105 protein-coding genes, 1 tRNA gene and 1 pseudogene (1 of these 107 only partly in view) are annotated in these 115,050 nt (G+C 56.8%); 69 read left to right on the top strand and 38 right to left on the bottom strand.

Going from position 1 to position 115,050, the window contains the following annotated elements; all coding sequences use genetic code 11:
- From dcd to gcvH, 4 genes are all read left to right on the top strand, one after another.
- Positions 1-128 carry the 3' end of a dCTP deaminase gene (dcd, locus tag CA948_RS12355; protein ID WP_094195570.1) on the top strand. The gene continues 436 nt to the left of window position 1, outside the view, so 128 of the gene's 564 nt are visible here — the last part of the coding sequence; its start codon lies off the left edge, out of view; it ends in the stop codon at positions 126-128.
- 9 nt (positions 129-137) lie between these two features.
- Positions 138-2,411 carry an arginine/lysine/ornithine decarboxylase gene (locus CA948_RS12350; protein ID WP_108728144.1) on the top strand — a complete coding sequence of 758 codons (2,274 nt, stop codon included), beginning with the start codon at positions 138-140 and terminating at the stop codon, positions 2,409-2,411.
- Between the two features lie 54 nt (positions 2,412-2,465).
- The gene (locus CA948_RS12345) at positions 2,466-3,647 is read left to right on the top strand and encodes a BaiN/RdsA family NAD(P)/FAD-dependent oxidoreductase (protein WP_238988683.1); all 1,182 of its coding nucleotides are present in this window, start codon (positions 2,466-2,468) and stop codon (positions 3,645-3,647) included.
- Between the two features lie 86 nt (positions 3,648-3,733).
- Entirely contained in the window at positions 3,734-4,108 is a 375-nt protein-coding gene (gcvH, locus tag CA948_RS12340) for a glycine cleavage system protein GcvH (protein WP_086060363.1), read from the top strand.
- Between the two features lie 266 nt (positions 4,109-4,374).
- Here the strand turns inward: gcvH and CA948_RS12335 are convergent, their stop codons facing one another.
- From CA948_RS12335 to CA948_RS12325, 3 genes are read right to left on the bottom strand one after another with little or no spacing between them, the layout of a single operon-like run.
- The gene (locus CA948_RS12335) at positions 4,375-4,869 is read right to left on the bottom strand and encodes a dihydrofolate reductase (protein ID WP_108728142.1); all 495 of its coding nucleotides are present in this window, start codon (positions 4,867-4,869) and stop codon (positions 4,375-4,377) included.
- The gene (locus tag CA948_RS12330) at positions 4,866-5,666 is read right to left on the bottom strand and encodes a thymidylate synthase (RefSeq protein WP_094195574.1); all 801 of its coding nucleotides are present in this window, start codon (positions 5,664-5,666) and stop codon (positions 4,866-4,868) included. The genes CA948_RS12335 and CA948_RS12330 overlap by 4 nt, the downstream gene beginning before the upstream one ends.
- Before the next feature lie 10 nt (positions 5,667-5,676).
- Entirely contained in the window at positions 5,677-6,099 is a 423-nt protein-coding gene (locus CA948_RS12325; RefSeq protein WP_162496913.1) for an OsmC family protein, read from the bottom strand.
- A gap of 546 nt (positions 6,100-6,645) precedes the next feature.
- Here CA948_RS12325 and CA948_RS12320 point away from each other — a divergent pair.
- Genes CA948_RS12320 through coq7 form a run of 6 tightly spaced genes read left to right on the top strand, consistent with a single transcriptional unit; the run spans position 6,646 to position 11,534 of the window.
- On the top strand, positions 6,646-8,301 hold the full coding sequence (locus CA948_RS12320) for a cbb3-type cytochrome c oxidase subunit I (RefSeq protein ID WP_094198253.1): 1,656 nt from the start codon (positions 6,646-6,648) through the stop codon (positions 8,299-8,301).
- A gap of 7 nt (positions 8,302-8,308) precedes the next feature.
- Positions 8,309-8,899 (top strand): cbb3-type cytochrome c oxidase subunit II, encoded by a 591-nt coding sequence (locus CA948_RS12315; protein WP_094195575.1) that lies wholly within the window; start codon positions 8,309-8,311, stop codon positions 8,897-8,899.
- A gap of 55 nt (positions 8,900-8,954) precedes the next feature.
- Positions 8,955-9,542, top strand: a complete 588-nt coding sequence (locus CA948_RS12310) for a c-type cytochrome (protein ID WP_108728141.1) — start codon at positions 8,955-8,957, stop codon at positions 9,540-9,542.
- Between the two features lie 21 nt (positions 9,543-9,563).
- Complete coding sequence (locus CA948_RS12305) at positions 9,564-10,199, top strand: SCO family protein (RefSeq protein WP_094195577.1); 636 nt, start codon at positions 9,564-9,566, stop codon at positions 10,197-10,199.
- Positions 10,199-10,834, top strand: a complete 636-nt coding sequence (locus CA948_RS12300; protein ID WP_108728140.1) for a hypothetical protein — start codon at positions 10,199-10,201, stop codon at positions 10,832-10,834. The genes CA948_RS12305 and CA948_RS12300 overlap by 1 nt, the downstream gene beginning before the upstream one ends.
- Positions 10,835-10,865: 31 nt before the next feature.
- Positions 10,866-11,534: a 2-polyprenyl-3-methyl-6-methoxy-1,4-benzoquinone monooxygenase gene (gene coq7 / locus CA948_RS12295; RefSeq protein WP_094195579.1), complete on the top strand. Its 669-nt coding sequence runs from the start codon at positions 10,866-10,868 to the stop codon at positions 11,532-11,534.
- Between the two features lie 611 nt (positions 11,535-12,145).
- On the opposite strand, the gene pyk is transcribed toward coq7, so the two are convergent.
- The 6 genes from pyk to gcl form a co-directional block, all read right to left on the bottom strand.
- A complete protein-coding gene (gene pyk, locus CA948_RS12290; RefSeq protein WP_094195580.1) occupies positions 12,146-13,567 on the bottom strand; it encodes a pyruvate kinase in 1,422 nt (473 codons plus the stop codon).
- Between the two features lie 29 nt (positions 13,568-13,596).
- Complete coding sequence (locus CA948_RS12285) at positions 13,597-13,995, bottom strand: GlcG/HbpS family heme-binding protein (RefSeq protein ID WP_009461115.1); 399 nt, start codon at positions 13,993-13,995, stop codon at positions 13,597-13,599.
- A gap of 22 nt (positions 13,996-14,017) precedes the next feature.
- Complete coding sequence (locus CA948_RS12280; RefSeq protein ID WP_108728139.1) at positions 14,018-15,295, bottom strand: glycerate kinase type-2 family protein; 1,278 nt, start codon at positions 15,293-15,295, stop codon at positions 14,018-14,020.
- Between the two features lie 204 nt (positions 15,296-15,499).
- Entirely contained in the window at positions 15,500-16,384 is an 885-nt protein-coding gene (locus tag CA948_RS12275) for a 2-hydroxy-3-oxopropionate reductase (protein ID WP_108728138.1), read from the bottom strand.
- A gap of 39 nt (positions 16,385-16,423) precedes the next feature.
- The gene (gene hyi / locus CA948_RS12270; RefSeq protein ID WP_108728137.1) at positions 16,424-17,212 is read right to left on the bottom strand and encodes a hydroxypyruvate isomerase; all 789 of its coding nucleotides are present in this window, start codon (positions 17,210-17,212) and stop codon (positions 16,424-16,426) included.
- 28 nt (positions 17,213-17,240) lie between these two features.
- Positions 17,241-19,016 (bottom strand): glyoxylate carboligase, encoded by a 1,776-nt coding sequence (gcl, locus tag CA948_RS12265; protein WP_108728136.1) that lies wholly within the window; start codon positions 19,014-19,016, stop codon positions 17,241-17,243.
- Positions 19,017-19,126: 110 nt separating this feature from the next.
- Here gcl and CA948_RS12260 point away from each other — a divergent pair, with 110 nt between their 5' ends.
- Entirely contained in the window at positions 19,127-20,044 is a 918-nt protein-coding gene (locus CA948_RS12260; RefSeq protein WP_108728135.1) for a LysR family transcriptional regulator, read from the top strand.
- Between the two features lie 63 nt (positions 20,045-20,107).
- Here CA948_RS12260 and CA948_RS12255 read toward each other — a convergent pair whose 3' ends face one another.
- The 6 genes from CA948_RS12255 to uraD all read right to left on the bottom strand — a co-directional run bounded on the left by CA948_RS12255 (position 20,108) and on the right by uraD (position 25,228).
- Positions 20,108-20,983 carry a hypothetical protein gene (locus CA948_RS12255; protein WP_108728134.1) on the bottom strand — a complete coding sequence of 292 codons (876 nt, stop codon included), beginning with the start codon at positions 20,981-20,983 and terminating at the stop codon, positions 20,108-20,110.
- Between the two features lie 198 nt (positions 20,984-21,181).
- Positions 21,182-22,666, bottom strand: coding sequence for a nucleobase:cation symporter-2 family protein (locus CA948_RS12250; RefSeq protein WP_094195587.1), 1,485 nt, complete (start codon positions 22,664-22,666; stop codon positions 21,182-21,184).
- Positions 22,667-23,038: 372 nt separating this feature from the next.
- Positions 23,039-23,224: a 4-oxalocrotonate tautomerase gene (locus tag CA948_RS12245; protein ID WP_094195588.1), complete on the bottom strand. Its 186-nt coding sequence runs from the start codon at positions 23,222-23,224 to the stop codon at positions 23,039-23,041.
- A gap of 24 nt (positions 23,225-23,248) precedes the next feature.
- Positions 23,249-24,040 (bottom strand): class II aldolase/adducin family protein, encoded by a 792-nt coding sequence (locus CA948_RS12240; protein ID WP_108728133.1) that lies wholly within the window; start codon positions 24,038-24,040, stop codon positions 23,249-23,251.
- A complete protein-coding gene (locus tag CA948_RS12235; RefSeq protein ID WP_094195590.1) occupies positions 24,037-24,549 on the bottom strand; it encodes an ureidoglycolate lyase in 513 nt (170 codons plus the stop codon). The genes CA948_RS12240 and CA948_RS12235 overlap by 4 nt, the downstream gene beginning before the upstream one ends.
- Before the next feature lie 148 nt (positions 24,550-24,697).
- On the bottom strand, positions 24,698-25,228 hold the full coding sequence (gene uraD, locus CA948_RS12230; RefSeq protein ID WP_108728132.1) for a 2-oxo-4-hydroxy-4-carboxy-5-ureidoimidazoline decarboxylase: 531 nt from the start codon (positions 25,226-25,228) through the stop codon (positions 24,698-24,700).
- Between the two features lie 289 nt (positions 25,229-25,517).
- On the opposite strand from uraD, the gene CA948_RS12225 reads away from it, so the two are divergent.
- The 9 genes and pseudogenes from CA948_RS12225 to CA948_RS17880 all read left to right on the top strand — a co-directional run bounded on the left by CA948_RS12225 (position 25,518) and on the right by CA948_RS17880 (position 36,260).
- On the top strand, positions 25,518-26,474 hold the full coding sequence (locus tag CA948_RS12225) for a LysR family transcriptional regulator (protein ID WP_094195592.1): 957 nt from the start codon (positions 25,518-25,520) through the stop codon (positions 26,472-26,474).
- Positions 26,475-26,674: 200 nt separating this feature from the next.
- Complete coding sequence (locus CA948_RS12220; RefSeq protein WP_108728131.1) at positions 26,675-27,799, top strand: MraY family glycosyltransferase; 1,125 nt, start codon at positions 26,675-26,677, stop codon at positions 27,797-27,799.
- A 49-nt stretch (positions 27,800-27,848) separates the two neighbouring features.
- Positions 27,849-29,129 carry a Vi polysaccharide biosynthesis UDP-N-acetylglucosamine C-6 dehydrogenase TviB gene (gene tviB / locus CA948_RS12215; RefSeq protein ID WP_108728130.1) on the top strand — a complete coding sequence of 427 codons (1,281 nt, stop codon included), beginning with the start codon at positions 27,849-27,851 and terminating at the stop codon, positions 29,127-29,129.
- A 14-nt stretch (positions 29,130-29,143) separates the two neighbouring features.
- A complete protein-coding gene (locus tag CA948_RS12210) occupies positions 29,144-30,169 on the top strand; it encodes an SDR family oxidoreductase (protein WP_108728129.1) in 1,026 nt (341 codons plus the stop codon).
- A complete protein-coding gene (gene murJ, locus CA948_RS12205; RefSeq protein WP_094195596.1) occupies positions 30,166-31,527 on the top strand; it encodes a murein biosynthesis integral membrane protein MurJ in 1,362 nt (453 codons plus the stop codon). Before CA948_RS12210 ends, murJ begins: the two co-directional genes overlap by 4 nt.
- A 42-nt stretch (positions 31,528-31,569) precedes the next feature.
- Positions 31,570-32,679 carry a glycosyltransferase family 4 protein gene (locus CA948_RS12200; RefSeq protein WP_108728761.1) on the top strand — a complete coding sequence of 370 codons (1,110 nt, stop codon included), beginning with the start codon at positions 31,570-31,572 and terminating at the stop codon, positions 32,677-32,679.
- A gap of 63 nt (positions 32,680-32,742) precedes the next feature.
- On the top strand, positions 32,743-33,870 hold the full coding sequence (locus tag CA948_RS12195; protein WP_094195598.1) for a glycosyltransferase family 4 protein: 1,128 nt from the start codon (positions 32,743-32,745) through the stop codon (positions 33,868-33,870).
- Positions 33,867-34,889 (top strand): annotated as a pseudogene (locus tag CA948_RS17885) (glycosyltransferase); the annotation flags it as partial. The gene CA948_RS12195 and the pseudogene CA948_RS17885, both read left to right, overlap by 4 nt.
- A 255-nt stretch (positions 34,890-35,144) precedes the next feature.
- The gene (locus CA948_RS17880; RefSeq protein WP_338021654.1) at positions 35,145-36,260 is read left to right on the top strand and encodes a glycosyltransferase family 4 protein; all 1,116 of its coding nucleotides are present in this window, start codon (positions 35,145-35,147) and stop codon (positions 36,258-36,260) included.
- A gap of 171 nt (positions 36,261-36,431) precedes the next feature.
- On the opposite strand, the gene CA948_RS12185 is transcribed toward CA948_RS17880, so the two are convergent.
- The gene (locus tag CA948_RS12185; RefSeq protein ID WP_108728127.1) at positions 36,432-37,820 is read right to left on the bottom strand and encodes a phosphomannomutase/phosphoglucomutase; all 1,389 of its coding nucleotides are present in this window, start codon (positions 37,818-37,820) and stop codon (positions 36,432-36,434) included.
- Positions 37,821-37,949: 129 nt separating this feature from the next.
- On the opposite strand from CA948_RS12185, the gene CA948_RS12180 reads away from it, so the two are divergent.
- Both CA948_RS12180 and CA948_RS12175 read left to right on the top strand, forming a co-directional pair.
- Positions 37,950-39,365 (top strand): FAD-binding oxidoreductase, encoded by a 1,416-nt coding sequence (locus CA948_RS12180; RefSeq protein ID WP_108728126.1) that lies wholly within the window; start codon positions 37,950-37,952, stop codon positions 39,363-39,365.
- A 21-nt stretch (positions 39,366-39,386) separates the two neighbouring features.
- A complete protein-coding gene (locus CA948_RS12175) occupies positions 39,387-40,073 on the top strand; it encodes a phosphatase PAP2 family protein (protein ID WP_108728125.1) in 687 nt (228 codons plus the stop codon).
- A gap of 172 nt (positions 40,074-40,245) precedes the next feature.
- On the opposite strand, the gene fahA is transcribed toward CA948_RS12175, so the two are convergent.
- The 6 genes from fahA to mutM form a co-directional block, all read right to left on the bottom strand.
- The gene (gene fahA, locus CA948_RS12170; RefSeq protein ID WP_094195603.1) at positions 40,246-41,571 is read right to left on the bottom strand and encodes a fumarylacetoacetase; all 1,326 of its coding nucleotides are present in this window, start codon (positions 41,569-41,571) and stop codon (positions 40,246-40,248) included.
- A complete protein-coding gene (hmgA, locus tag CA948_RS12165; protein WP_094195604.1) occupies positions 41,568-42,872 on the bottom strand; it encodes a homogentisate 1,2-dioxygenase in 1,305 nt (434 codons plus the stop codon). The genes fahA and hmgA overlap by 4 nt, the downstream gene beginning before the upstream one ends.
- A 15-nt stretch (positions 42,873-42,887) precedes the next feature.
- A complete protein-coding gene (locus tag CA948_RS12160) occupies positions 42,888-43,097 on the bottom strand; it encodes a DUF2783 domain-containing protein (protein ID WP_009461092.1) in 210 nt (69 codons plus the stop codon).
- Positions 43,085-44,758 carry an FAD-dependent oxidoreductase gene (locus CA948_RS12155; RefSeq protein WP_094195605.1) on the bottom strand — a complete coding sequence of 558 codons (1,674 nt, stop codon included), beginning with the start codon at positions 44,756-44,758 and terminating at the stop codon, positions 43,085-43,087. Before CA948_RS12155 ends, CA948_RS12160 begins: the two co-directional genes overlap by 13 nt.
- A 24-nt stretch (positions 44,759-44,782) precedes the next feature.
- On the bottom strand, positions 44,783-45,739 hold the full coding sequence (locus CA948_RS12150) for an MBL fold metallo-hydrolase (RefSeq protein ID WP_108728124.1): 957 nt from the start codon (positions 45,737-45,739) through the stop codon (positions 44,783-44,785).
- 164 nt (positions 45,740-45,903) lie between these two features.
- Positions 45,904-46,731 (bottom strand): bifunctional DNA-formamidopyrimidine glycosylase/DNA-(apurinic or apyrimidinic site) lyase, encoded by an 828-nt coding sequence (gene mutM, locus CA948_RS12145; RefSeq protein ID WP_094195607.1) that lies wholly within the window; start codon positions 46,729-46,731, stop codon positions 45,904-45,906.
- 122 nt (positions 46,732-46,853) lie between these two features.
- Between mutM and CA948_RS12140 the strand changes: the two genes are divergently transcribed.
- From CA948_RS12140 to CA948_RS12060, 17 genes are all read left to right on the top strand, one after another.
- Positions 46,854-48,599, top strand: coding sequence for a tetratricopeptide repeat protein (locus CA948_RS12140; protein ID WP_238988589.1), 1,746 nt, complete (start codon positions 46,854-46,856; stop codon positions 48,597-48,599).
- Complete coding sequence (locus CA948_RS12135; protein ID WP_108728122.1) at positions 48,596-49,192, top strand: outer membrane lipoprotein LolB; 597 nt, start codon at positions 48,596-48,598, stop codon at positions 49,190-49,192. The genes CA948_RS12140 and CA948_RS12135 overlap by 4 nt, the downstream gene beginning before the upstream one ends.
- A gap of 20 nt (positions 49,193-49,212) precedes the next feature.
- Positions 49,213-50,151: a 4-(cytidine 5'-diphospho)-2-C-methyl-D-erythritol kinase gene (ispE, locus tag CA948_RS12130; protein ID WP_094195610.1), complete on the top strand. Its 939-nt coding sequence runs from the start codon at positions 49,213-49,215 to the stop codon at positions 50,149-50,151.
- 5 nt (positions 50,152-50,156) lie between these two features.
- A tRNA-Gln gene (locus tag CA948_RS12125) sits at positions 50,157-50,233 on the top strand.
- Between the two features lie 104 nt (positions 50,234-50,337).
- The gene (locus CA948_RS12120; RefSeq protein WP_162496912.1) at positions 50,338-51,288 is read left to right on the top strand and encodes a ribose-phosphate pyrophosphokinase; all 951 of its coding nucleotides are present in this window, start codon (positions 50,338-50,340) and stop codon (positions 51,286-51,288) included.
- Positions 51,289-51,384: 96 nt separating this feature from the next.
- Positions 51,385-51,984 (top strand): 50S ribosomal protein L25/general stress protein Ctc, encoded by a 600-nt coding sequence (locus tag CA948_RS12115; RefSeq protein ID WP_094195612.1) that lies wholly within the window; start codon positions 51,385-51,387, stop codon positions 51,982-51,984.
- A gap of 128 nt (positions 51,985-52,112) precedes the next feature.
- Positions 52,113-52,709 (top strand): aminoacyl-tRNA hydrolase, encoded by a 597-nt coding sequence (gene pth, locus CA948_RS12110; RefSeq protein WP_094195613.1) that lies wholly within the window; start codon positions 52,113-52,115, stop codon positions 52,707-52,709.
- A 3-nt stretch (positions 52,710-52,712) separates the two neighbouring features.
- Positions 52,713-53,534 (top strand): CPBP family glutamic-type intramembrane protease, encoded by an 822-nt coding sequence (locus CA948_RS12105; RefSeq protein WP_094195614.1) that lies wholly within the window; start codon positions 52,713-52,715, stop codon positions 53,532-53,534.
- A gap of 131 nt (positions 53,535-53,665) precedes the next feature.
- Complete coding sequence (ychF, locus tag CA948_RS12100; protein WP_094195615.1) at positions 53,666-54,757, top strand: redox-regulated ATPase YchF; 1,092 nt, start codon at positions 53,666-53,668, stop codon at positions 54,755-54,757.
- Between the two features lie 196 nt (positions 54,758-54,953).
- Positions 54,954-56,165 carry a tyrosine-type recombinase/integrase gene (locus CA948_RS12095; RefSeq protein WP_108728121.1) on the top strand — a complete coding sequence of 404 codons (1,212 nt, stop codon included), beginning with the start codon at positions 54,954-54,956 and terminating at the stop codon, positions 56,163-56,165.
- Between the two features lie 351 nt (positions 56,166-56,516).
- Positions 56,517-57,617, top strand: coding sequence for a Fic family protein (locus tag CA948_RS12090; protein WP_108728120.1), 1,101 nt, complete (start codon positions 56,517-56,519; stop codon positions 57,615-57,617).
- Positions 57,618-57,626: 9 nt separating this feature from the next.
- Positions 57,627-62,900 carry a DEAD/DEAH box helicase gene (locus tag CA948_RS12085; protein ID WP_108728119.1) on the top strand — a complete coding sequence of 1,758 codons (5,274 nt, stop codon included), beginning with the start codon at positions 57,627-57,629 and terminating at the stop codon, positions 62,898-62,900.
- Positions 62,901-62,906: 6 nt separating this feature from the next.
- Complete coding sequence (locus tag CA948_RS12080; protein ID WP_108728118.1) at positions 62,907-65,690, top strand: helicase-related protein; 2,784 nt, start codon at positions 62,907-62,909, stop codon at positions 65,688-65,690.
- 24 nt (positions 65,691-65,714) lie between these two features.
- Positions 65,715-69,839, top strand: a complete 4,125-nt coding sequence (locus CA948_RS17700; RefSeq protein ID WP_108728117.1) for an Eco57I restriction-modification methylase domain-containing protein — start codon at positions 65,715-65,717, stop codon at positions 69,837-69,839.
- A 3-nt stretch (positions 69,840-69,842) separates the two neighbouring features.
- Positions 69,843-71,786 (top strand): chromosome partitioning protein ParA, encoded by a 1,944-nt coding sequence (locus tag CA948_RS12070; RefSeq protein WP_108728116.1) that lies wholly within the window; start codon positions 69,843-69,845, stop codon positions 71,784-71,786.
- Positions 71,783-72,550, top strand: coding sequence for an HNH endonuclease (locus CA948_RS12065; protein ID WP_108728115.1), 768 nt, complete (start codon positions 71,783-71,785; stop codon positions 72,548-72,550). Before CA948_RS12070 ends, CA948_RS12065 begins: the two co-directional genes overlap by 4 nt.
- A gap of 13 nt (positions 72,551-72,563) precedes the next feature.
- Positions 72,564-74,279 (top strand): DUF262 domain-containing protein, encoded by a 1,716-nt coding sequence (locus CA948_RS12060; protein WP_108728114.1) that lies wholly within the window; start codon positions 72,564-72,566, stop codon positions 74,277-74,279.
- A gap of 49 nt (positions 74,280-74,328) precedes the next feature.
- On the opposite strand, the gene CA948_RS12055 is transcribed toward CA948_RS12060, so the two are convergent.
- The gene (locus tag CA948_RS12055) at positions 74,329-75,192 is read right to left on the bottom strand and encodes an integrase domain-containing protein (RefSeq protein WP_108728113.1); all 864 of its coding nucleotides are present in this window, start codon (positions 75,190-75,192) and stop codon (positions 74,329-74,331) included.
- A 353-nt stretch (positions 75,193-75,545) separates the two neighbouring features.
- On the opposite strand from CA948_RS12055, the gene CA948_RS17625 reads away from it, so the two are divergent.
- On the top strand, positions 75,546-75,692 hold the full coding sequence (locus CA948_RS17625) for a hypothetical protein (protein WP_159086135.1): 147 nt from the start codon (positions 75,546-75,548) through the stop codon (positions 75,690-75,692).
- A gap of 100 nt (positions 75,693-75,792) precedes the next feature.
- On the opposite strand, the gene CA948_RS12050 is transcribed toward CA948_RS17625, so the two are convergent.
- Complete coding sequence (locus CA948_RS12050; RefSeq protein ID WP_162496911.1) at positions 75,793-76,950, bottom strand: STY4528 family pathogenicity island replication protein; 1,158 nt, start codon at positions 76,948-76,950, stop codon at positions 75,793-75,795.
- A 599-nt stretch (positions 76,951-77,549) separates the two neighbouring features.
- Here CA948_RS12050 and CA948_RS12045 point away from each other — a divergent pair.
- The 3 genes from CA948_RS12045 to CA948_RS12035 are packed head-to-tail and all read left to right on the top strand — an operon-like array spanning position 77,550 to position 79,327.
- Entirely contained in the window at positions 77,550-78,233 is a 684-nt protein-coding gene (locus tag CA948_RS12045) for a CsgG/HfaB family protein (RefSeq protein WP_094195616.1), read from the top strand.
- Positions 78,234-78,242: 9 nt separating this feature from the next.
- A complete protein-coding gene (locus CA948_RS12040; RefSeq protein ID WP_230019009.1) occupies positions 78,243-78,665 on the top strand; it encodes a DUF4810 domain-containing protein in 423 nt (140 codons plus the stop codon).
- A gap of 11 nt (positions 78,666-78,676) precedes the next feature.
- Entirely contained in the window at positions 78,677-79,327 is a 651-nt protein-coding gene (locus CA948_RS12035; protein ID WP_094195618.1) for a DUF799 domain-containing protein, read from the top strand.
- A 132-nt stretch (positions 79,328-79,459) separates the two neighbouring features.
- Here the strand turns inward: CA948_RS12035 and CA948_RS12030 are convergent, their stop codons facing one another.
- Positions 79,460-80,257 carry an AraC family transcriptional regulator gene (locus CA948_RS12030; protein WP_108728111.1) on the bottom strand — a complete coding sequence of 266 codons (798 nt, stop codon included), beginning with the start codon at positions 80,255-80,257 and terminating at the stop codon, positions 79,460-79,462.
- Between the two features lie 122 nt (positions 80,258-80,379).
- Between CA948_RS12030 and CA948_RS12025 the strand changes: the two genes are divergently transcribed.
- Entirely contained in the window at positions 80,380-81,264 is an 885-nt protein-coding gene (locus CA948_RS12025; RefSeq protein ID WP_108728110.1) for an EamA family transporter, read from the top strand.
- Between the two features lie 584 nt (positions 81,265-81,848).
- On the opposite strand, the gene CA948_RS12020 is transcribed toward CA948_RS12025, so the two are convergent.
- Positions 81,849-83,345: a sensor histidine kinase gene (locus CA948_RS12020; protein ID WP_230019012.1), complete on the bottom strand. Its 1,497-nt coding sequence runs from the start codon at positions 83,343-83,345 to the stop codon at positions 81,849-81,851.
- Positions 83,346-83,716: 371 nt separating this feature from the next.
- Positions 83,717-84,400 carry a LuxR C-terminal-related transcriptional regulator gene (locus CA948_RS12015; RefSeq protein WP_108728108.1) on the bottom strand — a complete coding sequence of 228 codons (684 nt, stop codon included), beginning with the start codon at positions 84,398-84,400 and terminating at the stop codon, positions 83,717-83,719.
- 268 nt (positions 84,401-84,668) lie between these two features.
- Here CA948_RS12015 and CA948_RS12010 point away from each other — a divergent pair, with 268 nt between their 5' ends.
- Positions 84,669-85,001: a hypothetical protein gene (locus tag CA948_RS12010; protein WP_108728107.1), complete on the top strand. Its 333-nt coding sequence runs from the start codon at positions 84,669-84,671 to the stop codon at positions 84,999-85,001.
- Between the two features lie 366 nt (positions 85,002-85,367).
- Here CA948_RS12010 and CA948_RS12005 read toward each other — a convergent pair whose 3' ends face one another.
- Positions 85,368-86,981, bottom strand: coding sequence for an ABC-F family ATP-binding cassette domain-containing protein (locus tag CA948_RS12005; RefSeq protein ID WP_108728106.1), 1,614 nt, complete (start codon positions 86,979-86,981; stop codon positions 85,368-85,370).
- Positions 86,982-87,469: 488 nt separating this feature from the next.
- On the opposite strand from CA948_RS12005, the gene CA948_RS12000 reads away from it, so the two are divergent.
- A complete protein-coding gene (locus tag CA948_RS12000) occupies positions 87,470-88,111 on the top strand; it encodes a DsbA family protein (RefSeq protein WP_108728105.1) in 642 nt (213 codons plus the stop codon).
- Between the two features lie 104 nt (positions 88,112-88,215).
- Here the strand turns inward: CA948_RS12000 and CA948_RS11995 are convergent, their stop codons facing one another.
- A complete protein-coding gene (locus CA948_RS11995) occupies positions 88,216-88,866 on the bottom strand; it encodes a carbonic anhydrase (RefSeq protein WP_094195623.1) in 651 nt (216 codons plus the stop codon).
- 108 nt (positions 88,867-88,974) lie between these two features.
- Between CA948_RS11995 and cynR the strand changes: the two genes are divergently transcribed.
- A complete protein-coding gene (cynR, locus tag CA948_RS11990) occupies positions 88,975-89,862 on the top strand; it encodes a transcriptional regulator CynR (RefSeq protein WP_094195624.1) in 888 nt (295 codons plus the stop codon).
- A gap of 45 nt (positions 89,863-89,907) precedes the next feature.
- On the opposite strand, the gene CA948_RS11985 is transcribed toward cynR, so the two are convergent.
- Positions 89,908-90,444, bottom strand: a complete 537-nt coding sequence (locus CA948_RS11985) for an ureidoglycolate lyase (protein WP_108728104.1) — start codon at positions 90,442-90,444, stop codon at positions 89,908-89,910.
- A 222-nt stretch (positions 90,445-90,666) separates the two neighbouring features.
- Between CA948_RS11985 and ccmA the strand changes: the two genes are divergently transcribed.
- From ccmA to CA948_RS11935, 10 genes are read left to right on the top strand one after another with little or no spacing between them, the layout of a single operon-like run.
- A complete protein-coding gene (ccmA, locus tag CA948_RS11980) occupies positions 90,667-91,287 on the top strand; it encodes a cytochrome c biogenesis heme-transporting ATPase CcmA (protein ID WP_108728103.1) in 621 nt (206 codons plus the stop codon).
- Complete coding sequence (gene ccmB / locus CA948_RS11975) at positions 91,281-91,949, top strand: heme exporter protein CcmB (RefSeq protein WP_094195627.1); 669 nt, start codon at positions 91,281-91,283, stop codon at positions 91,947-91,949. The genes ccmA and ccmB overlap by 7 nt, the downstream gene beginning before the upstream one ends.
- 5 nt (positions 91,950-91,954) lie before the next feature.
- Positions 91,955-92,686, top strand: coding sequence for a heme ABC transporter permease CcmC (ccmC, locus tag CA948_RS11970; RefSeq protein ID WP_094195628.1), 732 nt, complete (start codon positions 91,955-91,957; stop codon positions 92,684-92,686).
- Positions 92,686-92,871 (top strand): heme exporter protein CcmD, encoded by a 186-nt coding sequence (ccmD, locus tag CA948_RS11965; RefSeq protein WP_230019015.1) that lies wholly within the window; start codon positions 92,686-92,688, stop codon positions 92,869-92,871. Before ccmC ends, ccmD begins: the two co-directional genes overlap by 1 nt.
- Positions 92,864-93,313, top strand: a complete 450-nt coding sequence (ccmE, locus tag CA948_RS11960) for a cytochrome c maturation protein CcmE (RefSeq protein ID WP_094195629.1) — start codon at positions 92,864-92,866, stop codon at positions 93,311-93,313. The genes ccmD and ccmE overlap by 8 nt, the downstream gene beginning before the upstream one ends.
- Entirely contained in the window at positions 93,310-95,283 is a 1,974-nt protein-coding gene (locus CA948_RS11955; RefSeq protein WP_108728102.1) for a heme lyase CcmF/NrfE family subunit, read from the top strand. Before ccmE ends, CA948_RS11955 begins: the two co-directional genes overlap by 4 nt.
- Positions 95,280-95,810 carry a DsbE family thiol:disulfide interchange protein gene (locus CA948_RS11950; protein ID WP_094195631.1) on the top strand — a complete coding sequence of 177 codons (531 nt, stop codon included), beginning with the start codon at positions 95,280-95,282 and terminating at the stop codon, positions 95,808-95,810. The genes CA948_RS11955 and CA948_RS11950 overlap by 4 nt, the downstream gene beginning before the upstream one ends.
- Complete coding sequence (locus CA948_RS11945) at positions 95,807-96,280, top strand: cytochrome c-type biogenesis protein (RefSeq protein ID WP_094195632.1); 474 nt, start codon at positions 95,807-95,809, stop codon at positions 96,278-96,280. The genes CA948_RS11950 and CA948_RS11945 overlap by 4 nt, the downstream gene beginning before the upstream one ends.
- A complete protein-coding gene (gene ccmI, locus CA948_RS11940) occupies positions 96,277-97,152 on the top strand; it encodes a c-type cytochrome biogenesis protein CcmI (protein WP_094195633.1) in 876 nt (291 codons plus the stop codon). The genes CA948_RS11945 and ccmI overlap by 4 nt, the downstream gene beginning before the upstream one ends.
- A gap of 1 nt (position 97,153) precedes the next feature.
- A complete protein-coding gene (locus CA948_RS11935) occupies positions 97,154-97,891 on the top strand; it encodes a cytochrome c biogenesis CcdA family protein (RefSeq protein ID WP_094195634.1) in 738 nt (245 codons plus the stop codon).
- A gap of 59 nt (positions 97,892-97,950) precedes the next feature.
- Here the strand turns inward: CA948_RS11935 and CA948_RS11930 are convergent, their stop codons facing one another.
- From CA948_RS11930 to CA948_RS11915, 4 genes are all read right to left on the bottom strand, one after another.
- Complete coding sequence (locus CA948_RS11930) at positions 97,951-98,700, bottom strand: SDR family oxidoreductase (RefSeq protein WP_108728101.1); 750 nt, start codon at positions 98,698-98,700, stop codon at positions 97,951-97,953.
- 117 nt (positions 98,701-98,817) lie between these two features.
- Positions 98,818-99,882, bottom strand: coding sequence for a bifunctional DNA-binding transcriptional regulator/O6-methylguanine-DNA methyltransferase Ada (gene ada / locus CA948_RS11925; RefSeq protein ID WP_108728100.1), 1,065 nt, complete (start codon positions 99,880-99,882; stop codon positions 98,818-98,820).
- A 227-nt stretch (positions 99,883-100,109) separates the two neighbouring features.
- Positions 100,110-100,304, bottom strand: coding sequence for a heavy-metal-associated domain-containing protein (locus tag CA948_RS11920; protein WP_022983238.1), 195 nt, complete (start codon positions 100,302-100,304; stop codon positions 100,110-100,112).
- Positions 100,305-100,378: 74 nt separating this feature from the next.
- Positions 100,379-100,816, bottom strand: coding sequence for an Ivy family c-type lysozyme inhibitor (locus CA948_RS11915; RefSeq protein WP_108728099.1), 438 nt, complete (start codon positions 100,814-100,816; stop codon positions 100,379-100,381).
- A gap of 325 nt (positions 100,817-101,141) precedes the next feature.
- Here CA948_RS11915 and CA948_RS11910 point away from each other — a divergent pair, with 325 nt between their 5' ends.
- From CA948_RS11910 to serA, 7 genes are all read left to right on the top strand, one after another.
- Positions 101,142-102,311, top strand: a complete 1,170-nt coding sequence (locus CA948_RS11910; RefSeq protein WP_108728098.1) for an ABC transporter substrate-binding protein — start codon at positions 101,142-101,144, stop codon at positions 102,309-102,311.
- A 20-nt stretch (positions 102,312-102,331) separates the two neighbouring features.
- Positions 102,332-103,252, top strand: coding sequence for a branched-chain amino acid ABC transporter permease (locus CA948_RS11905; RefSeq protein WP_094195639.1), 921 nt, complete (start codon positions 102,332-102,334; stop codon positions 103,250-103,252).
- A gap of 3 nt (positions 103,253-103,255) precedes the next feature.
- Entirely contained in the window at positions 103,256-104,218 is a 963-nt protein-coding gene (locus tag CA948_RS11900; RefSeq protein ID WP_108728097.1) for a branched-chain amino acid ABC transporter permease, read from the top strand.
- Positions 104,215-105,036: an ABC transporter ATP-binding protein gene (locus CA948_RS11895; RefSeq protein WP_094195641.1), complete on the top strand. Its 822-nt coding sequence runs from the start codon at positions 104,215-104,217 to the stop codon at positions 105,034-105,036. Before CA948_RS11900 ends, CA948_RS11895 begins: the two co-directional genes overlap by 4 nt.
- The gene (locus tag CA948_RS11890; protein ID WP_094195642.1) at positions 105,029-105,733 is read left to right on the top strand and encodes an ABC transporter ATP-binding protein; all 705 of its coding nucleotides are present in this window, start codon (positions 105,029-105,031) and stop codon (positions 105,731-105,733) included. The genes CA948_RS11895 and CA948_RS11890 overlap by 8 nt, the downstream gene beginning before the upstream one ends.
- 272 nt (positions 105,734-106,005) lie before the next feature.
- The gene (locus CA948_RS11885; RefSeq protein ID WP_108728096.1) at positions 106,006-107,007 is read left to right on the top strand and encodes a cytochrome-c peroxidase; all 1,002 of its coding nucleotides are present in this window, start codon (positions 106,006-106,008) and stop codon (positions 107,005-107,007) included.
- A gap of 224 nt (positions 107,008-107,231) precedes the next feature.
- Positions 107,232-108,440 (top strand): phosphoglycerate dehydrogenase, encoded by a 1,209-nt coding sequence (gene serA, locus CA948_RS11880; protein ID WP_094195644.1) that lies wholly within the window; start codon positions 107,232-107,234, stop codon positions 108,438-108,440.
- 166 nt (positions 108,441-108,606) lie between these two features.
- Here the strand turns inward: serA and CA948_RS11875 are convergent, their stop codons facing one another.
- The gene (locus CA948_RS11875) at positions 108,607-109,059 is read right to left on the bottom strand and encodes an RrF2 family transcriptional regulator (RefSeq protein WP_094195645.1); all 453 of its coding nucleotides are present in this window, start codon (positions 109,057-109,059) and stop codon (positions 108,607-108,609) included.
- A gap of 2 nt (positions 109,060-109,061) precedes the next feature.
- Positions 109,062-109,466, bottom strand: a complete 405-nt coding sequence (locus CA948_RS11870) for a group III truncated hemoglobin (RefSeq protein ID WP_094195646.1) — start codon at positions 109,464-109,466, stop codon at positions 109,062-109,064.
- Between the two features lie 410 nt (positions 109,467-109,876).
- On the opposite strand from CA948_RS11870, the gene CA948_RS11865 reads away from it, so the two are divergent.
- Together CA948_RS11865 and CA948_RS11860 are read left to right on the top strand one after the other, a co-directional pair.
- Entirely contained in the window at positions 109,877-110,830 is a 954-nt protein-coding gene (locus tag CA948_RS11865; RefSeq protein ID WP_420866714.1) for a glycosyltransferase family 2 protein, read from the top strand.
- Between the two features lie 117 nt (positions 110,831-110,947).
- Positions 110,948-112,618 carry an ArnT family glycosyltransferase gene (locus tag CA948_RS11860; protein WP_238988588.1) on the top strand — a complete coding sequence of 557 codons (1,671 nt, stop codon included), beginning with the start codon at positions 110,948-110,950 and terminating at the stop codon, positions 112,616-112,618.
- Here CA948_RS11860 and CA948_RS11855 read toward each other — a convergent pair.
- Positions 112,557-112,934, bottom strand: a complete 378-nt coding sequence (locus CA948_RS11855; RefSeq protein ID WP_108728095.1) for a GtrA family protein — start codon at positions 112,932-112,934, stop codon at positions 112,557-112,559. The two genes, CA948_RS11860 and CA948_RS11855, sit on opposite strands and share 62 nt — an antisense overlap.
- A 60-nt stretch (positions 112,935-112,994) precedes the next feature.
- On the opposite strand from CA948_RS11855, the gene CA948_RS11850 reads away from it, so the two are divergent.
- Entirely contained in the window at positions 112,995-113,753 is a 759-nt protein-coding gene (locus tag CA948_RS11850; protein WP_108728094.1) for a ChbG/HpnK family deacetylase, read from the top strand.
- On the opposite strand, the gene CA948_RS17620 is transcribed toward CA948_RS11850, so the two are convergent.
- The gene (locus CA948_RS17620; protein ID WP_125277071.1) at positions 113,729-113,992 is read right to left on the bottom strand and encodes a GNAT family N-acetyltransferase; all 264 of its coding nucleotides are present in this window, start codon (positions 113,990-113,992) and stop codon (positions 113,729-113,731) included. The genes CA948_RS11850 and CA948_RS17620 overlap by 25 nt on opposite strands.
- Positions 113,993-114,042: 50 nt before the next feature.
- Here CA948_RS17620 and CA948_RS11845 point away from each other — a divergent pair, with 50 nt between their 5' ends.
- Positions 114,043-114,384 carry a protein tyrosine phosphatase family protein gene (locus tag CA948_RS11845; protein WP_108728093.1) on the top strand — a complete coding sequence of 114 codons (342 nt, stop codon included), beginning with the start codon at positions 114,043-114,045 and terminating at the stop codon, positions 114,382-114,384.
- Positions 114,385-114,471: 87 nt separating this feature from the next.
- On the top strand, positions 114,472-114,933 hold the full coding sequence (locus tag CA948_RS11840; protein ID WP_094195651.1) for a universal stress protein: 462 nt from the start codon (positions 114,472-114,474) through the stop codon (positions 114,931-114,933).
- Positions 114,934-115,050 lie beyond the last annotated feature (117 nt).

Genomic DNA, 115,050 nt, shown 5'->3' with positions numbered 1-115,050 from the left:
AGATTTACGCCGGTGAAGGGTGCGCACAGATGCTGTTCTTTGAAAGCGATGAAGTGTGCGAAGTGTCGTACCGCGACCGCGGCGGCAAATATCAGGGTCAACAGGGCGTTACCTTGCCCCGTACCTAGGAGTTCTGGATGAAGTTTCGTTTTCCCATCGTCATCATCGACGAAGACTACCGTTCCGAAAATACGTCGGGCCTGGGCATTCGAGCCCTGGCCTCGGCGATAGAGGCCGAAGGCGTAGAGGTTCTCGGGGTCACCAGTTATGGTGACCTTAGTTCTTTTGCGCAACAGCAAAGCCGCGCGAGCGCCTTCATTTTGTCGATTGATGATGAGGAATTCGATGTGGATTCCCCGGAGGATGTTGCCAACGCGATCAAGAACCTGCGCTCCTTTATTGGCGAGCTGCGGTTTCGCAACGAGGACATCCCTATTTATTTGTATGGCGAGACACGCACCTCGCAGCATATCCCCAACGATATTCTGCGCGAGCTGCACGGCTTCATTCACATGTTCGAGGACACGCCCGAGTTCGTGGCGCGCCACATCATCCGTGAGGCCCGCTCCTATCTGGAAAGCCTGGCACCGCCGTTTTTCCGCGAACTGGTCAAGTACGCGTCCGACGGGTCTTACTCTTGGCACTGCCCTGGGCACTCGGGGGGGGTCGCTTTTCTGAAAAGCCCGGTAGGTCAGATGTTCCACCAGTTCTTTGGTGAAAACATGCTGCGTGCCGATGTCTGTAATGCGGTCGACGAGCTGGGGCAACTGCTGGACCACACTGGCCCGGTAGCCGATGCCGAGCGCAACGCGGCCCGTATCTTTCATGCCGATCATTGTTTTTTCGTGACCAACGGCACGTCCACCTCGAATAAGATCGTCTGGCACGCCAATGTGGCCAATAACGATGTGGTGGTTGTGGATCGCAACTGCCATAAGTCGATTCTGCACGCCATCACCATGACGGGTGCTATCCCGGTTTTTCTGCGCCCCACGCGCAACCACTTGGGCATTATTGGTCCTATCCCGCAAGAAGAGTTCTTGCCAGAAAACATTGCGCGCAAGATCGAGGCCAACCCCTTTGCCAGCAAGGCCAGGAACAAGAAGCCTCGTATTCTGACGCTAACGCAAAGTACCTACGATGGCGTGATCTACAACGTGGAAATGATCAAGGAAACCCTGGATTCCAAGATCCCCACGCTGCACTTTGATGAAGCCTGGTTGCCGCATGCGGCTTTCCACGACTTTTATCACGACATGCATGCTATTGGTGCCGATCGTCCGCGCACCAAAGACACCATGATTTACGCTACGCATTCCACGCACAAAATGCTGGCTGGTTTGTCGCAGGCGTCCCAAATCACGGTGCAGGATGCGGAAAACCGCCCTTTGGACCGCAACGTGTTCAACGAAGCCTACCTGATGCATACCAGCACCAGCCCGCAGTACGCGATTATTGCGTCCTGTGATGTGGCTGCGGCCATGATGGAGCCGCCCGGTGGCACCGCGCTGGTCGAGGAAAGTATTTGCGAGGCCATGGACTTCCGTCGCGCCATGCGCAAGGTGTCCAAGGAATACGGCGAGAACGACTGGTGGTTCAAGGTCTGGGGGCCGGACAATCTGCCCGAAGAGGGCATAGGCGAGCGCGATGACTGGATTTTGCGCTCTGATGCGGAGTGGCATGGCTTTGGCAAGTTGTCGACCAACTTCAACATGCTGGATCCGGTCAAAGCCACGGTCGTGACTCCCGGCCTGGATATTTCCGGCACCTTTGCCGAGCAGGGTATTCCTGCCGCTCTGGTTTCCAAATATCTGGCCGAGCACGGCGTGGTGGTCGAGAAAACCGGCCTGTACTCCTTCTTTATTCTGTTCACCATTGGCATTACCAAGGGGCGCTGGAATACCTTGCTGACTGCCTTGCAACAGTTCAAGGACGATTATGACCGCAACCAGCCTATGTGGCGTATTTTGCCGGACTTCTGCAAAACCCAGCCTACCTACGAGCGCATGGGCTTGCGTGACCTGTGTCAGCAGATTCACCAGGCTTACCGCAAGTACGATCTGGCCCGCCTGACCACCGAGGTCTACCTGAGCGACATGATTCCCGCACTGAAACCCTCGGATGCCTATGCCAAGATGGCGCACGGCGACATTGAGCGTGTTGGTATTGACGAGCTGGAAGGTCGTGTGACGGGTGTTTTATTGACGCCTTACCCACCCGGCATTCCTTTGCTGATTCCTGGCGAACGCTTTAACTCGCGCATTGTGGAGTATCTGCAATTCGCGCGCGAGTTCAATGCCCGCTTCCCCGGCTTTGAAACCTATGTGCATGGACTGGCGCAGGATATTGGCCCCGATGGACTGCCGCGCTACTACGTAGATTGCGTGCTTGAGTCTGAAACCAACGAGTAAACCCGCGTGATTCCTTTTTTTGATGTTGCCGTCATCGGCGCAGGTGCGGCCGGTATGATGGCTGCCAGTATCGCAGGCCAGCGTGGTCTGCGAGTGGTATTGATTGATCACGCTGAGAAGCTGGCCGAGAAAATCCGTATTTCAGGTGGAGGGCGTTGCAACTTCACTAATACGGGGACTTCGCCAGAGAATTTTCTGTCCAAGAATCCGCATTTTTGCCGTTCGGCCTTGGCAGGCTATACCCCCCAGGATTTTCTGCAACTGGTGCGAGAGTACCGCATCGGTTTTCATGAAAAGCATAAAGGCCAGTTGTTCTGTGATGACTCCAGCGAGTCCATCATTCAGATGCTGCGTCAGGAGTGTTTGAAAGGGCAGGTATCCTGGCGCATGCCCTGTTCGGTGCAGTCCATTGGCCGCACGCAAGAAGGTTTTGTGCTGCGCACCAGCCAGGGCGAGTTGAATGCCTTGCAGGTGGTGATTGCCACAGGCGGCATGGCGATTCCGCAGCTCGGTTCCACGGACTACGCTTTGCGTATGGCACGTCACTTTGGTTTGAAAGTGATTGAACCGCATCCGGCCTTGGTCCCCTTGACCTTTGACGGCCGGGATTGGAAACCCTTTTCGGCCTTGAGCGGTATGGCTTTGGAAGTGGAAGTCAGCACAGGGCAGGGCAAGCAACGCCAAGCCTTTTTGGAAGATTTGCTGTTCACGCACCGCGGCCTGTCCGGGCCGGGTATCTTGCAGATTTCCAGCTACTGGCAGTCGGGTGAAAGTATTAGTGTGGATCTGGCCCCCGGTCAGGATATCGCGCAGCAGCTATTGGATTTGAAGGCGGGCAACCGCCAGCAACTGGTCACTGTCTTGTCCACCTTGTGGCCACGCCGTCTGGTCGAGCAATGGTTGGATACCTCGGACTTGTTGCCTAAAGGCGTGGGGCAACAACGTCTGGCGGATTTGCCCGATCGCGTATTGCGTGCGGTGGGGCAGGTTATTAACGTTTGGCAGTTGAAACCCAGTGGCACCGCAGGCTATAAAAAGGCGGAAGTGATGAGCGGTGGCGTGGATACACGCGAGCTCAATCAGAAAAGCATGGAAGCACGTAAAGTACCTGGTCTGTTCTTTATTGGTGAAGCGGTGGATGTCACCGGTTGGCTGGGCGGGTATAACTTCCAATGGGCCTGGGCGTCTGCAGCAGCGTGCGCACGCGCACTGAAGGCGCAGGCAGGTCAGAGCTAGGGAAGCGAGTGGAAGCGGCAAGACGCAGTCTTTGCGGTCGCTTCTGACATTAACAGGATTGTGGGCTGGTGAGTCTGGGAGGCGATATGCAGTTGCCAGGAGATAGAAAGTACGTAGTAAGCCATGAGTGGGCCAAGGATGAGGACGGTATTGTGCTGGTTGGCATTACCGATTTTGCTCAGGATCAGTTGGGCGATTTGGTATTTGTGGGTGACTTCACTCCAGGTACGCGTTTGGCTGCGGGTGCAACGGCGGGTGTGGTGGAGTCGGTGAAAGCGGCCTCGGATATTTATGCGCCTGTGGCGGGCGAGCTGGTGGAGTTCAACCAGGCCTTATCCGATGCCCCGCATCTGATCAACGAAGCTCCGTTTGATACCTGGATTTTCAAGCTCAAGGCCGACAATCCAGCCGATCTGCAAGGCTTGCTGGATGGCCCTGCTTATGCAGCGGTGGCCGAGTAAGTTCAGATATTGAGCTGACAGGAATGCGTGTTGGCCCTGCTTGTTCCAGTCGGGCTGATCGTACAAAAAGGCCTGAATCCGATTTCACGGATTCAGGCCTTTTATGTAGTTTCGAGCCTGCGAGTCTGAGCTTGGGACGGGGCAGATGGCTGCTTGAAACACGTGCCTGGCTTCTGTCAGAGAACCTGAAACTTAGCCACGGGTGGGCTTGAGTTCCCGTGTCCATTGATCTCCAGATTGGTGGGGTTCCGGCGTCGCTCTTGCTCCTAACGACGGCGGCGATAGGTCACATAGTCGTAAGTGAAGCCATTTTCCTCGGGCTGGGGCAGACGTTCTACTTCCTGCCATTGGCCAACGGGTAGCTCTGGAAAGAAGGTGTCGCCGTCCACATCAGCCTTGATCTCGGTTGCGATCAGCTCTTGCGCCATAGGCAGGGCCAGACGGAAGAGCTGCTCGCCACCAATCACGCAAGCGGCGTCGAAGCCAGGGCAGGCGGCCAGCGCGTCGTCCAGATTGCTGAATACCTGTGCGCCTTCTGCCTGGTAATCCGCATTGCGGCTGATCACCAGGTTCGGGCGGCCGGGCAGGGGACGGCCCAGCGACTCCCAGGTCTTGCGACCCATGATAATGGGCAAACCCATAGTCACGCGCTTGAAGTGCTGCAAGTCTGAAGGCAGACGCCAGGGCAGGTCGTTATCCTTGCCTATGCAGCGATTAGCGGCATAGGCAACGACCAGACGAATAATAGGGCTGGAACTCATACGGCAACAGGCGCTTTGATATGGGGATGTGGGTCGTAGTCGGTGATTTCGAAGTCTTCGTACTCGTAATCAAACAGACTGGCAGGTTTGCGTTTGATCGTCAGCTTGGGGTAGGGACGCGGTTCACGTGACAACTGCAGTTCGGCCTGCTCGAAGTGGTTGGAGTACAGGTGGCAGTCGCCGCCTGTCCAGATGAAGTCGCCTACCTCCAGATCGCATTGCTGGGCCATCATGTGGGTCAGCAAGGCGTAGCTGGCAATATTGAAGGGCACTCCCAGGAAAATATCCGCACTGCGCTGGTAGAGCTGGCAGGAGAGTTTGCCGTCGGCGACATAGAACTGGAACAGGGCGTGGCAAGGAGGCAGGGCCATCTGGCCGACATCGGCCACGTTCCAGGCCGAGACGATCAGCCGACGCGAATCGGGATTTTTGCGGATCTGTTCCACCAACTGGCTGATCTGGTCGATGTGACGACCATCGGGCGTAGGCCAGGAGCGCCATTGCACCCCATAGACCGGGCCCAGATTGCCGTTTTCGTCGGCCCATTCGTCCCAGATGGATACGCCGCGTTCCTGGAGCCAGCGTACATTGGACTCACCGCGTAAAAACCACAGTAATTCAATAAAGATACTGCGGGTATGCAGCTTCTTGGTGGTGATCAGCGGAAAACCCTGCGACAGATCGAAGCGCATTTGGTGACCAAATACCGAGTTTGTGCCGGTGCCGGTGCGATCCCCTTTGGGGGTACCTTGAGTGTAGACCAGGCGCAGCAGGTCTTCGTAGGGATAAAGGGACATGTGTGTGGCCTCAGGCTTGCTGAATGTCGACGGAGTAGGTGATTTCGGCAGTTTTGCCCAGCATGGCCGAAGCCGAGCAGTATTTGTCGTGCGACAGTTGTACGGCACGTTCCACGGCCGCCTGGGGCAAGTCTTTGCCAGTGACCACAAAGGTGAAATGAATCTTGGTAAAGACTTTGGGATCGGTGTCGGCGCGTTCGGCGGTCAGCTTGACTTGGCAGCCGGTAATGGCGTGACGGCCGCGTTTGAGAATCAGCACCACGTCGTAGGCCGCGCAGCCACCCGCGCCGGTCAGCAACATTTCCATGGGTCGGGGAGCCAGGTTATTGCCGCCGCCTTCGGGTGCACCGTCCATGGCCGTCACATGACCGCTGCCGGTACGGGCAAGGAACAACATGCCGTCTTTGCCGCCCCAGTCGATTGTGCATTCCATAAGAATTCCTTTGTTTGCAGTGCGAGCCAAGACTCGTCAGTAGATAGATAGCGCTGATTGTACTTTTTGACGCGCTTGCGTGCAGCGTCTGTAGATAGTCTGTGGGGCGATGCCTACGGGCTGACTCTGTTACAGCTGCTTGCGATTTTGTGGCGTGTGTTCCGTGCCCGTATAAGAAATTCCATATAGACAAATCAGAACAGAACGGTGCTCTTTGTAAGATTTGGACTGGTTTTGTTATTTGTCCTAGGATAAACTGCTGTTCGGTACACGGCATTTTGAAACAGATATGTCACAGGGGTTTACCCTCGCCTATAATGACTGTCGCCCGTATACCAAAAAATGTCGTGCTCGTATTTGTTCTGCCTCAATAAACCCTGCTTTCAATGGGGGCTTTATTCAGACGTAACAGACGGGTGTTTTAACATGACGGCTCTCGCGACCTAGGCAGTCGCAGATTTTTTGCGTCCATGCTCTTTCGATCTGCGACGCGTCAAGTGCCGCCGAGCTGCTTGGCAGCTTCACATTAACCAGGCCTGGATCATTGTGAATACCGTTTCAATACTGCTACTAGCTTTCATATTGTCCGTTACAGGACTCTTTGTTTTCATCTGGTCGTTACGACGTAACTTCTTTGACCACAGTCCCGCTGCCTCGCGTGAGATCTTCTCCAAAGGCGAGATCGGGCAGGTAGATGACCCTTCCGCCACCCCTGAACAACGTCAGGCACTTCAAGAAGAAATGGGTCGCAAGACGATTTCTGCTGAAGACCGTCAGGCGCTCAGTCTTGAGTTGGCAGAACGCGTTGAAGCTGACCGCTCCACCGCTTCGGTCACGTTCATTTTGCTGGCCTGTTCGGTCTTTTGGCTGCTGTTTGCCTCGACGGCAGGTTTGATCAGCTCGATCAAGTTGCACGATCCCGAATTTCTGACGCAGCACGCCTGGATGACTTTCGGGCGCATGCGTACGCTGCACCTGAACGGTGTGGCGTATGGCTGGGCGCCAATGGCCGCTTTCGGCGTTGCCATGTGGATGCTGCCGCGTTTGCTCAAGACTCCTTTGATCGGTGCGCGTTATGCCATCACGGGCGGGATCTTGTGGAATATCGGCTTGGCTATCGGTCTGACATGTATCGCAATGGGTATCACCGACGGTATGGAATGGCTGGAGATGCCCTGGCAGGTTGATATCCTGATGGTTATCGGTGGTGCTCTGGCTGCCTTGCCTTTGGTTTTCACCTTGCAAAACCGTCGTGCTCACCACCTGTATGTGTCGGTGTGGTACATGGGCGCAGCCCTGTTCTGGTTCCCCATCCTGTTCCTGGTCGGTAACCTGCCTGCCGTGCACGTGGGTGTTGAGCAAGCAACCATGAACTGGTGGTTTGGTCACAACGTGCTGGGTCTGTTCTACACGCCGATGGCCCTGGCTACGGTGTATTACTTCCTGCCCAAGATCATTGGCCAGCCTATCAGCTCTTACAACCTGTCTCTGGTGGGCTTCTGGGGCCTGGCATTTTTCTACGGTCAGGTCGGTGGTCACCACCTGGTCGGTGGTCCTGTGCCGCAGTGGATGATTACACTGTCCATCGTGCAAAGCATGATGATGATCATCCCTGTGCTGGCGTTCTCGATTAACCAGCACTACACCATGAAAGGGCACTTCCGTACCCTGATTCACTCGCCTACTCTGCGCTTTATCGTGCTGGGTGGCATGATGTACACCGTCAGCTCCATTCAAGGCTCCTTTGAAGCGCTGCGCAGCATCAACACGATTACCCACTTCACGCACTTCACGGTTGCCCACGCCCATATCGGCTTGTATGGCTTCTTTACCATCGTGATGTTCGGCGCCATCTACTATGTGATGCCACGTGTGATGTCCTGGGAATGGCCTTACCCCAAACTGATCTCCCTGCACTTCTGGCTGGTCGTGATTGGTTTCTCCATTTACGCCATCGGTTTGAGCATTGGCGGCTGGTTGCAAGGTGTGGCCATGCTTGATCCGGCTAAGTCCTTCATGGAGTCGGTGTTTGTCACGATGCCTTACCTGAAGTCGCGCTCGATTGGTGGCGGTTTGATGACTTTGGGTCACCTTGTGTTTGCCTTCCACTTTGTGGCAATGGCTTTGCGCTATGGCAGCCGTCGTATTGGTCCAGCCCTGTTTCACCAGCGCTCGGCAACTCGCAATGTAGTGGAGGCATGATTTAGTCATGGAAAGCGAATACAAACTATTGGGCGGCGCCATGGTGACGCTGGCCCTGGCCACATCGGCTCTGGTCGTTGTCCCTTATCTGCAGGTGAAAAGGGTGGAGCCCTCTCCAGGGCTCAAGCCTTACACCGAGGTAGAACTGCGCGGCCGTCAGGAATATATCGATATGGGCTGTGTCTACTGTCACTCGCAGCAGCCACGCAGCCAAAACCAGGCTCCCGACTTCCAGCGTGGCTGGGGTCGTGCCTCGGTGGCAGGCGACTACTACTACGACACCCCTCACTTGCTCGGCACCATGCGTACCGGTCCTGACCTGCTCAATATTGGTGCTCGTCAGCCTAGCGTGGACTGGCACCTGGGTCACTTGTATCAGCCTCGCGCCTACACCCCTGGCAGCAATATGCCTTCTTACCCCTTCATGTTCGAGCTCAAGGACAAGGCAGAGGAAGGCGATAAAGTTGTCAATCTACCCGGTGAATTTGCGCCTGAGGGTAAGGTGGTTGTGGCCAAGCAAGAGGCCCTGGACCTGGTTCAATACCTGTTGGCGCTGGATCGTACGTATCCCGTATCGCCAGCCAGCGTTATCAAATAAACAGGCATTGCTGAGCTAGCGCGCCCCGCACGGCGGGGCGCCTCGGAGAATTAGAATGAGCGACAAACGTAAATATGACGCGCAGCTGCGTGAGAATGCTGATCCGGAAGAAAATGCAGCGCCGATTCCTTGGGTAGTTCTGCTGATCATTGCAGGTCTGTTCCTGTGGGGCATCTACTATATCTTCAGCAGCGACTTGAGCCATGACTCAACCGTAGGTGACAACCGTATCGTTGCCGACTTCGAATTGCCTGAAGGCGCGGTTGATGGTCAGCAGTTGTTCGTAGCCCAATGTGCCGCCTGTCACCAGGCAACGGGCGCAGGTGTTCCAGGTGTGTTCCCTCCACTAGTTGGTTCCGAGTGGGTGCTGCGCAAGCCAGAAGTTTTGGTCCAGATCATGCTGCATGGTATTACCGGTGAGCTTACCGTCAAGGGTAATAAGTACAATGGTGCAATGCCTGAGTTCCGCGAGAAGTTCAACGACGAGGAAATGACGGCTGTTGTTAATTACCTGCGTACAGAGTTGGGTGGCAATAGCGCCGATCCTGTAGACGTGGCCTTTGTCAAAGCCGAACGTGAAAAAACAGCTGATAAAACCGATCCTTGGAATGGGGACGCCGACTTGGCTCCCATGGAACAGTAGGACTGAAATGATGGGCCAGCGATGAGACTATTTATAAGTATTCTCCTGGTTTTTGCCCTGGGTATTGGGGCTCTGGCTCATCTGACACAAGGGTTCACTGCCCTGACCGCCGAGACGGCCCGTCGCAATGATGTCGCCGCTTCGCCGCGTCTGATATCCGATGTCGAAGTACTGCTCCCAGCCGGGGGCAGTACCCAGCTAAGTTCTCTGCTGCAAAATGATGGCCGCATCACCATCGTCAATTTCATCTATACCCGCTGCGTCACGCTATGTCTGGCGATGGGCTCGGAGTATCAGCAACTGCAAAAAGCCATTGTGGACGAAGGTTTGCAGGATCGCATACGTCTGCTGAGCATCAGCTTCGATCCTACCGACTCGCCCGATCACTTGCGCCGTTACAGCAAAACCATGAAGGCCAATCCCGACGTCTGGCAGTTTGTCACCATGATGCCGGGGGACCAGCGCCAGCGTGTACTGGATGATTTTGGCATCATCGTGATTCCTGCCCCCTTTGACGAGTACGAGCATAACGCGGCCTACCACGTCGTCAGCCCCGAGCCGCGCCTGGGGCGTATCGTGGATTATGGCGAGCCTATGCTGGCCCTGGCCTACGCCAAACGGGCCTTAGAGAACCTGAACAAGACGGAGGGGCTGTAATGTCGCTGAAGCGTGTTGTTGCGCCCTCCACGGTACGTCCCTATTTAGGTAGCGCGCTGGCCTTGCTGGCTGCCGTGCTGTTTGCATGTGCTGCTTTTTGGGATCGTCCCCTGACGGTATCCATGAGTCTGCACATGCTGGTGCATATTCCGTTGCTGGTGCTCTCGGGCGTTGCCTTGCAACTGGCATTGCGCTATCAGGGGGTAGGCCGTTCGCCTGCCATGCAGGCCTTGCTGCGCCCTTATTACGCCATGAATGAATATGGTTTGCCCGGCCTGATCCTGGTCAGTTTTGCTGCGGCTTACTGGATGGTTCCCAAGGCGCTGGATGATGTTCTGGTATCGCCTTCGATGGCCACTGCCAAATATATTGGTCTAGTGCTGATGGGCATGTTGTTTATGGAGTCCTGGCGACGTGCCCACTTGGTGTTTCGCCTGTTTTTCTTTGGCAACTTCAGTTGGATGATGGCCATTGTGGGTTTGCTGTATTACGACAATCCGGTTCGGCTCTGTAATTTCTACCTACAGTCCGACCAAGAGATTGCCGGCATAGGGCTGGTTATCATGGCTTGTGTGCTGCCATTGCTTTGGCTCTTGTCCGAGAGCAAGGCCGTGATCGCCTTTTTGCGGCAATAATACCCATCCATTTTGTTTTGCAGGTGTCCTCATGAGCCATACCGTTTCCAATAGCGATAATCGCCTGTACCGGCGCAACAGCTTTTTTGACCAGATTCTGAGCGAGACGAATCGGGCTTTGGAAGTATTGGGACGTTCCGCACGTGCTTCGCGCCCGAATCCCGCGGGTAAGGAAGTGTCCGAGATCACGGCGGACGAAGCCCGTCATGCGGCAGGTTTGATGCGTGTGAACCATGTGGGCGAGATTTGTGCCCAAGCCTTGTACCGTAGCCAGGCCATGCTGTGTAAAGATCCGCAGGCGACGGAAGTGCTGTTGCAAGCCGCGCAGGAAGAGGTTGATCATCTGGCCTGGTGCGATGACCGGCTGCGTGAACTGGACAGCCGTCCCAGCGTATTCAACCCTTTGTGGTATGCCGGATCCTTTGCGCTGGGCTTGCTCGCCAGCCGGGCAGGGGTGCCGTATAACCTGGGTTTTATGGCCGAGACTGAACGTCAGGTTGAAGAGCATCTGGAAAGTCATCTGCAGTCCTTGCCTGCCACCGATAATCGCTCGCGCCGCATTGTAGAAAAAATGCGCGATGACGAAATTGAACATCGTCGTACCGCCGAGAATCATGGTGCAGCCGGTTTGCCGCCTCCGGTAAAAACCTTGATGCGCATGATGTCCAAGGTGATGACGACCACGGCTTATCGCCTGTAAAAGAAGTTTCCTGGCTAAGTCGCTCATCGTTGAGTACTGGGTTTTCAGAGCGGTAGCGGGTAAAACGGGCCAATAGTTGGCCCGTTTTGATTTATAGCCTCAAGGCTTGATAGACGGCCTAGGGTTAACGACTAGATACCTGACAGGGGATTTGCGCTAGCAAATTGATGTATTAAAGCGACAAGATGGCGATCTAAGGGTTTTCCTCAGCATTTATCTTGCATTGCAGCATTTTTGTAGGTAGACTGCAGTTATTGGATGTTGAAAAGAAAGCGGGAATAAGCAAAAGCACAAGCGTAATAACCCTTAGCTTTCTGGCTCGATATTTTATCTAGTAGCCCAACTTGCCACGATTGTCTCCTCCACCCTCCTCCTTTGGTGGATTTGCCCGAGATCTTTAGATCTCGGGTTTTTTTTTGCCTGTGTTTGTCGGAGCGCTTGGTATAGCGTGAAAGCCTGTGCCAGGGCCTCCTTAGGCGGGTGTCGCAGTAAGTGTGGATGTGCAAGCTTGATCTGGGGGCTGAGCCCGGTTATGAAGCGGGAGCCTGAATGTAGAAAACCTTGTCCAACATGTTGATGGACAAGGTTTTTTTTACCTGCTTTGGGTGAGCTTACTTTTGTGGAACGGTAGCCACATGTAGCAAGTTTGTGCGACCACTGGTGCCAAAGGGAACACCGGCAATCATTACGATGGTGTCGCCAGCCTGAGCGAACTCATGCTGCGCTGCCATATCGGTCGCGTGATCAATCATTTCGCCCAGATCGCTGACGTCTTCGCAAGGCACGGCATGTACACCCCAGGCCAAGGTCAGACGGCGTGCGGTTTCCACACGGGGTGTCAGTGCCAGGATAGGGGCGATGGGCCGTTCACGGCTGGCGCGCAAGGCGCTAAAGCCGGTCGTGGTGTAGGCCACGTTTGTTGCTGGTTCCAGAATGCTGGCCACACGACGCAGGGCGCAGCAGATCGCGTCTGCGGTGCTGGCTTCGGCGGTGCTGTGGTTGGCTTCCAGAATGGTGCGCCAGCTAGGATCGTTTTCGATCTCTTTGATGATGCTGTCCATGATGGACACAGCCTCCAGTGGAAACTGGCCTGCGGCCGACTCGGCAGACAGCATGACGGCGTCGGCGCCCGAGTAAATGGCGGTGGCCACGTCGGAGGCTTCAGCACGCGTAGGGACAGGCGAGGAGATCATGGATTCCAGCATCTGTGTGGCAACGACCACCGGTCGCCCTGCCGCACGGGCAGTACGCACGATTTGACGCTGCAACACAGGCACGCGCTGGGGGGGGACTTCCACGCCCAGGTCGCCACGTGCCACCATCACGCCGTCGCACAGCTGGACGATTTCTTCCAGGTGCTCCAACGCTTGTGGTTTTTCCAGCTTGGCCATGATCCAGGCCTTGTCACCGATCAGCTCGCGGGCTTCACGAATGTCGCCAGGACGCTGCACAAAGGACAGCGCAACCCAATCCACGCCTAATTCCAGTCCAAACTTCAGATCGACCAGGTCTTTCTCGGTCAAGGGCGAGATAGGCAGTACCACGCCGGGTACATTCACGCCTTTGCGATCGGACAGGGGACCGCCAACCATGACGGTGGTTTCTGCAAAATCCGGACCAAAGCTGTCCACACGCAGACGCAGCTTGCCGTCATCGAGCAGCAGGTCTGTCCCGTCTTCCAGAGCGGCGAAGATTTCGGGGTGGGGCAGGTAGGCACGCTGGCTGGTTCCCTGGGCAGGGTCCAGATCCAGACGAAATTTCTGGCCGGTTTCCAATGTCACGCGGCCATCTTTCATTGTGCCAACGCGCAGCTTGGGGCCTTGCAGGTCCAATAGAATACCGATACTGCGACCGGTTTCCTTTTCAATCTGACGAATGGTGTGATAGCGCGCGGCATGGTCCTCGTGGCTGCCGTGGCTAAAGTTCAGGCGGAATACATCAGCTCCGGCCTCGAACAATTCACGAATGCGCTCTGGCGTGGAGCTGGCAGGACCCAGCGTAGCCAGAATGCGGGAATGACGTTGACGTTTCATGGGTTGTTGTCCTTAGGGGGATCGATAGCTCAAAGAGCAGCGATACCGGCGCGGGCGATCTGAGCGTCTTCAGGTGCTTTCACGCCGGACACGCCGACGGCACCAATGACTTGACCGTCCACCACAATCGGCTCGCCGCCTTCCAGTGGCGTAATGGGCATGGACAGAGCAGCAAAGCGACCATTGTTGACCATGTCTTCAAATACCTTGCTGGGCTTGCCACCACCAAGTACGCAGGTGTGTGCTTTTGCGGGGGCAACCTGGGCGCTCATCAAGGGAGCGCCGTCCATACGCTGCATCCAGAGCGCGTGACCGCCTGCATCGCAAATGGCGATGCTGACAGCCCAGTTGTTCTTGAGCGCTTCTTGCTCGGCAGCGGCAGCTATTTTTTTAACATCGGCCAGGGTCAGTACTTTTGTGTCTCTCATGTCCAGTCCTTTATGAAAAGCGTTAATCGCTAGGGGATAAAACCAAAATGGCACGGAAATCGTTGACGTTGGTCAGGGTCGGGCCCGTGACCAAGGCGTCATCCAAGGCTTCAAAGAAGCCATGACCATCATTATTGTCCAGACTGGCCCTGGGGCGTATACCTTGTTGCCAGGCACGCTCCAACGTGTCTGGACCGCAGAAGGCTCCGGCAATTTCTTCCTGGCCATCCACACCGTCGGTATCGCCTGCCAAGCCGTAGATACCGGGGGCCCCGTTCAAGGCGATGGCGGTGGACAGCAGAAACTCCACATTGCGACCGCCTCGACCCTGGCCGCGTAAGGTTACGGTGGTTTCTCCGCCCGAGAGCAGCACGCAGGGAGCCTGGGCAGGCTGCTCATGTTGGGCAACGCTCAAGGCGATACCGGCCATGACTTTGCCGACATCGCGGGCTTCGCCTTCAATGCTGTCGCCCAGCAAGACGGGACGCACGCCCCGGGCCTCAGCGACACGAGCGGCAGCCAGCAGGGCCAGTTGTGGTGTGGCGACCAAATGGGTGGTGACATGAGTCAGGCGTGGATCGTCGGGTTTGATGGTTTCGCCATCACCGCTCTCTAGCAGGGCACGGGCTGCGGCGGGAATGTCGATGCCGTAGCGGGTGATGATTTCCAGCGCTTGCTCGCACGTGGTGGGATCGGCCACCGTGGGGCCAGAAGCGATGTCCATGGGCTTGTCGCCGGGAACATCGGAAATCAGCAGGTTCAGAACACGGGCAGGAGCACAAGCCGCAGCCAGACGCCCTCCTTTGATGGCAGACAGGTGACGACGGACGGTGTTCATCTCGCCAATCGAGGCGCCCGATTTCAGCAGCGCCTTATTGATGGCTTGTTTGTCGGCCAGGGTGATGCCTTCTGCGGCCAGAGGCAGCAGAGACGAGCCACCTCCGGAAATCAGGCAAATCACCAGATCGTCCTCGTTCAGATTGCTGACCGTGCGCAAAATTTCGCGGGCTGCGTCTTCGCCGGCCTGGTCGGGCACAGGGTGGGACGCTTCCAGAATCTTGATGTGATCACACGGCACGCTGTAGCCGTACCGGGTCACGACCACGCCGCTGATAGGGCCTTTGTCCCAGTGACGCTCCAGGGCCTGGGCCATTGCTGCTGATGCCTTACCCGCGCCGATCACAATGGTGCGCCCTTTAGGAGCATCGGGCAGGTAGGGCGGGATGCAGTGTTCGGGTTGAGCCGCGTTGACGGCAGCCTGAAACATTTTGCTGAGTAAGTCTTGTGGCTCGATCTTCATGGGGCAATCCTAAAGCAGAGCGATGGCAACAGGCCATCTTACTGCGCGACAACACGCCTTCACATCCCCGCTTCGACTTGCTGCTCCGAAGATGGGGGGACCTGGCGGTAAAAAGCGGGCAGCAGCCCGCTTGCCGGACGTCCCAGCCGTGCTGGTTAAATGGAGAGAAAAACCAGCCCGGACGGGAGCATCCTTGAACCGGTCTTATTGACCAATCTCGTAATTGGCCATGATTTCCAGAGCACGGACCATGGCGGAGTGGTCTTGTGCAGCGCCACCGTGGGCGGCGCAGGTGTTGAACAGTTCCTGGGCTGTTGCGGTGTTGGGCAAAGCCACGCCCAACTGACGCGCGGTGGTCAGGGCCAGGTTCAAGTCTTTCTGGTGCAGTTCAATGCGAAAGCCCGGATCAAACGTGCGCTTGACCATGCGCTCGCCGTGCACTTCCAGAATACGGGAGTTGGCAAAACCGCCCATCAGCGCTTCACGGACCTTGCCTGCATCGGCACCGGCCTTGGAGGCCAGCAACAGGGCTTCGCCCACGGCCTCAATGGTCAAGGCCACTATGATCTGGTTGGCCACTTTGGTGATCTGACCGTCGCCGTAGCCGCCGACCAGGGTGATGTTCTTGCCCATCAGTTCAAACAGCGGCTTGACCTTGTCGAAGGCTTCTTGCTTGCCGCCCACCATGATGGTCAACGAGCCGGCTTTGGCGCCGACCTCGCCACCGGATACCGGAGCGTCCAGGTATTCGCAGCCCAGCTTGACGATGCGCTCGGCAAAGCCTTTGGTGGCCACGGGGGAGATGGAGCTCATGTCCACCACGATCTTGCCAGCGGTCAGACCGGCGGCAACGCCGTCTTCGCCAAACAGTGCGTCTTCCACGTGCGGGGTGTCGGGCACCATCGTGATGATGATGTCAGACTGGCGGGTGACTTCGGTGCCGTTGGCGCAAACGGTTGCACCGGCTTCTTTCACGCTTTTGGGGAAGTCGCCACGGGTGTAGGCAAACAGCTCATGACCACCCTTGATCAGGTTGACGGCCATGGGTGCGCCCATGATGCCCAAACCAATAAAACCGATTTTAGCCATTGTGTAATCTCCTAATAATTATTTGCAGGTATCTGACGATCAGGCGGTGACTTCAGTCAGTTCAGTCATCCAGCCCAGGCCATCCTCGGTCACGCCAGCGGGCTTGTACTCGCCGCCGATCCAGCCCTGGTAGCCAATGCTGTCGATGTACTTGAACAGCCAGGCGTAGTTGATCTCGCCTGTGCCCGGTTCGTTGCGACCTGGGTTATCCGCGATCTGGATGTGTGCGATCTTGTCCAGGTGCTTTTTCAGTGTGTTGGCCAGCTCGCCTTCCATGCGCTGGGCGTGGTAGACGTCGTATTGGATGAACAGATTGTCCGAACCCACGTCCTGCAACAGAGCCGCAGCCTGTTCGGTGCGATTCAGGTAGAAACCGGGGATGTCGAAGGTGTTGATGGGTTCAACCAGCAGACGCAGACCAGCGTCTTTCAGCTTGGCGGCTGCAAACTGCAGATTGCTGACCAAAGTCTTGTGAGCCAGTTCACGGTCTGCGCCCTCGGCCAGCTTGCCCGCCAGGCAGTTGACTTGCTTGCAGCCCAGCGTTGTGGCGTATTCGATGGCACGGCCAACGCCGTCCTGGAATTCGCCCACACGCTCGGGCAGGATTGCAATGCCGCGCTCGCCGCCGTCCCAGTCGCCCGCAGGCAGGTTGTGCAACACTTGGGTCAAACCGTGTTGTTGCAGTTTGTCAGCCAGTTGCTGTTTGTCGTAGGCGTAGGGGAACAGGTACTCCACTCCCTTGAAACCGGCTTGGGCCGCTGCCTGGAAGCGATCCAGGAAGTCGTGCTCGTTAAACAGCATGGTCAGGTTGGCGGCAAATTTTGGCATAGTGCTACTCCGTTTTTTAAATCAGCAATCAGTCCATCAGCGAGATGGCGGTGGGGGCGTCAATACCCGCTTCGGCCAGGGACTCGAATTCCGTCACATTGTGCAGTTCGGTGCCCATGGCAATGTTGGTGACGCGCTCCAGAATCAGTTCGACCACAACCGGCACGCTGAACTCTTTCATCCATGCACGAGCCTGTTCAATGGCAGGCTGGATGTCTTCGGGTTTGTGTACACGGATGGCTTTGCAACCCAGACCTTCCACCACAGTGATGTGATCCACACCATAACCTTCGGTTTCAGGGGCGTTGATGTTGTCAAAGGCCAGTTGTACACAATAGTCCATCTCGAAGCCACGCTGTGCCTGACGAATCAGACCCAGGTAGGCGTTGTTGACCAGAATATGGATGTAAGGCAGCTTGAATTGCGCACCCACGGCCAACTCTTCAATCATGAACTGGAAGTCGTAGTCGCCCGAAATGGCCACTACTTCACGGCCGGGGTCAGCCGCAACCACACCCAGAGCGGCGGGAATAGTCCAGCCCAATGGGCCTGCCTGACCGCAGTTGATCCAGTGACGTGGCTTGTACACGTGCAGAAACTGGGCGGCCGCAATCTGCGACAGACCAATAGTGCTGACGTAGGTGGTCGAAGGGCCAAAGGCGCGGTTCATTTCTTCGTATACGCGCTGAGGCTTCAAGGGCACGTTGTCGAAGTTGGTTTTGCGCTGCAAGGTGGCTTTGCGCTTCTGGCAATCGGCAACCCAGGCGGCACGGTCGCGCAGCTTGCCGGCAGCCTTGTATTCTTTGGCCACTTCAATGAACAGCTTCAGTGCCGCGCCAGCGTCCGAGGCAATGCCCAGATCAGGGCCGAATACGCGACCGATCTGTGTGGGTTCGATATCTACGTGCACGAATTTTCGGCCTTCGGTGTACACATCCACGGAGCCGGTGTGGCGGTTGGCCCAGCGGTTACCGATACCGAATACGAAGTCCGAAGCCAGCAAAGTCTGGTTGCCGTAGCGGTGCGAGGTCTGCAGACCCACCATGCCGGCCATCAGCGGGTGATCGTCGGCAACCGTGCCCCAGCCCATCAGGGTCGGGATGACCGGCACATTGACCAGCTCGGCAAACTCTTGCAGCAGCTCGGAGGCGTTGGCGTTGATCACGCCACCACCGGAGACGATCAGCGGACGCTCGGAAGCGTTCAGCAGTTCGATGGCTTTTTCAGCCTGGGCGCGGGTGGCGGTTGGCTTGTAGGCTTCCAGTGGTGAGTAGGTGTCCAGATCGAATTCGATCTCGGCCATCTGCACGTCGATAGGCATATCAATCAGCACAGGACCGGGGCGGCCCGAGCGCATGATGTGAAAGGCTTGCTGGAACACACGCGGGATCAGATCGGGTTCGCGAACTGTTACAGCCCATTTGGTCACAGGCTTGGCAATGGATTCAATGTCCACCGCCTGGAAGTCTTCTTTGTACAGGCGGGCACGAGGGGCCTGACCGGTAATGCACAGAATTGGGATCGAGTCAGCCGATGCGGAGTACAGGCCGGTGATCATGTCGGTGCCAGCGGGGCCGGAAGTACCGATACATACGCCGATATTGCCGGGATTGGCACGGGTAAAACCTTCGGCCATGTGGGAAGCGCCTTCCACGTGACGGGCGAGAATGTGATCAAAGCCACCTTCTTTGCGCAGGGCGGAGTAGAAGGGGTTGATGGCGGCGCCGGGCACGCCAAATACGGTGCTCACGCCTTCTTTACGTAAAATTGCGGCGGCGGCGTCCACTGCTCTCATTCGAGCCATTGATATCTCCTAGATCATCGTTTGACGAAATTCACAACTCGATAATAAGGAGTGATGGACCTGCCTAGAAATGGTGGTACGATTGTTTCTATCGATACTTGGAGTATTGAATGAGCCGTTACACCGAAATTAGAAGTTTTGCATTGGTCGCTGAAAAAGGCAGTTTTGCGGCCGCTTCCGTGGTCGAAGGAGTCACCCCCGTGGTCATGGGTCGCCGCCTGGATGCGTTGGAGCAGCGTCTGGGGGTGCGCTTGATGCACCGATCCACTCGCGGGCTGACATTGACCGATCTGGGCGAGCAGTTTCTGGAGCAGTGCAAACAAATTCTGAAGGACTTTGAAGAGGCCGAAGCCAGTATCAGCGCCCAGCGTAAAGTGGTGCGCGGACACCTGGTGGTATCGGCTCCGGCGGCCTTTGGGCGCCGTCATGTAGCGCCCCATGCCTTGTCCTTCAAAAAGCGTTATCCCGAGCTGAAGCTGTCTTTTAACTTCACCGACAGCGTGGTGGATCTGGTGCGTGAGGGCTATGACATGGCCTTGCGGATTGGTGAAGTGACTGACCCCAACTATGTGGCCGTTCGCCTGTATCCGAACCGGCGTGTGGTATGCGGCACGCCTGAATACTTTGAGCGCTATGGTGTACCGCGCGTGCCTGAAGATCTGGCGCGTCACAACTGCTTGGCCTTTAACTTGCAAGGCGGTCAGCAACGCGGCTGGACCTTCCTGCGTGATGGCCGGCCTTTGGCGGTACGAGTCGATGGGGACCTGGATTGCAATGACGGTGAACTGCTTTTTAATTGGGTCAAGCAAGGTTGGGGCATAGGCTGGCGATCTACCTGGGAAATTCAGCCAGAACTCAAGCGGGGCGAGCTGGTAACGGTGCTGAATGAGTTCGAGATTCCCAGCTACGATATCCAGGCGGTGTATCAGCAGCAGCGCTATTTACCGGCCAAGGTGCGGCGTTTTATTGACTATTTGCGCGCCATCTATAACACGCCGGGCTACTGGGATGGCGAGGTGAGGTTCTAGCGTTTTTGCGTATTTCAACTGTAAAAAACCGCTTCGAAAAGCGGTTTTTTTGCTGCGTACGACTTAGAAATGCCATTCCAACTGTACGGTCGGGGCGCTGGTTTTGATACCGGGTTTCAGGCTGCCGTCTGCCTTGTAGCGGTTGCCGAACTTGTTGTACCAGTACTCGTAGCCAATTCCCACCCACAAGGTGTTCTTCTTGTCGAAAGCCACTTTACCCACGTCAGCCATCAAAGACGTGCGAACCAGCACTTCAGACTTGGTACTGATACCGGCGTAGTCGTCACCTTTGGGGCCGGCATAGTTGGCAAAGCCCTGGAACTTCAAAGGCACTGAACCCACATCAAAGGGCAGATTCCAGTTCAGGCTGGCCAGAAACTGGGTGTCGAAAGAGCGGCGGCTGTCCGGGCAGGCGGGAGCGCCCAGACCGCAGTGGTTCCACTCTTTCCCAACCATCAGACTCAGATCTACAAAGCCTCGGGGCACATCGAATTTAAAGGTAGGGCCCAGCACCAGTAGGCGTTTGCGCGGTGCAAAGGCGGTGTTTTTGGTATTCAGGTCAAAACCCGCTGTGACGGCTACATCTTTCACGGGGCCAAAGCTCAGATTCTTGTCGAATACCTTGCTCATGGAGAGCTGGTGGCGATAGGTGGCGTAGAACTCGGTGGCGCCATTGCTGCCGTTGCCATTGGAGGGGTCGTAGCGGTCCGATTGCAGGATGTCGAGGTTAAAGAAGTTCTGCCCCAAGCTGTAGCCATTGACGTGGGTCAGGCTCAGGATGTGCTTCTGGATAGTCCGGTCGTTCATCGGCTCGGTGTACTGCGTGCTGAAGCGGTAGCCTAAAAAGGTGTCGCTCCAGTCGGCTGCGAAAGCGGGGCTGGACAGCAGGGGGGCGGCTAGCAGGGCGTATGCCCAGCGAGCAGGGTGTCGGTGTTTCATGGTGTCTCCTCTTTGAATGGGCGCAAACAGGTCCCTGGGATCTGGTGTCCCTTGTGGCCTGCTGCTGTAGTTTTTTTTGCGTGGGTGCTACTGACCTTGCTTAGATTAATTATGGACAGTCGATACTTTTATGAAGGTATTGCAGAAATTTGAATAGCCGCCCGGTTTCACGCGTGGGCGGCTATTCAAAAGGGGGACTTAGCCGTTTTGTGAGGCTAGTTGATTGCTGGTTTCTTCAGCCGCTTTTTGGGCGTTGGCCTGTTTGCGAGCCTGGGTGGCTGCGGTGGACTCAACAGCGTGGCCTTGGTCGGCGTACTTTTCCATGCCGTTGAAAAACAGGTTCAGCAAGATGGCAGAGACGGCAGCCAGCAAGATTCCGCTATGCAGCAAGGGAGCCAGCGCGGGTGGCATCTTGTCCAGCAGGTGCTCGGCAACCAGGGGGATCATGCCAAAGCCTAGGCTGATGGCCACGATGTAGGGGTTGTAAGGGTTGCGGTTCAGGTTGGCCGACATCAGGATCTTGATGCCAGTCGCAGCCACCATCCCAAACATCACGATGCCAGCGCCACCCAGAACATAGTTGGGAATGGAGGCCACGATGAACGCCATTTTGGGAAACAGGCCCAGCATGATCAGGAAGGCACCGCCCATGACACATACCCAGCGGCTGCGCACACCGGTCACGCTGACCAACCCTACGTTCTGCGAGAAAGAGCTGTGCGGGAAAGTGTTCATGATGCCGCCCACCAGGGTGCCCAGGCCGTCGGTGCGCAGACCACGCACCAGCGCTTCACGGTCGGTAGGACGGCCGCAGATGGAACCCAGTGCCAGGAACATGCCCAGCGATTCAACCATGATCACCACCATGATCAGCGACAGGACCGCCGCTGCGCCCAGCAGGGCCCAGCTGAAAGTCGGTACGCCAAAGTGAAATGGAGTCACCACAGCAAACCAACTGGTCTGATCCAGACCTTCAAAGGTGATGCGACCCATGGCCAAGGAAACGAAGAAACCGACCAGCAGGCCAATCAGCACCGCCACGTTTGCCAGGAAACCGCGCGCAAACTTGGTGATCAGCAAGATGACGGTCAGCACCATCAGGGCAATGCCCAGGTTTTCCAACGAACCGTAGTCGGGATTGGGGATGGACATGCCGGTGGCCGGATCTGTAATGGTGGGAGCGCCGCCACCAATCCAGTTCAGACCCACGCGCATCAGCGTTACACCAATGACGGTAATGATGATGCCGGTCACAACAGGGGGGAACAGGCCCATCAGACGGCTAAATACCGGAGCGATCAGAATACTGAAGATACCGGCCAGGATCGTGGCGCCAAAAATACCGGGCAGGCCCAGTTGTGGGTCCAGGCCGATGGCGATCATGGGGCTGACCGCTGCAAACGACACACCCATCATGACGGGCAGCTTGATGCCGAACATGCCCAGACCGCGAGCCTGAATGATGGTAATCAGGCCACAACACAACAGGTCGGCATTAATCAGGAATGCGATCTGTTCTTTAGACAGGCCCAAAGCCGCGCCAATGATCAGGGGGACAGCAACTGCGCCCGCGTACATCACCATGACGTGTTGCAAACCAAGGGTTGCCAGGCGCCCCGTTGGTAGGCGTTCATCTACACCGTCACAAGCAACAGGTGTGGACACTTCTGGGTTGGCGGACATCCGGGTCTCCTTTATTAATACGTTATGCGCAGCCGATGCCTGGGCGCGTAAGCATAAAGTTATCGGATGGGCTGTATCACTGGAAGGCAGTACGGCTTGATAAGTAGAATACGTAAAAGCGTATGGCAGGCTGATTGGTGTAATGGTGAAAGGAGATAAGCCCGGTAGACGGGGCGCTGTGTTCAAGCCAGGGACGAGCCAATTCCTGCTTTTTTCATGTGTTTTACGCCGCTAGGGGTATTGCCCACCTAGTCCAGTCTCAAAAACTGTGTTAGAAGCCGCCAAACTACGGGTTGGTGCATGGTTTTAGCGGGGGCGGCGAAACTGATAGGGATAAAAAAAGCGGCTTGTCAACCGCTTTGGGAAATCTGCTTATTTGTCTGACCACAGAACACCGGCCGTGGCCCAGTTCTCGCGTTTGACGTCGGTAAAGACAATATCAACTGCCTCTGGTGTACAGCCAAGCACGCGACAGGCTTCTTTGGTCAGGGCCTGGGCAAGTTCACGTTTGATTTCCACAGGACGGCCGTCGAATAGTTGTACGTTAATAGAAGGCATAGAGACTCCGTAAGGGGGATGGGATTAGCGGCAAAAATCCGGCTCGCTCTGGTAGAGCTTGCGCAGCAAGGCTGGCCATTCTAACAAGCCCTCTGGCTCGTTCCCCGGCAAAAGTTGGCGGTGTGTCAAAGCCAGTACATCCTGGGTAGGAAGGTGCAATTGGGGGCTTGCTGCCATGGCAGACAGTTGAATGCGGCAGGCGCGCTCTAGCGCGTCCATCAGGACATAGGCTTCGGCCACCGTACGCCCGCAGGTCAGCGCCCCGTGATTGCGTAAAAGCAGGGCGGGGTATTTGCCTAAGTGCTGGAGCAGAGCTTGTTGCTCGTCGGGCGCAAAGGCCAGGCCGGCGTAAGGGTGGTAGCCAATATCCTGCCAGAAACGCATGGCGTGTTGGGACAGGGGCAGCAATCCACAGGACAGGGCCGAGACCGCAATTGAGGCATCTGTATGTAAATGAATGACACAGTGTGCATCGGCACGAGCGCGGTGGACGGCACCATGAATGGCAAAACCGCTGGGGTTGGCACGGCGGCCTGTGCCGTCCACAACTTGGCCCTGGGTATCAATCAAGAGCAGATTGGAGGCGCAGATTTCATCAAAGCGCAGACCAAAGGGATTGATCAGGAAAATGTCGTCGTGGCCGGGCAGGCGCAGGGAAAGGTGGGTGTAGATGATATCGTCCCAGCCCTGGCGGGCCGCCAGCCGGTAAGCGGCGGCCAGATTGACGCGGGCGCGCCAGTGCTCGGGATCAATATCCGCCGGACGATGGGCATAAATGGCCTCGATGTCCGGCGTGATAGGACAGGACTGGCTCACGCTGTCGTGGTTTCCAGTTCAGCGATGGTGGCTTTTTCTTCCAACTGAATCACATCGCAGTTGTCACCAGGGCCTTTGCGGTCAATCACAATGAAGTCGGCTACTTGATTCAGGGCCATCAAGGGGTGATGCCATACGCCGGTTGCGTAGTTCACGCCCTGATCGCCACGAGCCAGGAACAGGCGCAGATCGCTTGCCTTGGGAGTGGGGCCGGCGGGGGCCACAATCACCAGATATGGCTGGCCGGACTGGGGAATGAAGGCCTGGCTCCCCTTGGGGTGGCGCTCCATCATTTCCACGGTAAAGGGCAGGGTGCGTGGCTGGCCACGAAAAATGGACACAATCGCGTGACCCTCTGGGCCCGGTTCAATTTTGGCCAGATCGTGGTAGCGCTCGGTATTGCCGTCGTTGATGGTGAAGTGCTGAACCGTGTCGCAGGCCTCGATGACATCACCAAAAGGGGCGAAGGCTTCGGCTGTCAGGGTTTCCAACTTCAATGTGATTGTCATGGCAGAGGTCCTTGATAAGACAGACTCGCGTGGGGCGGTAGGCAGCCGCGCCACGAAAACTCAGAGCAAACAAGGGGGAGCGTACCCGAAGGCTGGTGCTACCCCGTGAACGGGATGGATCTTCTGGACGAGCCAGCAGGCGGGAAAATCAGGCCAGCAGCGCATCCAGACGGAAACGGGCAATCTTGCCGATTTCGGTCAGACAAGTTTGAAACTCGAGCTCAGCATCGTTGTTCAGGCGGGCTTCTACTGTATCCATGATTTGGTAACGGCTCAAACCCTTGACGGCAATCACGAAGGGAAAGCCGAAACGCTCACGGTACTGGGCGTTCAGGCCACGTAGGCGGGCCAATTCTTCGGTCGAGCATTGGTCCAGGCCGGCGCCACGTTGTTCTCCGGTTGACGCGCTGGTCAGTGTCCCTTGCTCGGCTTCTTTGCCAGCCAGTTCGGGGTGAGCACAGATCAGGTTCTTTTGTTCTTCGTACGAGGCGTCCTGGACCACCTGCACCATGCAGGCATGCAGTTGATCCACGCTGTCAAACGGACGCTGGTTCCAACTACGCTCAGGGACCCAAGGGGAGTGTTCGAAAATACCTTCGAGTCTATCCACAAACTGCCTCTGATCCAGGCTGGATAGTTCAGCTAGCGCATGTGTGGTGGTAAGGGTTTGAGTGGTCATGTGTCAGTCCGATTGTCTAAGCGTAAAGAGTGCGAGCCCAGGCGGCTCCAGGATCAGGCCTGGGGACCGTTTTATCAAGGGTGGTGGGTGGACGTTTATACAGTCTGTTTGATGTATTCAAACCCTTATAAACCACCGCCTGTGGGCTATGATTTTCTTATATGGGACCAGTTTAAGTTTTCTGTTTATAAATAAAATAGAATTAGGCGTATAAATGATATACGCCATCTCGTATTGTGCATGTATGTCATTATCATGCTGGAAAAAAGCATAAGAAGGAGAGAATAAGATGGCCGCCCGACGTGGGGATAACCCGCTTGATACCTATCTCTTGAGGGTATTTTGCTTACTCGTTACCGAGCGCAGCGTCTCGCGTACCGCGTTCAAAATGAACCAGTCGCAGCCTGCTATCAGTGCGGCCTTACGACGCTTGCGTGACATTATTGGCGATCCTTTGCTGGTGCGCGAAAAAGGGGGCATGGTGCCCACCGAGCGTGCCATGGGTCTGCTGGCTCATGCCAAAGGAGCCTTGGCCGAGATCGACTGCATGGTCAACGCGCCAGACAGTTTTGATCCTCAGGTCAGCCGCAGTGAGTTTCATATCGGAGCGCCGGACTATCTGGCCCCTGTCTTTATCGGTGGTGTGGTCGAGCGCATGCGCCGTGAGGCACCGGGCGCGCGTTTGAATCTGCACTCTCTGGATGCCAGTTTTGATTTCGAGCGTTCTTTGGCTGAAGGCGATCTGGATATGGTTATTGGCAACTGGCCCGAACCGCCGGATCGCATGCACTTGTCCGTGTTGCTGGAAGATCAGATCGTCTGCCTGGTTGCCGCGACGCATCCTTTGGCGCGCAAGGGCTTGACCATGGACGATTACGTGCGGGCGCGTCACGTGGTGCCCATGCCGTACTCCATCAACCAACGCGGTGTGATCGACACGACCTTGGCGAGCTTGCGTATTCAGCGCGATGAAAGCGTAGCGGTGCAGTCCTTCTCGGCAGCGCCGTATTTGCTACAGAATACAGACCTGATTTTTACGACTTCACGTCATTTTGCCGAGTTCTATTGCCGTTTATTGCCCCTGGCTATTTTGGAGGCACCGCTGGAGTTTCCTCCCATGCGTTTTTATCAGCTCTGGCATGAACGTAATCGGCATTCGCCCAGCCATCGCTGGTTACGGCGGCTCCTGACCGAGTGCGGGAATCAGTTGGCCTCGACAGAACCGTTGTCGCAACCCGATTCCTGAGCCCTAAACCCCTAAAATACTTGCTTTCAGGCCCGTGCTCGGGCAAATTAGCGAGCTACTCCTGCCGACACAAAAGTGATACGGAACTTGACGGAAATTGTTGCATTTAAAGCGACTGGTCACGGACACAAGCCGGAAGGCAGGTTGATAATGATGTAGTTCCTAACCTTGCAGGGTGTTTTGCGGTGTCTTTACCTCAGATGGGGGAGTCCCTAACTTGGTTGTATATCTGTGTCGTGGCTTTTATGGTCGGCGGGCTTATTGTGGCCTCCGAGCGTTGGCATGGCCGTCTGACTGGGGACAGCGACCTTAGTAAACCTCAAGCGTCCCACTCCCGCCCGACCCCTCGCGTGGGTGGGCTGGCCGTGGTTGCAGGCAGTTTGGCCGGTTTGCTGGTTCTGGGTCCCAGCAATATGACACTGACCTGGCTGTGGCCAGTCTTGTTTCTGGCAGCCATGCCGGTCTTTGTGGCGGGTCTGGTCGAGGACATTACCAAGGACGTCGGCTCCTTGAAGCGTTTGCTGGCTGCCTTCCTGTCGGCGGCGATTGCCTGGTGGTTGCTGGGTGGCGTGTCGCGCGTTGGAGTCAGCTGGGCCGATTGGGTTCTGGGCTTCTGGCCCATTTCGCTGCTCTTTACCATGATTGCCGTGGGCGGCTGTACACATGCCCTCAATATTATTGACGGGATGAACGGCCTGGCGGGCATGATCGCCACCTTGATGGCTCTGTCGCTGGCGTTGGTGGCTTTGCAGGTGCAGGACATTCCTATTTTTCTGATTGCGGCCTCACTGGCCTCGGCCACCTTGGGCTTTCTGGTGTGGAATTTTCCATTCGGACGAGTTTTCCTGGGGGATGGCGGCGCGTATTTCCTGGGATTCATGCTGGCTGAACTGGCTGTGCAACTGGTGGTGCGTAACCCCAGTGTGTCGCCGTTTTACGCCTTGGCCGTGCTGTTTTATCCTGTTTTCGAAACGATGTTTTCGATCTGGCGGCGCCGCTTCAAGCGTGGTGTGCCCGTGGACCAGCCCGATGCACTGCATCTGCACCAACTGGTGTTTCGTCGTCTGGTGCGTGCCACGTTCAGTCGTGACAGCGGTGGGGCCTTGCCCACGTTTTGTAATGCCATGACTTCGCCTTACCTATGGGTTTTGGCCTTGATCGGTTTGGTTCCGGCCACGATCTGGTGGGACAATACCTGGGCGTTGTGTGCCAGCATGCTGGCCTTCTCATTGGTTTATATCTGGCTCTATTCCCGTCTGGTTTCGTGGCGTCGCCCTTCCTGGTTGCTGTTGCCCTCGGTACGGCGGCGAGTAGATCGGGACTGATACTGTCAGGCGTTCAAGATTATTCCTTGCGCATAGCGCTAACTGGAGAATGAAGTTGCAACTTGAGAATGTGAAACTGGCCGTCATTGGCTTGGGATATGTCGGTTTGCCTTTGGCGGTAGAGTTTGGCAAAAAGCGTTCCGTTATTGGTTTTGACATTAACGCGCGTCGTGTCGCCGAACTCAAGGAAGGGGTAGACCGTACTTTGGAGGTCGAGAGCGCAGAGCTGGCCCAGGCCAGTGGTCTGAGCTATTCCTGCGAGGCTGATGAGCTGGCTCAGGCCAATGTGTTCATCGTGACCGTGCCGACACCTATTGATCAATTCAAGCAGCCCGATCTGACCCCGCTGGTCCGTGCTTCCGAGACGATCGGTAAAGTGCTCAAGCGTGGCGATATCGTCATATACGAATCCACGGTTTACCCTGGCGCTACCGAAGAAGTGTGTGTGCCCGTGCTGGAACAAGTGTCGGGTCTGCGCTTCAACGAAGATTTCTACGCCGGTTACAGCCCGGAGCGTATCAATCCGGGCGACAAGGAACACCGCGTTTCCACCATCAAGAAAGTCACTTCCGGCTCGACGCCTGAAGTGGCTGAGCTGGTGGATGCCTTGTATCGCGAAATCATTGTGGTGGGCACCTTCAAGGCCAGCTCCATTCGTGTGGCTGAGGCTGCCAAGGTGATCGAGAACACCCAGCGTGACGTGAATATCGCTCTGATCAACGAATTGGCCCTGATTTTCAACCGTCTGGGCATCGATACCCTGGACGTGCTGGAAGCGGCGGGCACCAAGTGGAACTTCCTGCCTTTCCGTCCCGGTCTGGTGGGCGGTCACTGCATTGGCGTAGACCCCTACTACCTGACCCACAAGGCGCAAGCCATCGGTTACCACCCCGAGATTATTCTGGCTGGTCGTCGTCTGAACGACTCGATGGGCGGCTACGTGGCTTCACAACTGGTTAAAGCTATGACCAAGCGCCGCATCCAGGTGCAAGGTGCGCGCGTCCTGTTGTTGGGTCTGGCCTTTAAGGAAAACTGCCCGGATCTGCGTAATACCCGAATTGTCGATATCGTGCATGAACTCAAGCAATACGATGTCCATGTAGACGTGTATGACCCATGGGTTGACCCCAAAGAAGCCCAGCACGAATACGGTATTACGCCTGTCGAGACTCCCCAAGCAGGTGAGTACGACGGCGTGATCGTGGCTGTTGCCCACAAGCAGTTCAAAGAGATGGGTGTGGAAGGCGTGCGCCAATGGGGCAAGCCCGAGCATGTACTCTATGACTTGAAGTATGTGTTCGATCGCGAACAGTCTGATCTGCGCCTTTAATTTCGGAAAGCATTATGAGCTCTACATTTGAACAGGCGAACCAGCAATTGCGTAACCAGCCCAAAACCTGGCTGGTTACGGGCTGTGCCGGCTTTATCGGGTCCAACCTGCTGGAAGCTCTGCTGAAAATGGATCAGCAGGTGGTGGGTCTGGACAACTTTGCAACCGGCCACCAATACAATCTGGATGAAGTGCGTGATCAGGTCGGTGCCGAGCGCTGGGCCCGTTTTCGCTTTATTGAAGGCGATATTCGCAGCCTGGATACCTGTCGCGAAGCCGTCAAGGGCGTGGACTATGTGCTGCACCAGGCGGCTCTGGGTTCGGTACCACGTTCCTTGAACGATCCGCTCACGTCCAACGAGGTCAATGTGAGCGGTGCCCTGAATATGATGGTGGCAGCGCGTGACGAACAGGTTAAAGCCTTTGTGTATGCGGCTTCCAGCTCTACATATGGTGATCACCCCGGCTTGCCCAAGGTGGAAGATACGATTGGTCGCCCTTTGTCCCCCTACGCGGTCACCAAATTCGTGAACGAGCTGTATGCGGATGTGTTTGCCAGTGCCTATGGCTTTTCCAGCGTGGGCCTGCGTTACTTCAACGTGTTTGGTAAACGTCAGGACCCTAACGGTGCATACGCCGCAGTGATTCCCAAATGGGTCTCGGCCATGATCCAGAACCAGGATGTGCAAATTAATGGGGATGGCCAAACCAGCCGCGATTTCTGCTTTATCGACAACGTCATTCAAATGAATATCCTGGCCGCCGTGCAGCAAAAGCCGGCTGTGGCTGAGGTGTATAACGTCGCTGTCAATGCCCGCACCAGCCTGAACGAGTTGTTCGAGCACTTGAAGCAGACCTTGAGCAGCAATGGTGTGAATTACACCAAGCAGCCCATCTATGCCGATTTTCGCGCCGGTGATGTACTGCACTCCCAAGCGGATATCACCAAGGCTCGTACACAATTGGGTTACGAGCCGACTCACACGATGTTGCAGGGTTTGAATACAGCCATGCCCTGGTACGTGGCGTTCCTGAGTTGATTTGGGCCGGCCTGAAAGCACGTCTGTCTAGTCTGCATGACGACCACCGCCGCATTGCCCTGGGGGCGATGCGGGTGGCGTTTTTTCTATTGCTGGGCAAGGCAGCGGGCGCTTTCAAAGAAATGGCGGTGGCCTATCGCTACGGTGTAAGCGATGTCGTCGATGCCTACCAGTTCACAATGGTCATGGCCAACTGGTTGCCAGTGACGATTGTCGGCTCTATGTCTGTGGTGTTGATTCCCGTGCTGGTGCGCTTGCATCGTCTGGAACCGGCTGCGCGCAGCCGTTTTCTGGGTGAGCTCAAAGCCTGGTGCATTGTGCTGGGCTGCGTATTGGGAGTCTTGATCTGGATTAGCTGGCCCTGGGTGCTGCAATGGACCGGACAAGGGCTAAGCCCTGCCGTTCATGAAATGAGCCGGGAGTTGTTGTTTGCCTTTGCGCCTGCGGCGGTTCTAACGCTGATGATTGGCCTGAGTGCCGCCCGCTTGCGGGCACATGAGCGGCATATCAATACCTTGCTGGAAAGTGTCCCAGCCTTTGTCATTCTGATCTGGGTGCTGGCAGCGGGCGGGAATGCCGGTATTGGTCCCTTGCTTTGGGGCACCTTACTGGGCATGACCATTCAGGCGGTGTGGCTGATGATTCTGGCCTCACGGGCCGATCAGATCTGGGCTCGCCCCACAATCAGCCTGCGTGCCGAGCAGTGGCCGGATTTGCTCAAGGCCGCCACCATCATGCTGGTGGGGCAGGTTGCCATGAGCTTTGTCGGCCCTATCGACCAATATACGGCGGCCAATTTGGGGGCTAATGCCAACGCGACGTTGGGCTACGCCACTCGTTTGCTGGCTCTGGTGCTGGGGGTGGGTGCTGCCTCCGTAGGCCGTGCTGCCTTGCCTGTACTGGCTGATATTCAAAGTCGGGGTGATAACGCCCGTGCTCGCTCCATGGCCTTGAAGTGGTCGGTCATGATGTTGCTGGCCGGTGGGGTGGCTGCCGCTATTGGCGTTCTGTTGGCTCCTTGGGGGGTGGCACTGCTGTTTGAGCGTGGTGCGTTCACGGCGCAGGATACGGCCACTGTCGCCCAGGTGTTTAGCTGGGGGTTGGTGCAACTGCCCTTTTATTTTGGGGTGCTGATTCTGGTGCAGTTGCTGGCCAGTCAGAACCGTTATAAATCCATGGCAATCATTGCCGTGATCAATTTTTTGGTGAAAGCGGCCCTGAACCCGATTCTGGCGGCGCGCATGGGCCCGTCGGGCATCATGCTGGCGACCAGTCTGATGTATGCGGCTTCTTTCACTTGTTATTTCATCTTGGCCTTGAGGCCAGCCAGTGCCTTCGCGTCTGGTTCGCAGGAATAGGAAAACGTGCACAGTAGTCATTCGGTCGTTCGCCCTCATATCATGCTGCTTATCCACTCTTTGGGTGGAGGCGGGGCAGAACGTGTTGCCGTCGATTTAAGCGCAGCCTGGGTGGCGCGTGGCTATCGAGTGTCTTTGGTGACTCAGGCTGGCCGTGATAAAGATGCGTATACCGTGGCAGAAGGCGTGGAGCGCCATGTGCTCGGGACGGCAGGTAGCAGTCGTGGGCGTCTGGATGCCTTGTGGAAGAACTGGCGCCGAGTACGCCGAGTACGCTCGCTGATACGCAAAACCAAGCCCGATGTGGTGCTGGGTATGATGACAACCTCCTCGGTTCTGGCCATTTCTGCCGCCAAAGGCTTGCCCTGCAAGGTGATTGCGACCGAGCATACACATCCTCCCTCCCAGTCCATGTCTTCTTTCTGGCAAAAGGCCCGTTTGCGTACTTATCCCCAAGCCCATGCGGTGATTGCCCTGACTGCCGGTACGGCAGACTGGCTGCGCGAGCATGTGCCCGGCAGTCAGGTGCAGGTGATCCCCAATGCCGTGCGTTGGCCTATGGACAGCACCGAACCTGTTGTGCCCGTGCCCGAGCTGCCAAAAGGGCGTAAACGCTTATTGGCCGTAGGGCGACTGCACCCGGTCAAGGGGTTTGACACCCTGATTGAATCGTTTGCCATGCTGTCCAACTATTTCCCCGATTGGGATTTGGTGATTCTGGGCGAAGGCGAGCAGCGCGCTCCTTTGGAAGCACGTATTGAAGAGCTGGAGCTGCAAGAGCGGATTGCGCTGCCCGGTCGGGTCGGCAATATGGCGGACTGGTACGAGCAGTCTGATCTGTATGTGCTCAGTTCCCGAATGGAAGGCTTGTCCAACAGTTTGTTGGAAGCGATGGCCAGTGGTTTGACGGCGGTAGCCTTTGATTGCGACACCGGCCCGCGTGAGATCATTCGCGCCAATATCGACGGTGTCTTGGTACGTCCGGTCGAAGATGTGGAAGCGCTGGCCGCCCATTTATCCGATCTGATGTCCAACGAGGACAAACGCCAGAGGTTGGCGCGTCGTGCCATAGATGTGCGCGACCGCTTTTCCTCGGCCCGCGTTCTGGCGCTGTGGCAGCAAGTGTTGGAACAGTGTTGGCGTCGGCCTTAAAATGGCGCTTTTCTTAGTGCCAGCAGGCTCAAACTACCCGGTCGATGAGCCCATGGAGGCCCAGTGAATATTCTGTTTTTCGTCAGCTCCCTGAACGCAGGCGGTGCCGAGCGTGTCGCTTCTACATTGGCCAATGCCTGGGGGCTGCGAGGCGATCAGGTCACCCTGGTGCCGACCTACAGCGGTGGGGGCAGTGCCTTTTACCCTATCGACTCCAAGGTGGAGCTGGTGTGGTTGGCCCACCGCATGCGTGGCAGTTGGCTGCCTAAACCTTTGACCAAGCTGCGCGCCATGCGCAAGTTGGTGCGTGAAAAACAGCCCGATGTCATTGTGTCGTTTCTGACCAATGTGAATATCAATGTTTTGCTGGGACTGGGCGGCATGGGCGTGCCTATTGTGGTGGGCGAGCGTACCAACCCGGCCTTTAGCAGCAGTGCGGGCAAGCTGTTGCAAAGTCTGCGCCGTCGTCTGTATCCCAAGGCTCAGGTGGTCACCGTTCAGACCCGAGCCAGTGTCGCGGCGTTTCAGGCCATGGTGCCGGGCATGAAACAGGTCATGGTCGTGCCCAACCCTTTGCCGCAGGCTTTGGATGCCGTGCAACGCGAGGTAAGGGTAGAAGAGAACCGACACTGCACCTTGATGGCGATGGGGCGTCTGGTGCCTTCCAAGCGCTTTGATGTTTTGATCCGCGTGTTTGCAGGACTGGCTGCCGAGTACCCCGAATGGAAATTGAAAATCTGGGGCGATGGTCCGCAGCGGGCCCAATTGGTGCAGCAGATTGCCATGTCCGGTGCTGCTGACCGTATCGAGCTGGCTGGAAAAACGGCCCAGCCCTGGCAGGAAATGGCGCGCTCCCATGCTTTTGTTATGACTTCGGAAGTGGAAGGTTTCCCGAACGTGCTGCTGGAGGCCATGGCGATGGGCTTGCCCACCGTGACGGTTGATTGCCCCAGCGGCCCGCGCGAGATCAGCTCCGATGGCAAAGACGCCTTGTTGGTTCCGGTGGGGGACGAAGGCGCCTTGACCGCTGCCCTGGCCGAATTGATGGGTGATGGCGTGTTTCGGGGTGTATTGGGCCGACGTGCCGCTGCAGCGGTGCGCCAGCGTTATGAGCTAGAGCAGGTTTTGCGTAACTGGGACCAGGTCTTTCAGGCCGCCCGTGGCGGTATAGAAGAAGGAGCCAAAGCATGAGTGCATTGCAGCCAAGGTCGTTGAATCAGGAAACAAACGCCGTGGATGGCGCGCTGGAGAAAACAACGCCGCCTTTGCGTGTCGTGCACATTATTGCGGGACTGGGGCAGGGCGGGGCAGAGACGGTCTTGTTCCGTCTGGTGACGGCTCCTGGCCAAGATACCGAACATATTGTGATTTCTCTGGGCGAGGAGGATGTTTTTGGACCGCAATTGCGTGCTGCTGACATTCCTTTGTACTGCCTGCATATGCACTCGCCGCTGGGCTTTTTGAAGGGCTTGCGATCCTTGACACGCGTGTTGCGTGAGGTGCAGCCCGATGTGGTGCAGACCTGGATGTATCACTCCGACCTGATTGGTGGCGCCGCCGCCCGACTGGTTGGCATTCCCGCAGTGTCCTGGGGTATTCGCAACTCCGGCGCGAATCTGTATCAAGGCAGCCCGAAGGCCCGTATGGTGGCCTGGTTGTGTGCCCGTTTGTCACGCTTTATCCCTAACCTGATTGTGTCCTGCGCAGAAAACGCTGCCCGACGCCATAAGCAATGGGGTTATCGCGCCGACATCATGAAGGTAATCCCCAATGGCTACGACCTGAGCCGTTGGCACCCCGATCAGCAAGCACGCGAGGAAGTACGTGATGAATTGGGGTTGTCACTGGATACGCCTGTTATCGGTAGTGTGGCCCGCTGGAATCCACTGAAAGACCACCCTAATTTGCTGGCTGCTTTAGCCCGTAGTCTGCATCGTCATCCTGGCTTGCGTTGCTTGCTGATTGGTGACGGTATGGACAGCGATAACGAAACCTTGATGCGCTTGCTGGATCAGCATCAACTTCGCGAGAGCGTCATCCTGATGGGGCGACGCACCGACGTACCCCGCTTGATGAATGCGCTGGACGTGCATGTACTGTCAAGCTCGGCGGAGGGCTTTCCGAACGTGGTATGTGAAGCCATGGCTGCCGGTGTGTCCAATGTCGTTACCGATGTGGGCGATGCTGCCTTGATCGTGGGCAATGAGGGCTGGATTGTGCCTCCCAGTAATGCCGAAGCCTTGGCTGGTGCCATCAATAGTGCGGTTGATGAGCTGGGTGCGCCTTCCTGGCAGGCTCGCCACGAGCATGCCCGTGAACGGGTTGCCCGTCTGTTTTCTCTGGAAGGCATGGTCAAGAACTACACACAGGCCTGGAAGACACTGACAGCGCAGTATCCGCCCAAACGCAAGCGTAGTCGGCAAGCCTTGAATGTGTTGACGGACGATTCCAGCAAGAAAACACGCATGCTGATGTTCGTGGTCAATAACCCCGCTTTTTTCCTGTCACACCGTTTGCCTTTGGCGCAAGCCGCGCAGCGTGAAGGCTATGACGTGCATGTGGCCACCATGGATGGCCCGGCAGTCGCCCAGATCGAGCGTCACGGCTTGCACCATCATGCTTTGCCCATGACGCGTAGCGGAACCAATCCCTTGCAAGAATTGCAAACCATCTGGGCCTTGTGGCGTCTGTTTCGTCGGGAGCGCCCCGAACTGGTACACGCGGTCACCATCAAACCTGTTTTGTACGGCGGTATTGCTGCGCGGCTGGCCGGTGTGCCGGGTTTTCTGGCTGCCGTATCTGGCTTGGGTTATGTATTTACCAAGCGCGACAAATCATTTGATCCCGTGCGCTGGATTGCTCTGCAGCTTTATCGCATTGCTCTGGGACATCCCAATAGCCGAGTGATTTTCCAGAACAGCAATGACCGTGATGTCTTGCTGGAGGATCGTGTGGTCAAACGCGATCAGTGTGTCCTGATTCGTGGTTCCGGCGTAGATCTGAACGAGTTTCAGGCGGTGCCAGAGCCAGAAGGCCCCCCCGTCGCTTTGATGGTGTCGCGCCTATTGGTGGACAAGGGGGTACGAGAGTTCGTTGAAGCAGCACGTATCAGTGCTGCTCAAGGCAGCCCGGTGAAATGGGTATTGGCGGGCAGCCCGGATCCCGGCAACCCCGCCAGTATCAGCGAGCAGGAGTGGCAGAGCTGGCAAAAGCAGGGTGTGGTGCAGTGCCTGGGTGAACGTAGCGATATTGCGCAGTTGTACGCTCAATCGCACATTGCCGTGCTGCCGTCCTATCGTGAAGGTTTGCCTAAATCCTTGGTGGAAGCTGCGGCTTGCGGGCGGGCGGTGGTGACGACTGATGTGCCCGGTTGTCGGGATGCCATTGAGCCTGGAGTAACGGGTATGCTGGTACCAGTGCGTAATGCACAGGCCCTGGCGGCAGCCGTGATGGAACTGGGCGAGGATACGGCCAAGCGACAAGCCATGGGGGCGGAAAGCCGCCGCTTGGCGCAAGAGGCTTTTGATATTGACCGCATCAGTGCGGCTCATCTGAATTTGTATCAGTACTTGAGTCGTTAAGACTTGGACTGCCTTGGTTCTGGGCCAAGGCATAAAAAACGGGCTGAACTGTTTGCTGTGACTTGGGGTTGAATCCACGGTTTCAGAGACAGTTCAGTTCTTTTTTTACCGCCGGGCCGCCTCAAGGCTAGTCGCCCCCGGTAAAAAGTGCCCCCTTGGGGGGCAGCAAGCTTAGAAAGGCAAAGCAGCATCCGGCTTCAAGGCCAGCAGTGCCGCGCGGAATTCACCCTGAATTCGATCCAGCGCCTCTTGGGACTGCGCTTCAAAGCGCAGCACAATGACCGGTGTGGTGTTGGAGGCACGAGCCAGGCCGAAGCCATCCGGGTACTCGGCACGTACACCATCAATCGTATTGAGTTGATTGGAACTGGGGAAACGGCCTTCTTTTTGCAGGCGGGCAATCAAGGCATGCGGCTCGCCCTCGGCCAGAGGCAGCTTCAGCTCCGGTGTAGACAGGTCTTGTGGCAAGGCTTCCAGCTCTGCCGTCGGGTTGTCGCCGCGTGAAAGAATCGCTAGAAGGCGTGCGCCGGTATACAGGCCATCGTCAAAGCCGTACCAGCCTTCCTTGAAGAACACGTGGCCGCTCATCTCGCCAGCTAAAGGAGCGCCTGTCTCGGCCAGTTTGGCCTTGATCAGCGAATGGCCGGTTTGCCACATCAAAGGTTCACCACCGGCCTTGGCAATTTCCAGGGCAACGTGGCGGCTGCATTTCACGTCAAAAATAATGGTGGAGCCGGGTTCACGCTGCAAAATGTCGCGTGCGTACAGAATCAATTGACGGTCGGGCCAGATGATCTGACCGGAGCGTGTCACCACACCCAGGCGGTCGGCATCGCCGTCAAAGGCCAGGCCCACTTCGCAGTTCGTGTTTTGAACATGGGCGATCAGGTCTTGCAGATTGTGCGGCTCGGCCGGGTCAGGGTGGTGGTTGGGGAAGCTGCCATCTACCTCTTCAAACAGCATATCCACGTCGCAGCCCAGAGCTTTGAACAGGCGGGCGGCCACAACGCCACCCACGCCGTTGCCACAGTCCAGGGCAATTTTCATGGGACGGGCCAGTTTGACACGTTCAGCGATCGTGTTGACATATTGGCCCAGCAAGTCCTTTTTCTCGCCCGTGCCTGCCTGAGCCGTTGGTTCAATACCGGCTTGCATGCGCTTCATCAGGCTCTGGATGTCCTGGCCGTGCAAGGTTTTGCCAGCCATCATCATCTTGAAGCCGTTGTAGTTGGACGGATTATGGCTGCCCGTGATGGCCACGCCCGAGCCGGTTTCCAGCACATTGGCCGCAAAATAGACGATGGGAGTAGGAACCATGCCCAGATCTACGGTATTGACCCCACCGGCCTGAATGCCTTTTTGCAGGGCTTGAGACAAGGCCGGGCTGCTGTGACGGCCGTCATAGCCCACGACTAAGGTTTGGACGGCTTGTTCACGGGCAGAGGCGGCCAACGCCAGGCCGAGCTGGTAGGCAAAGTCAGGATTCAGTTGTTCGGGGACCGTGCCTCGAATATCGTAGGCTTTGAATACGGCAGTCGGTAGGGCAGGAAGTTGGGTCACGTCGCGTCCTGAAGGGGATAAACAAAGAAAGCAGTTTAGCGCGAATGTCCCCGGCTTTCGTGAGTTACCATTAAGAGCTGTAGCGCGACAGCAAGAGCGCCTGATTGTTTTTCTTGAGTGGCTTGGGTCATGACTTTTCTGAACGAACTTGAACAGCGTATTGGTCAGCAGCACGTGCTGACGGGACAATCCATGCAGCAGTACCTGGAAGATTGGCGTGGACGCTATATCGGTACTGCTTTGGCGGTGGCCCGGCCTGCAACGACGCAAGAAGTGGCCCAGGTCGTGCGTCTATGCGCCGAGCATCGTGTGCCCATCGTCCCTCAAGGCGGCAATACCGGCTTGTGTGGGGGGGCGACGCCGGACAATAGCGCGACAGCACTAGTGCTGTCTTTGGAGCGCTTGAACAAGATTCGCAGTGTGGATACGGAAAACGACACCATGGTGGTGGAAGCAGGCTGCATTTTGCAAAACGTGCAGCAAGCTGCTCGCGACCATCAGCGCCTGTTTCCCTTAAGTCTGGCCGCAGAAGGCAGTTGCACCATTGGTGGCAATCTGGCCACCAATGCGGGTGGTACACAGGTTCTGCGTTACGGTAATGCTCGTGACCTGACTTTGGGGCTGGAGGTCGTGACGGCCCAGGGCGAGATCCTGCATGGTCTGCTTGGCTTGCGTAAAGACAATACCGGCTACGACCTGCGCAACCTGTTCATTGGTAGCGAAGGTACCCTGGGCATCATCACCGCCGCCACCATCAAGCTCTATCCCCAGCCAGTAGCGGCATGTACCGCCTTGCTGGCGCTGAACACCATTGAAGATGCCATACAAGTGTTGGCGCTGGCCCGTCAGGGTCTGGCCGCTTCCTTGACCGGCTTTGAGCTGATTGCAGGCAATTGCCTGCAAGCCGTGCTGCATTGCTACCCTGATCAACGCATGCCTTTCCAGGGCCCGGCAGAAAAAGCGGCCTGGTATGCCTTGCTGGAGCTGTCCGACAGCGAGAGCCTGGAGCATGCCCGCGAGCGCTTTGAAAGCGTGATCGGTCAGGCCCTGGAGCAAGACTTGGTGCAAGACGCCGTCATTGCCGAGACCATTGCACAAAGCAAAGCGCTCTGGCACTTGCGTGAAAGCATTCCGCTGGCTGAAAAAACCTATGGCAAAAGCATCAAGCATGATGTTTCCCTTCCCGTGTCTGTGATGTCCCAATTTGTGCATGAGACGGACAAGGCCTTGCAGGAAGCCTTCCCCGGTCTGGAAAACGTAACGTTCGGGCATTTGGGCGACGGCAACTTGCACTACAACGTGGCGCGTGGGACGGCTTTCACGGAACAAGAGCTGTTAAAGCGCCAGGACGAGATTTACGCCCTGGTACATGACAGCGTGCACCGCTTCAATGGTTCGATCAGCGCCGAGCATGGTGTGGGTCAACTCAAGCGCCAACTGCTGCCACGTTATAAAGATCCCGTTTCCCTGGCCTTGATGAAGCAAATCAAGACGGCGCTGGATCCTTTGGGAATCATGAACCCCGGTAAGGTATTGCCCGACTGACCGAAGTTACTTGGTGTGTAGATGTTTTTTCGTCCTTATATCGTTGCCAGTGCCGTCTTGTTTACGGTTTTGGGAATCGTCGCGGCAGTGACGATGGGTTCGGCAACGGATCTGTCACTCAGCGCCTATTTCTATGATTCGCAAGTCCAGGACTTCTCCTGGCGTCTGCAGCCTTTTGTGGATTTGTTCGGGCGCAGACTGGTGTGGTTCGTCCCTTTTGGCGGTGCAGTCATATGGACGATGGTGGCTTGGCGCCAGCCCAAGGGCTCGTGCCGCCAATTGGCTTGGGCGGGGGCGGCTTTCTTCATGGGCAGTGGCCCCTTGTTAGTGGGTGTGCTGAAACATCTGACCGCTATGCCGCGTCCCTTTAATTTGGCCATGTTTGGTGGTACAGAATCCATGCCTGACTATTTTTGGGCGCACTCTTGGGCGCAGGCGGGCAATGCCTTGCCCAGTGCCCATGCCGCATCTGGCTTTGTGCTCTTGTCCCTGTTTTTTGTAGGCCTCATGATAGGGTGCCGCAAGTTGGCCATCGGGGGCTTTGTGCTGGGTATCAGCGCAGGTTTGCTGTTTGGTTTTTTGCGCATTATGCAGGGCTACCATTTCATTAGCCAAGTGCTGGCCTCCGGTGCTGTTTTAGGGTTGTACGGCTGTGGGCTGTTTTATATCCTGTGGTCTTGGGCCAGACGCAAGCAATTGCCTGCTTAGTGGTTTTTAATCTGCAAAAGGGGACGTCAAGTCCCCTTTGTCATTTTAACGAGTCCTGTTTTTGAGAGCTGGTACGTAAAAACACCCCGAAGCCAGATGCGGGCTTCGGGGTGTCGTTCACAAGCAAGCGTCTCTTGCCAATCAGACCTTGGCAGGCATGGACCGCCTGTGCTTAAGGTATGGCAGGCAATACGCGTCCGGCGCACTCACCGAAAGACAGGGTCGGGTAGCCCTCTTGACGGCACTGGCCCTTCAAGATGATCTCGTCCTGATCTTCCAGGAACTTGCGTTGTTCGCCCCAAGGCAGATCAATGGGGTTTTTACCGCCCTGGTTCATCTCCAGTAAAGAGCCTTCCTGACCTTTGGCTGGGCCGGACAAGGTGCCGGTACCCAGCAGGTCGCCGGTTTGCAGATTGCAGCCGTTGACGCTGTGGTGGGCGACCAGTTGGGCCACGGTCCAATAGGCTTCCTTGAAGTTGCTGCGCGAGAGTAAGGCCGGATCTTTCTTTTGCTGACGAGACTGCTCGGTGCTCAGGTACACCTCCAGTTCCACGTCCAGAACGCCACTTTCTTGGTTGGCCTGATCCTGCAAATAGGGCAGAGGCTGAGGATCGGACTCGGGGCGGTTGAATGGGCGACGGAAGGGAGCCAGGGCTTCCAGCGTCACCACCCAAGGGGAGATCGTCGAGGCAAAGTTCTTGGCCAGGAAAGGGCCCAAAGGTTGGTATTCCCAAGCCTGCAGATCGCGGGCCGACCAGTCATTGAACAGGCACAGACCAAAAACGTGCTCGTCTGCCTGAGCGATAGGGATACGGTGACCCGCTTCGTTGCCTTTGCCAATCAGAATGCCCATTTCCAGCTCGAAGTCCAGGCGTTGGCAAGGACCAAAGTTGGGCTGCTCCTGCCCCTCGGGTGGGCGGGTCTGGCCGACAGGACGTGGGAACTGCTGGCCGGATACGCCGATGCTGGAGGCGCGACCGTGGTAGCCAATCGGGACCCACTTGTAGTTGGGCAGCAAGGGCGCATCGGGGCGGAACTGTTTTCCTATCGCCGTTGCGTGGTGCACGGAAATGTAGAAATCGGTGTAGTCGCCAATTTGGGCGGGCAGGGCGTATTCCAGCTTGCTGCGCTCGATCAGCATGGGGCGCAGGCGCGACTCGGCCGAAGCACCCTGGCGCAGGTCATGCGACAAGGCCGCACGTAGCGCGCTCCAGTATTCCTGGCCCAAGGCCATCAGCTCATTGAGTGCAGGTTTGACGCAAGCGGCCAAGGCGTCGGCGGCTTGGCCGTGCCAGGGAGTATCGCTGGCCAACAGCCCCAGGTCCAGCGCGTAAGGGCCAATGGCCACCATGACGCGAAAGTCCTCCTGACTGTCACGGCGACGGGCCACGGCAAAGGGCAGGTTCTGGATGGGGAAACCGTTATCGGCCTCGTTCGCGCCGGGCACCCAGCTTTGCAGCTTGGGGTCGTGAGTGTCATTCAGATAAGGTCGGGTCATGCCTTTTGTTCCGTAGAGAAGTGTTTTTCCAGTCCGTCCCAGACGGCATCGTAATTGGCTTGCAGACTGCCGCTTTGCAAGGCCTGTGGCGAGGGGCGGATAACTTTGCGTGTCTCGAACATAAAGGCCATGGTACCGCGCAGATAGTCCGCCTTGCTCAGGTCCGCAGAGCTGGCCTTGTCAAAGGTGTTGGCGTCGGGGCCATGCGGGCTCATGCAATTGTGCAGGCTGGAGCCGCCCGGTGCAAAGCCGTCGGCCTTGGCATCGTACACACCGTGTATCAGTCCCATGAATTCGCTGGCGAAGTTACGGTGGAACCACGGTGGGCGGAAGGTGTTTTCCATGGCCAGAATGCGTGGCGGGAAAATGGCGAAGTCCAGGTTGGCCGTGCCGGGGGTGTCGGAGGGCGAGGTCAGTACGCTGAAAATGCACGGGTCGGGGTGATCATAGCTGATCGAGCCGATCACGTTAAAGTCGCGTAAATCGTATTTGTAGGGGGCGTGCGTGCCATGCCAGGCCACCACATCCAACGGTGAGTGCGTCAGTTGGGCAACCCAGAAGCCGCCTGTGAATTTGGTGACCAGCTCATGAGGCTCGTTCACGTCCTCATACCAGGCCACGGGTGTCTTGAAGTCACGGGCATTGGCCAGGCCGTTAGAGCCGATCGGGCCCAGTTCAGGTAAACGCAGGGGAGCACCGAAGTTTTCCAGCAGATAACCGCGTGCCACGTCGTCCAGCAACTCGACCTTGAAGCGTACGCCACGCGGCATGACGGCAATCTCGCAAGGCTCGATTTCCATGATGCCCAGTTCGCTGACCAGACGCAGGCGACCCTGCTCAGGCACGAACATCATTTCGGCGTCGGCGTTATAGAACACGCGCCGTCCCATGGACTGGTTGATGGCGTACAGATGGATGGCAATGCCGCTTTGCGAATCACTGCTGCCATTGCCTGCCCAGGTATGGACGCCGGCCAGAAAATCGGTTGGCTTGCCGGGTAGATTCAGCGGGTTCCAGCGCAAACGGTTGGGGTTGGCCGGGCCTTGTCCGAAGTCTTCATTCCAATAAGGAGCGCCTTCAAAGGCCGTAAATGCCCCTTGCTTGGCGCTGGGGCGAATGCGGTACAGCCAGGAGCGGCGGTTGTCGGCACGCGGCGCGGTAAAGGCTGTGCCGGACAACTGCTCGGCATACAAGCCATACGGACACTTTTGGGGCGAATTGCGTCCAATGGGCAGCGCACCGGGCAGCGCCTCGGTGGCAAAAGCGTTACCAAAACCAATCTGATAGTTCAACGAGCTCATTAGGGGTCTCCAGATTCAGGCAGCCTGCTCCAGGCAGGTCTGGCGGGCGGCATCCAAGGCTTGCTTGATCACATCCAGCGAGCCGACATGATTGCACAGCAAAAGTACCAAAGCGGCATTCATGGCATGACTTTGTGCCGTGCTCAGGCCTTGGTGGGCATCGATCAACATTTGGTAGAAATCGTCAGCCCGTTCCAGGGGGGTATCGGTATTCAGTGTAGACATGAAGCACTCTCCAGGAAATGGCCACAGGCTTTGTGTATGGCAGTCTGGACAGCTTGCCCGTCCAGATGACGCCAGCGGGCGCACAGGTGTTGATCAGGGCGGATCAGATAGCAGGAACCGGGCTGAGCGTCGTAACGCTGGCGCAGCATATCCTGGCTGTCGATGATGCCGCCTTGGGCCAGGGCTGCGCTAGTGCCTGCGGGCCAGACGCGCAGGCGGGTCAACAGCCCTTGGGCGACCAGTTCCTCGATTGCTTCAGGTTGTTTGACCTGGCCTTCGCCAAACTCCAGCAGGGTGAAACCGGCTCCTAATTGAGCGAGCCACCAGTCGTCCTGACCGTTCTTTTGAACAGGTGCATCGGGCACGCAGGCGCCTAGCGCGGTGGCACTTGCAGAAAACTCGTGTGTGTCAGCCGTATTCAAGGGGCTGTCCGGATAGGCGCTGGGCAAAGACAGGCGGCCGCTATTGACCAGTACACGGGCAAAGGCGTGGCGACGTGCCAGGATCAGGGCCGCATCACGGAACAGGCGGCTGACTTCGCTTTTAGGAGTAATGAAATCGGTTGAACGGCTGGAGTGGCGGATGTTCTCGTCCGCGGCCAGTTCACGTTCATGGCTATAGCTGTCCAGCAGGCTGTCGGGAGCCTGGGCATTCAGAACCAGATTCAGCTTCCAGGCTAGATTGTCGGCGTCCTGGATACCGCTATTGGCGCCGCGTGCACCAAAAGGCGAGACACGGTGGGCCGAGTCCCCGGCAAACAGAATACGGCCATGGCGGAAGCGTTCCATGCGCTCGCAGGCAAAGGTGTAAATGCTGACCCATTCCAGCTCAAAGGGAGCGTCGGCCCCCAGGAGAGCGCGAATGCGGGGCAGCACGTTTTCGGGTTTGACGGCCTCAACCGGGTCGGCATCCCAGCCCAATTGGAAGTCGATGCGCCAGACATTGTCCGGCTGGCTGTGCAGCAGAACAGATTGATTGGGATGGAAAGGCGGGTCAAACCAGAACCAGCGTTCAGCGGGGAAGTCGGCCTGCATGCGTACATCGGCAATCAGGAAGCGGTCTTTGAACACGCGTCCGCTGCTGCTTTCACCCAAGGCACGGCGAATGGCCGAGCGCGAGCCGTCGCAGGCCAGCAGCCATTCTGCTTCCAGGGTGTAATTGCCTTGCTGGGTTTCTACGTCCAGATGCACGCCTTCTGCCTGGTTCACCACGTTCAGCACTTTATGGCCGGAACGCAGCTCGATCAGGGGCTGGGCGCAGACGGCCTCGTATAGATAGCCTTCGCAGTAGTACTGCTGCAAATTGATAAAGGCAGGGCGCTGGTGGCCTTCTTCGGGCCGCAGATTAAAGCTCCAGACTTCCTGGTTGCGGAAAAAAACCTTGCCCACATTCCAGGACACGCCTTTGTCCATCATGCGTGAGCCCACGCCCAATCGGTCCCAGATATCCAGAGTGCGTTTGGCAAAGCAAATGGCCCGTGATCCCTTGGACAGACTGGTGTCGTCGTCCAGAATCACGACCTGGTGGCCTTTGGCCGCCAGATCCAGAGCCATGGTCAGCCCCACCGGGCCAGCACCCACCACCACCACCGGGTGGCGGGCATGGGTAGCCGGTGGGGGCGCTTGCGTCAGCTCCAGGGTCTGGTAATTAATGTCTCCCATTTTCTTTCTCCCTGGCCTTGCGTCTTACTGACCTTCGAGCTGTTTCCACATTTCCAGATCGCGCTCGGCAGTCCAGATGCGTGGGTCTTCGTGACCGTTGACTTCGTCGTAGGCACGGGACACGTCAAAGGGCATGCAGTGATCAAAAATGACCCAGTCTGCGTAGCGAGGCTTCATGAAATCGTAGGTTTCGCGGTAAATGGTCTTTAGATCTTTACCGGCTGCCGCGCCTTGCTGCACGCTGGCGTACAGGTCTGTCAAAAATGCGCGTGTGCCGGCCAGCGCCTGACGCACCTCGGTGGCATTTTTCAGTGCCGGGCCACGGCCTGGCACCATTTGTTCAGCGTTGAACTCGCCCAGGCGATCCAGTGTGCGGGGCCATTCGCGGAAGTAGCAGTCGCCGGCGTAAGGGGTGGATTGGTATTCAACCAGGTCACCGGCGAACAGGATTTTCTGCTTGGGCAGCCAGGCAATGGTGTCGCCCTTGGTGTGGCCACGGCCCACTTGCATCAGGTGTACTTCCAGATTGCCCAGTTCTACCGTCATGTGACCTTCAAAGGTCATGGTGGGCCAGGTCAGGCCGGGGGGAATGGACTCGGCATTGCGGAACAAGCGGGGGAAGCGGCCAATTTCGCTGGCCTTGTCTTGCTCGCCGCGCTCCACAATCAAGTCGTAGGTGTCGCGGCTGGCCAGGATTTCCTGGGCGTCGTAGGCCGAGGCGCCCAACACACGTACGGCGTGGTAGTGCGACAGCAAGACATACTTGATGGGCTTGTCGCTGACTTCACGGATGCGGCGAATCACGTCTTCAGCCATGACAGGCGTGGCCTGGGTGTCGATCACCATAATGGCCTCGTCACCAATGATGATGCCCGTGTTGGGATCACCTTCAGCCGTATAGGCGTAGGCGTTGTCGGACAGTTTTTCAAAGGCAACGACTTTGTCTTCCAGGTCGTTATGCGAGGCGAAGGACTTGCTCATGAAAATGACTCCACAGTCGATAGGGATAGTGTCAGATTAGTTTATGGTGAATCAGTTAGATATAGGTGAATACCTGAATAGGGCAGGCTTAATGGGAAACAGGCAGACGAGCGCCTGCCTGCCTTATTGGGCATCAGGTGTTTTAGAGAGGGGGGAGAGGAGGCTTAGCGGCGCTGGCAGCGCGAGCAGTAATACGTTGCGCGTTGGCCTTGGACTATCCGTTTGATAGGCTGTTGGCAGCGAGTGCAGGGTTTGCCCACACGCTCATACACATTGGCGTGAATATCGAAGTAGGCACCCGGTTCGCCACTGGCGTTGACGTAATCGCGCAAGGTGCTGCCGCCTGAGTCCAGAGCAGATTGCAAGGTGCTCAAGATGGCCGAATGCAGTTTTTCGCAGCGATGCAAGGAGACCTCACCGGCAGGCAGTTCGGGGTGAATACCGGCCAGGAACAGGGACTCGGACGCATAAATATTGCCTACCCCCACCACAATCTTGCCGCCCAGTAGAGCTTGCTTGATGGCGATGCGTCGTCCTTGCAAGTAGCGGTGCAGGTATTGCGGGGTGAACAAGGGATCAAACGGTTCGATCCCTAAAGTACGTAGTAAAGGGTGGTTTTCCAGAGGGCCGTCCCTATGGGCGTGCCATAATATCGCACCAAACCGTCGTGGGTCGTGCAGCAGGAAGCGGGCCTGATCAAAAATCCATTCCGCATGATCATGTTTGCGGCGTTCTTCGTTCTGATCCACACGACGCAAGGAGCCGGACATGCCTAAATGGATGATCTGGACGCCTTGTTCAAAATGCAACAACAAGTATTTGCCTCGACGCGTGCAATTGTTGACGGCCTGGCCTTCAATCCATTGCGGTAAACAGGCAGGCACGGGCCAGCGCAGACGAGGCTCGTGAACCAGGAATTGTCGGACATTTTTTCCCTGGATAAGCGTCGCAATTCCGCGACGAGTTGTTTCAACTTCTGGCAGTTCAGGCATGGGGGGGTGATACCATCAACAAATCTGATTCCTTTATTGTGCCATCGGGCGTTTTCTCGCGCGTATCAGGGCACGGGTTTTTCTGGATGAATGCTCTGACCTTAGCACTAAAGCTGGGCCTGATGTCGTTGCTTGCAGCGGTTTCGGCGCAAGCACAAACCTCTCTTCCCATCCTCAAGGCGGAGCCGCCAGCAGACACCATCCGTTTGCGTAGTGGGCAATTGCCCTTGGTCGGTTTGACCCCGGATATTCTGTATCGCATTTTGGTTGCTGAGATCGCCGCGACGCGCGGTGAATATGATATTGCCAGCCAGACGTTTCTTGCTTTGGCAAGAGATACCAGCGATCCGCGCCTGGCTCAAAGTGCCTTTCAGTACGCCATGGCCGATCGTGATTTAGGCCGTGCGCTGCGTGCGGCCAAAGAATGGGCTTTGCTGGCCCCCAACGATCCCGAAGCCAAAGCGACGGCCCTGGCGCTGGAAGCCTCCAGCGGTCAGACTGAAGGTTTGGCCGATGCCTTGTGGCTGCGTATCTCCCGTGCCCAGGATAAAGAGCAAGCCGTGGTGCAGGCCATGAGCATGGTCAGCAAAATGGTGGATCGTCGTCTAGCGCTGGAAGTGCTGGACAAGGCCTTGCAGCAGCCCGTACGTTCCTTGCCTATCGCTCGTCTGGCTTTGGCAGACACCGCCTGGAGTGCCGGTGATGTGAACCGTGCGGAACGTGAAGCGCGTGAAGCCCTGAAACTGGACCCACATTCTGAAGCGGCCGCGCAGCGCGTGCTGGAATACGGTATCAAAGTTGATCCTTCGGCTGCTTTGCAAAGTGCCCGCGTTTTTGTGCGAGACAACCCGGACAGCCGCAAGCTGCAACTATTGCTGGCCAACCGTCTGGTTGAGCGCCAGCAGTTTGGCGAAGCCCAGGCTATTGTGGGGGCCTTGCAGCGTGCCAATCCCGAAGATTTTGATCTGTTGTATACCCAGGCTGAAATTCATATTCGTGCCAAAGAGTATGACCAAGCCCGTAAATTGCTGGAGCAATATATTGCGGTTCAGCAGCAGCGACGCCAGTCCTTGAACGATGCCGTTAACACCGCCTTGGCCAGTATTTCCGAAGCGCGTTTGTCGTTGGTGCAAATCGCTGAAGCCCAAGGCGATATGAACGAGGCGATTCGTCAATTGGATTTGATAGAAGAACCGGCGCTGCGTTTTCAGGCCCAGATTCATAAAGCCGTCCTGCAAGCCCGCCAAGGGAATCTGCCGCAAGCACGTCTTACCTTGGAAAACTCTCGTCCACGCGATATGAGTGAACAGGTCGTCGTGGCTTTGACGTATTCCTCTATTTACCAAGAGAGCGGTCGTACCGATCAGGCGCTGGAAGTGCTGGAGCGCGCCGATCGTGAGTTGCCCGATAGCGCTGAGATCAAATACAACCTGGCCATGCTGTACGAGCAGCGTGCCAAGCACGACAAGTTTGAAGCCTTGATGCGTCGTGTCATTGAACTGCGCCCGGACCATGCCAATGCGTATAACGCCTTGGGCTACACCTATGCGGATCAGAATCGTCGCATGGACGAGGCTCAGGACTTGCTGGAACGCGCGATGGAGCTGGAGCCGGACAATCCCTATATTCTGGATAGCGTAGGTTGGTACCTGTTCCGTATGGGTGATCTGCAAGCGGCACTGGAGTATTTGCAGCGCTCCTACGAACGCCTGCCTGAAGCTGACGTTGCCGCCCATCTGGGTGAAGTGCTGTGGGTAAAAGGCCGTCGTGATGATGCCATGCTGGTATTTCGGGCTGCTCTGAGCAAGGACGCCGAAAACCGAACGTTGAAAGAAACCATTAAGCGTCTGGGAGTACCGCTGCCGTGAGTATCTTGAAACAGCGAGTCTGGAACCGGGCAGGGGCCTTGGTCCTGTTTGCCTTGCTAAGCGCATGTGCGACACCGCCCAAACCCGATGTTGGCAATGCAGCAGATGCGTCCCAAGCGGCAAGCGCTTTGTCTCGTTCCGGTCGCTTTGCGCTGAGCGTGACTCACTCCAGTTCCCAGGTGGAGGCTGTGCAGGGGGGCTTTTCCTGGCGCGATGATGGTCGCAAGCTGATGTTGGACCTGAGCAATCCTTTGGGCAATACCTTGGCGCGTGTCTGGGTGTTGCCAGGTCAGGCCCTGCTGGAGCGCACGGATGGCAGTCAGGAAGTTGCCTCCCATCCCGATGCCCTGGTTGAACAGGTTTTGGGCAGTCCCGTTCCTGTGGCAGGCTTGCGTGACTGGCTGCATGGCCGCACGGGCAGTGCCCCTGTTCAACGCGAGCGCAGAGACGATCAACAAAAGCTGAGCAGTTTCGAGCAGTCCGGCTGGCGTGTGACGCTGTCGCGTTACGACGAACAAGGCCCGCGTTTGCTGCAATTGAATCGACACGAAGCCAACCGCTCCATCAGCGTGCGTTTGGTTGTGGATCAGTAAAGCCCGAGCAGGTTTGTGTAATGGCGCTCTACAACGTCCCGGCTCCGGCCAAGATCAATCTGTTTTTGCACGTTACCGGGCGTCGTGAAGACGGCTATCACTTTTTGCAAACCGCCTTTCGTTTCGTCGATCTGAATGATTACCTAAGCTTTGTGCCACGCAGCGACGGGCAGATCCATCGGACACACAGCACCTTGAGTGATGTAGAGCCTGAACAGGATCTGGTGATCAAAGCCGCTCGCGCCCTGCAACAAGCGACAGGCACCCGGCAAGGCGTAGACATCTCTTGTATCAAGAACATTCCTTCAGGAGCAGGGATGGGCGGTGGCTCCAGCGATGCGGCCACGACCTTGATTGCCTTGAACCGTTTATGGAACCTGGGCCTGAGCCGTCAGGCCTTGATGGATATTGGTTTGCCCCTGGGCGCTGATGTGCCGGTTTTTGTCTTTGGACAGGCTGCTTTTGCGCAAGGGGTGGGCGAGCAACTGCAAGCCATTCAGATGCCGCCCCGGGATTACATCATTATCCGTCCACCGCAATTTATATCCACGGGGAAAATATTTAGCTCCGAATGCTTGACACGTGATGAAAAACCCATCACAATGACGTTCTTTACTGATTGGCAAGAAAAATTCTGGCAAGCCAAGGATAATAATCCTTATTTTGGTAGAAATAATCTGGAGTCAGTGGCATTCAGTCTTTACCCTGATTTAAAAAATTTAAAGCAGGGTTTGCAAAGTTTAAAATTGAATGCTAGAATGACGGGCTCAGGTTCTTGTTTGTTTGTTGAATGCAGAGACAAGCAAAGCGCCAAGATCGGTCAGGTTGAAATTGATCGAAATAGCAGTAAAATAGATTTTTCTGGTAGCGCAGAAACAAGTGGTGGTAAATTGCTGGTCGAACAAACTTGGGTTTGTTCAGGATTGCAAGATCATCCGCTACGCTACTGGATTAAGTAAGCATTTGGGGAATCGCCAAGCTGGTTAAGGCACTGGATTTTGATTCCAGCATGCGAAGGTTCGAATCCTTCTTCCCCAGCCACCTTTCAGGCCTAGCCTGCGATAATGTAAAGCTGTTGAGTCGTTTCCTTGTAGGGGTCTCGATCAACAGCTTTGCTTTTCCTGCATCAAAATCTATCTCCCATCATGGCACAAGACCGATTCATGATCTTCACCGGCACGGCTAATCCTCGCCTTGCTGTCGATGTCGTCAACCACCTTGATATGTCGCTGGGGAAAATGACGGTGGGTCGCTTCTCTGACGGGGAAGCCATGGTTGAAATCAACGAGAACGTGCGCGGTCGCGATGTTTTTGTTCTGCAACCCACCTGTGCTCCCACCAACGACAATCTGATGGAAATCATGGTGATGGTCGATGCCTTGCGCCGCGCTTCGGCCGGTCGCATCACCGCTGCCATCCCTTACTTTGGTTATGCCCGCCAGGATCGACGCCCCCGTTCGGCGCGTGTGTCGATCTCTGCCAAGGTCGTAGCCAATATGTTGCAAGTGGTCGGTGTTGATCGTGTCATGATGATGGATCTGCACGCTGACCAAATCCAGGGTTTCTTCGATATCCCTGTCGACAATATCTACGCTTCCCCCATTTTGCTGGGCGATATCTGGCGCTGTAACTACCAGGACATGGTGGTTGTCTCGCCTGACATCGGTGGTGTGGTGCGCGCACGAGCATTGGCCAAGCAACTGGAAGTGGATCTGGCCATTATCGACAAGCGCCGCCCACGTGCCAACGTATCCGAAGTCATGAACATCATTGGTGACGTCAACGGACGCACCTGCATTTTGATGGACGACATGGTGGATACAGCCGGTACGCTGTGCAAAGCGGCTGAAGCCCTGAAAGAGCGCGGTGCCAAGGCGGTTTACGCCTACTGTACGCACCCTGTGCTCTCGGGCGAGGCCATCGAACGTATTACGCATTCCCAGTTGAACGAGCTGGTGGTGACGGACACCATTCCTTTGTCCGCCAAGGCTCGCGAGTGCAGCAAGATTCGCCAGCTGTCCTGTGCAGCTCTGTTGGGCGAGACCATCTTGCGCATCTCGAACGCCGAGTCCGTCAGCTCCTTGTTCTCTGACTAAGTTTTTTAGCGTGCGCTGGTCGCGGCGTACGTCAACTAGGTAGGCAACTACCGTTTTTTCGCAGTGATCTTATGATCCTGCAAATTGGAGTTTTCCATGAAATTCACCGCTACGTCGCGTGATGTACAAGGTACGAGTGCGAGCCGCCGCCTGCGTCACGCTGGCCAAGTTCCTGCTATTGTTTACGGTGGCGAAGAACAGCCCGTCGTGATCTCTTTGGATCATAACGAGATTTACCACAACCTGCGCAAAGAAGCCTTCCACGCTTCCATCCTGACCATGGAATTGGACGGCAAAGCTGAGAAAGTGCTGTTGCGCTCGGTTCAGTGGCACCCCTACAAACAGCAAGTTCTGCACGTTGATTTCCAACGCGTTCTGGCTTCGCAAGCTATTACCACCAAAGTTCCTCTGAACTTTGAAGGTGGCGATGTGTGCCCAGCCGTCAAGCTGAGCGGCCAAGTCATCAGCCACATCCTGACCGAGCTGGAAATCACCTGCTTGCCAGCTAACCTGCCTGCGTCCATCACTGTGGACCTGAGCGGCATGACTGCCAACGCCAACCTGCACCTGGACAGCATCAAGCTGCCACGTGGCGTGACTTACGCTGGCAATGACACCAACCCTCTGCTGGCTGCTGCTTTGCCAGTTGGCGGTGGTGCTGCTGCTTCGGAAGAAACAGAAGAAAGCGCCGAGTAATCAAGATTGCCAGCCGGCTTCGGTCGGCTTGCAGCTTGGCGAATCAACCCCTGTCAGCGTATGCTGGCGGGGGTTTGTTATTTGTGCCTGCGCCCTTGCTGGCGTAGGCGCTTTCTGCGAAAACATTCATGTCTGAGCCTATCCGTTTGATTGTTGGCCTGGGTAATCCTGGCCCCGAGTATGAAACCACCCGTCACAATGCGGGGTTTTGGTTGGCAGACCAGTTGGCCGATGATCTGCATGCGACGTTCAACCTGGAAAAGTCCTTTTTCGCCTGGGTGGCTAAAGCGCGTTTTGAAGGTGAGAACGTCATCATCGCCAAACCTATTACCTTCATGAACAAGTCCGGACAAGCCGCCGGTGCTTTGATGCGTTTTTACAAACTCAAGCCCGAACAAGTGCTGGTTCTGCACGATGAGCTGGATTTATTGCCGGGTCAGGTCAAGATAAAAAAAGGCGGTGGACACGCCGGACATAATGGTCTGCGTGACATCCAGTCTGCCTTTGGTACACCAGATTTCTGGCGCTTGCGCTTAGGCATTGGTCACCCCCGCACCTTGGGCTTGGCTCAGCAAGTGGTGAATTTTGTTCTGCATACCCCCCGCAATGAAGAGCTGCGTGAGATTGAAGACGGTATGAATCGTTGCCGAGTCATGATGCCTGCTTTGCTGCGTGGCGACTTTGAGCAGGCGACCCGCCAGCTTTATGCACCCCAGAAGGCTTGACGCATGAAGCCAGCGCCAAGCAGCCAGATGCGTTTCCGGGACGAGCTTAAAGATTTCTTTTACTTTCTGCGTCACCCACGCAGCGCCCGGCGCTTGCCTGGCAGAGCGCAGGGCGATGGCTGGTATCTGGACTGGTTTGCCCCCTTGCCCTGGAAACGTCTGCTGCAATGGGCGGGCATGCTTTGGTTGATTAATGCGCTGGTACTGGGGCCAATTGCTGTCTCGGTAGCGGGTGTGGGCGGCGCGCAGCATCGTCTGGACCCGACGCGTATTCCCTGGGTGCAAGCCATTATCTGGGCACCTATTGTGGAAGAACTGGTTTTTCGTTTTGTGCTTAGACGGCCATCACAATGGCTGACAGTTGTTCCGCTGGCGGTGTTTCTGATGTTTCAGGGACCAAGCTGGTGGTTGATACAAGGTTTGCTGGTCTTGTGCCTGGCGGTCTGGATCAGCCGTTATACCGGCATGCCACGCCAGGCTTTGCCCGCCGGCAGCCGTTGGTGGCGCAAACTGGTGGGTGCCTTGCAGGGAAGGGCGTGGCGCTTTTCGTCTATGCGACGCTATTGGCGTTTCTTTCCCTGGGTGTTTTATGGTGCAACACTGGCCTTTGGCGCGCTGCATTTGTATAACTTTCAGCTCAACAGCATGAGCTGGTATTTGCTGCCTTTGCTGGTGTTGCCCCAATGCCTGACAGGGCTGGTACTGGCCTGGCTGCGAGTGCGTCGCGGCATTGGTGCCTCGATCGTACTTCATGCCATCTTTAATGGTGGCCCGGTCTTGCTGATTATTGGCCTGCTCAAGCTGTTTGACGGCATTCCTGTCTAAGCAAGCCCGCGTTTCAAGGCGCTATCCTGTGTCCCCGGCACGACTGTTCTGATCCGTCTGCAGGCTCTGTAGCGCCCAAGGGCGCTACAATAGCGCATCGTTTATATAACTCTTTGATTTTCAGGATACTCATGGCACTGCAATGCGGCATCGTTGGCTTGCCCAACGTTGGTAAATCCACTCTGTTCAACGCTCTGACCAAAGCCGGCATTGCGGCTGAAAACTACCCTTTCTGCACCATCGAACCGAACGTCGGCGTGGTCGAGGTTCCAGATCAGCGTTTGCAAGATCTGGCCAAGATTGTGAACCCCGAGCGCATTTTGCCTGCTGTGGTGGAATTTGTGGACATCGCTGGTCTGGTTGCTGGTGCCTCCAAGGGCGAAGGTTTGGGTAACCAGTTCCTGGCCAACATCCGCGAAACCGACGCTACCGTGCATGTAGTGCGCTGTTTTGCCGATGAGAACGTCATTCACGTAGCCGGTAAAGTGGACCCCCTGGCTGATATTGAAATCATCAACACCGAATTGGCGTTGGCTGACCTGGGCGTGGTTGAAAAAGCCTTACACCGTAATCAGAAGCTGGCTCGCTCAGGCGATAAAGACGCTGCCAAGCTGGTAGCCTTGCTCGAACGTATCGAGAAAGCGCTGGGCGAAGGCAAGTCCGTGCGTTCGCTGAAGTTGGACGAAGACGAGCTGCACCAGATTAAATCCTACGGCTTCATCACCGCCAAGCCCACTATGTACGTGGCTAACGTGAAAGAAGATGGCTTTACCAACAACCCGCACCTGGAAGCCGTGCAGAACTACGCTGCGGCTGATGGCGCTCCAGTGGTGGCCGTCTGTGCTGCCGTAGAAGCTGAAATCGCTGAACTGGACGACGCCGACAAGCTCGAATTTCTGTCCGACCTGGGCATGGAAGAGCCCGGCCTGAACCGTGTTATCCGCGCCGCCTACAGCCTGCTGGGTCTGCAAACCTACTTCACCGCAGGCGTCAAAGAAGTTCGCGCCTGGACGATCCGCGTGGGCGATACGGCCCCTCAAGCCGCTGGCGTGATCCACACTGATTTCGAGCGTGGCTTCATCCGTGCACAGACCATCGCCTTTGAGGACTTTGTCGCTTGCAAGGGTGAGCAAGGCGCCAAGGAAGCCGGCAAGATGCGCGCTGAAGGTAAGGAATATGTCGTCAAAGATGGCGACGTGCTGAACTTCCTGTTCAACGTCTGACGATTTTTGCTGGATCTCGGTGACGCTTAGTAGCGCTTGGTGGACAGGTTGACCCATTTGAAATCAATGGGTTGCGTAAACAATACGGTCTACTGAGCGTTCCTATTGTTCATCGAGGTCCAGAAAATTCGGGGGTAGCGTTGGGGGTACTCGTGTTCAACCGTGGGGGTACATCTCCCCGCAGTGGAGTCCAACGATGCCCGAAAATCTACTCACCGACCTCAAGGTCAGGTCGGCCAAATCGACTGATCGAGACTGGAAACTTTCAGACGGCGGGGGCCTGTTCCTGCTGGTCAAGCCCACCGGCGGCAAGCTTTGGCGGTGGAAGTACCGCCTGCAAGGAAAGGAGAGCCTCTTTGCCATTGGCGGCTTTCCTCAAGTAAGTCTTGCGGAGGCGCGCGCTGCCCGCGAGAAGGCGCGCGCGTTGGTCAAGCAAGGCATCCATCCTGCCCATGAGCGGCAGCAGGTCAAGCAGCGCAACCTCGAAGCGCTGGAGGAACGTAAGCGCGCCCGTGAAAGCTCGTTCGCCAAGGTGGCGCAAGCGTACCTGGCCGAGATCAAGCCAGTCTTTGCGTTCAGTTCCTACCGCACGAAAGAATCCCGCATCAGGAAGTACCTGTCGCCCAAGTTCGATGGGATGCCGATGAGCGACATTGGGGTCAAGCAGATTCGTCCGCTGCTGGAGGAATGCAAGGCACATGGCGCGTGGGCGGCCATTCACGTCAAAGGTGATCTTTCGGCGATCTTTGAGTTTGCGGTGGTGCGGGGGCTGGTCGAGGCAAATCCAATTCCCAGCCTGCGCGGGCTGCTACGCGTGCCGTTCAGCGAGAGCAAGGCGGCGATGACGCGAGAGCAAATCCAGAAGTTCTATCAGGAGTTGCGCGGCTACCGTGGCTATCCGGAAACTTCATTGTGCCTGCGGTTGATTGCGCTGACCGCCTGCCGTCCAGGGGAAGCGGCGGATGCTGAGTGGGACGAGTTCGACTTTGAGGATGCACTCTGGCGTCGGCCAGCGGCGAAGATGAAGGCGCGGCGTGACCATGTCAGTCCGTTGTCCACGCAGGTCATAGCGGTGCTGAAAGACTTGCAGCACATCACGGGTGACGGGCGCTATCTGTTTCCGCACCGAAGCGGAAATGGCTTCACTACGCCCAATCGGCTTACCTATGCGATGCGTGATATGAATCTGGGTCGAGGCACGACGCCGCATTGCTGGCGGACGACCTTTTCGACCTGGGCCAATGAGAGCGGATACCGGCCTGATGCGATTGAGCGGCAGCTTGCCCACGTGGAAAGCAACAAGGTGCGGGCGACGTACAACAAGGCGCTGCTGCTGGATCAGAGAAGGACGCTGTTACAGAACTGGGCGGACTACCTGGGTGCTGCGGAGGGCAACGGCACAGCATAGAGACGATTTGACCGGTTGTTACAGAGCGAGTGAGCAAGGGTGGGCGGCCTTTTCCTTTTCAGGGTAGGGCCGTTGCCCCTTGAGTGCCGTTCCTTTGCCATTTGCCTTTGCCGAAAGTTAGGCGCTGGAAATGGGGTAAACAATGAATTAAATGGGGTAATTTCGGATTTATTGCCCTTTTTGGGATTCATGTCGCCCATTTCCTTCTTGGTCGGCCATGCCAGCCCCTCACGACCAGTCCAATGTTCAGGAAATGGGGTAGTCAAACACCGATAATGAGGTATTCTTAGAGACACTACCCCATTTTAAGGCTATGATTACCCCATTTAGACAGCCTGGGCTTACATTTCCATGCACTCGCTCACACCCGAGTACCTTGCCGCGCTTCGCTTCGATGGCACTCAGGCCGCCACGTTGCGCACACTGGGCGAGTACCAGGGTAAGCAGCAACTCTACGCTGCGCAGTCGCCCGAAGCCCTCAAGGGGCTACGCCAGATCGCGGTGGTGGAGTCCACCGAGTCGTCCAACCGGCTGGAAGGTGTTGTCGTAGCGCCTTCGCGGCTGAAGTCTCTGGTCATCCGCAACGCAACACCAAAGAGCCGCTCCGAACAGGAGATCGCCGGCTACCGTGACGCCCTGGCGTTGATCCACGAATCGACCGCGCACATGCCCTTCAGCGAGGGCGTAGTGCTGCAACTCCACACCCTGCTGTACCGCTATATGCCGCAGGCGGGCGGGCGCTGGAAGGCTACCAATAACGACATCATCGAACGTCACCCGGACGGCACGTCACGTCTACGCTTCCAGCCGGTCGCTGCGCACCTCACACCCATAGCTATGACCGATCTGGCCGGGCGCTACGCCACCGCGCTGGATCAGCACCTGGCCGACCCCCTCGTACTGGTGCCGTTGGCGATGCTCGACTTCCTGTGCATTCACCCCTTCCCGGACGGCAACGGTCGCATGTCCCGCTTGCTGGCCCTGCTGCTGCTTTACCACTTCGACTATGCCGTGGGGCGCTACATCAGTTTGGAACGTATCTTCGAGGAAACCAAGGAAGGCTATTACGAGACGCTGGAAGCCAGCTCGCAGGGCTGGCACCAGGGGCAGCACGACGTAAAGCCCTGGCTAGACTACTTCTGGGGTGCCTTGCTACGGGCCTACCGTGAGTTCGAGGAGCGCGTCGGCACCATCGAACGGGGACGTGGCAGCAAAGGCGACCGAGTGCGGACGGAAGTTCTGGGGCGCACCCTGCCGTTCTCGATTTCCGAGATTGAAGAAGCCTGCCCGGGCGTGAGCCGGGACATGGTTCGACTAGTGCTGCGAGCGATGAAATCAGAGGGGTTGATCGAATCGACTGGCAAGGGGCGAGGTGCGAAATGGAAGCGCATCACAGCAGGCACCTCCGATAGTACAGCGGTTCTGGCGATTGGCCACAAGATGGATCAGTGAGGACTCTCCATGGATAACGTTTTCCAATTCCGCGACCAGCTCATCGAACGATACGGCAGCTTTTCCCGCAGTTTCGTTCGCATCGCTGCGCCTGATATCCAAGCCGAGGTCGAACATCAATATGCGCAAGGTCGCTATTGGCCTGAACCGCTGGTGCAGATCAACCCGAATTACCAACGCCAGGGCACGGTGCAGAACCTGGCGGCGCAGGGGGTCTTGCACGCTGCCTGCGCAGAGATCTTCCAGGCCGGGAAGTCTGAAGGTTCGCCAGAACCCCTGCATCTTTACAAGCACCAGATGGAAGCCTTGGCCAAAGGCCAGGAACGCCAAAGCTATGTGGTCACGACCGGAACGGGGTCGGGGAAGTCCCTGTCCTTTTTCATCCCGATCATCGACCGCATTCTCAAGGCCAAGCAATCCGATGGCAAAGCACGTACCAGGGCCATTGTCATCTATCCGATGAATGCTCTGGCCAACAGCCAGCTGGAAGAACTCGACAAGTTTCTGCATGGCTATGCGCCAGAGCTTCGTCCCTTCACTGTCAAGCGCTACACCGGCCAGGAAAGCAAGGCGGAACGCAGCGCCATCGCGGATGACCCGCCCGATATCCTGCTCACTAACTTCATGATGCTGGAGTACATCCTCACGCGCTTCGACGAAGTGGATCGGCGTGTGGTGGAACACTGCGAGGGACTTGAGTTCCTGGTGCTGGATGAGTTGCATACCTATCGTGGCCGTCAAGGGGCGGACGTTGCCTTGCTAGTGCGGCGCCTGCGAGAGCGCTTGAAAGCCGAGCAACTGGTCTGCATCGGCACGTCGGCCACCATGTCCAGCACAGGTAGCCAAGCCGACCGCAACCGCGTGGTGGCCGATGTGGCTAGCAAACTTTTTGGCACCCAGATCAGCGAGCATGACGTCATCGGCGAGACCTTGGAGCGCGTCACCAACCCGCTCAAGGACGTCAACGCCATCCGCACAGAACTACCGGCGGCCATTACGCGAAAGCAGGATATCTGGGCTGACTTCGACGCCTTTCGCAATGATCCGTTATCCATCTGGGTGGAATTGAACCTGGGTATCGAACTACCTGCCGACGAGCCTCCTAGGCGGGCGAGACCCATGATGCTGGAAGAGGCCAGCCGCCGTCTCGCCGAAGACGCGGGTTGCCAGCCTGAAGCCGCTCGCACCGCCCTGCAGCGATTCCTAGTGGCTGCCCATGATGTGCGCACGCCCCAGGGCAGGCCGCCTTTCGCGTTCAAGCTGCACCAGTTCATCAGCGGTCCCGGCAAGGTACTCACCACGCTGGAGGCGCGAGGTAAGCGCCATGTCACGCTCGATGCTCAGCGTTTCGCGCCGGGGCGACAGCAAGAGAATGTGCTGCTTTACCCGACGCACTTCTGCCGCGATTGCGGCCAGGAGTACCTACCTGTCTGGCACGCACAGCAACCGGTCAGCTTCAGCTCACGTGAAATCGACGATATCGCGGCAGAAGACGACGCCAGCTATGGCTTCCTGTGTCCTCTGGTGCCCGGGCAGCAATACGGTGGCCTGCTCGAAGATCTGCCGGAAACCTGGATCGACCTCAGCCGTAGCGAACCCAAAATCAAGCCAGCCTACAAGAATGCCGTTCCCTATATGGTCACGGTCGATGCCAAAGGGCAAACGGGCTCGGGGGCGGAGTTCTGGTTCATTCCGGGAAAATTCCGCTTTTGCCTGAACTGCGGTACGACACACGAAGCCCACGGCAAGGATGCCAACCGCCTCTCCAGCCTGTCTGGCGAAGGCCGCTCTTCGGCCACTACCATGATTGCCCTGGCGGCCTTGCAGCAATTGTTCGCACTTTCCGAAACTGCGCCAGGGCAGCCTGACTCACGCAAGTTGCTTGGATTTACCGACAACCGCCAGGATGCCGCTCTGCAGGCGGGACATTTCAACGACTTCATTTTCCTGCTGACGCTGCGTGCCGGCTTGATCGGCGCACTGCAGGGCAGCGGCGGCCAACTCGATGAAGAACACTTGGCCGAAAGCGTATTCAAGGCCCTCGGCTTTCAAGGGGTCGATGAAGCGACCTTGGTGGAGTATCTGCGCACCCCCAAGCTCATGGGACTGGCCCGACAAGAAGCGCAACGCACATTGCGCTTCATCATCGCCTACCGGCTACTGCGTGATCTGCGGCGTGGCTGGCGCTTCAATAATCCGAATCTGGATCAACTCGGCCTGTTGCAGATTCGGTATCGAGATCTGGATGCCTTTTGCGCTGACGCCAGCATCTTTGCTGCAAACAGCACCTTGACCAAATTGACGACAGTGCAGCGGACAGTTTTGTTCGAACTACTGTTCGACGCCTTGCGCCGCCATCTGTGCCTGGAAAGTCGTTACCTCGACCCGGTTGAGCAGGACAAGGCACGCACCAGCGCCCACACCTACCTGAATGAACGTTGGGCCTTCGTTCCAGACGAGAAACTCGATACCGGCCGCTATCTCATCCTCGGCAAGCGCCCGGAATACAAGGGCAAGCCGCGCACCGACTTGGTGACAGGTGGTCCACGTTCCCGTCTGCTACGGCAAATAAAGACGGCCGCCTTCTGGCGCAACAGCGCCTGCGCCAGCGAGGTCGCGCAGTGGAAAGATGTCGAGTGGGCTAAGCTGATCGAAGCGCTGCTGGAGTCCGCCAAGGACTATGGTTATGTGCAGCGCCAACCTATCGACGCCCAGCTCGCAGGCTGGCGCCTGAACGCGGCTGCCCTGGACTGGTGCCTGATTGCCGATCAGCCGCAAACTGATAGCAATCGAATCAATCAGTATTTCCGCACCCTGTATCTCGGCATTGCCGACCTGCTGCGTCGGCCCTCGCATCCGCTGTTCGACTTCGAGGCCCAGGAACACACCGCCCAGGTGGATGCGCCACGCCGGCAACTGCTGGAGCAGCGCTTTCGCTACACCGAAAAGGACAGGCAGGATTGGGCGCAGAACCCGGCCCACGAAGCGCCGTTGGAACGTCTGCCGGTGATGTTCTGCTCCCCCACGATGGAGCTTGGCGTGGATATCTCCGCGCTCAACACCGTGTACCTGCGCAATGTGCCGCCGACCCCCGCCAACTACGCCCAGCGCAGCGGCCGTGCCGGTCGTTCGGGTCAGCAGGCGCTGGTCATCACCTACTGCGCGGCACTCAGTCCGCATGACCAGTGGTTCTTCCACAATGCCGAGCAAATGGTGCATGGCGTCGTGCGCGCGCCAACCCTCGATCTGAGCAACCGCGATCTCATCGACAGCCATCTGCAAGCGGTCTGGCTGGCCAGCACCCAGGTGCCGCTGGACGACAGCATTGCGCCTATGCTGGATCTTGACAAGCCCGGCAAACCACTGAAGCAGCCCTTGCACGAAGGGCTCCGGGCGCAGGCTGTCCAGCAGCGGGCCTTGGCCAGTGCCGACCGGGTCATCGACCAGCTTGAGGGCGAGCTTGAAGGCAGCGCCTGGTTCACGCCTGACTATGTGCGCCAGGTCATCGACAACGCGGCGCAAGCGTTCTCTGGGGCGCTGGAGCGCTGGCGCGTGCTGTTCGATGCCACCCGCCAACAGATGGATATGGCTGATCGCATCGTCAGGAGCCATACCGCCTCGCACACTGAGCGCCAAAATGCCCAGCGCCGTTACGGCGACGCCGCGCGGCAGTACGCCGTGTTGCTCAAGTCCGGCAACGGCCAGAATAACGACTTCTACACCTATCGCTACTTGGCCAGCCAGGGCTTCCTGCCAGGCTACAACTTCCCGCGTCTGCCGCTGATGGCCTGGATTCCCGCCCGTGGCGGCCAGGCCGTCAACGGCAAGGATGACGAAGGCAGCATGGTCAGCCGGCCGCGCTTCCTGGCCCTGTCCGAATTCGGCCCCCGCAGCCTCATTTATCACCAGGGCCGCATGTACCGCGTGGTGCGTGCCAAACTCAACGTAGGCAATACAGACCACATTTCCGGCAACAGCCAGTTGGCCACCATTGCCTCGTTGGTGTGCAGCCAGTGCGGCTACGGCCATCTCGGCGAGCCGGGCGGCGAACAGCCGCTGGTCAATCGCTGCGAGAACTGCGACGCCTTGCTCACCGAGCACGATTGGGTGCGCGAGCTCTACCGTATCGAAACCGTAGAAACTGTGGCCACCGAGCGCATTTCCATCAACGACGAGGAGCGTCAGCGTCAGGGCTTTGAGCTGCAAACCACCTACCGCTTCCTGCCCGGCCCCGATGGCCGTATCCAGCAGCAGAAGGCCACGATCCAACAAGGCGAGGACGTGCTGGGCGAGCTCACCTACGCGCCCGCTGCGCAAATCTGGCGCATCAACCGCGGCTGGCGCAGGCGCAAGGACAAGGAGCAACTGGGCTTCTACATCAACCCCATCACGGGCACCTGGAGCAAGCAGGATGCACCGGATGGGGAAGACGATCAGGGCGGCGACGATGCTTTGCTGGAGAAGGTGCCCAACCAGCGCATCGTTCCTTTTGTGGAAGATCATCGCAATCTGCTGATCTTCGCTCCCGTACATGCCTTGCCTCTGGAGGCCATGGCGACGTTGCAGGCCGCACTCAAGCGCGGCATCGAAATGATCTTCCAGATCGAGGAATCCGAACTGGTGGTCGAGCCACTGCCGAAGTCCGACGAGCGCCGCGCCTTGCTGTTCTACGAAGCGGCGGAAGGCGGTGCGGGTGTGCTCACTCGCTTGGCAAACAATCGCGACGACCTTGCACTCGTAGCCAGCAATGCCCTGCAACTGATTCACTATCGCAAACCGCAGAGCGGCATTTGGACGCTGGAAGATCTGCCGTCGCTGGAACAGACCGATGCACTTGGCAATCATCAGTGCGAAGCCGGCTGCTATCAGTGCCTGCTGTCCTACTTCAACCAGCCGGATCACGAACACATCAACCGCCGCAATGCGGATGCGCTCAAGCTGCTGGTCGCGTTGGCCAATGCTCAGGTACAGCCTGTGGAATGCAGCGAGGCCCCCGTTGCAGCGACGATCTTGGCAGACGAGCCACTCGACGCCTGGCTGTCCGCGCTCAGCCAGGCAGGGGCCGTGCAACCTGATGCGGTCAACGTGTCCGTCAACAATGGCGCAGCCACTGCGGCGGCCCAGTACAAGGCATCTCGTACTTTGGTGTTTCTTTCCGCGGTGGATGAGCAGACCGCCAGCTTGTTGCAGGACAAAGGCTGGCAGGTGCTCGATTTTTCTGACGCTTCACGTTGGTCACAACAATTCGCCGCGCACGCCGATGTGTTCGGCTCCAAGGAATAAAGGAGTATGACGATCCTCGAACACGACTTTCTGCCCGGCAACCTGGTGCGCGCCAGAGGCCGCGAATGGGTGGTGCAAAGCGACTCCCGCCGCGACTGGCTGCGCCTGCGCCCATTGAGCGGTGCCGATGACGACAGCATTGCTTTGATCCCCGAGTTGGAACTGCATCCCGTCGAACCTGCCACCTTCGACTGGCCCGATCCCGCGCGCGCCGGCAACCACGCCGCCGCGCTGTTGCTACGCGATGCCTTGCGCCTGACCCTGCGCGCCGGCGCCGGCCCGTTCCGCTCCTTTGGCAATATCGCCGTGGAGCCTCGCGGCTATCAGCTTGTGCCGTTGCTGATGGCACTGCGCCTGTCCACTGTGCGCCTGCTGATCGCTGATGACGTGGGCATCGGCAAGACCATCGAAGCCGGCCTGATCGCACGCGAGCTCATGGACCGTGGCGAAATCGCCCGACTAGCCATTCTCTGCCCGCCACACCTTGTCGAGCAGTGGCAAAGTGAGTTGGAAACCCGCTTCAACCTTCAGGCCGTGGCGTTGACTTCGTCTTCGGCCTCCCGCATCGAACGTGATCTTCCGCATGGTCTGCGCCTGTTCGACCATCATCCCGTGGTGGTCGTCAGCCTGGACTACATAAAAAGCGAACGCCACCGCGAACAGTTTCTCGCCACCGCCCCCGAATGCATCATCGTTGACGAGGCCCACACCTGCGCCAGCAGCGGCGCAGGCAAGCAATTGCGCTTCGAGTTGCTGCAACGCCTTGCCCGTGACGCGCAGCGACACCTGGTCCTGCTGACCGCTACCCCTCACTCCGGTGACGAAACCGCCTTCTACAATCTGCTGTCGCTGCTCGATCTACGCTTTGCCGCCTTGCAAGGCCGCATGACGGCCTCCGACCCGCTACGTCAAGAACTGGCCCGCCACTTCGTCCAGCGCCGTCGCAAGGACATCGTTGAATGGCAGGCCGAGACCCAGGACGGACGAGGTTTTCCCCGCCGCATGAAAACCGAGCTTACCTATCAACTCAGCGGCGAATGGGGCGCGTTCTTCGACGCCGTGCAAGATTACTGCCGCGAACTGGCTGAAACAGTTGAGCAGCAAGAACAGCAAGGCGGCGCGCGCCTCATTTGGTACGCCACCCTGGCATTGTTGCGCTGCGTGGCATCGTCGCCCGCAGCCGCCGTCAAGGCGTTGACCACACGGCTGGAGGGCACTGTGCCGGATGAGGCGCTTCTCGGCGATGAGCGCCTGCACGATGGCGAGGCCGATGACCTCTCCGGCAGTGATCTGGAGCCGCCTGCCCAGGTGCAGGACGCTGCGCCGCGCCTGCAAGCCTTGATCGCCGACGCGCAACGTCTTTCCGGCAAGGCCGGTGATCCAAAGCTGGCTGCGCTCATCCGGCATATTGACCTCCTGGTGAAGGATGGCTACCACCCGGTGGTGTTCTGCCGCTACATCGCCACCGCCCATTACGTGGCCGAACACCTCAAGGCCGCTTTCCCCAAAGCCACCGTCGATGCCGTCACCGGCGAACTCACCCCCGAAGAGCGCCGAGAGCGCGTGGATGAGCTGGAGGATGCCGAGCAACGCATCCTGGTCGCCACCGACTGCCTCTCCGAAGGCATCAACCTGCAACATCTGTTCACCGCTGTCGTCCACTACGACCTGGCCTGGAACCCCACTCGCCACGAACAGCGCGAAGGCCGCGTCGATCGTTTCGGTCAGCAGGCCGATGAGGTGCGCTGCACTATGCTCTACGGGCAAGACAACCCGGTGGATGGCTTCGTGCTAAACGTCATTCTCAAGAAGGGCGAAGCCATCCAGAAGGAGCTCGGCGTGCTGGTTCCCCTGCCCGAGGATGAAGCTCGCATCAACCAGGCGCTGGTAAAAGCCGCATTGATGCGTCGTGAACGACTGACAGCACCCTACACGCTTGATCTATTCGCGGAAGCCAAGGTCGAACTGCAACCTCTTGAAACTCAATGGCGTGATGCATTGGAGAGAGCCAAGGCCAACCGGACCATTTTCAGACAAGACCCAATTAAACCCGCGAAAGTCTTACCCGAATGGCACAAGCAGCAACGGGCTCTGGGCACCCAGGCTGACGTGCAGCGTTTCCTGCAAAGCGCTTGCGTCCGGCTGGGGGCGCCGCTGGAAATCGGCCGCAAGCAGACCGCACGTTTCCTGCCGCAACACCTACCCGAAGCCCTGCGCCAACGCTTGGCCGACGAAGGCATAGACAAACCCCAGATCATCGACTTCAGCGAACTGCACCGCAGTCATCCGCTGATTGGCCTGCTGGCTCAGCACCTGCTGGAAGACGCACTTGGCGGCGAACGTCCGCTGGCCGCCCGTTGTGCTGCCACTCTTACCAATGACGTGGAGGTCGTCACCACCCTCTATCTTCTGCGCCTGCGCCACCAGCTCAGCTACGTACGCCGTCGCGAACCCTTCCAGATGATGGCGGAGGAAACCGTTGCTCTGGCTGTGCAGGGCCGCAACGCTCCCCAATGGCTGGCCGACGATAGCGTGAGCCTCCTGCTCGAATGCACGCCCAGCGGCAACCTGCCGCCGCAGGCGGCACAGCGCGAAATCCGCACCGCGCTCGACTTCCTCGCCGCGCACCCGCAGCAACTGCAAGCGGTAGCCCAAGAGCGGGCTGATGCCCTGCTGGCCGACCACCAGCGCGTGCGCGAAGCCACCCGTGACGTCGGCCAGTACAGCGTCAGCCCCTGCCTGCCGGTCGATGTGATGGGCGTGTACGTGCTACTGCCGGACTCGCTATAAGCCTCGGCCTAGAGAAGAACAACCATGAAACGCATCCGTAAGGCCCAGACCACGCTCAACCTACCCACCCTCAAACTCGAAGGCGGGCTATTCCTGCCCGATCAACTGGAAAAAGCCGCTCAGGGCCGCGCCAGCGCCCAGAGCGAGGCAGACTACGGCACCCCCAAGGGCGTCAAGCTCAAGGACGAATACAGCCGCGCTTTCCAGATCGCCTGCGCCCAATGGCAGCACTTCGCCGCGCAGATGGAACGCGCCGACGTCGATGCCATGCAGCTCACCATGGCCTTCATCCACGAACTGCTGCGCGACGCCTTTGGCTACACCACCTTGCAAGCCACGGCAGCACAGCAAGTGGGTGAGCTGCGTTACCCGGTCAGCCTCATGGCTGATACCTTGCCCGTCCTGGTGGCACCACACACTGTGGGCCTGGACGAAGCCGATGCGCGGTTTGCCGTGCAGGGCGGCGGCAATCGCAAGAAAGCCCCGTTCCAGGCTATGCAGGAACTGCTCAACGCCAGCGAAGCGCTGCAATGGGGCATTGTCAGCAACGGCAAGCAACTGCGTCTGCTGCGCGACGCTGCCTCGCTCACCCGTCCCAGCTTTCTCGAAGTCGATCTGGCCGACCTTCTTGGAGGCCAGCGTTATGCCGAGTTCGCCAACGTCTGGCGTCTACTGCATGCCAGCCGCGCATCTCGCCCCGGCCAGGGCGCTACGGCGTGCATCTGGGAACAATGGCGCAGCGAAGGCCAGCAGGAGGGCTCACGTGTGCGCGAGGGCCTGCGCAATGGCGTGGAGCAGGCCCTGCTGACCTTCGGCCAAGGCTTCCTGCAACACCCCGCCAACCACGCCCTGCGCGCCGCCTTGAACGACGGAACGCTCCCTAAGGCCAAATATTTTGAACAACTGCTGCGCCTGATCTACCGACTCATCTTCATCTTCACCGTGGAAGAGCGCAGTGTGCTGCACCCGCAGGACGACAGCGCCGAAGCGCTGGCCGCCCGCCGCGCCTATGCCGAAGGCTACGCCCTGGCTCGCTTGCGCGATTTATGCCTCAAGCGCCGCGCCCGCACCCGGCACGACGACCAATGGCAAGCCATCCGCATCGTCTTCCACGGCCTGACCCAGGGAGAGCCGAGCCTGGCCTTGCCCGCCTTGGGCGGCCTGTTCGCCCCCGAGCAATGCCCCGATCTGGACGCCGCCAGCCTGGACAACGCCCATCTGCTCGCCTCCCTGCAAAATCTGCGCTGGGCCAAACCGGCCGGCGGGCAAAGCCTGGTGCCGGTGGACTACCGCAACATGGGCCCGGAGGAACTGGGCAGTGTCTACGAAAGTCTGCTGGAACTGGTGCCCGTCATCGACCTGCTCGCGCGCACGTTCGGATTCGCCGGCCACACCGAGGAAGGCAGCACCGCTGGCAACGCCCGCAAACTCACCGGCAGCTACTACACCCCCGACAGCCTGGTGCAAGAGCTGATCAAGAGCGCGCTCGATCCCGTCATCGAACAGCGCCTGGCCGCGCAGTCGGCCAACCCCACCGAGGCGCTGCTGGCCATCCGAGTCATCGACCCGGCCTGCGGCAGCGGCCACTTCCTGCTGGCCGCTGCCCGCCGCCTAGCGGAAAAGCTGGCCCAGTTGCGCAGCCTTGAAGGCGGGCAGGAAGGCGCCATCCAGCCGCAGGACTACCGCCACGCCCTGCGCGAAGTGGTGGCCCGCTGCATCTACGGCGTGGACCGCAACCCCATGGCCATCGAACTGGCACGCATGGCCTTGTGGCTGGAAGGCTATGAGGAAGGCCGCCCGTTGGGCTTTCTCGACCACCACCTGCAAGTAGGCGATGCCCTGCTCGGCCTAGCCGATCTGAACGTGCTGAAACAAGGCATCGCCAAGGAGGCCTTCAAACCCTTAAGCGGCGACGATAAGGACGTTTGCAAAGCACTGGCCAAGGCCAACGCCGCAGGCCTCAAGCAGATCGCCAAGGACCTGCAAGGTCGTCAGATGCTGCTGGGCATGGACAACCTCGGCGGCCTCGAAGCCCTGCGCGCTATCGAAACCCTGCCCGCTGACACGCCCGAACAGGTGGCCGCCAAGGAACAAGCCTGGCGCCACTTTCTGGAGGACTCCGCCCACAGCCCGCTGGCGCTGGCCGCCCATGCACTGGTGGGCGCCTACTTGCTGCCCAAGACGGAGGACACAGTAGAAACCGTGCCCACCAGCATCACCCTTCATGCGCTACTGACTGACCCGCAACGCGCCCAGACCGAGTACGCCGCTTCCATCGCCGCCACCCGTGTGGCCTGCGAGCAAACCCGCGTGCTCCATTGGCCGCTGGCCTTCCCACAAGTTTTCGCGCAAGGAGGTTTCGACTGTGTGCTGGGCAATCCGCCGTGGGAAATTGTGCAAAACCGCGATGATGCCGTTGATGAAAACTTTCATGAACGACAGAAAAAATGGTTCGGAAACGGAGTTTACTCTGTGCTCTCTGGGCGACGTGACTTGTACAAACTATTTTTGGCTGTCACTCCTTATCTGCTGAATGCACAAGCACGATGCGGATTTATCCTGCCCATAGGATTTATGTTTGAGGATGATTGCGGCGATCTTAGGAGAATTTTGTTTAATGCTGGCTCAGTAATATCCATTTTGCATCTGCAGAATGGCCAGAAAAAATTCTTCCCAGACGTACATGCTAGCTATAGATTTCTTGCCATCACTTTTACAAAACAACTGGTCAATAAACATGCTTTTAGTGCTGTTGTTCGCTCACCCTCTGATCTGAGGGAAATTTCATGGCACGAAATTCATCGAGATAAGCTTGACCAAATTCTTGGCGCTGAGAGAAGTGCCGTCATATATAACGATCTAGATCAAGCAAATATTCACAGTAGGCTTGTATCGAAACTACTGACCCTTAAAAGCCTTGAGTATCGAATAGTTGCGGAGTTTCATGCATCGTCAGACAAGGATTTATTCTTCAGTTGCCCCCAGCACGATACCGACTGGGCGCTATTGAAAAATGGCAGTTTTCACTATTTTAATCCGAGGTTTGGGCTCACTGAAAAATGGGTCAAGACAAGTGACGTCCATGAGCGCATTGTAAGGAAAGATCTTGATCCAGATATTTGGCTTACAAATCCGAGGGTGGTTTTTAGAGATATCGCTAGGAATGATGACACTAGAACACTAATTTCTTGTTTGGTTCCGGCGGGATTCGTGTCTACATATGATGCACCAATGCTCGTTCCTATGAATTTGGATCAGCAATCCGAATTGGCGCTGGCATTTTATGCCGGATACCTTAGTTCATTCCTGGCTGATTTTATTATCCGCCCATATGTGGATAAACACATAAAGGGGTATGTACTGGCTCATCTCCCAATGCCTGAATTTTCCCCAGAAAACCCTTTAATGCTTGAGGCTGCTAAATTGGCGCTATCTCTATCAAAGGATGGTTGGCGCATATCTGGTTGCGCCGATGATCAGCGGGTTACATCAGTAGACCATCCAGGCAGAATAGCGCTCGAAGCAATGTTTTTACGTATTGCCAATGCTTCGCCCAAGGATATCCAGCAAGTATTTAGAGGATTTCCCAGTGTTCAGGCTAATGAGTTTAGAAAATATGAGGAATACCGCACGCAAAGGCTGGTTCTGGAGGCGTGGGAACGGTTGGAACAAGCGCCGCAGGCCATCATTCCGCAAGCCCAGCCAGCTCGTCCCGGCACACCATTCCGAACCTATGCAGAGGGGTACACGCCAGCTACCGAAGCCGAGGACTGGCTGGCGGGGTTGATCTGCGACATCCTCCTTCAGGCAGGTACATGCGATGACATTCACCTTCGCCAGATCCTGCTGACAACCTTGCCGGAGCATAGTTCGCACAGGAAACTTCTGACCGAGTGGCGACAACCGGTCAAGAACGAGCGGTGGTTACATATTTGTGCCTGGCTTCGCAGCGTGTTGGGTGTGCCGACAACAGCGCCCCTGTCCATCCGCGATTCGGAAGGTTTGACACAGGTGCTGGGCGACAATCGTACGGCGTCGCTTGCCAGAGCCTTGATTGAAGCAAGGCAACAACAGGAGTCGGCTTTGGAGAAGGCATTGACCACACCAGAATCGTCCATGCAAACGGAAAGTCTGCAAAAAAGGGGGTAAGGGATGAACGCAGTCGGTATTCCAGAACCGTTTCCCGCGAAGCCACACCTATGGGTGGAGACGCTGTGGCTGCTGAAGTCACTGACAGCGAGTGAGCCCTTGCGCGAGATACCGCTGCGTCAAGGACTCAACCTGATCGTATCCCCGCCAGGGAAAGGCAGCTCCGGGCATGGTGTTGGGAAAACGGCTTTTTGCCAATTACTGCGGTTCGCACTGGACGACCCTCTCTGGTCCGAGGGATCGGCCTTACGTGATGAACTGCTGCAAAGCGAGGATTTGAAGGAGGGGGCAGTTGCAGCCCGTGTGCATGTCGGTGGGGAAACATGGACCGTTCTGAAGCCGTGGCGACACCAGAAGATGTACCGCGCTTCCCGTAATTTGGATTGGCGACAGCTGGCCGTCGATAACGCAGAGAACGAATATCCTGCTTACCAGGATGCACTGCGACAGCATTTTGTCGGAACCTTACCGGTTCAGGAACTGCCTGGTTCCGGGCAGCCTATTGAATGGCACCACATTCTGGCCTGGTGCTCCCGTGACCAAAACGCCCGATACCAGCATTACTTCCAATGGCGTGCAGAAGGTGTCCGGTTCAGTTTGCCGGCGAAATCGCCTCTTGCTCTCATACAGATCGTGTTGGGTCTGCTGCACGACGCCACGACGCTGCGCGACCTGGATGGCGCAGCCAAAGCTGTGGAATCCCAAAAGTCGAGGCTGGATCAGTTACGGGAGGAACCCGCGCGTTTGCTGAACCACGTGCGCCGCCAATTGGCCAATCGCCTTGAAGCGCCAATCAATACACCCTTCCGCCAGGAAGGATTGATCGAACATCCCAACCTGATTGGTATTGCCAGGCAACGCCACGAAGCCTATCAGCAGGAATTGCAATCGATCGAGGAAGAGCGAAAGGTGCTTGCACACGAGCGCCAGCGATTGCTTGAAAGGCGTACGCCGCTGAAAAGCAATCTGGACGTGATTGCCAATGAAGTCGCCCAGATGGAAGCGTTGATTGCTGGCGATATCGAGCAGTTGGAGGCGCTGCAAAACGAAGCAGCATCATTGCAACAGAATCTCTCGAAGCATTGCGATGCAGGGAATCGCCTGCTCAAAGAGTGCGACTATGTCATTCGGCGCATCGGACAAGTTCAAATTGACCGAAAGCAGCGCAGTGTGCTTCATCAGCAAACCAAAGAATCCCTTGAGAGTAGTCTGACTCCTCTGCGCCGTCGCCTGGGAGAAATAGGGGATGAGATAACGCCATTGGATAACGCACTTGCCGATATTGACGGGAAAAGTGTTGATCTGGACCAGAGGTATGCTCAAGCACTGTCGGACGATCAGCTACTCAGCGAGACTATCGAGAACTACGAATATTATGAAAGCCTCGCATCAGGAAAAACACAATCAGCTGACATGGATGCAGTACAGCGCAAGCTGGATCTAGTTCGACGCCGCTATGAGCAGTTGCAACTGCAACTTGAGAAAGAGCGCCAAGTGGTAGCAGGTCGCCGCCAAGCGATCAGTGAAGCCATGAAGGCTGTTGCCAGGTCGTTACCCTCTTTCCAGTGGGGTGTTTTCAATGATGAAGAAAAACACCGCAATCACCCCTTCCGGATGGGGCCGATGCATTCGACTACATACAAAGTGCTGGAAATTCTAGCCGGCGATGTCGCTTGCTTGCTCGATAGTACTCAGGAGCAAAGCTTCCATCCCGGGTTCCTGTTGCATGATTCTCCCCGCGAAGCGGAAATGAGCGAAAACATACTCTGGGCATTGCTCGGGCATGTCGCAGAAAACGGTGGCGACTCGCTGCAATACATCGTCACCACCTCGACAGCGCCACCTGAATCATTCAAGGCTTATGAGCGGTATAGGCTCTCAACAGATAGCGTAGACGGGCTTCTTCTTCGTAAGCGCTTGGGTGTCGAACAAGCGGCGTTGACATGAATCTTCTCCAACGCGCCCTCATCGAGAAAACCGGCCACGACAACGGCTTCGAGCACGTGCTGTCGTCGGCGGGCGATGCGGTAACACTGGCTTCGGCTCGTCATCGAAGCCAGGCGGCGGTGACAGCATTGGCCGGAGGCTTCGAGGTGCGCTTTCAACCTGCCACGCCCGCGCTGCTGCCGGAGTTGCTGCGCAGCTTCCAACCTAGGGCCGGAGCCGATGACGTGTTTTTTGTGCCAACTCTGCCAGATTTGGCGGCTCTCTTGCGCCGCACGGCCAGCCTGTCGCAAGCCTTGCCGAATCAGGCAGTGCGCGACTACCACGCGGCCGTGGTGCAAGCTGTCGAGATGATGTCTGCCGAAGCCCGGGGCACGGAAGTCGAGCGCCTGGTGCGTCAGCGCGTGGGGCAGGCGCGTTACCGCGATGCCTTGCTGACCTACTGGGGAGGTTCCTGCGCAGTGACTGGCGTCGCGGTGACTGAAGCCCTGCGTGCCAGCCATGCCAAACCCTGGGCCGAATGTGCCGACGATGCTGAGCGGTTGGATGCCTTCAACGGCTTTCTGCTGGTGGCCAGTCTCGATGCGCTGTTCGATCGCTTTCTGATCAGCTTCGACGATGCCGGGCATCTGCTGACCAGCACCCGCCTGTCCCAAAGCGATCTGCCTGGGCTTGGCATTCATTCGGGAATGACGTTGCGCTGGCTGGCCAGCGAGCACCGGCATTATTTACAGTGGCACCGCGAGCGCTTCCTGCTCGGTGCCTGATCGAAGGAAAAACATGGCCAAGGCCGAAGCAAGCGTTGAAGAACTGGTATCAATGATCGAGCGCGGCGAGCTGCGCTTGCCGGAGATGCAGCGCCAGTACGTGTGGCGTTCTACGCGAGTGCGCGATCTGCTGGATTCGCTGTATCGCGGCTACCCTTCGGGCGCAATCCTGCTTTGGGAAACCGACGAGGCTGTTCCGCTGCAGGATTTCGCGGTCAGTCAGAGCACGAATCCTTACCAGAGCACGCGGCTTCTGCTGGATGGTCAGCAGCGTCTGACATCGCTTTCTGCCGTCATTCGTGGTGAGCCAGTATCGGTGCGCGGCCGTCGTCGGCCTATCGACTTGCTGTTCAACTTGGAACATCCCGACCAGTTGGCGGTGGTGACCGAAGTGGAAGAGAACGGCGACGACGAGGACGATGTTGACGACGATAGCGAACTGATTGGTGATGAGACGGACTCGACCGAGGACGAACTGCTCAAGCGCTTCAACAAGATGACTTTCGTAGTGGCCACGAGGAAGCTGGAGCAGTTGCCGCATTGGATGAAAGTGTCGGAAGTATTCAAGACCGACAACGATGCGCCTTTCCTAAAACGTGCCGGTATCAGTGGTTTTGACGATCCGCGGTACGAGAAGTACAGCCAACGCCTGGCCCGTCTACGTGGCATCCGCAAGTACGTTTATCGGATGGACGTGCTGGAACGCACGCTTTCCTACGATGAGGTCACGGAAATCTTCGTCCGGGTCAATTCACTGGGAGCCAAGCTGCGCAGTTCCGACTTGGCTCTGGCTCAGATCACCGCCAAGTGGCGGCACTCGCTGCAGACGTTCCAGGATTTCCAGAAGGCATGCGCCAAGACAGGCTTTGACCTTGATCTCGGTTTGCACTTGAAGAATCTGATGGCGTTTGCCACGGGTCAATCACGCTTTCAGATCGTGGGTAGTCTGAATGTGGAGAAGCTGCAGAAGGCATGGAAAGAAGCCCGCGATGGCATGGAATTCGCGCTCAACTTCCTGCGCAGCAATCTTGGCATCGATAGCCCGGCACTGTTGTCGTCGCCTTTCCTGCTAGTGGTGTTGGCGTATTTCGGGCATAGCCGCAACTATGCGCTGAGCAACGATGAGGCCCGCCAACTGCGCTACTGGGCGCTGATGGCCAATGCCAAAGGCCGCTTCTCCCGAGGCTCCAGCGAAACCATTCTGGATCAGGATTTGGCAAATATTCGTCAGGGCGGAGCGGTGAGCGAGCTGATCGACCGGCTGCGCCTGCAGTTCGGCCGCCTGGACATTACCGCGGAGGAGCTGGAAGGCCGCAACCAGCGCAGCGCGCTATTCAAGACCATGTTCCTGGCTTTCCGCGCTGCCGGTGCGAAAGATTGGCGCAGCCATCTGGCCATTGCTCTGGATCATTCGGGCGTCCAGCATCGCTTGCAGTTCCATCACATCTTTCCCAAAGCCGTACTAAAGACCAGCTTCACTGCCCGCGAGGCGGATGACATCGCCAATCTGGCCTTCATCGGCGGCAAGACGAATCGCGCGATCAGCGACAAGGCCCCGGCGGTTTACCTGCCCCCGCTGGTGGACGAGCTTGGCGAGCCAGCGTTCTCAGCACAGTGCATCCCGGTTGAGGCATCGCTGCTGGAAGTGGAAAGCTACAAGGCTTTCTTGCTTGAGCGACGCAAGAGGATTGCAACGGCGCTGAATACGTTTGTTGGGCCTGCAGATTGAGCCGGTGGACGGCTGTGTATGTAGGCCAGGGGGCCTCATACTGCCTGACCTAGCTACCGAGGTAGATGGCAGTGATTTGAACGCGCTCGTGTCCCAACTCACGGCTGATGGTCTGACGAGCATGGCGGTCTTCTATGCGCTGCGTTGGACTTAACTCCGTGACTAATGGTCCACCTGCCGCTGGCGGCGGCCTCCCCGTCAACGTCTCATAACGGCTTTGCGCGTACTGATGGCGAAGGCCATGCATATGACTCAGACCCGCCGCCTTGCACTGTCCATCGTAGACGTGCCGCTGCTGGATGTAGGTCTTGTTTGCCGGGATCAGTGATCCTGTGCCCGCCAGGCGGTGTGCTGCGTGGAGTGCGTCGCGTTGCTCTGTCGTGGTGATGGGCACAGTTCGCTCCCGACCGCCCTTGGTCCACGATCCCTTGAGGGCGATGTGGTCGCCCCGATCCGCGTAACTGGGCTGGAACTTGATCGCTTCCTCCCGACGCAATCCGAAGGCGGCCTGTAGCTGAAGGCTCATGCGTACGTGAGCATCGGTGAGCTGTTCAAGACCTGTGCCCAGTTCCCGGGCCTTACTGATATTGGTTACATAGCGGCGCTCGGCTACGCCAAGCTGCGTGTTGTCTGCCGGCAGGATGCCGGCCTTGCCGATCTTCTCCGCCCACCAGCGCAGGAGAGAGAGCCGATTCTTGATGGTGCCAGACGACAAGCCTTCTTCCTGCCAGCGATCCAGCAGCGCCTGGACGTGCTTGCCCTTGAGCGATGAGGCCTTCATCTGCCGGAAACCGGCCTCGCGCAGTTGCCGCGCGGCCAGCGACAGCGAACGCATCCGGTCGGCCTGCGTGTTGCAGCTGCCGTCACGGTTGCGCTGGCAAAGCTGCCGCAGGGTGTAGGTCAAGTCGTCCATCTTCCGGCCTCCAAGCAAAGCGCCGTACTGCCTTGTCCTGAAACTCAATGGTTAGTGTTGGTGCCAACTCGCCAAGGCGAGATCCCGTGAGGGCAAGGGCATGGTGTTCAGGAGACACCAGAGCCTCGAATGAGGCGTCCGTCTTGCTCCCTGCTGGAAGCCCGGACGGAGGTACTACAAGACGAAAGTGATGCGAACGTGGACGAGTCCTCCTATGAAGTGAGTGGGATGAGAAATGCAGCGGCGGCCTGTGCGTTGCGGACAGGTAATTGCCGCAAGGGACAGTGCGCCAGGTGGCGCGGTAGGGATGAGTTCAAACAGACGAAGAGGGCTCCGCCCTGGGTAGGGCCGGTATGCGGTCGGAGCCTGGGCATACCTGGGGTGGCTCCACCCTGTCGGGCCAGCGCTTGCAGGAACCTGCGCTGTTGGGGGGGGCGATGTACGAAGCCCATCGGTCTTGGCAACTGCCCGGTCAATGTAGTGCGGACATCATCATGTAGGCCGCACGCAATAGGAACTGGCTTTCGCCCGCATTGTTTGCGGTGTTGCGTGGGGCGTCACTGCGGCGTGCAGTGACGCCCTGTTTCGCAGCAGCATTTACTAGGCAGGATGCGGCTGCCATCCCCTGGCCTGCATTGCCTGCGCTGCGATGTCCCCAGCGTTCGTCGAGGTGTTCATGATCTTGCGGATGTTGGCGATGTGCGCCAGGGCGGTTTCACGCGATGCCGGTTGCGCAGTCGGTTCTGAGCGGTCTTCGGTACGCGGCGGAGCTGCAGGCCGATTCTCGGCAGTCCGTGGGGTGGCAGACATCTCCTTACGTCCTGCCCACAGACGGAACTCGCCAGCAAGTACGCGCTTCACCAAGGCGAAGAAGTAGGCCACGACATTGCGTACGGTGCCGCTCTGGCTGCGTGCTTGCAACTCATCGAGTACTTCCTGGCGATGCTGCGGCGGCAGCCGCCGCAAGGCGGCCTGCACGTCCTTTTGCTGATCTGCCTGGGCATTGCTCAGGCAAGGCGGCAAGCTCACCGACTGCGATGCCGGATCGCCGTCGCCTTCGCGCGCGCGGTACGTACGTTCTTTTTTATACATATACGTCTTATACGTACTGCCCTGCTCAGCCGTCATGTGGCGAGCGTGTCCGGTCTGTTGCGGAACAAGCGTGCTGCCAGCGGAATCTCCAGGCAATGGCCGTGGGGTGGTTGCCTCGTTCACCTGCGGCGGCGTCGTCGGGGGCAAATCATCGTCATCACCGAGCTGATCGTGGGCCGCAATGGAAGCGGCTTCAGGTGCCTGCGCCAGCGTTGCCTGAATGTGGACGGCCACCCGATCCACTTGGTTGTTTTCGTGGCCGATAGACGCGTGCAGAAGCGCGGGCAGACTGGCATCGAACGCGCAGGCCTGCTGGAAGCCGAGGGCGCTTTCGTGAACCTGATACAGCTCGCTGAGCACATGGCCGGTCAGCGGATCGCGTTGCTGGCCCACCAGACTGATCCACCCCGTCAGCCGAAGCACGATGAGAACGCGCCGGGCCGTCTCGTACCCGGCCCGCTGCCCCAGCGGGATAGAGGTGAGATAGCGGCGCAACTGCCCCAGGTTCGCCAGCGGGCTGATACCCTCCGCAGAGCGGAGCATGCGTAGTACCTGCCAGCCATTGCGCTCCAGCGGCGTGAGGCGGGCATCGAGCATGAGCGAGGCCGGCGTAGTAAACAGGGTGTCTTGCCCCAGCGGGTTGCGGTGAGTGTGATGGTCTGCCATGAGAGTTCTCCGAGGTCTGAGCCACAGCGGCCCGTTCCCCCGCATCTCATCGCGTACTGTTCCATGCGTCAGCCAACAATGCGGTCTGCGCCATAGCCGTTTTATCCGGGAGGCGCAGCGCTGGCACCGGCATCCAGACTGATCTATCATCCCGATACCCCTATGGGGGTACAACTGGGGGTACTTCCAGCGATTCCCGCAAAGCCCGTAACGCGATTTCCCCGCGAAACCTAGCATTCACGGCCCTTTGCCGACCGATCAACGTTTAAACGTGTGATCAACGTCTAAGGATTTCTTGGAAATCAGGAACGCTTGGTAGTGCCGTGTGCATGGTTAGACCTTTTGAAATCAAGGGCTTGCCATACATATTGGCCTTCCAAGCGTTTTTTTGTTCATTGATGTCTGAAAACAGCACTTTGCATCACCACCAATATGATCAGTGGCCAACATGATGCCCGGCATCTGCCCATAAAGAATCGAAGGCGTTTTCCCCTAGGGAAAACGCAAAGCCCAAAGTGTATCTTTTTGTTATAGTGTCGGCTCGCTTGTTCTAATGCATAGCGTTGGTATGTGCTATGACCTACGTACTTGGAGATACGATGCTGAATGGTTTGATCAAGGTGGGCGTGGTGCTCAGCCTGTCTGCTGTAATCGCAGGATGCGCTACCGAGCGCTCACAAAGTGTAGTTGTTCCAACAACGGCAGCCGCAGCCACTCGTGCTACCTACCAAGGTGAGCGTAGCCCGATTTCCATTGGTAAGTTTGATAACCGTACCAACTACTTGCGTGGTGTGTTTTCCGACGGCGTGGATCGTTTGGGAGGACAAGCCAAAACAATTCTGACTAGCCATTTGCAGCAAACAGGCCGTTTCCAGGTGCTGGATCGTGACAACCTGTCCGAGATTGCTCAAGAGGCGGGTTTCAATAAACAAGCCAGTCAGATCAAGGGAGCGCGTTACGTTGTGACGGGCGACGTGACGGCGTTTGGCCGCAAAGTGACTGGGGACCAGCAGTTGTTCGGGATTCTCGGGCGCGGCAAGGAACAGACGGCCTATGCCAAGGTTGATCTGAATGTGGTCGATGTCAGCACATCGGAAGTGGTTTTCTCTGCTTCGGGTGCGGGTGAATACGTTTTGTCGAACCGGGAAGTCATTGGCTTTGGTGGCACTGCCGGCTACGACTCCACCCTGAACGGGAAAGTCCTGGATCTGGCTATTCGTGAAGCGGTTGATCACTTGATCGAAGGCATTGAACGAGGCGCCTGGAAGCCTGCTGGCAAATAAGAGGCGGCCATGAGTTCACTTATGTTTTCCAACAAGGCCCCACGGTGTCCGCGCCTGTGGCGTGGTCTGCGCTGGGCGGGTATCTGCCTGTCAGTCGGTGTGCTGACGGCCTGCGCACAACCCAAAAGCCTGTATAGCTGGGACTCTTACCAGCCTATGGTGTATGCGTATCTGCAAGAAGAGGGTGAGGACTATGCAGCACAAGTCCAAACTCTTGAAGAGAATGTAGAGTCGGCGCGTGCGACTGACCAGGCCTTGCCGCCCGGTTTTCGAGCACATTTGGGCTTGCTCTATTTGAAGCTGGGTGATGGAGCGAAGGCCGTGGAGCAATGGGAAGGTGAAAAGAATGCTTTCCCGGAGTCGTCGCCATTCATGAACTTCTTGTTGCGCCACACCACGGCGCAAGCAGATGTACCCGCCCAAGCTCAATAAAAGGTTATTCCATGATCAATAATTTGATGCGGGTAGCAATGCTATCCCTGGCGATGACTTTGGTAGGGTGTGCTGCTCCACAGGCCGAAGTTGACTACTCGGCATTTCGTGAAAGCAAACCTGCTTCTATTCTGGTGCTTCCGCCGCTTAACGATTCTGTGGATGTGGCTGCCACTTCGGCGGTGCTGTCGCAAGCGACCATGCCATTGGCAGAGTCCGGTTACTACGTCCTGCCTGTCGCGGTGATGGAAGAAACGTTTAGGCAGAACGGGTTGGTCACACCAACAGATATCCACGATGTGCCAGCACCCAAATTGCGCGAGATATTTGGCGCAGACTCGGCACTATATATGACGGTGAAAGAGTACGGTGCGCAGTACGTCGTGCTGGCCAGTACGGTCACAGTTAGTATTGAGGCCGACTTGGTAGATCTGCGCACGGGTACCAAGCTGTGGAGCGGACAGAAGTTGGTCAGCTATGCGGGTGGTAGTGGTGGTGGGATTCTGGGCATGTTGATTCAGGCTGTGGTCGATCAGGTGATCAACACCTTGTCGGATCGTGGCTATCAGGTGGCCGGGATGACAAACCAGGCGCTGCTTAGCGCAGGCCAGCCTGGCGGCATACTTTATGGCCCCCGTTCGCCGCATTACGAAACACAGTAATGTGAGCCCTGCCCACTGGGCAGTATTCGTCAGCACCTTATGGACTGAACACCCGATGAAACTCATCGGGTGTTTTGCTTTCAAGCAATCGCCTGATCATCTTCCTGCTGCTTGCTCAAGCAACACATCCGCTCAATAAACCGGCGTTTCCCTGCTCGTCGCCAGATACTGACTGGGCGGCTGCCCTAATGCACGACGAAAAATAGTAGAAAACGCGCTGGGGCTGCTAAAGCCCAGATCCGAGGCCACTCGGGTTATCGGCTCCCCATTCCCCAAACGAGTAATTGACACCAGCAGGCACATTTGCTGCCGCCAGGCCAGGTAGGTCATGCCCATATGCTCCTTGAAGCGGCGGGTGAAGGTGCGGCGGCTTAGCATGGCCCAGGCGGCCATTTCGTCTGTAGAGATGTTCTGGGTCGGATTATCCAGAAAGCGCTGGCATGCGGCCCCTAATCTGCTGTCAGAGGGCAGGGGAGCACTCAGGCCCAGTCTGGGCATCAGCCGGATTTCTTCCACCAGCAAACCAATGACGTGATGAGTACGTCCGCAGTCAGTCCGTTCAGCCGGTAGCTCCATGGCCGCGCTGAACAGGTGCCGCAGCAGGGGGGAGACGCCGAACACCTGGCAATTATCCGGCAGTTGCGCCTGCTCGATGGCTTGGGGTGTCAGATAAGTGTTCACCATGGTGACATCACCGCGCATGTGCATTTCATGCGCCACACCCGGAGGTACCCACAGCGCCCGTTTGCTGGGCACTACCCAATTTCCTTTCTCCGTGAACATCGACAGGACCCCCGACGCCGCATAAGCCAGTTGCCCGCACTGGTGCACGTGGTTGGGAAAAATCGATCCTGATGTGAAGGCGCGCAGGCTGACTTCCACATCCCAGTTCGAGTTTTCCAGAGGGTAGTCATTCAGAGAAATACTCATGGCCCAATTTTGCCAAAAACTGACCCGCTTTTAAAGGTGTGAAAGGGCACACCTTCGTAAGATCACCAGACATTTAACGACTCGGGGATTCGAAACCCCGGTCTTGTCTGGAGCTGTCGGACATGCAAAAAAAACACCTGATTCCTGCCATTTTGGTCACGCTGGTTTGGGGAGTGAATTTTCCGATCACCAAGCTGGGGCTGCTATCCATGGAGCCTTTCCTGCTGACGGGGATACGCTTTACCTTGGCGGCTTTGCCGTTGGTGTTCTTTATCCCCAAGCCGAATATTCCATTCCGCTATGTCGTCATTTATGGCTTTATCTTTGGCCTGGGCATGTGGGGGATTATTAACTATGGCATTGAGGTGGGTGTCCATCCGGGCGTGGCCTCGCTGCTGATTCAGCTTAGCGCCTTCTTTACCATGGGCTGGGGCGCCTTGCTGTTCAAGGAGCGCTTGCGAGCCACGCAGTTGCTGGGAGCCGTGATCGCGTTTGTGGGGCTGGTGGGGATCCTCTTGTCGCAAGGTGGTGGGGATGCCACCTTTGGGCTGGTGCTGGTCGTGCTCAGTGCCGTGTCCTGGAGTATCGGGAATGTGATCATCAAGCTCTCTGGTGTGAAGGAGATTTTCTCGTTCATGGTGTGGGCCAGCTTGTTCCCGCCTATCCCGCTATTTATCGTCTCGTACTGGCTGCATGGGGCCGAGCCTTTCACCACCTTGCCAGAGGCGATCAACCTGATGTCGGTGATGTCGATTCTGTTTCAGGTCTATCTGGCAACGTATTTTTCTTACTGGGGCTGGAATTCCTTGCTCAAGCTGTACCCGGTTTCCACGGTGGCGCCTTTGTCTTTGTTGATCCCGGTGTTTGGGCTGGGTAGTTCCATGCTGATACTGGGCGAGCAGGTTAGCTTTGTGGAGGCCCTGTCTATCAGCGCCATTATTGCGGGTCTGGCCTTTGGGCTTTATAAAGGGCCGGTGCGTCCGGTTTCCTATTCAGCGACGCGTTAGGAGCTTTGGGGTTTGCCAGTAGGCGCAGAGTCCTTGTACGAGGAGCTGTCTACGGAGCCGGCCTAGACTTTGGAGTATGCGCGTCTGGCTTATGTCGGTCAGGTGGCGGATCGCTGTGACACAAGGGGAGAGGAAGCAGAACGTTTGGCGCAGGAACTACTTGGGAGCCTTAAGCAGGCTTTGTAAGGGTGCGTCAAAAATCACGCGGCTTTGATGCTTTGGAAAGCGTCAGGTTTCTCGCATAGAGGCAGTGAGTTTGATCGTGATATTTCAATTCGCTAAGCACAGTAGCTTCAAGACCTTGTTGTTAGTGGGCAATTGCTGCTGAATTCGGCCCTCGGATCCACCGCCCTCAGTGGTCGCAGCCAAGATAGCGGGGGCGAGTCACCCATGTTTTTTCATCGCTACCAGGGTAGTCGTCTCCAGTGTTATCCGCGCCGCCTACAGCCTGCTGGGTCTGCAAACCTACTTCACCGCAGGCGTCAAAGATGGCGGCGTGCAGAACTTCTCGTTCAACGTCTGACCTGTGCCGAGGCAATAGAGTAAGGCTGGAGTGGGGGTATTGGTGTTCAAGAGCCCCCGCTTCAGCTTGTAGGTGTGTTTAGATTGATACTGAGGAAAACCAGGGTTCCCTGTGAGTTTGATTCAATATTGAAACTTCCCCCCAGACGCTGAGCGCGAGCAGCCATGCTCCGCATGCCTACACTGAGTCCGGCATTGAGTACGGAGTCCACGTTAAATCCAATGCCATCATCCTGAATACGTATATGTAGTGAGTCTGTGTCGGCTTGAGAGCAGACAATAGTGACTGATCGGGCGGCGCTGTGTTTAATAACGTTGGCCAACGCTTCTTCGATCAAACGAGTCAGGGCCAGACATATCAGGGTGCTAGGCTGTGTTTTCCAATGTTGATCCAGTTGCCAAGTGGACTGAATATTCAATTGCTCGAATAATCGCGTGAAGCGATGGCGTAACGGAGCAGCCCATTGAATGGGGGAGGTCGGAGCATTGGCCCCAGCGCTGGAGCCGTGGTCAATGACCTGACGCAAGTCGTCCCGCAAGGTTTTTAGCAAAGAGAGCATACGTTCGTTAGACAGTGCTACGGACGACTGTTCAACAAAGGCCATACTGCGCACCAGACTACCACCTAGGCCGTCGTGCAGATCATGCACGATGTCCAGGCGTTCACGGAGTGTGGCGTGTCGGATGGCCTGCGCATGTTCTCGCTCCAAAACGTCTTTCAGACTCTGGCGAGCAAGGGCGATACCTTGCTCCAGTTCAGTATTGAACGATTCAATACGTTGCATGTATAGAACTAGACGTGCTCCTAGCAGGGATGCCATGACTAAAGTGGCCATGAGACCCGCTATGGCCCCCCACATTTGATGGGCTTGCCAGCCTCCCAACAGACGTATTAAGTCGTGAATGCCGACGATAAGGAAAATGAGCCAACATGCGGCCAATAACAGGTGCTGAGGCTGTGGGTTGCGCCAGGCGATGATTTGGCAGTGCACACACGTAGCTAGAAAGATCAGGGCAGACGTTAGCCAAACCAGTTCAACTAGCGGACGGGGGGCGAAAAGCGAGATCAGTATACCCAAGGCGTTACATAACCAGAGGATGCGTTCTATGCGTGGCAGTGTTTGTCCGGTGAAGCGCCATGTGAACAAGCAAAAGCTCAATACATAAAGTTGAAAGCTGATATTGTTGGCGCGGGAGTACCAGAGTGTTGAGTTAAATGGCCAAGGAGACAGAGCCAGAATAGTAGACAGATAGACTACCCAACATAAGGACATGACAGCGTACCAGCCGTAGGCCCGTTCGCTACGGCGCAAGCACCAGACAGCAAAGAACACGCAGCCCAGTGCACTGGATAGGCCCAGGGTGATGTAGTAAATCAAGCGTTGACGCCAGACACTTTGAGTGTGCGTTTGTTGAATATCGGTGGCCAAACCGATCTTGACTCTCCCCAAGCCTGGTGACAAGGTGGCGGGGCCGGAAGTACGTATCCAGATGGTGTTTTCTCCGGCCAGTAAGGCAGGGGCAGGCAGTGTCCACCAGCGGGGCATATTCCAACTCATGGATAGAGGTTCGGTAAGTGATCGATCTCGCCAGAGTAAGGTGGAGTTAATGTAAATTTCTCCGGCCATGCTGATGCCGTCCACACTTACGCCAATGGGGGTGCGGAGTAGTTCCTCAAAAGGGCAATTTGTAGCCCAGGTGAGTTGATACCAGACAGCTCCTTCATGCCTTGGCCAGCGTGTTGTCCACAGATCAGGCAGGGTAATAGTCGTCCACCCGGTATCTGGTTTGACTGCGAGCTTATTGGTTTCAGGAGCCGCGCTGATTAAGAGGCTGTTGGGGATGCAATTTGGATTTCCTAAGGCGGGCTTACCCCAGAGGCTCAGTGTGATTAGCAATAAATACAGTAAGTGCGCTCCAGCGCGCAGGCTCATGGAATGACCCCACGTGCCCGTGCAGTCTTGATGGCCAGCGTTCGTGAGGAAACTGCCAATTTGCGATAAATCCGTTTGACGTGGCTTTCTACCGTGTGGTGCGATAGAAACAACCGTTCGGCTATTTCCCTATTGGTCAGGCCATCAGCCACCAGAAGTAGTATTTGTCGTTCACGGTCACTCAGTCGCTCTTCTTGGGGGGCGCTGATGGTGGTAGGGAGGGTTGGCAATAGCTCGAGGATGCGTCGCGCAATAAATGGATCGATCGGGGCACCACCCCGCAGCACACTGCGTATTGACATAGCTACCTCAATATCATCCCGTTCCTTCAAAACATAACCGGTAGCCCCTGCACGCAACGCGCTCAAGATGGATTCTTCCGTGCTCCAGGCCGAGATAACCAGTATCCCCAGTCCTGGGTCATCTTTGCGCATCGCTTCTATCAGGCTTAGTCCGTTGCCATCGGGCAGCATCAAGTCGACTAGGGCTAGAGCGACAGGGCCCATATCTAGGCAGTCCCTGGCTTGTGCCAATGAACCCGCAAATAGTAAGGCGTCTTGTGGGTAGCCGAGTTGCAGCAAAATGTCTTGTAAACGCCGCTGCAGCAACGGCTCATCCTCGACGACCAGGACAGGGACCGGCAGGGCAATATCAACGGGAAGGAATAAAGAATCGCTCATGCCTGAAATCGGAGTGGTGGCTGTAGAAGGGGGAGGGTGGAATCCACATCTCTTAGTGTCCTGGCATTCTAAGAGTATTAATACGCTTTGGACATGAGCAAAGCTGAAATCTTGCAGTGGGGATTGCAAATTACCGGGTTTCAGGGATATGGCAAAAAATGTCAGCACCGTAATATCTGGACATTAACTAAATTGCTGGGTCGTGAGGTGGTTCTATGACTCAGCGTTCCCATTTGATGGTCTATTTATATTCAATTACGGATCTACTATGTTTAAAGTCAGCTCATTTTTGCTTTCTGTTGTTGTGTTGGGTGGTAGCGTGTTGCCTACGACAGCTTCGGCAGCGGACCGGCGCGTAAAACTCGTTAACAAGTCGGGTGTTACCTTGGTGGAGTTCCACGCTTCGCGTTCGAAGGTTGGGGATTGGGAAGAAAATATTATTGCAGGCCAGCCATTGAGGTCTGGTCAATCCATGATCGTGAATGTTGATGATGGCACGGGCGCCTGTGAGTACGATTTTATGGGTACGTTTTCTGATGGTGATGTTGTGACTAGTATGGAGAATGACGTTTGCGTGTTGGAAGAGTTTACGTTTGAGTAATCCAGATAGATCTTGATCTATCCGTACATTTTGGTCGTGCCATAAGCACGTTTAATTGGCGAATTAAAGTACGGATGTCGCACCTTGTACGTATGCTTCTTTTCTTTGGGGGTCATATAGACAAGGCAGCCTGGAGAGAATTCAGCTCAGACTTTATACAGGCAGGGTGGTCAATTTATTGCTTGTCTTGCGAAATGGTCGGTGTGTCTGTGTGAGGCCAGTGCATAAGGGTTGAGTTTTTTCAGGCGGTGAGATCTTGGTCGGATGGCGTAAGTTCACCAGTACTTCATTTTGTCTCTGACTTGAACGAGACAGGTGGCTAGTTAATGATAGATAACGGGGGCGAGTCACTGGTGTTTGTGCTTGCTACCAAGGCCGCAAGCTCCAACCTTCCTCACTAAATTCCAGACGCTTCGTCAGCCCAAGATTGTTCATGAAGGCATCGTCGTGCGAAACCACCATCAGCGTGCCCTGGTAGCTGTTCAACATGGTTTCCAGGGCCAAGGTGGACGGCAGGTCCAGGTGGTTGCTAGGTTCATCCAGAAGCAGCAGTTGTGGTGGGGGATCAGCGTACAGCACGCAGGCCAGAGCGGCTTTTAGCCGCTCGCCACCGCTCAAGGTCCCGCTGGGGCCGGTGACTTTTTGGGCGTCTAGTCCCAGTTGTGCCAGACGCATGCGTAAGTCACCCTCGCTGCTTTTGCGGTTGACGGCCTGTATCTGTTCCAGCACGGTTTGCTGTGGATCCAGATCGGCCAAGCCCTGATCCAGATAAACATGTTGTGGCACTACTTTGCAGTGTCCAGCAAGCGGTTCCACTTGGCCTGCAATGACCTTGAGCAGCGTGGATTTCCCGCAGCCGTTCGGGCCTATGACCCCTACCCGTTGTTGGCCGTTTAGTAGCAGCGTGACTGGGGTTTGGTCGGCCGGGACATAGGGGAGTTTCACCTTATCCAGTTCCACAACGCGCTGACGGGTCAGCGGCATCAAGGGTAGGGCGTGCAGATTGATGGTGCTGTCCTGCTCAATCAATTCGGCGGCTTCCTGTATGCGTTGTGCTAACTGCTTTTGAGCCGTCACGTGTTGCTGGTGCAGTTTGCCGGTGGTGGCTTCACTGCGACCTTTTTGCCTGTCCAGCAGAATCTTGGCCTGATTGGCTTGCTTGCCCTGTTGATTCCCGCGTGCCTGTCTACGCTCTTGCCGTTGGCGTTGCTCTTGCATGGTGCTTTGCGCGCGCTGACGTTCCAGCTTGCGGTGCTCCAGCTGGTTCATGGCGCTTTGCTGTTCCAGGGCTTTCAGCTCGGCGTAGTGGCTGTAATTGCCGCCATAGCTACGCAGCCCCAGGGAAGATAGCTCCACAATGCGCTCCATTGTGTCCAGCAGTTGGCGGTCATGGCTGATGAGCAGCAGGCCGTGGGGCCAGTGTCGTAATTGCTCGATCAAGGCAAGCCGGTTGTTGCGATCCAGGTGGTTGCTGGGCTCATCCAGAATCAGGAAATCGGCCTGAGACAGCAAGGCATTGATCAGCGACACCCGCATGGCCTGGCCGCCGCTTAACGTTTCGGCAGGTGTCTCGGCATTGAGATGCCCTAAACCATTGCGCTCCAGCGCTTCTTGCAATTGCTGCCGAATATCCCAACGGTCTTCGATCAGATTGAAGTCTTCCACGGCACTACTGCCAGCTTCAATCCGGGCCAGTGCGTCCAGGGTTGGGCCTACGCCCGCCAGATCAGCGACGCGCAAGCCATTGACGGACGCCACTTGCTGCGCCAGATAATGGACTTTTCCCGATCGCAGGCAATGACCGCTGCTGGGTTGGAGTTGCCCAGCCAGGATTTGAGCCAGAATGGTTTTGCCCACGCCATTGCGTCCGACCAGGCCTGTGCGCCGCGAGTCGAAGGTTTCGTTCAGTTGGAAAAACAGAGTCTTGCCTTGCGGCAAGGTATAGGAGACGCCTTCCAGCGTCAGATAAGGATTCGTCATACGAGATGCTTGCATTAATGCCAAGAACTCCCCCTGCGTGATGGGGGTGGGTGGAGACTGGCCGTCTAGGGGACGGCGGCATTAGTGGCGCATTAGACGAATACCTCAGGGGAAATGAGTCGAAGCCACACTATAAAAGGATTTTGCCGGGAAGGTAAAGCCGGCCGGGCTCTCAAGAGAGCGTTGAAAGTCGTGTCATCTCATCACAGGAGCTGGTTTGGATTCAGAAGCCTGGGCTTGTCTTACGGTTTGGAGATCTTGTCTTACCGGTTTCAGCGCGGTGGGGGCTTTGTTGCTGTAGGTCGCTTGAAATAACGAGCCGCGCGAGACGGCCACCCAGCAGGAAATGAAGTTTATTTCCTGACGTTTATTCAATAAAGTGGAGTCCTCGGCTTTTCATCCTCTGCGTCGTTTCATGTCTGGGGGCCAGGATCAGGAGTGCCTTTTCTCTCCCATTCCGGGAAGCTACACCATTTTGAAGGAATGCCATGAACACGTTCAATTTGCCTGCTCGCTCGATTGTGTATGTGCAGGATGTGTATTGCGGTTGGTGCTGGGGTTTTGCCGAACGCATGGCCGAGTTCGAGGTGGCCAACAAGCACCGAATACCGTTTACCGCCGTTTCAGGGGGCTTGTTCGTGGGTGATCGGGCTGCTCCCATGTCCCGCTACCCTTACATTTCCGAGTCCAACAAGCGCATCACGCAAATGACAGGGGCGAGGTTTGGGGCTGCTTATCAAGCTTTGGCAGAGGAAGGGACTACGGTTATGGACTCTCTGGATGCGGCAACTGCCTTGGCTGTGCTGCGTGCGCAAGACTCGGAGCGGGCCATTCATTGGGTACACGAGTTACAGCAGGCCTTCTACGTGAACGGACGCAGCTTGTCGGATCAGGAGGTCTGCCTGGGGATTGCCGCTGCCGGTGGTCTGGATGTGGAGATGGTTCGACGCCATTTGACTGACGGTTCAGGTCGGGAGCAAGCCTTGGCGGACTTCGCGTTGGCGCGAGCCTTGGGCGTGCAATCCTATCCGACCTTATTGTTTGTGGATGGTCGAGAAGTGACGCCGCTACCTGCGGTTGGGACCCCTTTGGAAATGCTGAATCAGTCCTTGGACTCCTTGTTGGGCTGATCAACATTTAGCCATAGTGTGCTGCGCTTGGCTAAAAGGCTGGCAAGGAGCAATTAAAAACGCCATGCAAAAGCATGGCGTTTTCTATTCAAACCTGGGAGGGCTTAGCCGCGTCTTAAGGGCGCAACACACACATCCGGGTTGTCTGCCAAGGACACAAACTTCATGCTGCCACCGTCATAGGCGTCGATGGTGCCCGACTCAATGTCGTAGACCCAGCCATGCAAGGTCAAGCGGCCTTCGGACATGGCCAGACGCACCGAAGGGTGGGTCTGGATATTGGCCAGTTGGGCCACCACGTTTTCACGCACCATGGAAGCAATACGTTCCTGCTCGTTGGCGTGGGTGCGGGCTTCATTGACCAGACGTGCCGAGTCGGCATAACGCAGCCAGTGCTCCACGGCAGGCATGTGGTCCAGGCACTGACAGGAAGCAATCGCGGTCATGGCGCCACAGTCCGAGTGACCACAGATCACGATATCGGACACGCGCAGGGCGGACACGGCGTATTCCACCGAGGCGGTCACTCCACCGGGTTCCGGGCCGTAGGAGGGAACGATGTTGCCAGCGTTACGAATCACGAATAGATCACCGGGTTCACGTTGTGTCACCAGCTCTGGGACCAGACGGCTATCGGAGCAAGAGATAAACAAAGCGCGGGGGTTTTGTTGTGTGGCCAGATTTTTGAAGAGCTTGGCGCGCTTGGGATAGGCTTCCCGTTGGAATTTCAGGAAACCGTCGATAATGTCTTTCATCCTTGTCCTTGTAGTTCGGCTTGGATAGAAGATTAACGCTTCATGGTCATAAGGTAAAATACCGAATTCTGATGCTTTCCATTGGGTTTACTTATAGAAAGGCCCTGTATGCTTTTGCGCCATCTTAATTACTTTCTGGCGGTTGCCCAGTATCAAAGCTTTACCCGCGCTGCGCGTGCCTTGCACGTGTCTCAGCCGGCCTTGTCACAACAGGTGCGTCAGCTGGAGGAACATCTGGGCGTGCAACTGTTTGATCGTACTGGGCGGCTGGTGCGTTTAACGGATGCGGGTGAGGTCTATCTGCGTTATGCCCGCCAAGCCTTGCAGGATCTGGAAGAAGGACGGCGGGCCTTGCATGATGTCAGTGACTTGAGTCGAGGCTCCTTGCGTGTGGCGGTGGCACCGACGTTTACTTCTTACCTGATTGGCCCTTTGGTGGAGGCCTTTTACCGGCGCTATCCCAATGTGCGCCTGGTGGTGCAGGAAATGTTGCAGGAGCGCGTGGAAACGCAACTGGTCGAGGACGAGTTGGATATTGGTATTGCTTTTGAAAAGCCCACGTCAACTGCGGTGGAGTTCCAGCCATTATTGGTGGAGACCTTGGCGTTGGTCATGAGTCGTACCCACCCTTTGGCCGAGCGACGCAGCATTGATAGAGACACCTTGACGCGTGAGTCCTTGGTGTTGCTAACGCCGGAATTTGCCACACGTGAACAGATCGAACGTTATTGCCGACAGCATGATCTGGACTTGAAGGTATCGATGGAGTCGAACTCGCTCAATGCCGTGATCGAGGTGGTGCGGCGCACGGGTCTGGCGACCTTGCTGCCTGCTGCGATTGCCAGCAATAGCGAGTATTTGGTGGCGGTGAGTCTGGAACCGGCCCCGCCACAACGGCGGGCTATTTTGATGCAGCGCAAGGGCGCTTACCAGTCCGCTGCCATGCGCGCCTTTATTGAGCTGGCGCTGAAATACGGCGCGGCATCGACGTTTTAAAGGAGGTGTCGGGCAGAGCGATTGTGATGCGCTACTGCAGGCACCTTATAGCGACACCAGCACACTTTGCTTCAGAGGGCGCAGCTCGCTTTCTACAGCCGGTTTGCCCTCGTTCAAATGGGCGACCAGATCGACTGTGGTCGACATGCGTGTCAACATCAAACAGGTCACTTCACCCTGGGCAACACGGCTGCTGTGCCAGCAACCGGGCTGCATGCACACACCTTGCCCTTGAGCAATGCGGAAGGCTTGCAGGGTGGACAAATCCGGGCCGCCTTCGGCTGTGCTTTCGGCCACGATATGGATCACTTCGCCAGTCAGCGGGATCAGTGCCTGTTGCGTCAGCAGGTGATTTTCCAGGGTTGTGATGGTGGGATCCTGAATACGGTAATTCACCCATAACACTTCGGTCTGCTTGTTTTGACCTGTGTCAAACGCATGTTCGTGCCAAAAGTCTGTGGCGGCATTGCTGAAAGCAGCCGTCGCAGGTGCAGTAGCCAAGCCTTTCCCTAACATCCAGCCATAAGGCTCAAACGCCTCTGGGCTTAGCGGCTGGGGAACCAGATTAATTGAAGTATTCATGATCAATCACGTGAAGAAAGTGCTATGGCGGCATATTAGCAAAAATGGCAACTCGGGTCAGGATTGGCCTAGATCAATAAGCTTGAGTTTCTGACGGTTATTGCGGAACTAAGTCAGGTATCCCCTGTCTTGAAAGAGGCTCGTCATTACTTAGCGAGCTAAGCAAGCCGCCTTTTTCGATGGGCGGCTTCGCTCTGTCTGCTTTCTTGATAAGGAGGTGCTGTGCTTGACGCTGTTTCGCTGACCTGTAAACGGGGCCAGCGTCGTGTGTTCTCCGAGCTGAGCCTAAGGCTTGACGCTGGCCAATGCCTTTTGGTCAGTGGGCCCAATGGTAGCGGCAAAACCAGCTTGCTGCGTATCTTGGCCAATATTGCCCAGGCCGATGAAGGCCAACTGATCTGGCGCGACCGACCTGTGCAAAGCAACGATAGCGATTACCGGCAACAGCTTGTGTACGGCGGCCATGCCCCCGGCTTGAATGGCAGCTTATCGGTGCAAGAAAACCTGGACAGCCTGCTTATGCAGGATCGTGTTCCTTTGGAGCGGGACGCCTGTGATCAGGCGCTGCTGGCAGGCAGTTTGCTGGCTTACCGTCGAGTGCCGGTAAGGCAGTTGTCGGCAGGGCAACGCCGCCGTGTGTTTTTGGTGCGTCTGGCGCTCAGCAACCGTCCCTTATGGATTCTGGACGAGCAACTGACCGCGCTGGATAGTGCCGGTCAGAAGTTTCTGGGCGAGTTGATTGCACAGCATTTGCACAAACAGGGCGCTGTCATTCTGACCAGTCACCAGACCTTGCCCTGGGATTTGGAGGTGCAGCACCTGGATCTGGGGCAGGCATGTTGAATCTCTTTTTAGCCTTGATGAAGCGCGAGTGGCGCTTGGCGATGCGTCGGCCCGGCGATGTGCTGATTCCCCTGGTTTTCTTTCTGGTGGTGTGCAGCCTGTTCCCTTTGGGCGTGGGAGCAGATGCGGCCTTGTTGTCCAAGATGGCCCCGGGTGTGCTGTGGGTGTCGGCCTTGCTGGCCACGCTGTTGTCGCTAAGCCGCCTGTTTGAACAGGACGAGCAGGACGGCGCGTTGGAGCAGGTTCTGTTTTCCCATTTGCCGCTTAGCCTCTGGGTTTTGGGCAAGGTGCTGGCGCATACCTTTTTGACTGGCGTGCCGTTGCTGTTGTTGGCTCCCATTCTGGGGCTGCAATTCAGTCTGCCTACGTCCAGTCTGGGTGTGTTGATGGTGTCCCTGGCGCTGGGGCTGCCCGTCCTGACCTTGTTGGGGGCGATTGGCGCGGCCTTGGTGCTGGGTTTGCGTTCAGCAGGTGTCTTGCTGGCTCTATTGATTTTGCCCTTTTACGTTCCCGTTCTGGTCTTTGGGGCGGGGGCGGTGCAAGCGGTTCAGGCCGGGTTGGGTGCACAAGCGCATCTGTCCGTTCTGGCCGCTTTTTTACTGTTGGCTTTGTTCTTTGCGCCACTTGCTACGGCAGCGGCGTTGCGCCTTGCTCTTGAGTAAATTCCATGAACTTTTTGTATCGTTACGCCGCCCCTCAAAACTTTTATGTCCTGGCCGGACGCATTGTGCCGTGGGCCGCTGCATTGGCCCTGTTGCTGTTCGTGGCAGGGGCTTATGTGGGCTTTTTCCTGGCCCCGACGGATTTCCAGCAAGGCGAGGGTTACCGCATTATTTTTCTGCATGTACCGGTGTCCTGGATGTCCATGCTGATTTACCTGGCCATGGGTTTCTGGTCCTTGATCAGCCTGGTTTTCAATAGCCGTACGGCAGCCATGATGGCCGCTGCACTGGCACCGACCGGGGCGATCTGTACGGTTTTGTCCTTGGTGACTGGTGCTCTGTGGGGCAAGCCTATGTGGGGCGCCTGGTGGGTCTGGGATGCCCGTCTGACGTCCGAATTGTTGCTGCTGTTTCTGTATATGGGTTTCATGGGTTTGCGCGGGGCGATCGACGACCCGCGCCGCGCGGATAAAGCCGCCTCCATTCTGGCCTTGGTCGGGGTGGTCAATGTGCCCGTTATCTATTTCTCGGTGCAATGGTGGAACACCTTGCATCAGGGGGCTTCGGTATCGCTGACCAGCTCGCCTTCCATGGCGACCGTCATGCTGACGGGCATGTTGCTGATGAGTCTGGCCATGTGGTGCTACAGCATTGCCATCGCACTGTATCGGGTGCGCAATTTGATTCTTGAACGTGAGGCGCATACCGCCTGGGTTCGCAACTTGACGGAGGGCTGATGATGCATTGGTCGAGTGTGGGCGATTTTTTCGCTATGGGCGGCTACGCCGTGTACGTATGGGGCTCGGTGCTGGCCTGTACCGTATTGTTGCTGGGCGAAGTGCTCAGCGTACGGGCAGGACGGGCACGCGCCTGGCAACGGGTGCGTGATGAGCGCGCCCTGGGAGAGCAGCGTCATGACTAAGCGACAGAATCGTCTTGCCCTGATTCTGGGCGCTTTAGTGGTACTGGGAGCGGCAACGGCTTTGGTCCTGAACGCCTTTCAAAGCAGTCTGGTGTTCTTTTTCACCCCTACTGAGGTTAGCCAGGGGCAAAGCCCTGAAAACCGGACTTTCCGGGTGGGCGGCATTGTGCAGATGGACAGTATTCGCCGTGGTGGAGCCCAAGGTATGGCTGTGAATTTTGTGGTGACAGACGGTGCGGCCCAGGTGCCCGTCAGCTATACCGGAATTTTGCCGGATCTGTTTCAAGAGGGGAAAGGCGTGGTGGCCCAAGGCCGCCTGAACGAGCAGGGCCATTTTGTAGCGGAAGAAGTGCTGGCCAAGCACGATGAAAACTACATGCCGCCCGAGGCCATGCATGCCATGGAGCAGGCCGAGCGTGCCAAACAAGGAGCCCAGCCATGATCCCGGAGCTTGGGCACTTTGCCCTGATTCTTACCTTTGTGCTGGCGCTGGCCCAAGGCATTGTGTCCTTGTACGGCGCCTGGCGCGGCAATCTGGCCTGGATGGCCTTTGCGCGCCCGGCAGCGCGCTGGCAATTCGGTCTGGTGGCGTTCAGCTTGCTGTGTCTGGCCTGGTCTTTTGTCAGCTTTGATTTTTCGGTCGCCTATGTGGCGCAGAACTCCAGCACCAAGCTGCCTTTGTTCTACCGCATTGCCGCAGTATGGGGCGGGCACGAAGGCTCGCTCTTGCTGTGGATGTTCATGCAAACAGGCTGGGCTTTTGCCGTCAGTGTTTACTCGCGCTCCTTGCCTGAGGCCATGCTGGCTCGGGTGCTGGGTGTATTGGGGCTGATCACTGCCGGTTTCCTGTTGTTTGTCCTGCTCAGTTCCAACCCCTTTGAGCGCATGTTCCCGGTGCCGGCTGAAGGTTTGGACCTGAACACGCTCTTGCAGGATATTGGTCTGATTATTCACCCGCCCTTGCTGTATATGGGCTATGTGGGTTTCTCGGTGGCCTTTGCCTTTGCGATTGCTGCTTTGCTGGCAGGCCGTCTGGATGCCAGTTGGGCACGTTGGTCGCGTCCCTGGACAACCTCGGCCTGGTTGTTCCTGACCTTGGGGATTGCGGTCGGTAGCTGGTGGGCCTATTACGAGCTGGGGTGGGGCGGCTGGTGGTTCTGGGATCCGGTGGAGAACTCCTCCTTTGTGCCCTGGTTGGCGGGTACTGCCTTGATTCACTCCTTGGCGGTCACGGAGAAACGTGGCAGCTTCAAGAACTGGACCGTGTTGCTGGCAATCAGCACCTTCTCCCTGTCCATCTTGGGTGCCTTCCTGGTGCGCTCCGGTGTGCTGACGTCGGTGCACGCGTTTGCGACAGACCCGGCCCGTGGTGTATTCATTCTGAGTCTGTTTGCCGTCATTGTTGGTAGCTCCCTGATTCTGTTTGCCTGGCGCGCACCGCGTGTCGGGGCAGGCGGGCAGTTTGCCGTGGTGTCGCGTGAATCCTTGCTGCTGGTCAATAATGTTTTGCTGGTGGTGGTGACAGGTACAGTCTTGCTAGGAACCTTGTACCCGCTGATCATGGATTCCTTGGGCCTGGGCAAAATCTCGGTAGGCCCGCCTTATTTCAATAAGGTGTTTGTCCCTTTGATGATCCCGGCTTTGGTCTTGATTGTCTTTGGTGTGCTGGCGAACTGGAAACGAGCCAACCTTCTGGATCTGGTGCGCCAACTGGCCTTGGTGATTGTGTTCAGCGTCGTGTTGGGTGCCGCTATTCCGTTGCTGTATGGGCAATGGCAGGGCACTGCCGCCTTGGGGGCGGGATTGGCCGTGTGGATCGTGCTGGGCAGCTTGTTCGATGTGGTCAAGCGTGTGCGCGCCACGCGTTCAGGCGTGTTCTCGCAACCACGTAGCTGGCTGGGACAGCATCTGGCGCATATGGGGGTGGCGGTTTTTGTTCTGGGCGTGACCATGGTCAGTCATTACGAAACAGAAACCGACGTTCTGTTGCAGCCTGGACAGACCGCGCAGGTCGGCGCGTATGACGCACGTTTCCAAGGCGTACACATTGTGCCCGGTCCAAATTTCTCCGCCGAGCGTGGCACGGTGGAGCTGTTACGGGACGGCAAGGTGGTCGCTACCTTGTACCCGGAAAATCGCACTTACCTGTCCTCGGCCTTGCCCATGACGGAATCGGCGATCAATACCAATGGCTTGCGTCATATTTACGTGGCGCTGGGCGATAAGTATGACCAAGGCGTCTGGAGTGTACGTCTGTACTACAAACCGCTGGTGGACTTTATCTGGCTGGGTTGTTTGCTGATGGCCTTGGGTGGCGCACTGGCGATCAGTGATCGACGCTATCGTGTCAAGCAAACTCGTACCGCTGTACAGAACAAGGCCATGAATACGCACAAGCAGGTGCAGGCATGAACCGTTTTACCGTCCCTTTGATCGGCTTTGTGCTGTTGTTGGTGTTTCTGGGTATTGGTTTGACCTTGAAACCCAGCGAGGTGCCTTCGCCCTTGGTCGATAAACCGGCCCCGGCGTTCAGCCTGCCTCAATTGCACAAGCCTGAAGCCAGTTTTTCGGGGGAGCAAATGAAAGGCCGCGTCTGGCTGTTGAACGTGTGGGCCTCCTGGTGCTATCCGTGTTTGACAGAGCATCCTTTTATCAAGGAGCTGTCCACCAAGCACAAGGTGCCGGTTGTGGGTCTGAACTACAAGGATGTACCCGAGGAAAGCCGTGAGTGGTTGCTGCGCAATGGCAACTCTTACGAGGTTTCCGTTATGGATCGGGACGGGCGTGTGGGCATTGATTTCGGTGTGTATGGTGTGCCGGAAACCTTTGTGATCGACAAGCAGGGCATTGTGCGCTTCAAGCACATAGGCCCCGTGTCGCGTGAGTCCATGGAGGAAACCTTGTTGCCCTTAATTCGTCGTTTGGAGCAGCAGCCATGATGATGCGTCAATGGATGGCGGCACTGGTTGCCAGTGTGTGGCTTTTTCTACCGTCTGCCCAAGCCCAGTCGGGGGTGCAAGGTGCGCAGGAGTCGGTGATGCTGGAAATTGCGGCTGAACTGCGTTGTCTGGTGTGCCAGAACGAGTCTATTGCGGCTTCGCGTGCCGAGCTGGCCGTGGACTTGCGCCACCAGATCATGGAACAGCTGGGCCAGGGCCGTACCCCGGATCAAATCCGTACATACATGGTGGACCGCTACGGTGATTTCATCTTGTATCGCCCGCCTTTCAAAGCCAGCACGGTGATGCTTTGGTTGGGGCCTGCCCTGTTGCTGTTGATCGGTTTTCTGGTTTATGCCTTTACCTTGCGCCGTCGACACCGTGCCGGTGATGACACGGCCCTGACCGATGAGCAGCGTCGTCAAGCCGATGCGCTTTTGCAAGGTTCTTCTCGGGATGAACAATCGTGACTATTGTTTTTTATATCGTGGCCGCACTGCTGGTCTTGGTGTGTGCGCTGTATTTGATGTTAAGCGTCAAGCGCAAACCGGCCTTGCAGCGAGTGGTGGAACACAAACAGGCCAATCTGGCGATTTTGCGCGAGCAGCTCAAAGAGATTGAGCGAGACAAGCAGGCGGGTGTGTTGTCTGCTCAGGATTTCGAGCAGGCGCAGATGGATTTGCGCCAACGTGTACTGGAGGAGAACGAGGGCCTGAAAACGGAAGCAGTGCAACAAACCGGTGCACCCAGGCTGGCTTGGACCTTGATGCTGAGTATTCCGCTTGCCGCCATCGCCTTGTATTTTTATCTGGGTAATCCGGTGATGCTGGACCCGGCTGCCGTGCAGCAGCAGGCCAACGCCCAGCCCGTGGATATTGAGGCCATGGTGGCCCGTCTGGAGCAGCGTCTCAAAGACAATCCGGATGATCCTGGTGCCTGGTTGATGATGGCCCGTTCGCATCGCTATTACGGCCGTCACCAGCAAGCGGCAGAAGCTTATGCCAAAGCCATGCCGGTCGTGGACGGAGATCCGGCTGCGCTTGCCGAGTATGCCGAGTCCATGCTGTTGGCAGGTATCGACACCTTGGATGGCTTGCCAGGCCGCCTGGTCAAGCGGTCGCTGGATCTGTACCCCGAAGAACCTTTGGGTTTGATGCTGGCTGGAGCGGCTGCCTTGCATAACGAGCAATACCCGGCAGCGATCGATTATTGGCAGCGTTTGTTGGCGCAGTTCCCGCCAGATTCGGAAACCGCCAAGGTAGTGAATCAAGGCTTGCAACTGGCGCGCGAACGTATGCGTATGCCGGCCACGCCTGCAGCGGAACCTGCCACGGCCCCTTGATATGGAAATAGTGTCTTTGGATTTGGGCTTGATCGCTCTGACAACGGCGTTTTTGGCGGGGATGGCTTCGTTTCTATCCCCCTGCGTTTTGCCACTGGTCCCCGGCTATTTGTCCTATCTGGCTGGGGACGGACAGGTGTATACGCAGGTCAAACGTAGCCAGCTATTGGGGCGCAGCGTTTGCTTTGTCGCCGGTTTTTCGCTGGTGTTCATCGCTTTGGGGGCCAGCCTGTCGTATCTGGGGCAGTTGTTGATGGCGTACCGTTATGAGCTGAATGTGGCGGCGGGCGTCATGGTAGCGCTAGCAGGTTTGAGTGTGATGGGTGTACTGCGCATGCCCATGAGCCTGCAACGCTACTATCGCTTTGAGTCCGGCAAGGCGGCGGGTCCTGGCGGTGCAACGGTGATGGGCCTGGCCTTCGGTTTTGGTTGGACTCCCTGTATCGGCCCGATTCTGGCTGGCATTTTGATGATGGGCGCCAGCACGGCCAGCGCAGGCAAAGCCAGTATTCTGCTGTCCGTTTACGCCTTGGGCCTGGGCGTCCCTTTTATCCTGGCCGCCTGCTTTGTGACCCCATTTTTGCAACGCATGACGCAAATCAGGAAGATCGGGCGTTATGTGCGCTGGGGTGCGGGTCTGGTTTTGATTGTGATGGGCTGGGCTATGGCCACAGGTGAACTGGCGCGTTTTGCTATCTGGGTGCTCAAGACGTTCCCGGTTTTAGGGCAGTTGGGCTAAGCCTTCGGCTACCTGAAATCCGTGCGGTGCTTCCTCTGTTGTCAGGAAGCACCGCCTTGTCATTTCACGGCCGCATTGCCGCCATCCGCAAACAGGGCGGAGCCGGTAACAAAACTGGACATGGGGCTGGCAAGAAAAAGCGCAGCAGATGCAATTTCTTCAGGTTTGGCGATTCGTTTCATGGCGTGCAGCCCAGCCGCCCATTCTTTGGTGCTCTGGTCTCCGGCGATGTCTGTATCGGTTCCGCCCGGTAAAAGGGCATTGGCTCGTACGCCGTTGGCCGCATAGTCTGCAGTAATGCCTTTGACCAATCCCATGAGTGCCGCCTTAGCGGCTCCATAGGCGCTCATGCCGGGCAGGCCAACACTGGTGCCTACAAAGCTCGATGTGAAAACAATCGAACCGCCACCGCGCTTGAGCATGGCCGGAATCTGGCTACGCGCACCCAAAAAGGCTGCTCCAAGATTGGTGTCCAGTGTGGCTTGCCATTCTTCCAGCGTCATCTCAGCCAGCGGCTTGAGGGCACCGACAATACCGGCGTTATTGATTGCAATATCCAGACCTCCGAATCGGCTGGTCGCGGCGTCGATCAACTGCTCATGGGTTTCAGCCCGTGTAATGTCCCCCGCCACAAACTCAGCGCAGCCGCCAGACTGCCGGATTTCCTTGGCGACGGCCTCAAGCAGAGCGCTGCGCCTTGCCGTAAGAACAAGTGCCGCTCCCTGCTCAGCAAACATCAATGCGATGGCGCGTCCAATACCAGAGGATGCTCCGGTAACAAGGGCAACCTTTCCATCAAGCAAAGCCATGAGTGAAATCTCCTGTATTTCTATTGGGAGCTCATATCGTATGTATCCTGGCCTGACGGGGAACTCCGTTTCTTGCCTTCAAAACCCGTTATTGATGATGGGGCAGGCAGCCGACTATCAGTCTTGTACTTCACGACGCAGTAGTTCACGTTTACGGTCTATACCCCAGCGGTAGCCGGCCAGGTCGCCATTGCGCCGCACGACGCGATGGCAGGGGATAGCCACGGCAATGTGGTTGTTGGCGCAGGCCTGCGCCACAGCGCGCACCGCTTTGGGAGCGCCGATGCGTTCGGCGATCTCGGTGTAGCTGACGGTGGTGCCGGGTGGGATCTCGCATAAGGCGCGCCAGACACGCTCCTGGAAGGCCGTGCCCTGTACATCCAGCGGCAGGTGCAAACCAATGGAAGGGGTTTCGATAAAGCCCACGACCTGGGCGATCAATTGCTCGAAATCCCCGTCGCTGCCGATAAGCTCGGCTTTGGGAAACTGGTCTTGCAGATTGCGCACCAGTTGTTCGGGGTCCTCGCCCAGCAGGATGGCGCAGATGCCGCGTTGGCTCTGGGCGACCAGAATGGCTCCCAGCGAACACTGGCCCACCGCGAAACGGATAAGCGCACCGGCACCACCGGCCCGGTACTCGCGCGCGCGCATGCCCAACAACTGTCCAGAGGTTTCATAAAAGCGGCTGTTGGAGTTGAATCCGCTGTCGTAGATTGCGTTCGTGATGGAGGCGTTGGGGCTGCTCAGTTCCTCGCGCAGTCTGCGAGCGCGATAGGCCGAGCTGTATGCCTTGGGCGTCAGGCCGGTTTCCGCTTTGAACAGTCGGTGGAAATGAAAGGGGCTCTTACCTACTGCGGTGGCCAGTTGCTCCAGCGAAGGGGGTGTTTCCGATGTTTCGATCAGGCGGCAGGCGCGCGCCACGATCGCGGCTCGTTCGGCTGCGGCACTGGTTTGGTCGCCACGGACGCGACGACTGTAACGGTAGCCCGCTGCTTCCGCAGCCTGGGCCGAATCAAAGAACTCGACGTTTTCGCGCTTGGGAAGCCGTGTTGTCGAGCTGGGTTGGCAGTACACGCCTGTGGTGCGTACCGCATAGACGAACTGGCCGTCGGCGGCGCAGTCCCGCGCTTGCACGGCTGCCCAGCGCTGATCCTCGGTTTCGTAAGCCCGCTTTTTAGTCATGAGGCATATGTCCTGACATCATTCATTACGAAGCCAGAATACGCTGGTCTTTCATCGCAAGCACTCCGATTCTTGCGGCCAATATTGGCAGGCCTGACCGGTATTGTCTCAGAGGCGTGCAGCCATTGCCGGTATGCTCGTGCCCGCCAAGTCCGCGATAGAAAAAGGCCGGTAACAACCGGCCTTTTCCGCTCTGCAGCATTGACGCCATGAAAGGCGCGGCATGCTTACAGGGCGCTGGGGGTGTAACCCGCTTCTTCAATCACTTTCAGGGCTTGCGCGCCATCCAGACCTTGAACAGTAACCTGGTGTTTTTCCAGATCCGTGCTGACGGTGGCTTGAGGGGCGACAGCCTGAATGGCTTCGGTGATGCTGCGTACACAGTGGCCGCAGGTCATGTCGGGTACGGAGAAGGTGGACATAGCTGGCTCCTTGGATAAAAACAATGGAGCCAGCTTAAGGCTTGCCACGGGGGCAAGGTCAAGTGCTGTTTGCTTTAGAACAGGGCAGGCGACATCAAACGGATTTGATCAAGCTCGGGATTGCCCAGCCATTGAATCTGGCTGCTGCTCCAACCTGGGCCCGATTCCTTGTTTTCGACAAAAGCGCCGTAGGAGAGGGTCTGCGCTTGTGCATCCAGCAGGACAACGTAGCTGGAGCTGGTGCAGTCATGAGGCTTGCAGCCCTGGAAGACCTGGTAATGGCGTCCATCCAGGGAAACGGTCTCACCCGGTGAAGCCGTACCAAATTCTTTTACCCAGCTGGCGCGTTTGGCAACGTCCTGCATCAGGTTTTGATATTGCTGGGCCACTTGCTTGTTGGACTTGGCCAGATCAGCCAGATACACGGATTCCGAGGACTGTGCATGGCTCAGGACGGGAACGAGCAGGGCGGTGCCAAGGACAAGGCGACACAGAGAATGGGAAATACGCATGGGATCTCCAATAATGACGCAAGCCGTCAGTGTAGCAGCGGGTCTGGCGCAATATTGTTAACAAAATCAAGGAAAACGTGCATAAACGGCTATCTCTACAGTCGTTATAGTGCTTATCCGTACAGGGAGTTGGTACGGTGCTCTGTTTCTTGTCGAATGACCTGGACATTGAAGGGGTGTAGGTAAAAACCACAGCTTGTCAGCAAAATTGTTTGATAACTAAACTATTTATAAATGAATGGTTGGCATAGTTGAATTGGTGTTTCGATCTGCTGTGCATCTTAAAGAAAGACAGCCTATAAGCGCGGTGGCGCAAGGAGATAACATGAAACGTATTGCATTGACCGTGGCGTTGGCTGCGGCTTTTGGTGGTTCTCTGGCTCATGCCGATACCATCAAAGTGGGGATGGCAATGGATACATCCGGTCCGTTTGCGGCTGTTGGGGGCGAGGTTCGCGACGGCTTCAATCTGGCCATCAAGCAATTGGATGGCAAGCTGGGCGGCTTTCCTGCCGAGTTCATTGCACAGGATATGGCCGGTAATCCGGATCAGGCCCGCCAATTGGTCAATCGTTTCGTTCAACGCGACAAGATCGACTTCTTTACTGGCCCTGTCGGCTCCAACGTTGCCCTGGCAGTGGCTCCCGCCTTGTTCTCGGCCAAAGTGCCTTACCTGACCAGCAACCCGGGCCCCAGCCAACTGGCTGGCGCTGGTTGTAATCCGTACTTCTTTGGCGTGTCCTACCAGAACGACGCCTTTGACGAGGCTGCCGGTAAAGTGGCGGCGGATCGCAATTACGAAAAAATGTTCATCATTGCCCCTGATTATCCAGCCGGCAAAGACCACTTGAACGGCTTCAAACGAGGTTATGGCAAACCCGTTGACAATGAGCTCTACACCAAGCTGGGCCAGATCGATTACTCGGCTGAATTGGCACAAATCCGTGCTGCCAAGCCTCAGGCCGTGTTCTTTTTCCTGCCCGGTGCCATGGGCATCAACTTCATCAAACAGTTCGTGGCTGCAGGCCTGAACAAGGATGTGGTCTTGCTGGGTCCGGCCTTCTCGGGTGATGAAGACATTATCCCCGCCGTGGGCGAGCCTATTCTGGGCATGCTCAATACCGCCCAGTGGTCACCAGATCTGGATATTGCGGCCAACAAGACCTTTGTTGAGGAGTTTCGCAAAGCCTACGACGGCCGATACCCCTCGGTTTACGCCGCCCAGGCTTATGACGTGATTTTGGCGATCGACGCCGCCGTCAAACAGGTCGATGGCAAGGTGTCTGACCGCGAAGCGGTGCTCAAGGCATTGAAAGCGGCCGACTACAACTCGGTTCGTGGCCCCTTTACCTACGGCAACAACAATTTCCCCATTCAGGCTTACTACCTACGTGAGGTGGTCAAGGATCAGGACGGACGTCTTGTAAACCGTATGGTCAGCAAGGTGTTTGACTCCTACCAGGATGTCTACGCCAAAGATTGCAAACTTAATTAAGATTCACAGGTGGTAAAAGCATGTCGCTCATTCTGATTAGCGAGCAATTGCTGAATGGTTTGCAGTTTGGTTTGATGTTGTTTCTGATTGCCGCCGGCCTGACATTGGTCTTTGGCATTATGGATATCATGAACCTGGCCCACGGCTCCCTCTATATGGCGGGAGCCTATGTGGCCGCGGAAACCATGCAGCGTACAGGGTCCTTTACCGCCGCCATTGTGGTGGCGGTGGCAGTGACAGCCCTGGTCGGTATTGCCTTGGAAATTCTCATTCTGCGCAAGCTGGTCACTCGTGATCACCTGGCTCAGGTATTGGGAACCTACGCCGTTATTTTGATCGCCAATGATGTGGTCAAAATGATTTGGGGCCCAACCCCCGTTATGTTGAATATGCCTGCCTTGTTGTCCGGGCCGGTCGAACTCTTGCCTGATTTCCTCTATCCCGCCTTCCGTCTGATGATTATTGCGGTCGGTCTGGTGGTGGCACTGGCTCTGTATGCCTTCGTGACCAAAACCCGAGCCGGGGTGCTCGTGCGGGCAGGTGCATCCAACCGACAAATGGCGACCCTGATGGGGGTTCGCGTGCCTATCCTGTTCTTAGGGGTATTTACTCTGGGAGCCGCTTTGGCTGCGCTGGCCGGTGCCTTGCTCGGGCCGATTACAGCGGTTCAGATCGGTATGGGCGAGGACATCCTGATCCTGGTCCTGGTGTGCATCGTGATCGGCGGCATTGGTTCGATTCGTGGTGCGTTTGTAGGTGCCTTGCTGGTGGGTATGGTTGATACTGCTGGCCGTGCCTTCCTGCCGATGTTGCTGCGTAACGTCTTCCCGGCGGATGTCGCTTCCAGTGTCGGGCCTACGATTGCTGCCATTTCGATCTATGTTCTGATGGCTGTTGTTCTTGTTTTCCGTCCTTCGGGCTTGTTCCCGGCGCGAGGTTAATGTATGTCTACTTCGCGTATTTTATCGGTCCTGGCGCTGGTGGCCTTGTTGGCTTTCCCCTTGATTGCACCGCTGTACGGGTTTGAGTTTTATATTTCCTTTGTACGCCGTATCTTCATCTATGCCATGGCAGCGACTGCCTTGAATCTGGTGCTCGGTTATGGCGGGATGGTGGCTCTGGGGCATGCTGCTTTCTTTGGCGCCGGGGCCTATACCGTGGGCATTTTGGCCACTGAAGGTGTGCAAAGCGGCCTGATCACCTGGCCAGCCGCCATGCTGATTTCCGGTTTGCTGGCTTTCCTGACTGGTGCCGTGTCGCTGCGTACTCGTGGTGTGTACTTCATCATGATTACGCTGGCATTTGCGCAGATGATCTTTTATCTGTTCATCTCCTTGCGGCAGTACGGTGGCGAGGACGGTTTGAACATGTACAGCCATTCCTCTTTGCCCGGTATTGATTTGGGCAATGAACTGAGCTTTTACTACCTGGTTCTGGCTCTGTTGCTGGCGGTTCTGTTCCTGATCAACCGTCTGGTTAATGCTCGTTTCGGACAGGCCTTGATGGGCACGCGTGAAAACGAAAGTCGCATGACGACCTTGGGCTACCCCGTCTACCGCATTCGCCTAACGGCCTACACCTTGAGTGGTGCCATCATGGGGCTGGCTGGGGCTTTGTTGGCCAACCATAACCTGTTTGTCTCGCCTAGCCTGATGAATTGGACTCAATCAGCGGACCTGATCATCATGGTGCTGGTGGGGGGGATTGGTCTGTTGTATGGCGGTGCGCTGGGGGCGTTTGTGATGCTGGTGCTGGAAGAGTTGCTGCGCAACTGGACCGAGTACTGGCACATGCCTTTGGGTATTTTATTGCTGCTGGTGGTGTTCTTTGCTCCCAAGGGATTGGCCGGACTGGTACGTATCCGCTCGGTCGCTGATCCAGCTACTACCGCCAAGGAGCAAACATGACAAATACGATAGCAGCCACCTCCAAGGCAGGCAGTGGCTCGGCCGCCTTGCAGGCCCGTGGTCTGATGAAGCGCTTTGGCGCCTTGCAGGCGACCAATGATGTGTCTTTGGACCTGGTGCCCGGTGAAATCCATGGTTTGATCGGCCCGAACGGTGCGGGTAAATCCACTTTGATTCATTTGTTGTCGGGCACCTTGAGTCCGGATTCGGGCCAGCTCTTGCTGGGCGGGCGTGACGTGACGTCCTTGTCGGGTCACGAGCGTGTTGCCGCCGGTCTGGCGCGCTCCTTCCAGATCACCAATATCTTCAAGAATTACACGGTGCTGGATAATCTGGTATTGGCTTTGCAGGCATGCAGTGGCAGCAGTTTCCGCTTCTGGCGTGCTCGTCAGGCGGAAACCGAGTTGTATGAGCAGGCCCGTGAGTTGGCCGCCGAATGCGCCATTAATGCATCGCTGCTGCACACTCAGGCTGGTGTTTTGCCACATGGTGAGCAGCGCAAGGTCGAGTTCGCCCTAGCGTTGGCCAGCCGGCCGCACGTTCTTTTGCTGGACGAACCTATGGCCGGGATGGGGCCGGATGAAACACTGCGTCTGACTGAACTGATTGAAACCATGCGTGGCAAAGCCACCATGTTGCTGGTCGAGCATGATATGGAAGCCGTTTTCCGTCTGGCTGACCGGATTTCTGTGCTGGTGGCAGGTCACATTATTGCCACGGGTACGGCTGCCGAAATCCGTGATAACGAGGCTGTGCGTCAAGCTTATCTGGGCGACGATGACACGCCAGTGCCAACCAAGGTGGAAAGCCATGCTTGAAACAACTCAATTACAAAGCGGCTATGGCGCCAGCCAAGTGCTGTTCGGGGTAGATCTGTCCATTCGCAGCGGACAGGTGGTGACGGTGTTGGGCCGCAATGGCATGGGCAAGACCACCTTGCTGAAAACCATTCTGGGCCAGTTGCCGGTGCGCGGTGGGGATGTGAAGTTCGACGGCCAGTCTATTGCAGGCTGGAATCCGGATCGTATTGCCCGTGCCGGGATTGCCATTGTGCCCGAAGGGCGCCAGTGCTTTCCCAACCTGACGGTGGCCGAGCACCTGACGGCGTTTGCTTGTAACCGCAACCCGCAAGCCAGCAAAACCTGGACGCCCGAGCGTGTTTATGAGTTTTTCCCGCGCTTGCGTGAACGCGCCTCCAATATGGGTAATCAGCTCTCAGGGGGGGAGCAGCAGATGCTGGCCATCGGTCGTGCCCTGGTTACCAACCCCAAGCTGCTGATTCTGGACGAAGCCTCCGAGGGCCTGGCGCCCAAGGTGCGTGAGGAAATCTGGAACTGTCTGGCCGTCTTGCGTGAAGAGGGGCAGACCATCTTGCTGATCGACAAATATGTCGAGCGTTTGATGGCCTTGTCCGATCACCACATCATTTTGGAACGTGGCAAATTGGTCTGGCAGGGGAACTCCGACGCATTGGGGGCCGATCGCACTTTGTGGACGCGCTATTTGGGTGTGTAAAAAACACAATTTGCAACAAATCTGAGGTGCCGCCTGCTTGATCGCAGGCGGCATTTTTTTTTGCCTTTCGTCAAGGCGCTATAGAGAACGTGGCGGCTTAGTTGCACTTTCCTCTGAAAGTTCCCTAAGCATCTCTGGAAAGATTATTTCCTTGCGATGTATCAATGTGTAATGAAATGGCATTCCTTACGATATCCATAAGGCCAGCAGGGTTATGGGTCCTACCCGGACCTCACTGGCAGGAAGCTCTGTCATCCCATAAGGAAGTTGTTATGAAATTACGCCTGTTCACTCTCTCGGCTCTAGCCACCGGCTTACTGCTTGGCAGCGCCGCGCAAGCCCAGCAAAATGAACCTGTACAGCCGATTCCCGCTGCTGTTGTCAGCGACCCGGCACGTGTTGAACTGGGTAAAAAGCTGTGGTTTGAACCCCGCTTGTCCCGTTCGGGCTTTATCTCATGTAATTCCTGTCACAACCTGAGCATGGGCGGCACGGACAATATCCGTACCTCCATCGGTGATCGCTGGCAGGAAGGCCCCATCAACTCGCCCACTGTCTTGAACTCCAGCCTGAATCTGGCCCAGTTCTGGGATGGCCGTGCTAGCGACCTGAAAGAGCAGGCTGGCGGCCCCATTGCCAATCCCAAGGAAATGGCGTTTACGCACGAACTGGCCATGGAGTTCCTGAGCTCCATTCCCGAGTACAAGGCCGAGTTCAAGCAAGTCTTTGGCAAGGCCGACTTTGGCATTGATGAAGTCACCTCCGCGATTGCCGCGTTTGAGGAAACCTTGGTGACGCCTGATTCGCGCTTTGATCTGTGGCTAAAAGGCGATAAGAAAGCCATTACTGATCAGGAATTGGCCGGCTATCAACTGTTCAAGGGTAGTGGTTGCGTAGCTTGCCACAACGGTCCCAACCTGGGTGGTACGTCCTTTCAGAAAATGGGGCTGATCGAGCCCTACCAAACCACCAATCCTGCCGAAGGCCGTGTGGCTGTGACGGGTAAAGATGCCGACCGTTTCAACTTCAAGGTTCCTACCTTGCGCAACGTCGAGTTGACCTACCCCTACTTCCACGACGGTGCGGTAAATACCTTGACCGAAGCCGTGGATATAATGGGTCGTTTGCAGTTGGGTCGCAGTTTCTCTGCAGAGGAAAATGCCCAGATCGTCGCGTTTTTGAAAACGCTGACGGGCAAACAGCCTGAAATCGTACTGCCCATCTTGCCCCCTTCGCGTGACAACACACCACGTCCGGTGCCATTTGGTTCTTGATAGCAGTCTGTGCAGGCAGCAAGCGCTTTTAAGGGCTTGAGCTGCCTTTGAATGACCCAGGGCTTGGATGTTGTTTTCTGAGCCTGGGTTTTTGTATTTGGCTTTGGATTCATCGTCCTGGTCTGCCAGTCAGACTTGAATCCCCTGCTGCTATTGTTGATGCTCGATCCGGTGGGCTAAAAAAATAGTACCATTTAGATACTATTTAAATGACTGGAACCATCATGAGTCGCATTGTCCTGTTTGAGAACATTCATCCTAGCGCCCGTGAAGTTTTTGAGGCTGCTGGTTTGACCGATATTCAGACCTACAAGGGAGCCTTGTCGGGTCAGGAGCTGCTGGACGCTGTCAAAGGCGCCGAAGTGGTCGGAATTCGTTCCCGTACCCAGTTTGACAGCCGGGTGCTGGAGCACGCAGACCAGCTTAAAGTGCTGGGATGTTTTTGTATTGGTACCAACCAGGTGGATCTGGACCAGGCCCAGAACCACGGCGTACCAGTCTTTAATGCGCCGTTCTCCAACACCCGCTCGGTTGCCGAGCTGGTGCTGGGTGAGGCCATCTTGTTGCTGCGTCGTATCCCCGAGAAGAACCTGCGCGTACACCAGGGTTTCTGGGACAAGAGTGCCGATGGCGCTTTCGAGATCCGTGGCAAGACTTTGGGTGTGATTGGCTACGGCAATATTGGTTCTCAGGTCGGTACCTTGGCTGAAGCGCTGGGTATGCGCGTGCTCTACCATGATGTGGAATCCAAACTGCCGCTGAGCAATGCCCGTGTCTACGGCAGCCTCAAGCAAATGCTGGCCGAGTCCGATGTGGTGACCTTGCACGTCCCAGGCGGGCAGGGCACGCATAACATCATGAATGCCGAGACGATCGCGGCCATGAAGCCAGGTTCCATCCTGATCAACGCGTCGCGCGGCACAGTGGTGGACATTGATGCCTTGCATCAGGCCCTGGTCAGTGGTCATTTGGCAGGTGCGGCACTGGATGTTTTCCCCACTGAGCCGAAAAGTGTGGACGAGCCTTTAAAGAGTCCGTTGATCGGCATGCCCAATGTGATTCTGACGCCGCATATTGGCGGTAGCACCCAGGAGTCGCAGGAAAATATTGGCCGTGAAGTGGCCGAGAAACTGGTCAGTTACTTGCGTAGCGGTGCCACCAAGGGCGCAGTGAACTTTCCGGAAGTGTCGTACTACGATATTCAAGGCGCCGTGCGTTTGTTGCATGTCCATCGCAATGTTCCTGGTGCAATGGGGGGCTTGAACAATATTTTGGCCCAACACGGCATCAACATCACTCGTCAGCAGCTGCAAACACAAGGTGAGCTGGGTTATGCCATGACAGATCTGGATCGTGTACCAGAACAGGAGTTGCTGGACGCCGTGCGTGCTCACTCCAGTACCGTACGCAGCGAGCTGATTTTTCCGGCGTAAGGCCTGAGTCAGACCGTCGACAAACGGCCCCGGATTCTTTGAAATCCGGGGCCGTTTGCTATCCGTCCGTTTGCTATCCGTCCGTTTGCTATCCGTCCGTTTGCTATCCGTCCGTTTGCTATCCGTCCGTTTGCTATCCGTCCGTTTGCTATCCGTCCGTTTGCTATCAGGCGGAGTGCATCGACTTGGTGGGCCAGGAAATGGTCTGTTCCGGGCTGCTGCCGGGAACAATAATGTCGCGCAACGTGTAGTTGTCCAGATAACTCAGGAACTGGACCAGTGCCTGTTTAAGGATATTGCTTAGATTGCAGCGACCGCTCAGGATGCAATGGGTGCCACTGCCCAAGCACTCCACCACGGCCAGATCGGTTTCTGTATAGCGCACCAGCTCGCCCAGATTGATATCTTCAGGAGCACGCGCCAGCCGCATCCCGCCATTTTTCCCGCGCTGCGTCTGAATCCAGCCGCCTTTGGACAGCAGGTGGGTGACTTTCATCAGGTGGGCTTGGGAAATCTGGTGGTACTGGGCAATTTCCGCGATGGTGCAAAGCCTGTCTTCGTTCTGGCCCAGATACATCAATTGACGCAGAGCGTAGTCGGTAAGGTTGGTCAGGCGCATGATCAGGGCAGTTGCAGTTCGCTGGCTACTTTGGTGGGGTTGTGCTGGAATTGGTAGCCAAACCAGAAGCTACGGGCGATACGCTGTGCGTACTCCAGCGCCAGCTTGGCCATAGCCTGATTTTCGCGTTCCTGACAGGTTTCCTTGAACAGACGCAGCCATTGTTCAAAGTGGCTGGCCTGAATGTGCTGGAGCGACAAGTGCTTGGCCATGGGGTTGCCATTGAAGCCATCGGTCTTGAGCAGCAGGGACGACCAGAACTCTTCCATTACACCCAGGTGTGTATCCCAATCCTTAATGCGCTCGGAGAAAATCGGGCCAAGGACTTCGTCCATGCGGATGCGATCGTAAAAGTCCCAGACCAGGTCATGAATTTCCTGGCGGGTACACAAAGCGTTGAGAGTCATAATATTTTTAATTTAAAGATATATATTTTATCTATCTTATTGGTAGGGCTCACCGGGGTCAAGCCGGAAAGAAAACGCTCGGGTGCGGGATATGTTCACGTCGGATTTCACGCAGATTCAACGCCTTCCTTCCTACACTGAGTCCAAGTTTCAGAGTATGGATGTTGTGTTTCAGGTGTTTTTTCCTTGAAAGGTGGTTTTTAGAGGACTTGATGATCTTGAGCGGCGTTTTTTTGCTAAGGCAAGTAGCGCATAGGGTAAATTGCACGAGTCGGGCTGGCAGGCTACGATTACTTTTTGTTGGCTAGCCCTCAATTTTGTTACAGCATGGTGCTCAAGGAATAATGATTACAAAGAGACAGGCGCAGACACTTTCTTGCGTTATCCCGGGTTTGAATGAAGCAGAAAACTTGCCCGCACTGTTGCCCGTTCTGGTGGCAACGTTGCGTGAACTGGTTCCGGCTTTTGAAATCATTTTCGTTGACGATGGCAGCACTGACGCAACGCCTTTGGTCATAGAGCAATTGCGTCAAACTTACCCCCAATTGGTTTATCTGCAGTTATCACGCAACTTCGGTAAAGAAGCGGCGTTGACGGCAGGATTGGAGGCCAGTCGCGGGCAGGTGGTCGTGTGTATGGATGCGGATTTGCAGCATCCTCCTGCCTTGATTGAAACCATGCTGGAGCGTTGGTCTACCGGGCTGGAAATGGTCTATGCCGTACGGGAAACCCGCGAGGACGAAGTTTGGCTAAAGCGTGTGGGCACCAGTGTGTTCTACAAGTTGATGCGTACATCCAATGGCCTACGCGTACCTCGTGATGCGGGCGATTTTCGCTTGATGGATCGTTGTGTGGTCGATGCCCTGATGGCCTTGCCCGAGCGCAGTCGTTTCATGAAAGGCTTGTTTGCCTGGGTGGGTTTTCCGTCCGAGCCTATTTACTACTCCCCCGCCGAGCGTTTGTATGGGGTCAGTCGATTCCGCCCCGCCAAACTACTACGCTTTGCAGTGGATGGTTTGACGGCATTTACCACCTGGCCGCTACGTTTGTTGAGTTTGTTGGGTGCGGTGCTGGCGATGCTGTCTTTCAGCTACGGTTTGTTCATTATTTTCAAGCATTTGATTTATGGAGACGCCGTACGGGGCTGGACCACCTTGATCACCGTAGTGCTGTTCTTTGCGGGTGTGAATATGCTCTCGCTGGGCGTGGTAGGTGAGTATGTCGCCAGCATCTTTGCCGAGGTCAAGAACCGACCTTTGTATTTGGTGCATCGTCGCCGGGGGCAAGGCTTGGCTCCGGATCAGGAACCCGCTCACAGTCAGGATCAAGGCAGCACCCAAAGTCAGGCTCGGCAACAGGACTGATCCAGTCGTTTAATTGCCGTTCTGCTTTCAAGTGTCATTGGACGCTACATCGATATTCTGAATTGTTTTGACAGCCACGAAGGTGGCTGCCTAACCCTTTTGGTTTGGCGACAGTCGATGAGTATCGAGAATTCTTTTCCCCCTTCTGGCGTAACCTTGCCTCTTGGGCGCGCGCGTGGCCCAGCCTACTGGCTGGGGCAAGGCGTACGAAACCTGGGCACCCTCTCTAGCCTGGCTGTGGGTCTGCTGGCGCTGCTGTGGTTTGCGCTGACCCTAGGTGTCTATCCCCTGCTGATTCCGGACGAAGGGCGCTATGTCGGTGTGGCTCTGTCCATGTTGGAATCCGGTGATTATCTGGTGCCGCGTTTGGACGGCTTGCCGTTTTTCCATAAACCCCCTCTGCATTACTGGCTCACTTCGCTGAGCCTGAAAGTGCTGGGCGTGAATTTTGTGGGTGCGCGTCTGGTGCCTGCCTTGATGGCGGCCTTGTTGATTGCTGGTATGCATGCCTTTCTGAAGCGCCATGCTAGCCAGCAACATGCGGGCTGGACGGCTCTGATTCTGGTCAGCAGCCCATTGCTGTTTGGAGCCTCCCATTACGCCAATCTGGACATGACGGTTGCTGCCTTGATCAGTAGCTGTGTGCTATTGGGCGGCCATGCTGCCTTGCAGATGGAGCAGGGGCGTCCCTATCGGTGGGCCTTGATGGGGCTGTATGCCACCGCAGGTTTGGCCTTCCTGGCAAAAGGCTTGATCGGGATTTTGATCCCCGGCGGTATCTTGGTGTTCTGGCTGTTGGGTCGAGGACAGTGGCGTACCTTGCTGCGTCTGTTTTCTTTGACCGGCCTGGGAGTCTTGTTGCTGGTCGCCACGCCCTGGATGTGGCTCATGCAGGCACGTTACCCCGGTTTTTTTGACTATTACATCGTCTATCAGCACTTTCAGCGCTTTCTGGAAACGGGTTTCAACAACCCTCAGCCTTTCTGGTTCTACTTTGCCCTGATGCCTGTCGCCACCTTGGGCTGGACGCCATTTTTATTCAAGCGCCTTCGTGGCTCTGTTAATAGTCCAGATGGTTTGGGGCCGGTACGGGGCTTGATGCTGTCTGCCTTGCTGACCGTGCTGGTTTTCTTTTCCATCCCTACGTCCAAGCTGGTGGGTTATGTCTTGCCTGCGATTGGCCCCTGGGCTTTTTTCCTGGCCGATGGAGTGATTCGTCGTAGCCAGCGGGATGGGGCAGCAAAGGTAGAGCGCTTTGCGGTCTGGAGCCTGGGTGTTTGTGTTGCTATTTGTGCGGTTGCGGTGGGCGCGATGATATTGCGACCACAGGCTAATAGTCAGGCCCTGGGGCGCGTGCTGGCGAGTGAATATCGACAGGGCGACCGGGTCGTTTTTCTGAATACCTACCGCTACGATCTGGGCTTCTACGTTCCAGGTCTGCAGAACATCAGCGTCATGGAACGCTGGGATGATCCGGAGATCATGCGCACCGATAGCTGGCGTAAAGAGTTGCTGGAAGCCGCCCGTTTTGAGCCGCAGCGTGGGGCGATGACCTTGATAGACCGGGAAACCTTGCATCAGCAGCTATGCCGGGACAGCAAGGCTGTAGTTTGGCTGATTGGCTCGCCAGATGCCGTGCGTCAAAGTCAGGTGCTCAACTATGCCCAGCGCCTGTATGACGATCAGCGCATCGCGCTGTGGCGTTTTGATCATGATGAGTTTGCGCTTATGTGCGGCGAAACGCCCAAAGCCGCCCAGCCAGAAACGTCAGCACAGCCAGGCCGATAAGAATCAGGCCCAGCAGCACGTCATAGCGCAGGCCGGAGTGATTCAGCAAAAACGCATAGCTGGCCTCGTTCACCGCGAAGCCAGCGGCAGACACCAGAAAAAAACGCATCAGAGCCGGCAAAAAACGGGCATTCTGGGAACGGAACGTCAGCCAGTAATGGCCGCCAAAAGACACCAGAAATGCAATCAGCCAGCCAAAAAGATTAGCCAGCAAGGGAGATAGACTGAGCGTTTGCACCAGGGCGATTACAATGCCCCAGTGTGTGAAGGCGGCCAAGGTGCCGACTAGAATGAACAGAATGATTTGACGAGACATAAAGCGGAGCGAGCAGTGGCCAAGGATAGGCAGATCAGTATATGCGCGGATGATTTTGGGATGGCCCCTGCCGTGGACGAGGCCATACTGACATTGGCCCAGGCCCGACGCCTGACAGGAACATCCTGTCTGGTCGATGGGGACAGCTTTGTGCAAAACGCACCGGCACTGCGCCAGAGCACGCTGCAAAAAGGTTTGCACCTGAATTTTACCGAGTTTGCCTCCCAGAAGGGCGTGTATGCCATGCCGCTCAAGCAGGTGATTATTCGTAGCCTGTTGCATCGTCTGGACAGTCAGAAGGTCAAGGACAGCGTGGCCCACCAACTGGATCGTTTTGAGGAGGTGATGGGGCAGGGGCCGGACTATATAGATGGGCATCAGCACGTGCATCAACTGCCCATGATACGCGAGGCCTTGCTGGCTGAAATGGAGCGCCGTTATGCCGCTTCCATGCCCTGGCTGCGCTATACCGGCGCCGAGCGTCTGGCCACGGGTTTTGCGTTTAAAGATAGATTCAAGGCGCAGATTATCGCCGGGCTAGGGTCCAAGGACTTGCTGCGTCTGGCCAGGGCCAAGGGCGTTACCTTGAATACCGGTTTTACCGGCGTGTACGACTTTCAGGGGGGCAAGGAGCGCTATGGCGCCTTGGTCCAGGCCTGGCTGGCGGTGATGCAGCATGGTGACAGTATGATGTGCCATCCATCCTTGCGCAGTGTGCAGGATGATCCTGTAGGGGGGCAACGTTTGGCGGAGTACGAGGTGCTGGCAGGAGCTCAAATGCAGCAATGGCTGGATCAATACAGCCTGCGTATTGCCTGAGTACCCGTTCCCAGGCAATGCACAGGCTGGTGGGCGTGTGTAAGACGTGTACGCATTTCCTGTTCATTCGACGGGCTTGGCGTACAGGTCGCTGTGCTGTGCAGCACATGATAGGCAAAGATGGATTGCGCCGTTGCCCTATCGTCGAGCGCGGCGTGATGGATTACTAAGGTGCCGGCGTAATTGAATTGTGGCAAGGCCAGGGAGAAAGGGGCTTGCGTACTCTCGGGGGGGAACATACTATTTTTCCTTTCAGTGCTTTTTGCTTATTCCGATTTCAGGAGTTTTTATGTCCTTCCCCCATCAGTTTTTGACCGAGCAATTGGCCGTCGCGCCGCAGTTATCGGGAGAGGACATGCAAGCCGTGGCCGATGCTGGTTTTAAAAGTGTCATCATCAATCGTCCCGATCTGGAAGGCGGTCCCGACCAGCCTTTGTCGGCAGACGTCATGAAGGCGGCCCAGGCAGCAGGCTTGCAGGTGGAGTATCAGCCGGTTGTGGGTAGCGCTATTAGCGCTGCTGATGTTGCCCGTTTTGGTCAGTTGCTTGAGGTTTTGCCAGGCCCGACTTTGGCCTATTGCCGCACAGGTACTCGCTGTGCCGTATTGTTCCGTGCATTGAACGAATCCTGACCTGGCTCAAGGTTCAGGTCTATACCAGCTTGTCCTGTGTCGGTATGCAGCGGTAAGCTATCTGTCTCCATTCAAAGGGGTTATGCCATGTTCAAGAAAATTCTGATTCCAACTGACGGTTCCGAGCTCTCTTCCCAAGCTGCCAATAAAGGCGTGACCTTTGCCCGTCAAATGGGTGCCGAGGTTCTGGCTTTGCACGTGACGCAGCCTTTTGCGGCCACCGTTGGTTTTGATGGTATGGCTGCTGCCTATGCCATTACCGACGAAGACTACGACAAGACCGCCAAAGAACAGTCGCAGAAATACCTGCAACAGATTCTGGACCGTGCCGAAACTGCCGGTGTGAAGGCAACCGGTAAATCCGTGTCCAACTTTAACGTGGCCGATGGTATTGTGCAGGTTGCCGAGCAAGAAGGCTGCGATCTGATCTTTATCGGTAGTCATGGCCGTAGTGGTCTGTCCCGCCTGTTGTTGGGTAGCGTAACCATCAAAGTGCTGAATATGGCCAAGAACACGGTGCTGGTGTATCGCGTTAAAGAGCACGATTAATTCGTGTTTTAGCCCAAAGAAAAAACCCGCTTAGGCGGGTTTTTTTGTGTCTGCGGTGAGTCTGGCAGTGGCTGACCGTAACTGGGTTCGTTGGCTCTTGAGGCGTGCTGTTCGCGG

The sequence above is a fragment of the Alcaligenes aquatilis genome, assembly GCF_003076515.1.
In the GTDB taxonomy this organism is placed as follows: Bacteria; Pseudomonadota; Gammaproteobacteria; order Burkholderiales; family Burkholderiaceae_B; genus Alcaligenes; species Alcaligenes aquatilis.
This window is presented reverse-complemented; position numbering and strand designations above follow the sequence as displayed.

Coding starts and splice junctions, on each gene's coding strand:
- CA948_RS12040 (WP_230019009.1), top strand. CDS start 78,243: ATGAGTTCACTTATGTTTTCCAACAAGGCCCCACGGTGTCCGCGCCTG.
- CA948_RS12260 (WP_108728135.1), top strand. CDS start 19,127: ATGAGCCGTTACACCGAAATTAGAAGTTTTGCATTGGTCGCTGAAAAA.
- CA948_RS12255 (WP_108728134.1), bottom strand. CDS start 20,983: ATGAAACACCGACACCCTGCTCGCTGGGCATACGCCCTGCTAGCCGCC.
- CA948_RS12005 (WP_108728106.1), bottom strand. CDS start 86,981: ATGACGAATCCTTATCTGACGCTGGAAGGCGTCTCCTATACCTTGCCG.
- CA948_RS17625 (WP_159086135.1), top strand. CDS start 75,546: ATGCGGTCGGAGCCTGGGCATACCTGGGGTGGCTCCACCCTGTCGGGC.
- CA948_RS11895 (WP_094195641.1), top strand. CDS start 104,215: ATGACAAATACGATAGCAGCCACCTCCAAGGCAGGCAGTGGCTCGGCC.
- CA948_RS12030 (WP_108728111.1), bottom strand. CDS start 80,257: ATGAGTATTTCTCTGAATGACTACCCTCTGGAAAACTCGAACTGGGAT.
- CA948_RS12225 (WP_094195592.1), top strand. CDS start 25,518: ATGGCCGCCCGACGTGGGGATAACCCGCTTGATACCTATCTCTTGAGG.
- ccmE (WP_094195629.1), top strand. CDS start 92,864: ATGACTAAGCGACAGAATCGTCTTGCCCTGATTCTGGGCGCTTTAGTG.
- CA948_RS12080 (WP_108728118.1), top strand. CDS start 62,907: ATGACGATCCTCGAACACGACTTTCTGCCCGGCAACCTGGTGCGCGCC.
- CA948_RS11890 (WP_094195642.1), top strand. CDS start 105,029: ATGCTTGAAACAACTCAATTACAAAGCGGCTATGGCGCCAGCCAAGTG.
- CA948_RS12335 (WP_108728142.1), bottom strand. CDS start 4,869: ATGAGTTCCAGCCCTATTATTCGTCTGGTCGTTGCCTATGCCGCTAAT.
- hmgA (WP_094195604.1), bottom strand. CDS start 42,872: ATGAGCTCGTTGAACTATCAGATTGGTTTTGGTAACGCTTTTGCCACC.
- CA948_RS12115 (WP_094195612.1), top strand. CDS start 51,385: ATGAAATTCACCGCTACGTCGCGTGATGTACAAGGTACGAGTGCGAGC.
- CA948_RS12155 (WP_094195605.1), bottom strand. CDS start 44,758: ATGGGAGACATTAATTACCAGACCCTGGAGCTGACGCAAGCGCCCCCA.
- CA948_RS12310 (WP_108728141.1), top strand. CDS start 8,955: ATGAGCGACAAACGTAAATATGACGCGCAGCTGCGTGAGAATGCTGAT.
- CA948_RS11950 (WP_094195631.1), top strand. CDS start 95,280: ATGAACCGTTTTACCGTCCCTTTGATCGGCTTTGTGCTGTTGTTGGTG.
- CA948_RS11935 (WP_094195634.1), top strand. CDS start 97,154: ATGGAAATAGTGTCTTTGGATTTGGGCTTGATCGCTCTGACAACGGCG.
- CA948_RS12280 (WP_108728139.1), bottom strand. CDS start 15,295: ATGAAGATCGAGCCACAAGACTTACTCAGCAAAATGTTTCAGGCTGCC.
- ychF (WP_094195615.1), top strand. CDS start 53,666: ATGGCACTGCAATGCGGCATCGTTGGCTTGCCCAACGTTGGTAAATCC.
- CA948_RS12285 (WP_009461115.1), bottom strand. CDS start 13,995: ATGAGAGACACAAAAGTACTGACCCTGGCCGATGTTAAAAAAATAGCT.
- CA948_RS11930 (WP_108728101.1), bottom strand. CDS start 98,700: ATGGCTTTGCTTGATGGAAAGGTTGCCCTTGTTACCGGAGCATCCTCT.
- CA948_RS11920 (WP_022983238.1), bottom strand. CDS start 100,304: ATGTCCACCTTCTCCGTACCCGACATGACCTGCGGCCACTGTGTACGC.
- mutM (WP_094195607.1), bottom strand. CDS start 46,731: ATGCCTGAACTGCCAGAAGTTGAAACAACTCGTCGCGGAATTGCGACG.
- CA948_RS12200 (WP_108728761.1), top strand. CDS start 31,570: ATGCTGCTTATCCACTCTTTGGGTGGAGGCGGGGCAGAACGTGTTGCC.
- CA948_RS11905 (WP_094195639.1), top strand. CDS start 102,332: ATGTCGCTCATTCTGATTAGCGAGCAATTGCTGAATGGTTTGCAGTTT.
- CA948_RS12060 (WP_108728114.1), top strand. CDS start 72,564: ATGGCCAAGGCCGAAGCAAGCGTTGAAGAACTGGTATCAATGATCGAG.
- CA948_RS12010 (WP_108728107.1), top strand. CDS start 84,669: ATGTTTAAAGTCAGCTCATTTTTGCTTTCTGTTGTTGTGTTGGGTGGT.
- pth (WP_094195613.1), top strand. CDS start 52,113: ATGTCTGAGCCTATCCGTTTGATTGTTGGCCTGGGTAATCCTGGCCCC.
- ccmC (WP_094195628.1), top strand. CDS start 91,955: ATGAACTTTTTGTATCGTTACGCCGCCCCTCAAAACTTTTATGTCCTG.
- CA948_RS12210 (WP_108728129.1), top strand. CDS start 29,144: ATGAGCTCTACATTTGAACAGGCGAACCAGCAATTGCGTAACCAGCCC.
- uraD (WP_108728132.1), bottom strand. CDS start 25,228: ATGACCACTCAAACCCTTACCACCACACATGCGCTAGCTGAACTATCC.
- CA948_RS12025 (WP_108728110.1), top strand. CDS start 80,380: ATGCAAAAAAAACACCTGATTCCTGCCATTTTGGTCACGCTGGTTTGG.
- CA948_RS12345 (WP_238988683.1), top strand. CDS start 2,466: ATGATGGCTGCCAGTATCGCAGGCCAGCGTGGTCTGCGAGTGGTATTG.
- CA948_RS11870 (WP_094195646.1), bottom strand. CDS start 109,466: ATGACTCTCAACGCTTTGTGTACCCGCCAGGAAATTCATGACCTGGTC.
- CA948_RS12035 (WP_094195618.1), top strand. CDS start 78,677: ATGATCAATAATTTGATGCGGGTAGCAATGCTATCCCTGGCGATGACT.
- CA948_RS11900 (WP_108728097.1), top strand. CDS start 103,256: ATGTCTACTTCGCGTATTTTATCGGTCCTGGCGCTGGTGGCCTTGTTG.
- CA948_RS12050 (WP_162496911.1), bottom strand. CDS start 76,950: ATGGCAGACCATCACACTCACCGCAACCCGCTGGGGCAAGACACCCTG.
- CA948_RS11910 (WP_108728098.1), top strand. CDS start 101,142: ATGAAACGTATTGCATTGACCGTGGCGTTGGCTGCGGCTTTTGGTGGT.
- CA948_RS12020 (WP_230019012.1), bottom strand. CDS start 83,345: ATGAGTTGGAATATGCCCCGCTGGTGGACACTGCCTGCCCCTGCCTTA.
- CA948_RS17880 (WP_338021654.1), top strand. CDS start 35,145: ATGCTGATGTTCGTGGTCAATAACCCCGCTTTTTTCCTGTCACACCGT.
- CA948_RS11945 (WP_094195632.1), top strand. CDS start 95,807: ATGATGATGCGTCAATGGATGGCGGCACTGGTTGCCAGTGTGTGGCTT.
- fahA (WP_094195603.1), bottom strand. CDS start 41,571: ATGACCCGACCTTATCTGAATGACACTCACGACCCCAAGCTGCAAAGC.
- ccmB (WP_094195627.1), top strand. CDS start 91,281: ATGTTGAATCTCTTTTTAGCCTTGATGAAGCGCGAGTGGCGCTTGGCG.
- coq7 (WP_094195579.1), top strand. CDS start 10,866: ATGAGCCATACCGTTTCCAATAGCGATAATCGCCTGTACCGGCGCAAC.
- hyi (WP_108728137.1), bottom strand. CDS start 17,212: ATGCCAAAATTTGCCGCCAACCTGACCATGCTGTTTAACGAGCACGAC.
- CA948_RS12315 (WP_094195575.1), top strand. CDS start 8,309: ATGGAAAGCGAATACAAACTATTGGGCGGCGCCATGGTGACGCTGGCC.
- CA948_RS11860 (WP_238988588.1), top strand. CDS start 110,948: ATGAGTATCGAGAATTCTTTTCCCCCTTCTGGCGTAACCTTGCCTCTT.
- CA948_RS12150 (WP_108728124.1), bottom strand. CDS start 45,739: ATGAGCAAGTCCTTCGCCTCGCATAACGACCTGGAAGACAAAGTCGTT.
- CA948_RS17620 (WP_125277071.1), bottom strand. CDS start 113,992: ATGTTCCCCCCCGAGAGTACGCAAGCCCCTTTCTCCCTGGCCTTGCCA.
- CA948_RS12055 (WP_108728113.1), bottom strand. CDS start 75,192: ATGGACGACTTGACCTACACCCTGCGGCAGCTTTGCCAGCGCAACCGT.
- CA948_RS12325 (WP_162496913.1), bottom strand. CDS start 6,099: ATGGAATGCACAATCGACTGGGGCGGCAAAGACGGCATGTTGTTCCTT.
- CA948_RS12065 (WP_108728115.1), top strand. CDS start 71,783: ATGAATCTTCTCCAACGCGCCCTCATCGAGAAAACCGGCCACGACAAC.
- CA948_RS17700 (WP_108728117.1), top strand. CDS start 65,715: ATGAAACGCATCCGTAAGGCCCAGACCACGCTCAACCTACCCACCCTC.
- serA (WP_094195644.1), top strand. CDS start 107,232: ATGAGTCGCATTGTCCTGTTTGAGAACATTCATCCTAGCGCCCGTGAA.
- CA948_RS11875 (WP_094195645.1), bottom strand. CDS start 109,059: ATGCGCCTGACCAACCTTACCGACTACGCTCTGCGTCAATTGATGTAT.
- CA948_RS12015 (WP_108728108.1), bottom strand. CDS start 84,400: ATGAGCGATTCTTTATTCCTTCCCGTTGATATTGCCCTGCCGGTCCCT.
- CA948_RS12300 (WP_108728140.1), top strand. CDS start 10,199: ATGTCGCTGAAGCGTGTTGTTGCGCCCTCCACGGTACGTCCCTATTTA.
- ada (WP_108728100.1), bottom strand. CDS start 99,882: ATGACTAAAAAGCGGGCTTACGAAACCGAGGATCAGCGCTGGGCAGCC.
- tviB (WP_108728130.1), top strand. CDS start 27,849: ATGAAGTTGCAACTTGAGAATGTGAAACTGGCCGTCATTGGCTTGGGA.
- CA948_RS12070 (WP_108728116.1), top strand. CDS start 69,843: ATGAACGCAGTCGGTATTCCAGAACCGTTTCCCGCGAAGCCACACCTA.
- CA948_RS12105 (WP_094195614.1), top strand. CDS start 52,713: ATGAAGCCAGCGCCAAGCAGCCAGATGCGTTTCCGGGACGAGCTTAAA.
- CA948_RS12330 (WP_094195574.1), bottom strand. CDS start 5,666: ATGTCCCTTTATCCCTACGAAGACCTGCTGCGCCTGGTCTACACTCAA.
- CA948_RS11915 (WP_108728099.1), bottom strand. CDS start 100,816: ATGCGTATTTCCCATTCTCTGTGTCGCCTTGTCCTTGGCACCGCCCTG.
- CA948_RS12000 (WP_108728105.1), top strand. CDS start 87,470: ATGAACACGTTCAATTTGCCTGCTCGCTCGATTGTGTATGTGCAGGAT.
- CA948_RS12250 (WP_094195587.1), bottom strand. CDS start 22,666: ATGTCCGCCAACCCAGAAGTGTCCACACCTGTTGCTTGTGACGGTGTA.
- CA948_RS11840 (WP_094195651.1), top strand. CDS start 114,472: ATGTTCAAGAAAATTCTGATTCCAACTGACGGTTCCGAGCTCTCTTCC.
- CA948_RS12180 (WP_108728126.1), top strand. CDS start 37,950: ATGACTTTTCTGAACGAACTTGAACAGCGTATTGGTCAGCAGCACGTG.
- CA948_RS12120 (WP_162496912.1), top strand. CDS start 50,338: ATGGCACAAGACCGATTCATGATCTTCACCGGCACGGCTAATCCTCGC.
- CA948_RS11845 (WP_108728093.1), top strand. CDS start 114,043: ATGTCCTTCCCCCATCAGTTTTTGACCGAGCAATTGGCCGTCGCGCCG.
- cynR (WP_094195624.1), top strand. CDS start 88,975: ATGCTTTTGCGCCATCTTAATTACTTTCTGGCGGTTGCCCAGTATCAA.
- CA948_RS12095 (WP_108728121.1), top strand. CDS start 54,954: ATGCCCGAAAATCTACTCACCGACCTCAAGGTCAGGTCGGCCAAATCG.
- CA948_RS12160 (WP_009461092.1), bottom strand. CDS start 43,097: ATGTCTACACTGAATACCGATACCCCCCTGGAACGGGCTGACGATTTC.
- CA948_RS11885 (WP_108728096.1), top strand. CDS start 106,006: ATGAAATTACGCCTGTTCACTCTCTCGGCTCTAGCCACCGGCTTACTG.
- CA948_RS12090 (WP_108728120.1), top strand. CDS start 56,517: ATGCACTCGCTCACACCCGAGTACCTTGCCGCGCTTCGCTTCGATGGC.
- CA948_RS12045 (WP_094195616.1), top strand. CDS start 77,550: ATGCTGAATGGTTTGATCAAGGTGGGCGTGGTGCTCAGCCTGTCTGCT.
- CA948_RS11995 (WP_094195623.1), bottom strand. CDS start 88,866: ATGAAAGACATTATCGACGGTTTCCTGAAATTCCAACGGGAAGCCTAT.
- CA948_RS12305 (WP_094195577.1), top strand. CDS start 9,564: ATGAGACTATTTATAAGTATTCTCCTGGTTTTTGCCCTGGGTATTGGG.
- CA948_RS12275 (WP_108728138.1), bottom strand. CDS start 16,384: ATGGCTAAAATCGGTTTTATTGGTTTGGGCATCATGGGCGCACCCATG.
- CA948_RS11850 (WP_108728094.1), top strand. CDS start 112,995: ATGGCCCCTGCCGTGGACGAGGCCATACTGACATTGGCCCAGGCCCGA.
- CA948_RS12245 (WP_094195588.1), bottom strand. CDS start 23,224: ATGCCTTCTATTAACGTACAACTATTCGACGGCCGTCCTGTGGAAATC.
- CA948_RS12085 (WP_108728119.1), top strand. CDS start 57,627: ATGGATAACGTTTTCCAATTCCGCGACCAGCTCATCGAACGATACGGC.
- CA948_RS11985 (WP_108728104.1), bottom strand. CDS start 90,444: ATGAATACTTCAATTAATCTGGTTCCCCAGCCGCTAAGCCCAGAGGCG.
- CA948_RS11955 (WP_108728102.1), top strand. CDS start 93,310: ATGATCCCGGAGCTTGGGCACTTTGCCCTGATTCTTACCTTTGTGCTG.
- pyk (WP_094195580.1), bottom strand. CDS start 13,567: ATGAAACGTCAACGTCATTCCCGCATTCTGGCTACGCTGGGTCCTGCC.
- ccmD (WP_230019015.1), top strand. CDS start 92,686: ATGATGCATTGGTCGAGTGTGGGCGATTTTTTCGCTATGGGCGGCTAC.
- gcl (WP_108728136.1), bottom strand. CDS start 19,016: ATGGCTCGAATGAGAGCAGTGGACGCCGCCGCCGCAATTTTACGTAAA.
- ispE (WP_094195610.1), top strand. CDS start 49,213: ATGGCGCTCTACAACGTCCCGGCTCCGGCCAAGATCAATCTGTTTTTG.
- gcvH (WP_086060363.1), top strand. CDS start 3,734: ATGCAGTTGCCAGGAGATAGAAAGTACGTAGTAAGCCATGAGTGGGCC.
- CA948_RS12235 (WP_094195590.1), bottom strand. CDS start 24,549: ATGACAATCACATTGAAGTTGGAAACCCTGACAGCCGAAGCCTTCGCC.
- CA948_RS11855 (WP_108728095.1), bottom strand. CDS start 112,934: ATGTCTCGTCAAATCATTCTGTTCATTCTAGTCGGCACCTTGGCCGCC.
- CA948_RS12350 (WP_108728144.1), top strand. CDS start 138: ATGAAGTTTCGTTTTCCCATCGTCATCATCGACGAAGACTACCGTTCC.
- CA948_RS12220 (WP_108728131.1), top strand. CDS start 26,675: ATGGGGGAGTCCCTAACTTGGTTGTATATCTGTGTCGTGGCTTTTATG.
- CA948_RS12140 (WP_238988589.1), top strand. CDS start 46,854: ATGTCGTTGCTTGCAGCGGTTTCGGCGCAAGCACAAACCTCTCTTCCC.
- CA948_RS12175 (WP_108728125.1), top strand. CDS start 39,387: ATGTTTTTTCGTCCTTATATCGTTGCCAGTGCCGTCTTGTTTACGGTT.